Genomic DNA, 83,806 nt, shown 5'->3' with positions numbered 1-83,806 from the left:
GGGTGGGGCCGGTGCCGCAGGCGGCCAGCAACAGAGTGCTGGCAGCCATGCCAGCTACTCCGGCGAAGAGGTGACGACGCTTCATGGTGTTCTCCTTTGAAGACTTGAGATGCGAAGAAGTGTGGTTGGGGCCACATGCGATGAATCCATGTAACCGCGCCACTTCGAACATCTACAAGATTTCAAACATTTTCAAACATTAGTGAGGTGCGGTAGCGAACGACCTCACCCTAAGCAGTAGGAGACATCAGTAGTTACTTCTGTTTGAACGAACAGAAATGCTGGACTCCGTCAGCGCCGCGCTGCTATGAATTCTGGACACCCGAAAACGGCGACTACTGAAAAGTCATTACCTAAGAACAGGGATTCCAATGGAGAAATCGAACATCAGCAGACGGTCAGTCCTACAAGTTGGCGGAGCAGCGTCGCTCGCCGCAGCCTTCGGGCTGGCAGCCGGCCAACCGGCGTCGGCGTCCACCCTCCTGGGGTCCAAGCCACAGGCGACGGAAATCCTGGACCTGGGTCCCGCCGTCGTACAGTTCTCCTTGATGAGCGGCTTGCTGGTTGGCGACGTTCTTTACATCGGTTCCCGCAATCTGGATCCGGTCCGGATTATTGCCTTCCACGTCCCCACCGGAAAGGTCATCGGCCAGACCGAAATCAGCAACGGGCACTCGATCCAGACCTTGGCCGCTGACGCTTCCGGCCGTTACCTCTACGCCGGTGTCCTGCAGAAGTCCACGGGCGTGCTGCCAAACCTGTTCCGCTGGGACCTCAACAGTCTCGGAACCAAGGCCACGGCGATCGGCTACATCGGCGACCGGGATGTCCGGGACCTCAGCGTTGCCCCCAACGGACGCCTCTACATTGTGGGTGGCGGCAGCCCGACGGCGCCTGCACTGTGGGAATTCGACCCCGCCAACGGGCAAATCACCAGCCTGGGAATCCCCGACGCCGGTGCCACCCTCGCCCGTGCGGTGGCCGCCACCGACTCCACGATCTTCTTCGGGGCAGGCAGCACGCTCAATGGTGGAAGCGGCGCAAGCAGGGCCTGCTTGTTCGCATACGACCGCGCTGCCAAGACTTTCACCAACGTCACCCCGGCCGAAATGCTGAAGGATCCCAGCATCCGCGATCTTGGCATCGTGGGAGACAAGTTGATGGTGAGTTCTGCCGGTTCCTTGGAGAACTCCAAGATTGCTGCCGTGAGTCTCAGCAACCCGAAGACCTACGTGCAAACCCTCTCCGAGGGGAAGACTGCCAAGAACTTTGCGGCCATTGGCGACAAAGTCTACTTCGCCAACGAAACCGGGCTGATTGCCTATAGCTTGTCCGCCAACGCGATCTCGGCGGTGCCGTACCAAGGGCCTTCACTGGGGGAGATCTGGGGCGTCGACACCAAGGGCGGCAAGGTGTTGGTCACCTCGGGCTACGGCTTCGTGGCGGAGATCGACCCCGCAACCGGCAGCACCAAGACCACCGACCTCGGCGAAGCCGGCGCACCCTCTGATCCTCAATCGGTCATGGGTATCGCGGCCGGTGCGGGCTACGTCTATGTGGGAGGCAACGGCGTCATTGCACGCCGCTCGCTCCGGACCGGGCAAGTCAACAACATGAGCGCTCCGGGTGAAGCGAAAGACGCAATCGTGGTGGACGGCGCCCTGTACACCGGGCAGTACAGCGGCCAGGGCATCTGGAGCTACGACCCCCGGAATGGAAAGCCGATCACGCAGGTAGCGGACTTCCCCAAGGAGCAGAACCGTCCCCTGGACGTCTGCTGGGACGAAACCAACAAGCTGGTCCTCGTGGCGGCGCAAGCGGACACCGAAGGCGGCGGCTCACTATGGACCTACGATCCCCGGACGGGCAAGAAGGGCTTCTTCCTGAATCCGATCGACAACGTGCAGCTGCTCCGGGCGGTGGCGTCCCGCGACGGCGTGGCCTATTTGGGCGGCGGCAATCCAAATCTCGATGGCGCAGGAACAGTAGTGGCCTTCAACCCTGTGGCAGGGAAGGAATTGTGGCGACTGGATGCCGGGGAAGGTGCGGGCATCGCAGCCCTCGCCGTACAGGGCAAGTACCTCTACGGTGTGACCCGCAAGGGTGGTCTTTTTGTCATAGACCTACCCAAACGCAAGGTTGTTCACCGTTCGGACATCACCTCGGTCAGCTACGGCTTCGCGGCCCTGGTCACCAACCGTGGCGCGGTATACGGCGTTTCCAACACCCACGTCTTCCGCTTCGACCCGAAAACCTTCGAAGTAGCCACCGTCGTGGCTGATATCGACGGCGCCTGGTACAGCGGCTCACACATTAACAATGACGAGGACGGCTACCTCTACACCATGCGGGGACGGAACCTCGTGCGGATCAACGACCACCCACGGCGGTAGGTGCCCGGCGTTGCGGGGCCAGCTTTGCGCTCTCTGGCGAGTATTTATCGCGCAGAGCAGGCCCCGCAACGCATGTGCATACGGTCACCTATGCTTGTTTGAACATCTGGACTTCGGAGAGGGTGGGCATGCTCAGCGGCGAACGCCACGAGAAGATTCTGCGTGAGCTTGAAATGCGGGGAACCCTGACCGTCAATGGGTTCGCGGAGAAGACCGGCCTGTCCACCATGACCATCCGCCGGGACCTGACGCAGCTTGCTGCCCAAGGACTGCTGCGCCGGGTCCACGGCGGCGCCGTTCCCGTCCCCTCTGAACGGCAAGGCGACACTATTCACAGGAGATCCCGTCAGCCGCTCGCGACCCTGGGACTTATTGTCCCGACCACGGGCTATTACTTTCCGGAGGTCATCCGCGGGGCAGAATCAGCCGCGAGGGAATTGAACGCCCGGCTGATTCTGGGCGTTAGCAACTACTCCACCGAGGATGAGCACAGGCAGCTTCAACGCATGGTGGCCAACTCCGTGGACGGGATACTGTTGGCCACCGCCGGGTCCCTGGAACCCGGATCTCCAACGTTCGAGCTGCTGTCCGGGCTGCGAATCCCCGTAGTGCTCGTGGAACGTTCAAGCCGGGTGTTTGAATCCGTGATGTCCGATCACAGCTATGGTGCCGAGCTTGCCCTTGAACATCTCGCATCCCTGGGCCACCGCAGGATAGGACTCGCCATTGCCACCAGCCCCACGGCGCCGTGGCTCCGTGAAAGCCACGAGCGAATGGTGGCCAAGCTAGGTCTCGAAAATGATGCGCCCATCATGGAATACGTCCGTTCAGTGGTGGGTGCCGGCAACAACCAAAAGGAGTTCGCGAAGTTCCTCAAAGACTGCCGGCGTACAAACACGCACGCAGCCCTGGTGCTTCCGGACGAAGAAGCCATCACCCTGATCAACCTCGCCGAAGAATCAGGCCTGGACGTGCCGGAGGACCTGGCGATCGTGGCCTACGACGACGAGGTGGCGGACCTCGCCCCGGTACCCCTGACCTCTATCGCCCCGCCGAAGCGGGACGTAGGCCATGCCGCCGTCGCCATGTGCATGGAGCGGCTGGGCGGGAAGACCGGCTCCTTGGCGTCTCCGGCGCTGCGGCGCGTGAGCCTGGCCCCGAAGCTGATCATCCGGGAGTCCACGGTGACGGGGGAAGACTCGGAGTAGGGGTTTGCTCTGAGAAATGTCAGTGGCGGTCAATAGGTTTGTGTGCATGACTGATTCGCGTGCCCTGGCTTTACCCGCAGATTACAAAGATCTCTTAGACGCGCTCAAGAAACGCGTGCGCGATGCGCGTCAGACCGCCCGTCGAACCGTCAACACACAGCTGATCGAGTTGTATTGGTCGATCGGGAAGACTGTGCTGGAGCGCCAGCAGGCGGAGCAATGGGGGAGTGGGGTCATGGGACGCCTGGCCGAGGACCTCCGTGCAGAGTTCCCGGAGATGAAGGGCCTATCGCGATCCAACCTTTTCTATATGAGGGGATTCGCAGCCGCCTGGCCGGATTCAATTGTCCAACAAGCCGTTGGACAATTGCCGTGGGGCCACATCACAGTGCTGTTGGACAAACTAGACATGCCGGAGCATCGGGATTGGTACGCGGCTGCCGCAGTTGACCACGGCTGGTCTCGCAACGTCCTGCTGAACATGATCATGAACCGGACGTTGGAAAGGACAGGCGCGGCGCCGTCGAACTTTGTCCAACGGCTTGTTGGACAAGATTCCGAACTGGCCCAGCAGGTGGCCAAGGACCCCTATAGCTTCGAATTTCTCGGCCTGTCGGGGGAAGTCGCCGAACGGGACCTGGAACTGGCCCTTACCAGCCGAATCACTGAAACCCTCAGGGAACTCGGGCCGGGATTCTCGTTCGTTGGCCGGCAGGTCCACTTCGATGTAGACGGCGACGACTACTACGTCGACATGCTGTTCTTCCACATGGACCAGAACCGGTACGTCGTCATAGAGCTTAAGACAGGAAAGTTCCAGCCTGAGTACGCCGGCAAGCTGAACTTTTACGTTGCCCTTGTGGATGACATGCTTCGCCGTGAGCATCACAACGAAACGATTGGCATCCTGATCTGCGGCACCAAGAACGACCGCAGCGTCAGGTACAGCCTCGGGCGGTCAACCTCACCCATGGCAGTCGCCGCCTATACATACGACAAGCTCCCGGCCTCCGAACAGCAAGCCCTGCCCAACGAAAGCCACCTTGTCGCTGCCCTCGAATGGGCAGATCCTGACGAGCCACAGGCCGAGTCCACTGAGGCTGTAACGCCAACATTTGAAGTCACTCCCGCCACGGCGTGATCCGCGGCCACCACCCCGGGACGTTGCGTTTGTAGTTCAAGTACTGCTCGCCGTATGTCTCGGTGAGGGTTGGTTCCTCGTAGCCCTTCACAAACGCAAACACCGTGGCGAGGACAATCACTGCCTAGATCATCAGTCCCCAACTACCGAACAGCAAAGCCTGGCCGAGGATGATGGTTAGGACCGCGAGGTACATGGGATTGCGCACATAGCGGTAGGCTCCCGTCACCACCAGCACCTCGGTGGGAGCCACCGGAGCGGGCGTTCCACGGTGCAGGGCAAACAGCACAAAGGCGTGCAGGAGGAAAACTACCCCAGCAGCGATAGCGCTCCACGCAAACAACATCACGATCCACGCTGAGCCCCAGTCAAACCAACGCCAGCCGGAGATCAGTCCGGGAACGATTCCTGCCACGATGCCAGGGGCGAGAAACAGGAAGAGAATAGTCCCGATCCACGCACGTACTGGCGAACCTGCCTGTGCCATGCCCGCCAGAATAGTCCCGCTCAGCGTAGCGCACGACCCTGCCGCCATCACCGCTGCGGGACTAGGATGACGCGCAACGGCCAGCGATCCTTACAACGCAGGAGGGCAACGAATGAACTATCAGACTCCAGACCCGGAAGCCGGCTACGCAGAGGTCAACGGACTACAGATGTACTACGAGCTGCACGGTTCCGGTGGCACGCCCTTGCTGCTCCTGCACGGCGGGCTGTTCGACATTGAGCAGCAGTTCGGTGCGCTTATCCCGGCCTTATCAGCGGAGCGTCGGGTGATCGCCACTGACTTCCAAGGCCACGGCAGAACCAACGACATCGACCGCCCGTTGAACACCGCCGATTTGGCATCGGACGTCGTTGGCCTTCTGGAGTCCCTGGGCGTTAGCGAGGTTGATGTCTTCGGCTTCAGCGTCGGCGGGGCCGTTGCACTGCATCTGGCGATCAAGCATCCCGAACTCGTCCGGAAGCTCATCGTTTCGTCTGTGTCATTCAACCCCGACGGTGATCGTGGTGGAAACGCAGAGGCCGTCACCGAAATGACCGTGGACATGATCGCGGGCACCCCCATGGAGCAGCGGTACATGGCCGTCTCGCCGCATCCGGATCACGAGCACCTGCAAGGACTCTTGACCAAGCTCGGCGGATACGACACCGGGTCAACGGGGTGGTCGGACGAGGAGATCCGCGGAATCCAGGCCCCTACCTTGATCACAGTGGGCGACTGCGACATGGTCAAACTTGAGCACGCGGTGCGGTTCCTCCAGCTGCGCGGGGGTGACGTGAATGGTGATTTTGAGGGCGTACCCGCCTCGCAGCTCGCGGTCTTCCCGGGCACCACACATTTTTCCGGCCTGGCGAGGACCAACCTTGTGCTGGACGTTGTGACCACCTTCCTGGACGCTCCGCCGCCATCCGGTTGGCAGGACCAGTAGAGAACAGAAGCGTTCGACGGCGAGTACGCACCCGCCGTCGAACGCTTCTGTTAGGTGTTGCTACTTCCGGATCATGTCCAGGACAGCATCCCGCATGCGGCCCATGGTCATTTCATCGGTGGCTTCGACGTTGAGCCTGAGCAGTTCCTCCGTATTTGAGGCCCTGAGGTTGAACCACCATTCGCCTGACTCGGCGATCACGCTCAGCCCGTCAAGGTCATCAATGCGGACACCCTGCGCTTGTTGGTACGTTTCGCGCACGTCCGAAATGGCTCGTGAAACGTCCGCCACGGTTGAGTTGATTTCTCCGCTGGCCGAGTACGGCTCGTATTGCCGTGCAAGCGTGGACAGGGGCGCGGATTGCTCGCCCAGGGCAGCAAGGACGTGCATGGCTGCCAGCATCCCGGTGTCCGCGTTGTAGAAGTCACGGAAGTAGTAGTGGGCCGAATGTTCCCCACCGAAGACGGCGTCTTTTTCAGCCATTTGTGCCTTGATGAACGAGTGGCCTACTCGTGTACGGACTGGCCGGCCACCGGCCGCCGTCACGAACTCGGGTACCGATTGGGACGTGATCAAATTATGGATCACCACGGGGTTGCGCTGGCCCGCTGCTTGAACCCTTGAAATCTCGCGCACCGCGATCATGGAGGTAATGGCCGACGGTGTCACGGGATGACCGGTCTCGTCCACAACAAAGCAGCGGTCAGCGTCGCCGTCGAATGCCAGCCCAAGGTCAGCGCCGTGGGCAAGGACGGCTGCTTGCAGGTCCCGAAGGTTCTCCGGTTCCAAGGGGTTGGCCGGGTGGTTGGGGAAGGTGCCATCCAGCTCGAAATACAAGGGGACGAGAGTCAAGGGCAAGGCTTCCAGAATCTGGCTGCCCAACACCGCGGGAACTGTTAGGCCGGCCATGCCGTTGCCTGCATCCACTACAACTTTTAGCGGCCTCACTCCCGTCAGGTCCACGAGCGAACGCAGCTTGAGCGCATAGTCACCAAGGACGTCAAGCGGCGAAACGGTCCCCGCTGATTCTGCCTTGGGATACCCGTGGTCCAGATAGCGTTGGGCAAGGTCCCGGATATCGAACAGTCCTGAGTCAGAAGAGATGGGAACAGCTCCGGCCTTGGCCATCTTGATTCCGTTGTACTGGGCAGGGTTATGGCTTGCTGTGAAGATGGCACCAGCCGCGTTCATGGCGCCGCAGGCAAAGTAGAGCTCGTCCGTGGCAATGAGTCCGAGGTCGCATACCTCGGCGCCCCGGGCCGCGGCACCCTGTGAAAACGCAGAAACGAACCCCTTGGAGGACGGACGCATGTCTCCGCCGCAGAAGACGGTTTTGCCCGCGAGGCCCAGAACGTCAACGAATGCTGCCCCGATGGCTTCTGCAACTTCATCGGTGAGGGAAACACCCACCAAGCCACGGACGTCGTAGGCCTTGAAAGATGAAGAAAGATCCATGGTTCTCCTTGCGGGCACGCCTGAATGATAGGAAGCGAACGGATGATGTTGGAAAACCAACACTATCAGGTGGAGGAAGCTAATCCTCTCAGCGCCCTCCGAAGTCAGTATCGGTATACGAGCCGACTCTGACAGGGCTTTCGGCGCAGCCGCAGTTGTTGTCAATTTCAAGCCGAACGGACACTGGATTGGAGCCATCAATCGTCAGAGCGACAGGTTCACCCTTGGTTGCGGAAACCCGCAGGGTACGTTCTTCTGCTGAATCGATTTTTGATGAAACGGGGGACATGGCAGTCCTTTCGATGGTGGTGGTGGGATCTAAATGTTGTTTGGAGGAGCGTTCAGCCAATGGCGTCAAGCACACCGCGAACGATGGTGGCTGCTGCTCCCAGGTAGGCCAGGATAATCAGGAGAATCTGGGCGGCCCGGGTGGAAACCCGCTTGGAGGCGAGGTCACCCAGGACAAGCCCGATCAAACAGGCAGCGGCGACGGCTAGCCACATTGTCATCGGCAGGACGGGAAACGAAGCTGGAGCGGTTACCGCTTTGGAAATAAGGGAAAAGGCGCCGATGGTGAAAAAGTAGGGCTGCATCGTGGCGGCGAACGACTTGTGCTGCCACCGGGTAGCCATGGAGTAAATGCTGACGGCTGGTCCCCCCACCCCTGCGGCGGTGTTCATGAAGCCGCTGAGGCCCCCCGCGGTGAAGAGATAGCGGCGACGCTGGGGCAGGACGGCTGACTTCATGACCAGCAGGACGGTCAGCCCCAAGGCAAGAGTCACCCCGATCGAAATCTCCAGGACCGACGGCGGCAGGTACCGGATGAGGAATGCCGCGGGGACAATCCCCAAAAGCGCCGAGGAAGCCAGTGCCAGGTATCTCTTCCAGTCGATGTCCCGCATGACGCGGAAGATGATGGCCCCGGCCGTCACGGCTCCGCAGACGTTGACCAGCACCACCCCTTCCACGGGGCCGAGGAGAAGAACCAGGAACGGGGCTGCCACCAACGCAAATCCCATGCCGGTAATGCGTTGCATCCCGGCACCCATGACCACTGCGCCCAGAACAAGTCCGGTAGTCAGCATTTAGGGCTTCCAGGCCACGTACTGGACCTCCTCGAACTCCTCGAGGCCGAGGCTTGATCCTTCCCGGCCCAGGCCTGACTGCTTGGCACCGCCCATGGGTGCGAAGGCCACGGACGGGAGGGGATCGTTGACTCCTACAATGCCTGCTTCCAGCTGTTCCGGGATGTCCCAGCCACGCTTGGGGCTGCTGCTCCAGATGTAGGCGGCAAGCCCCATTTCGGTGGCATTTGCCTTCTTGATTGCTTCCTCTTCAGTGGAGAACGTCACTATGCCCGCCGCTGGGCCGAAGACTTCCTCGCTCACCAAGGGTGCGTCGTCGGGAACATCCGTGAGAAGTGTGGGTGCCATGAAGGAGCCCTCTCCAGGAACTTGGGTGCGTTCGGTGAGGCGGCGGGCTCCGCGGCCAAGGGCATCGTCCACCAGGGCCTGCACAGCGGTAACGCGCTCGACGTCAATGACAGGACCAAGATCCGGGACGGGCGAATCACCGTCCGGCACGCCGTGCCCAATGGTCATCGCATCAAATTTCGCGGCCAGTTTACGGCCGAATTCGTCCGCGATGCTGTCTTGGACCAGGAAACGGTTGGCAGCGACGCAGGACTGTCCTGTGTTGCGGAGCCTTCCGAGGACTGCCCCCTCAACGGCGGCGTCAAGGTCTGCGTCCTCGAAGACGATGAATGGTGCGTTGCCGCCGAGTTCCAGCAGCGGCCTCACTACACGTTCGGACGCGGAAGCCATGATCTGACGGCCAACCCCGGTAGAGCCAGTAAAGCTGACGGCGCGGACTGCGGGGTGCTTGAGCAGGGCGCCGGTGATTTCGCGGGAAGGACCGTTCACTAGATTGACCACTCCGGCGGGGAACCCGGCATCGTGCAGGATCTCGAAAAGGCCTGTCGCGGCAAGCGGTGCTTTCTCGGAGACACGGCCAACCACGGTGCAGCCGGCCGCGAGCATGGCGGCTAGTTTGCGGGCTTGGATGGAAACCGGGAAGTTCCAGGGGGTGAGACTAAGGGCTACCCCAATGGGTTTGCTGGTGCTGAGGTGTCGGCGGCCCCGCAGTTCGGGTGGGCTGACGGTGCCCGTTGTGCGGCGTACTTCCTCGGCGAACCAGCGGAAGTATTCCACTGAGAAGTCCACCTCGCCTTGCGCCTCGGGGAGTCGCTTGCCCGCTTCCAACGCCAGGGTATGCGCCAGTTCGTCGCGGCGTTCGGACAACAGCGCAGCGGCGTTGCGGAGGAGGTCGGCGCGGGTGCGGGCCGTCGTCCGGGACCAATCGCCAAAAGCTTCGGCAGCGGCGTCAGCGGCTTTGACCGCGTCCTCCGCGGTTCCCCACGCCACCTCGCCTACGGTGCTCCCGTTTCCCGGGTCCGTTACGTCCTTGAATGTTCCGGCAGAGTGCCAGGTTCCGTTAATCAGGTGTTGCGCTGATTTCAGGTTCACTTGATGTTGCCTTTCGTTGGCTGGGAGAGGTGCGGTGTCCGGCGGCCGGAATGGTGCCTCATCCCTTGCTGGCGCCGGCGGTAATGCCCGCAACGAAGTATCGCTGCAGGAAGACATAGGCCACCACAACGGGCAGCGATGCCAGGATGACGCCGGCGAACAAGAGCGGGTAGTTGGTTTGGAACTCACCTTGGAAGCTCAGCAATGCCAAGGGAAGGGTTCGATTTCCGGGGGACTGGATGAACAAAAGCGGGTACAGCAGCTCATTCCAGTGGATGACGAACAGGAAGATGGCAGCAGCGGCGATGGAGGGCGCCGAGAGCGGGAGCGCTATGGATACGTACGTCCGCCACGGTCCGGTGCCGTCGATGGAGCATGCTTCATAGAGTTCTTTGGGCAGGGTACGCATGAATCCACCCAGGATGAACACGGCAATGGGCAGTGTGGAGACGATGTTGGCCACGATGAGTCCGGTGAGGTTGTCCAGGAGACCCATACGGCCGAACAGCACATACAGCGGCACCATATTGGCCTGGGCCGGGATGGCCATTCCCAGGACAAGGAATCCAAAGATGGCCCATGACGCGAAGCCCCTCAGCCGGGCCACGGCGTAACCAGCCAGGCTGGCAACGAAGAGCGTGATGGGAACGGAAATCCCGGTGACAATAACGCTGTTCAGGAAGGACGAGCCGAGATCCTGACCGCCAATGACTTCCGCGAAGTTATCGGGAGCAAGGGACTGGGGAAGGCTGAACGGACCTTCGAAGAGTTCCTGCGTGGACTTGAAGCTGCCGAACAGGACAACGGTGATGGGGACGATGATAATGACCGCATAGATGGCAAGGATTCCGCGGCGGCTGATTGATGCAAGCATGCTGTCATTCCCCCTTCGGGGTCAGACGGAGCAACCGGCGCTGCAGCCAGGTGACCAAGGCGATCATCCCCATGAAGATGATTGACTGGGCGGCGGCATATCCGAACTCCGAGTTGGCGAAAGTGCTGTAGATGCGGGTGGAGAGAATGTCCAGGGACCCTTTGGGAGGGTTGCCCGCGATACCCAGGATCAGGTCAAAGGCCTTGAACGACTGGACCGTGGTGTAGGCGACCACGATGGACGTGGCCGGGGCAACGAACGGCCAGGTGATGGACTTGAACTGCTGCCATTTGTTGGCACCGTCCATCTCGGCCGCTTCGTACAGTTCGCGCGGAATGGACTGGAGGCCGGCGATGTAAACCACCATCATTTGGCCTGCGTGGAACCACACTTGCGTCACAGCAACCCAGTACAGCGCTTGGGAATTGTTGCCGAGGTATGAGCCCTGAAGGCCTTCTAGGCCGATGGCGCCAAGAGCAGAGTTGGCGAGACCGAAATTGGGATCGTAGATGAACTTCCAGATGAAGGCCACAGACACCGATGACAGGATGGTGGGGAAGAAGAACAAGGCACGAAGCACCACGTTTCCCCGGGAATTCTTTGTCAGCAGCAGCGCCAGCAGCAACGAGAACACAGTTTGTGCGATGACCACCAGCAAAACGAACTTCAGGTTGTTGGTCAGGGCGTTGGTGAACAGTGAATCCTTGGTGAATGCCCGGACGAAATTGTCCACGCCCACGTAGTTGAAGGCGGCCGAGAACCCGTTCCAGTCCGTGACGGCGTACTGGAAAGCCTGCAGTGTAGGCATCACCAGGAAGAAAGCGATGATGGCAACCGCCGGCAGCGGGAACAAGTACAGAGCAGGGTTCACACGGGTAGGGGAGCGGCGCTTCTTCGACGCAGCTTCGATGGTGTTTTCCGGCGCCTTCCGCTTGGCAGCCATTCCGGTATGGGTGCTCATAGCCGTTCGTCAACAATCTTCTGGGCTGCTTCAGCTGCTTGCTCGGGGCTTGAGCCCGAGATGACCGCCGTAGCACTGGCCTCGACAGCGTTCCGGACGTCCAGGTTCTGGAACTGGAACCGGGCGGCCAAGGCAGTCTTCTTGTCCAGCCACGGACTCAAACGCTTGAGGTCCGCGTTGGTGTACTCAACATCCTTGACGGACACATGCTGCGCCGTCTCATTGGCGTAATAGCCGGCGTTCTCAGGTTCGGAAAGGAAATCAATCCATGCTGCCGACGCCGCCTGGTTCTTGCTCGCGGAATTCACGCCCAGGATGAACGTGGCGTTGTAGACGCCCTCAAACTTGGCGTTGCCATCCGTGGACGTGTTGGGGAAGACCAGTTCGATGGGGAACGTCGCACCCAGGTTCCGGACGGCTGCGATGTGGTACGAACCAGTGGCCAGCATGGCAGCTTTGCCTTGGGAGAACAGGTTCTGCGCTGGCTCCACGGCAGTGCCGGTGGCATTGGGCTGAAGGTAGGGGACCAGATCCTTGTACTGGTTCAACATCTTGATGAACCAGTCGTCCGTGCACTTGAGCTCGCCCTGCTCGATCTGCGAACACATGTCATCCACGGGGGCGTTGTTGGCGATCATGCAGTTGAACAGCTGACCACCATTTCCCACATCGCCACCGGGCCATGAGATGGGCACGACGCCGGACGCGGCAAGTTTTTCGCACATGCCCAGGAACGCGTCCCAGTCCTTTGGGGTCAGTTCCGCACCGGCTTTATTAAAGAGGTCCGTATTGGCCATTGGCATGGGGAAGACCACCTGATAGGGCAGGCCTAGTTGGCTGTCCCCGGACTGTCCGGCCGTCAGCAGGCCCTTCTGGTAGTTGCCAACGGCTTTGCTGTTCTTCAGCTCCGTGTAGATCCCGGCTTCACTGAAGTTGTTGAACTGCGCCCCGCGGAAGGTGGCAAAAGCGTCACCGATGGCCGCGCCCCGGACCTTTTGCAAACCCTGCGCGTTGTAGTCGTTGGAAGTGGAGATATCCTGAACCACCTCTACGCCGCTGTTCTTCGCTGCGAAGCGTTTGATGAGCTCGTCGAATACTGCCTTGTCCTCGCCGCGCCAGTGGGCGAAGGACACCCTCCCGGTGATATCGCCGGTGGCAGGAGCGGCCGGACCCGTAGCGCCACCCGGGGCTGTGGAACCGCCCGGTCCTGCGCATGCTGCGGCGGTTGCGCCAAAACCCAGAGCTCCGAGAACGGCCATGGCCTGCCTGCGTGAAATCTGACTCACAATAATCTCCTCATTGAGTGTTGCTGTGCCTAGTTATTGGGAAATCGGGGAGGGGCACCCACGATGCCCGGAAGGATCAGGCGGTGGTTCGCTGTGCAGAGACCACTTCGTCCACCACTGCGCAGAGCCGCTGCAAACGTTCGACTGCGTCCGTGGACAAGGATTCGATGACATCCGGGGATCCGATGCAGGACGCCCAAACTGCGCGTCCGGACAGGAACCCGCTGGCACCTTCCAAGCAAGCCCACCGGACGGCGTCAGGGAAGATGTCTTCCGGTACGCCCGAAGAAAGCACTACCCATGGACCGTTGATGGCCTGGGTGAGCTCGGCGCAAGCTGCACGAACTTCGGCTTCGGAGGCCTGGCCCTTGAAGGGGACCTCGGCTTTGTAGAGATCCGCTCCAAGATTGCCCAGTTCCTTGGCGGCGGCCAGAATGCCGGCGTTCCAGTCGAAGTCGCCTCCAGCCAGTGGCTTACGGGAAACGGGTTCGATAATGCTGATGAGCCCGGCCGATTTGCAGCTTTCCACGAATTCGCGGACCATCGCTACGCGACCTTCGGGAGCTTCGTCCGGGCGGTAGAGGACCAGCAGTTTGAGTGCTGTGACGCCCAATGCTGCGTACTTCTTGGGATCAACCAGTTTGTCTATTGTCACTTCGCCCACAAGCTCTCCGTGGGCGGACTCAAAATGGTCGGCGGAAGCGATGAGCCCGCAGCCCGGGGCAACCACTTTCGCTTCGATGGCCGCATCAAGAGCGAACTGGCGGTCAATGAGGACGCCGGAAGCGTAAGGAGTGAGGATACGGGCAGCTGCGAGTTTGAAGTCGCGGAGGTCCTCGTCAGTGACGGCTTGATCTGTGTGCTCGGCGAACATGTTTCGCATGGCTTCGCGCTGGTCGACGGCGAGCATGGCGAACGCACCGGACGGGCGCTGGAGGGAGGAAAGGTCTGTGTTGCTCATGGGCTGCTTCTTTCAGCTAGAGGGTGGGATTAGCGGTAAGGACAGAGGTGATGGTCTCGCGGGGGATCATGGAACGCCCATCCAGGCCAGCGCAGGAAGCCGTGGCAGTACGGCCTGCGAACGACGCAGCCTCTGCGAGCGGAAGTCCTGCAGCGACGGCCGCGAGGATGGCGCCGTGGTAAACGTCACCGGCGCCGAGCGTAGAGATGATGTTGGCGGGGGTCGCGGGGATGTGGAAGGGGATGCCGCCCCGTTCAAGGCCCCAGGCTCCCTCCGACCCTGCAGTGGCAACCACGGTTGAAGCGCCGTCTTCAATGGCCCTTTGCACGAGGTCTTCAGGTTTGAGATCTACTCCGTACATGGCCTGCAGGCGTTCGATGGTGGGAACGTACAGCTCAACGCCCTGTGGGCTGAAGGATGGGATCGGGTTTCCGGCATCCACGCTGATCCGAAGGCCGGTCACCTTAGTTATTGCGTTCCAGCCCAAGTGATCCACATGGACCCAGTCAGCAGTGTGCAAGAGTTCATGAAAGCGGCTGCCGGCAGGAAAGTGGATCGGCGGTACAGGTCGGGTCACGATCGCCCGGCTTTCGCTCGCCGTGCTGACAATAATGATGCTCGCGCCTGTGTTGACATGAGGGTCACGGATGACAGCAGACGTGTCCACGCCTTCGGCCTCGAGGCCGGTGATGATCCGGTCGCCTTCTTCGTCCGTACCAAGAACGCCGGCAAAAGCAACCTTGGCGCCGGCTCGGGCTGCAGCCACAGCGGCCGTGGCTGCAGGTCCGCCACCTGCCGTAGCGAAGTCGTTGGCTACGGTCCGGCTGTCGGCGGCAGGGTATTCCTGTACGAGAGCGATGGAGTCCAAAGTGGCACACCCGACGAAAAGCAGGGTTCCGGATGACGGTTGGGGCACGTTCCACCTCGTTGTAGTTGGGCTGGTAGTGAAAAAATATACACACGCTATGTGTGAAAAACAACACATTCGGTATAGTGATGTTCGGGATGCAACGTCGATCCCCTTCACTCAACGCTGAGAAACGGAGCAGTTCATGTCATTGCCTTCTGGAGAAACGGTCCAAACCATTCGCTATGGACTTATCGGCGCCGGCCATATGGCCCGCGAGCACGTGCGGAACCTCGCACTGATTCCGGGAAGCCGAATCACCGCAGTTTCTGACCCCACTGATTCCTCCCTTGAAGAGACCTCGCGTGAAATTGGCTACGAAGTGCAGACCTACTCCTCGCACCACGATCTGCTGGCATCAGGTCTTGTGGACGCTTTGGTTATCGCCAGCCCCAACGACACGCACCTGGGAATCCTGAAGGACATCTTTGCCAGCGGCACCAACCTGCCCATCCTGGTGGAGAAGCCGGTGTGCACCAGCGCGGACCAGGCCGATGAACTGGAGACTCTTGCAGCTGGTTATGCGGCACCCATCTGGGTAGCAATGGAGTACCGGTACATGCCTCCAGTGCAGGAAATCATTCAGGCTGCACACAGTGGCAAGCTTGGCAACATCCATATGCTCTCGATCGTTGAACACCGCTTCCCGTTCCTGCACAAAGTGGACGCCTGGAACAGGTTCGCCGAGCGCACTGGCGGGACTTTGGTGGAAAAGTGCTGCCACTTCTTCGATCTCATGCGCCTGATCCTGCAAGACGAACCCAGCCGTGTGTTTGCCAGCGGTGGACACGACGTCAACCACATGGACGAGGTGTACGACGGCCGCGTCTCGGACATGGTGGACAACGCTTACGTGATCGTGGACTTCAAGGGCGGACGCCGCGCCATGCTTGAGCTGTCCATGTTCGCCGAAGGGTCCAAGTTCCAGGAACGAATCTCCATTGTGGGTGACGCAGCCAAGATTGAAACGCTGATCCCCGTCGCCGCCAACCACTGGATTGAGGGAGATGAAAGCGAAGCGACTGTCGAGTTCAGCCCACGTTCGCCGCTGGGCCCGGAGAAGCATGAAGTTCCCGTGGATGAAGCGGTCCTGGCTGCCGGCGCCCACCACGGTTCGACGTACTACGAGCACCTTGGCTACCGGAAAGCCATTCTGGGCGAAGGACCTGTAGATGTGACGGTCGCGGATGGTCTCCAATCCGTGCGGATGGGCCTGGCGGCGGAGCGCTCCATCGTGGAGGGCCGCCCCATTGAACTCCTCGCAACCCATGTTGGTGCGCAGAAGTAAGTAAGATTGTGTTGGAATTACAACACTTTCCCACACCGATGATCGGTCCGGGGGGCGTCAAAAGAGGGGAAGCCATGAGCATCGCACGAGAAGAGGCGCCGCTGACACCGCGGCAGCAAACCATTCTGGACGAGCTTGGCAGGCGGGGATTCCTTTCCACCGCAGATCTTGCCGGTACTTTCGACGTGTCGGACATGACGGTCCGCCGCGACACGCGTGCATTGTCCAAGCTTGGACTGGTCAAGGTGGTTCATGGCGGCGTCAGTGCCATTGAAGGCCACGGCCAGAATGCTGATTTCGCGGCACGCGTCCGGGAAGACGCCGACGCGAAGCAGAGGGTTGCGAAGGCCTGTGTGGACCTGATCTCGGAGCGCGATGCGATTATCCTGGACGCTGGAACCACTACCTACCAGATCGCCCAGGAGCTCCCGGCCGCTTTCATGGGCACCATCATCACCCACTCCGCTCCTGCCATACAACGGTGCTTGCAGCTCACGTCCGCCCGGACCATTTGCCTGGGCGGTGAACTGTTGCTGGATAGCCAGGCGTTCAATGGACCCATGACGGTCAACGCCGTCCAAGGGCTTCGGGCCAAGACGGCTTTCATTGGGGTGAGCGGAATCCATGATGAAGGCTTCTACATTGAGCGGGATGTGGAACGGGCAACGAAGTTGGCGCTGATGGGTTCGGCGGAGCAGGTTGTGGTGGTCGCGACCCACCAGAAGATGCTTCGGTACGCGCTGGCCCGGTTGGCTTCCTTCGAGGCTGTAGACATTCTTGTCACCGACGCGCCGCCGCCCCGTGAAGTAGCTGCGGCATTGTCCGCTTCCAACGTTCGTTTGATCGTCGCTGAATGACTCACTGACCCCGCTGATACCTGCGGGTCTTAACGTTCCCCGAAGCGGGCCACTGCCCGACGCGTTGTCGCTACTAATTTCGCGGCACAGGACTGTAGGCATGTCCCCCGGCCTTCGCATGGGGCCTCGCTTTAGCACTTGATTGTTTGAAAACAAACTTTATCTGGTGGAATTCAATCACCAAGGATTAGCATAAGAACAGGCCTTACCTCTGGTGGCCGCACATTATTGAGGAGATTCACATGACGTGGTTGAACAGCGCCGCTCACGCACGTTGGCTCGAAGCTGAAACAGACCGGCTCATCAATTTCGCCTCCGGCTCGAAGGTCCCCACGGGCTTTGGCTGGCTCGACAACTACGGAAAGGTCATGGCTGACAAGCCCACCCATCTCTGGATCACCGCCCGTATGGTCCATAGTTTTGCTGTTGCGGCGTTGATGGGGCGTCCGGGTGCCGCGTCCATGGTGGACCATGGCATAGCCGCTCTCAATGGAGTCTTCCGTGACCACGAATTTGGTGGATGGTACGCGGAGGTGGACGAAAACGGCCCAGTGAATGACACAAAGTCCGGATATCAGCATTCGTTCGTGCTCCTGGCCGCGGCGAGTGCCGTCGCAGCCCGACGGCCCGGTGCCCAGCAGTTGCTGGACGAAGCCTTGCACATCGCCGACTCGAAGTTTTGGGACCATGAAGCCAATATGTGCTTCGACTCGTGGAACCGGGAGTTCACGGAATCCGAGGCCTACCGTGGCGGGAACGCCAGTATGCACTCTGTTGAGGCCTACCTCATTGTGGCCGACGTGACCGGCGAAAACCGCTGGATTGAGCGGGCACTCCATATCGCTGAGGTGCTCATCCACAAGTTTGCGCGTAATAACAACTACCGGGTGTTCGAGCACTTCGACCCTGAATGGAACCCGATTCCGGAGTACAACACCGATGACCGGGCCAGCCAATTCCGCGCCTATGGTGGCACGCCTGGCCACTGGGTTGAGTGGGCCAGGCTCCTGTTGCACCTCCGAGCCGGTCTGGAGGCTCGCACCATGGACGTTCCTGAGTGGCTGATGGAAGACGCGCAGGGCCTTTTCGCAGCTGCGATCCGTGACGCATGGGAGCCGGACGGCCATCCTGGTTTTGTTTACTCCGTTGATTGGGAGGGCAATCCCATTGTCACGTCCCGCATTCGCTGGGTGCCGGTGGAAGCAATCGGGGGCGCGGCCGCGCTGTACATGGCAACGGGAGACGAAGAATACGCGGAGTGGTACGAGCGAATCTGGGACCACGCACGGGACTGGTTCATCGACTACGAGCACGGTTCCTGGAAACAGGAGTTGGATGAGCACGGCAACGTCGCGTCCACCGTCTGGTCTGGCAAGGCTGACATTTATCACTTGTGGCACTGCCTGGTAGTTCCGCGGCTTCCGCTGGCTCCCGGGCTCGCTCCGGCAGTCGCGGCAGGACTGCTGGACTCACGTCTCCTGGCTGCCCAAGGGCAATAACGGATCGCAGGGACTCCACGGGATCTCTTCGAGTTGCCCATAAGCTGCTGCGTAAACTCCGAGCACTGACATCAATTAAGGAGAAGGCGGACCGGGGGAGCACTTTGACTAACCCCTGCCAAGGGACCGACCTGCGCGGCTAAAACAGAAGCGTTCGACGGCGGCTGCCCACCCGCCGTCGAACGCTTCTGTTTGCCGTCAGTCAAGCTCCTCTTGCGAGTCGGGAACCAAGCTGGCCCGCCTAGAAAGCTACGGCATTCAGGTCCTGCGCCGACCGCCAGGCGTGCCGGTAGTACTCGGCATGAGCCAGCTTTGCGGCGGCGTCCTCGTCGATGATCACCGTAGCCCGCGCGTGCTGTTGAATGACCGAGCCCGGGACGGCTGACGAGACCGGCCCCTCCAATGCAGCTGCAACAGCGTCCGCTTTGTTCGCACCGAAGGCCAGGAGGACCAACTGCCTGGCACGGAGGATGGTGCCCAGGCCTTGGGTGATGCAGTGGGTGGGAACCTCCTCAAGGGACCCGAAGAACCGGGCATTGTCCTTGCGTGTTTGTTCGGCCAGCGCCTTGATTCGGGTGGTCGATGCCAAGGATGAGCCGGGCTCGTTGAAACCCACATGTCCGTTGGAACCGATGCCCAGAATTTGGATGTCGATACCCCCGGCCTCCGTGATCATTGCTTCGTACTCCGCGCCGGCCAGGGTGATGTCCGGGCCCGTGCCACGCGGTGTGAACACCTGATCCGGAGTGAGCCCCAGAGGTTCCACCACCTCGCGGGTGATCACTGAGCGGTAGCTTTCCGGGTGCTGCGGAGGGACGCCGAGGTACTCGTCCAAGGCGAAGCCACGGACGCCGGAAACATCGATCCGGTCTTCACGGACTGCCCGCGCCAAAGCTGCATAGGTGGACAGAGGGGTGGAGCCGGTGGCGAGGCCAAGCACGGTGCCCGGGTTGGCGATGATCTGCTTCGCGAAGATCGACGCGGCCACACTTCCAGCCTCGGCTTGGTCGCGGACAATGATGATTTCTGCCATGGGTTTCCTTAAGTTCGAGCGTGCTTATAGCCGGGACGGCAGCGCAAATGCAGCCCCTCGGGATATTCCATCCAGCGTTTCAGCCGAGGACCCGGAATTCCATCATCCGAACAAATTCAGACATTCTGGCTGACCTTTTTACTGGCTGCCCAGAGTCACTAAGCGCCCGGCTTCCAGGCTCTTGTTGGCCGCTTCCACGATGGCGACGATGCTGAGGATTTCCCGTAGCGGCACGTTCGGGGTGCCCGTCCGGCACGAGGTCACAATGCCTGCCAAGAGTCCCACGAGCATTTCTTCGCGGGCCTCGATGGAAAATTCGGAGCCTGCGTCGATGCGTCCGGTGGTGAAGGGGTGCCAGTCTGCGGCGCCGCCCAGATGTGCCTCACGGCCGTCGCCCCACGAGACCGTCACGGTGGTGGAGCCTGAACCGTTTCCAGGTCCATCGGCGTCGACCGTTACTGCCGCCGGGCCGGCGCCGAGCGCGGCCACCGCAAGGTCCACCAGGTGCACGCCGTACCAGGCCAGGCCAGGGTGGCCGGGCTGGGTAGGCAGGGGGCCATCCAAGGTAACGGACTGACGCCGCCCGCCGGACAGGGCCGCCTGGAACTCAGCTGTGAACCGCTTGGGGGAACCAGCCAGGACCAAGGCTCCGGAGGCCTGCGCCTGGGCGAGCATGTTCCGGGCCTCCGCAAGGGTGGGGGCGAAGCGGGTGTCCACATAGATCGGCTTACCGAACCGCACCACCCGCTCAAAGTAGCGCGGGTGGGTCCGTGAATCCGAGGCCACGATGAGGAGCGCATCGCAGGCCTCGGCCACCTCTTCCGGCGAATCGCACAGGGTGACGCCCAGCCCACGCACCTCGTCCGCGAAGTGGTCGATGCGGTCACGGCTCAAGGGAAAGTCCGACGCCGCTTCCCCCTTCCACGCGTGCGTCACCGTGCCGCCGGGGACCACGCCGTCGATGCCATTCCCGAAGAGCCGCGTAAAGGACGGCGCGTGCGGGGAGTCGACGCCGATGAGTCCGAAACGGAGGGGCGCAATAAGCGTCATCCCTTCACCCCGCTGTGCGTGATGCTGGCGACGATGTGCTTCTGCAGGAGGGCGAAGATCACCAGGCAAGGGATGAAGCTGACCAGTGTTGCGGCCATGACGTTGGACGTGGACGCGGTCTCGGTGTTCAACGTTGCCAAGCCCACCGTGAGCGTTCGTGCTGCGTCCGACTGCCCCACTACCAAGGGCCACAGGAGATCGTTCCAATGCCACAGGAAGACGAAGATTGCCAGGGTTGCCAGGACAGGCCTGATCAGTGGGAGCACGATCTGCCAGAAGGTCCGCCATTCGCCGGCACCGTCAATGCGGGCGGCGTCGAACAGTTCCTCGGGCATGTCCCGCACGAACTGGCGGATGAGGAAGATCGCCTGGGCGTTGGCCAGTGTGGGCAGGATCAGGCCCCACAACGTGTTCACTCCGCCCATCTTGGAGATGAGGATGAAGGTGGGGATCAGGGTTGCCTGAACGGGAACCATCATGGTGGCGATGATGGCCCACAGCAGCGCGTTCCGTCCCGGGAACCGCTTGCGTGCCAAAGCGTAGGCGGCCATGGAGGCGGTCAGCAGGACAACCACCACGGACACTGCCGAGTACAGGAACGAGTTCCAGAGCCAGAGCGGGAATTCACCTACGTTGAAGATACGGACAATGTTGTCCAGCGTCAGCGACGACGGCAAAGCGTAGGGCAGGGTGGGCGCGTCTTCGGGGGAGAGCGCCAGCACGGCCACGGCGATCAGGGGTGCGACGGTGAAGAGCGAGATGACCGCAAGCACCCAGGTCAAGGTGCGCTGGCGGCGTTTCTCGGTGTTGCGGCGCGGGCTGCGCCCGGCGGGGCCCGGGACGGCGCCCTTGGCGGGGCGCCCGCCAACAGCTGGAGTGGAAACGGTGGCAGTCACTTGGAGTCCTTACCTTCGAAGAAGCGCTGTTGGATGAGCGACAGGATGAGCACAATGACGAACAACACCACGCCAATGGCCGAGGCATAGCCGAAGTCGAAGAACTTGAAGCCTTCATCGAACAAGAAGTAAATGAGGCTGTGGCTGGCCCGGGCGGGTCCACCGCCGGTCATGACGTAGATAGTGTCGAAGACCTGGAATCCGACGATCGTCTCAATGACCAGGACGAAGAACACCACAGGCTTCAGCAGCGGCAGTGTGACGTACCAGAACGATTTCCAGGCGCCGGCCCCGTCAATGCGGGCGGCTTCATGGACTTCCGCGGGCTGGGCTTTGAGTCCGGCCAGGAAGATCAGCATGGAGTAGCCGAAGCCTTTCCACACTGACACCACGGCCAGGGACAACAGGACCAGGAGTTGGGGTCCGGAGGTGAAGGGCACGGGGCCCATGCCAAGACCAACCAATGCTGCATTCAGCGGACCATCCGTGGAGAAGATCCAGGTCCAGATGATGCCGGCCATGACGAACGAGCTGAGGTACGGAATGAACAGCAACGCCCGGAACGTCCCGGTGAACCTGACCAGTTTGTCCAGGAGGACGGCCCCGGCCAGCGACACGGCGATGATGAACGGCACAAAGATGGCCACGTAGAGGAACGTCACCCTGAGGCTTTGCCAGAAGTTGGGGTCAGCAGCCAGCCGTGTGTAGTTTTCTGCGCCCAGGAATTCGAAGTCGCCGTTGAGGCTGTACTCGGTCAGGCTCATGGCTCCGGCCCCAAAGATGGGGAGGAATTTGAACAGACCGAAAATGACCAGGGTGGGCAGGACGAAGAGGATGCCGGCCAGCGCCTCCCGGTTACGGGCCTTCTTGGCCCCAAACGGCTTGAGCGGTGGTGCGGCCAACTCTGGATGTCGGCCGGCCAGCTTAATTCTGGTGCGGGTGTTTACAGACATGGGGTGACCAATCGGTGGTTGGGCTGGACTTAGGATGCCGAGCGTTGCAGGATGCCACGGGCTTCTTTGGCGGCACGATCGAGGGCTTCCTTGGCAGTGACATCTCCACGAAGCGCTGCCTGGATGTTCGGTGCAAGGGCACCCATGACCTGGCGTGCAACCGGCGACGGTTCACCGGGGTTGGCCGACTTCAAAGCTTCTGCCATGGCGAGTGAGTCGGCGTCCGTGCCAAGGGCTGCGGCATCGCTGCGCGTAGGCAGGTTGCCGGCAGCGGCGTTGAGGGCCTTCTGGGACTCAGCGGAGCTCAGGTAGCTCATCACCTTGTAGGCAGCCTCGCGGTTTTCCTTCTTGTTGATGGAGGTCAGTGCGAGCAATCCGGGGTTGCCGTAGGTCGCCTGGACCTTGCCCTGCAACGGAGCGCCCAAAGCAACGTTTTCGGCGCCGAGGGCGGTGCGCATCTGCTTCAGCTCCGGCAGTGAGGTGGTGGCTCGCATTGCTGCCTTGCCGGTGGCGATGGGCGCACCTTCAACCTTGGGGCCGTCTGTGGCGGCATCCGCGGGAAGTCCGCCGAGTTTCTTCAAGTCGATCAGCAACTGCAACGCGGAGACGCCGGCCTCGGAGTCGAAGGCAATGTCCTTGGCATCGTCGGTGAACACCGTGCCGCCTGCCTGCCACAGGAGGGGATAGAAGGAGAGGTTCAACGTTTGTTCAGGGCTGCCGGCATAGTCCATCACCGCGATGCCCTTCTCCGCCAAGACCGGCGCAGCACTGCGGAGATCGTCCCAGGTCTTGGGCAGTGGAATCCCGGCGTCCGCGAAGATCTTGGTGTTGTACGCGGTGGTGTTGATGTTCTGGAACAACGGAACGCCGAACACCTCTTTGTCGAACGTCGCCGCTTCCAAAGTCCCGGGGTAGAAGCTGTCCTTGTCCTGCTCCACGGCCTTGTCCACCGGCAGCAGCCCGCGCACGTTGCGGTACGTGGCTGCCTGGTCGGGCGTAATGAGGACGACGTCGGGTCCCGAGCCCGCCGCCAGCGCGGCTGAGATCTGGGCGTCCCGCTTGTCGAACGTCTGGAGTTCGATGGTCAGGTCGATTCCGGGGTTGGCCTTCTCGAAGCTTGCCTCAGTGTCCTGCCAGAACTTCTTGCTCGCGGTCTCGTCCTTGATGACGGGGTACATCCAGAGCGTCACCTTTCCGCTGGCTTGGCCGCCGTCGGACGTTGAGGAACCTGCGGAACCGCAGGCGGTGAGGGTCAAAGCGGCGGTGACTACGGCGGCTGTCGCCAAAGTGGCGGTGCGCATCTTTCGAGTGAACATGGTGACTACTTTCGGGTGAGGGTGGCTTCTTGGATGGCGCTGAGCGCGAGGTGGTGGCGGCTGGCTGCTACGGGGGCGGTGAGGAGGGGATCATCGCATTCCCGCATCCAGTCGAAGAGGATTGCGGAGAGATCCCTGAGGATCTCCGACTGCTCCGGATGGCCGGCGATGTTATCCAGTTCCTCTGGATCTGCTGCGAGGTCGTAGAGTTCCACGGCCGGGCTGGTCCCTATAGTGGGCCCGCCAAGGTCTGCCGGCAGGCTGCGGTGGATCCAGGATTGGGTGGGATCCATGGCGCGTGGTGCGTTGGAGAAGTTGACGATCAGCTTGTGCGTGGATGTCCGCACTGATCGCTTGGGGTCGTAATACGTGTGGTGGCTCAACTGGCTGAAGCAGTGGTTGCGTGGCGCCTCCCCTGCTTCGACCGCCGGCCGCAGGGTGGTCCCGGCGAGGCCGTCCGGAGTTGGCAGTCCTGCCAGGTCCAACAGGGTGGGCAGGACATCGACGTGACTGACGATGTCCGCTACGCGTCTCCCGGACCACGCCGGATTGCCGGGGTGGCGAAGCATCAGCGCAACGCCCAGTCCGGCGTCGTACAGGGTGCATTTTGCGCGGGGCAGCGCAAGCCCATGGTCGGTGGTGAACAGGACCAGCGTCTGTTCGCGAAGGCCCAGGGAATCCAGTTCGGCGAGGATGCTGCCCACGCCCTCATCCATGTGCTTCACCGCGCCTTGGAGCTCGGCGATTTCCTCGCGGGCGCCGTCGTCGTCCACCAAGTGGGCAGGAACGGTGTGCCCCAGGGAAACGTCCGGGTTCACGCCGTCGGCCAGGAAACCCATCACCCCAGGGCGGTCCCTTTCGGAGGGCACCCGGTGCGGCTCCGTGAAGCCGACCTGCAGGTAGAAGGGCCGGTCGCTGCCGGACATGCGACGCAAGGCGTCAGTGGCGCGATCCACGACGACGTCCCGCGCACCTCCCGTACGGGCGTGGTCGAAACCGAGCCGGCTGGCCACAACGTCGTCCGCCAAAACTCGCGATTCGTGGTGCACGCCAACGAGCTCGGTTCGGTAGCCGACGGACTTCAGCCTGTGAGCGATGTGGTCCCTCGGATCTTTGAGATCCCAGCTAAAGGGCTCGTGCGTCAGCCCGAGGACACCGTTGGTCTGGGGATAGGTGCCCGTGAAGAGTGAGGCCCGGGCCGGGCTGCAGTGGGGAGCAGTTGCGAAAGCCTGCTCGAAGAGTGCTGATTCATCGGCCAAGGCATCCAGATTGGGGGTGGAGACGGTTTCCACTCCGTAGGTGCCCAGGAAACGGCCGAGGTCGTGGCAGTGGATCAGGAGAATGTTCTGCACGGTCAGCCCATCCGTTCGAGGTCGGTGCGGGTGAGGGCGTGTTCCATGGGTTGGCCGCTGATGAAGCGGCGGAGTTCGTCAACCACAATGCCGCCGGCCCTGCGTCTGGAGTCGATGGTGGCTCCGCCCAGGTGGGGAGTAAGGAGCACGTTCGGCAGCGAACGCCAGGGGCTGTCCGCCGGCAGGGGCTCTTGGTCGAAGACGTCCAGTGCGGCATCAATCCGGCCTGAGTGGACCTCTTTGTACAGGGCTTCCATGTCCACGATGGTGGAGCGCGCCGTGTTCACGAAAGCTGCCCCATCCGGAAGCAGAGCGAGTTCGGCAGCACCGACGAGCCCTTCGGTTTCGTTGGTGGCCGGTGCATGAACCGCAACCACGTCACTGTTTGCCATCACGTCATGCAAGGAGGCGGACCTGGTCGCGAGGGGATCGCTCTGGGGAATGTAGGGGTCGTAGACGGACACCGTGGCGCCAAGTGCCAGGCAAGCGTCAATGTAGCGGCGACCTGTCCTTGAGGCTCCAACTACTCCGATACGGGCACCTGAGATTTCGCGGGCCCTGCTGACGTTACGTGCGTCCTCCCAGTTGGCGCCCGTGCGGAGGCTGTGATCGAGCTGGTGGACACGGCGCAGCAGGTTCAGCGTGAAGGTCAGCGAAAGCTCCGCGACAGCCGGGGCCATGGCTGCACCCGCTTGCGAGATGGGGATGCCGGTGGCCCAGAAGGCGTCGCTGACCAGGGCATGCAGTGATGAGGCAGCGTGGACAACACACTTGAGATTCGGCGCCGATGCCACGTGTTCGGCGTCGAGACGGGGGAATCCCCAAGCGGTGATGAACGCATCCATGTCCACGGCAGCAGCTGCGAAAGCAGCCAAGGACTGGAGCCCTGCCGGGGCGATTTCGGTGACGTCGCCAAGCTCGTTGAGGGCATTACGGGTTTCGGGGGTGATGAAGGCCGCCCGTTCCGCGTCCGGGATACTCAGCAGAATCTTCAGCCGGGTGGGGGCGGGTGGCGAGGGTGTCGATGCAACGCCGTTGTTGATGTTCATGGGTTGAGATTGCCAGTTCCAATATCTTTTGTCAATGACTAAAGTAAGTATTATGGAGAATGTGAAATCAACCGAGCTACGGATGCCAGAATGGGTGGGATCCCATGCGGCGCAACAACAGGAGCCACCAGCAATGAAGCCACGCGCAGGCAGCAAGGCCCTGATCCGCGAGATCAACGAGGCCCTTGTGCTGGACATTGTGCGCACGCAGTCGCCCGTCTCCCGGGCCAGAATCACAGTCCAAACCGGCTTGAGCGCGGCCAGCGTCACAGGGATTACTGGAAAACTCATCCAGTCCGGCTTGCTGGTTGAAACCGAGATTGCGCCCAGCACGGGCGGCAGGCCCGCGCGACTGCTTGAGCTCGGACGCGAAGCTGTTTTCGCGGCGGGGGTGAGGTTGTCCGCTACGGAGGCCCACGCCGTCGTCGTGGATTTGCGCGGTGACGTGGTGGCCACCCACAGCGAGCCGTTGGCGTCCACGGGCCCGGACGAAGCGGCAGCGGCCGTGGCCCGGGCGGTGCGCGCAGCCTCCGACAACCTGGAGTCCAGGCTTATTGGAGTGGGTGTTGCCGTTTCCGGCGTGGTTGATCAAGCCAGTGGCTTGGTGCGGCACAGCGGGGCGATGGGCTGGGCTGACATCAAGTTCCAAGTGCTCCTGGAAGAAGTTTCCGGGCAACCGGTCATCGTTGACAGTTACGTCAACGCCTACGCCCGCGGGCTGCTGTTCGACGACGTTTTCAAAGGCCGCGAGATGCTCATCTTCAGCGTCGGCACCAGTCTGGGCGCCGCCGTCGTGATTGAAGGCCGCATCCAGCGCGGCTTCAACGGTGCGGCCGGGGGCTTCGCCCATTCGCGGGCGATCACCGGACCAGGTCCGGCCAGGCCCTGTCACTGCGGCGCGGACGATTGCTTTGAGACCCGCGGCAGCCTGTGGGGGATGCAGCGCGAGCTGGAGCGGAGCGGCCAGGACCGAGAGATAGACCCCGACGTCGATTCCAGCCTGATTGCCGACGCCGCCCTGCATCTGGGCATCGGAATGGCGAACACGGCAAAGGTCCTGGGCCCTGGGCAGGTGGTGGTCGGCTTCGCGCCCGAGGCCGATCTGGGGACGTTTGCCGAGCAGACCAGGCATGCGTTTGTGCGCCAATATGACCACTCGAATACTCCCCCTCCCTCGTTTGATGCAGCCATTGCAGATCCAGTAGCGCTGGCTCGTGGCGCCGCATGTTCGGTGCTGGCGGGATTGTTCACCGCCAGCCCAACTGGGTAGCAGCAGATGCCGTTTTGAGGGCTCAGAACGGCATCTGCTGCTACTTACATGGGACCGGAGGGGCACTTGGTTGTGAGAGGCTATCGCCGCATGGTCTGCATTGCCTGCTGATCGTCAATGCGCACGAGATTGGGCCCGCGGAGTGTGTACAGCAGACCGTCCTCGTCGGCTGTGATGTGCGGTCCGCTGTACCAGCCGCCGTTAATTTCTGCCACAACAACCGACACTGCGAAGGTGATGGGATCAATGCGGAACACCGAGGTGTCGGAGACGCCGTACACGATCCCGCGGCTGACCTGGAGGGCGCCGAAGTCCGTGCACACGCTGCTGAGGTCGCCGCGGTGAACCACCTGACGGGTGTCCAGATCGATGACGAACAGACCGGCAGCTTTGCGGGACATTCCGTAAAGAAATTTGCCGTGGATTGCCATTGCTGCGATGCCCTGCGGCTGTCCCGGATCCAGGCGCCACAACTCCTGGTTGGCTACGGGATCCCAGGCAACCACCGTGCTTCGCGGGCCGGTGGCGTAGATGTTGTCCCCACCGAGGTAGGCCACTCCATCCTTCGTTGCCACGGCGCGGACCATCTGCAGACTATCGATGGGGTTGACCTTGGAGATCACCTGCGTTGTCACCGGGTTGTACGCGGCGAAGCAGCCACCGCCGCCTGTATCGTTCTGGGCACCGGCTATGACCAGGCCGTTGACGGCATCCCAGCAGACATCCAGGGGACGGTTCTGTCCGGCCGGGAGCGCGGCCACTTGATAGGGGAGCTGCCCTGTGGTGGGGTCGTAGGCGTAGATTCCCCGCGAGTTGTACTGGCCGGTGTAGAGGATCCCACCCACAATCACGGCGTCCTTGGCCTCACCCGTTGCACGGAGATAGGACACCTGGTCCGTGGCTAGTTGGTGCCGGGCGATGGTTCCGGTGCCGCCCACATAAACGTCCCCGGCGCCCGCAGCGAGGCCCATGCACAGCTGGGGCCCACCTGGCGCCCCGGCCTGCGTGAGGTCATGTTTGACGGCCGTCTTCGCCACAGGGTCAATCTCAATGACGTCGTAAGAGGAGACCGTGAGGGCCTTGTTGCCGTAGACATCCAGGCCCCACATGGCCCCAACGTCTTCCGTGAGAATCTGGGTGATCTTCTTGCTGACCAGGTTGTAGGACCACACGCCGGGCTCCTTGACGAAGAACACGTCGTTGCCCAATTGCCTGAACATAACACCGGTCTTGGCGATGACGGTGTACTGGGAATGGTTGGCCAGGTTGATCAGCACGGACTTCCCGGGCCCCTTGACGCCGACCCCGAGCTGCCCGTTCAGCACGCTCAATGACGTGACTGAAACACCCGTGGCCACATCGGCCGGGAGGATGTTGGTGGACGTCTTGGTGGTCCGATCGAATGCGAAGAGGCGTGCAGGGCTGGAACCGTTGCCGCCGCCCAGTGTGCTCCCAGTGCCGAAATACACATGGCTGGCAGTGGCAGCCACAGCCTGGGCAATGGTGGCTCCGGGGTCGGGGATTCCCCAGCTGGTCATGGCATTCGTGGCGGGGTCGTATTCCCACAGGGAGGGCGCATTGGTGGTTTGTCCGCCACCGGCGACGTAGACCTTGCCATCAGGGGCCACGGCCAGGGCCCGGATATCGCGGTCGCCGGTTTCGCCGACGCCCACTGCCGGAACGTTCGGTGTGCTGAGGTCCCAGCGGTAGAGGTTCGGCTTTCCGTCCATCCCGTCGCGCAGCACGCCTGCGTACAGGTAGCGTCCGGTGGAGTCGGCAGCCAGGGCCTGAATGCTGTACCCGGAGCCGAGGTCTGTCCGTGACGTGATGGTGCCCGTGGGGAGGTGATATCCAATCACCCGTACCGGGTTCAGGTTGCGGGACCCGATGTAGACGGTGTCACCCACCAGCAGCGAACTCATCAAGGAAAACTGAACGACGGCGGGTCCAAGGTCGGTGATCAATGGGACACCCGCGGTTTGCTTCTTCGGTGCGGCCTGGGCGGCACCGGAGGACATTGCTGACAGTGCTACGGCGAGTCCGCCGATGCCCCCGGTCTGCAGCAACTGACGACGATTGATGGCGAAAGTGGACATGGAAGATCTCCTCATTGAGTGTCCCGTGGGGTGTTTCCAAAAGCGGTATTCGTGCTGTGGGGGACGTTCCGGAGACGCCCTGAGCACTTCATCCAGCGTTTCAGCCAGCCATCAGGAAATCCATGATTCGAACATTTTCAGACATCCCACGTGTACTGCTCCAGCACATCAGCTTTGGCACATCACCTCCGGGGTCAGCGGAGCGGTCTCATCAGGAGAGTCATCCCTCTGGTGCTCCCTGCGGAAGTGGCTCGGCGAAGAGCCGGTCTTCCTCGTGAAGATCCGGCTGAAGTAGGCGGGATCGTCGTAGCCAGTGAGCGCCGCGATTCGTTGAACGGGGAGGGATGTGTCCGCCAGGAGCGACTGTGCGCGGGACATCCTTAGCTGGATCACTAAATCCTTTGGACCCACCCCTGTTGCGGCCTGAACTGTACGCCGGAGTTCGGGGACTGAAACCTTCAGGCGGTCGGCCAGCTGGACGAGGGTGAGCGGCAGGTGTGCCGCCTCGCGGAGCTTGGCGAGAAGTTCTCCCGGGGATTCCCCGGCGCCTTGGCTGCGCAGCTTGCCGGCCTCCAAGAGCACCCTCTGACACAACACCGACGCTTCCACATCAGAGTGGTGACCACCTACCGAGAGAGCTGCACGCAGGGCCGGGAAAAGTCCAAGTGCTTCCGCCAGGCCTGACTCTGAAGGATCGTCCAGCTGCAGAATCGGGTGGGCTCGGGAGTAGCTCCCCAACTCCTCCAATGCCCTCGCTGTGGGTCCGGTGAACAACAGCCAATGTTCTTTCCACCCTCTCGGACCTGGGCCGTACCCGTGGCTGACGCCGGGGAAGAGCCAGATGATCGCGGGAGCTTGGACCTCGAACCGCCTGCCGTCCACGGAGAAATGCCCGGATCCCTCGGACACCAATACCAAGGCGTGGCTGCTGAGGGTCCGTCCGGCGAAGGAGGGCAACTGGCCGCCCTGTTCACCGGCGCCCAGGCACGCCAAACCAAGGTCCCGGAGTGGGGGAGCCGGGTGCCGGTAGGTTGACCAATTGTCCATGGGTTCCCATGCTGCCCTTACCCAAGCTCCTGGGCAAGCCTCACAAAAGTCCAAGTCATGAGGAGCCGGAGTCCATTCACTTGGTTGCCCGCCACTGACAAAGTGGGGACTATGTTGACTTCAAACGGCTACGTCCTGGACGAATCGGATTCCCGTCTCGCTGAGCTGGAACCTGTACCCCCGTCCCAGCGCCGGGACCGTGAAGCCCTGTGGGCACGGCTCCGCAGGGACGGATACCTCTATCTGAAGGGGCAGCTCAATCCCGGGGAGCTGCTGGATTTCAGGGAGTATTACTTTCGCTCGTTGAGCGGCGCCAACGTGTACGCGGATGGCACGGATCCACGTGAGGGCATTGCGGCGCCCGGGGACGTGGACCGTGCTGCGTTGCGCCGGGGCCTCTTCGATCACGTGGTGCCCGGGGCGGAGTATCAAGCCTTGTGCACTGCTGAAGGGATTGCAGGCTGGTTCGCCTGGTTCCTCGACGGTGACGTCCACCTGCACCGAAGGAAGATCATTCGCCACACGAAACCCGGTGAAAGTGGCATTGGCTCGGCCACGCAAGCCCATTACGATCTGGTCTATCTCCGCGAAGGCAGCGATCGCGTGCTCTCCATGTGGATTCCGTTGGGCGATTGCCCGCGGGAACGTGGCGGATTGGCTTATCTGGAGGGCAGCCACCACTGGGTGATGGCCGAGGAGCGTGAGGGAAGCTTGAAGATGCCGGCCGCCTCAATCACCGCAGACCTCCCGGGGCTGGCCAACCAGCGCGACGCCAGGTGGCTCGTGACCGACTATGAGGTGGGCGATGTTGTGGTCCACTCTGCGCACATTGTCCACGCCGCTTTGGACAATACCGACACCAACGGCACCATGCGCCTGTCCACCGACATCCGCTACCAGCGTCTGGGCGAACCTATCGACTGGCGATGGCAGGAGCATTGGAATTACGACGACGGGCTCTAACCCGCCGCCGCTCCCGGGATCAGGCCGCGTCGATGGAATCGGGGGAGTCGAGCTTCTTTCTCGTGGCATGTCCCTTGACGAGGAAGATGGCCAGCAATGCCAAAAGGATGTAGGCCCAGTTGAAGAGCCCGGCGAGGGAAATCAGGCCGGCCGCTCCGGCTGATTCGGTGGCTGCATCGATGCCACCTGTGGCCAGGAACGTGGTTGGATCCGTGGCGGCGTGCAGCAGGATTGCCCAGGTAATGCTGCCTGTGACCCGCATGGAGAGGTACATCATGGCACCAAATCCGAACGTGTAGACCACGGTCAAGGCCACAACCAGCGGCTCCATTGTGAGGATGTTTCCGCTGTGCAGCAAGGCGAAATACGCGGTAGACAAAACGAAGACGAGCCGTTCACCGTAGCCCCCGTTACGGAGCATGTTAACAACGATTCCTCGTGTGGCGAGTTCTTCGGTGAATCCCACGCAGAGGCCGAAGAAGACCATGACCAGAACAAGTCCCACCGAGTAGGCGGACCAGTTGGTCGCTACCAGCCGCAGGAAGATAGGGATGACGAGGAGGGGAATCGCAACCCACATCCAAGCTTTCCCCCGGATGGGCTGGGGGCCGAAAATCTCCTTGACCCAGCCGAGCGAGCGTGCAAAGAGGAACAGCAATATTCCGGCGATCAGGATGGGCAGCGCCAGCATAAGGAACGCGGTGAGTGGATCAGCCAACGGGTTCGTCAGGTTGATGACGCCCCCAAACAGGGTGCCGATACCCAGTCCGATCAGTTCATAGACGCCCCAGTAGGCGGCAATGAACAGAAGTCCTTTCCACCATGTCCCGCGGTTCCAAAAGCGGATCCATCCAGAGTCACTTTCATGCATGCCCAGCACCTTCCTGCTTAGTTCCCCCTTTAGGCCGGGGCCATCATGACAAGCCTAGGCCTTGGCCGGATGTGCAGCGCCACGCCACCACGACACGGTTGCCAGCGCGGCTTCCGGCAGGGGAGTCGGCTCAAGGCCCAGGAGCTTCTGGCTCGCCGAGGAATCCATCACGAATGGACGCTCAAACTGGTACAGCAATTCGGCCAGCTCGCGCATGTCCGTGGAGAAAATGCCCGCCACCCGCAGCACCCATCCGGGCACAGCGCCCACCTTGGGTGCACTAACGCCGGCTGCTTCTGCATGCGCTGCAGCCATGACCCGCTGCGTGACGGCCGGGCCCGTAGGGGCGTGCAGCACCGTGTTCCACAGCTCGGGCCGCTGCGCTGCTGCAATCATGGCGGCGGCCAGGTCCGGGACGTAGGTGAACGAATGCGGCTGGTTGGAGGACCCGATGAACTGTACCGTTTTGCCCGCCAGGAGGGGCGTCACCATCCGCTCCCCGGCATGTGCCATCTTCACGCGGGGCCCGAAGAAGTCACCGGCAACAACACTCACGGTGTTGGCCGCATGCGCTTGCCGTGCTGTCAGTAGTGCGGTCCGGATGCCGCGCTTACCGCCGGCGGCCGTCCTTGGACCGACTTCAGTCATGACCCGGTCCGGCTCACTGTACGAGTAGAGGCTCTCGGGGAACACGACGACGGCGCCAGCGGCTGCCGCTGCATCCATCACCACTTGCTCGGCCCGGGGGAGCTCGGCGGCCCACGCTGAGGCCCGGTATGCGGATCCGTGGATGCAGTGGAAGACCGCTGTGGCACCTGCCACCGCTTCGGTGAGCCGCACGGGATCGGAGGCATCTACGCGCATGCGCTCCACCAAGGGGTGGTCGGGGCCGCTCCCGGAGCGCGTCAGAAGACGTACCTGGTGACCTTGATCGGCCAGTTGTTCAGCGACGGTGTATCCAACGGGACCTGCTCCTGTGACGACGTACATGAGGTGCCTTCTTTCGGTTTCGTTGCCTGGGAATCCAAAGCGAGAGCGGCGCTCTCTCAATCAGGATGAATGCCCCTTGCTTCAATGTCAAGAGCGCCGCTCTCGTTTGTTGACAGCGCTCTCTGTTGTGGCAAGCTATGGGCATGACGTCAGCCGAACCCACCGCAACCCAAGCAGAGGACCAGGCAAGGCCCCAGGCCAAGGCAAAGCCACCAACGCCGCGGGAACGGGCGCGCACGCAAACAATCGCCGACATCATCCGGCTGGGGCGCGAGCACCTTGCGGTCCACGGCGCAGCGGCCCTTTCCCTGCGCGCCGTGGCGAGGGATCTCGGCGTCGTATCTTCAGCCGTGTACCGCTACGTCGAGAACCGCGACGAGCTCCTCACGCTCCTGCTCATCGATGCGTACAACGAGCTCGGTGATGAAGTGGATGCGGCCGTCGAGTCAGTCCCGGACCAGGATTTTGCCGGGCAGTTCAGGGCCCTGGGCCATGCCGTCCGGGCCTGGGCCATCCGCGAGCCCGCCAGTTACGCGCTGCTTTTCGGCAGCCCCGTCCCCGGGTATCAGGCGCCAGGGGAGCGAACCACTGTGCCCGGAACGCGCGTCATTGTCCGCCTCGTCGGGATCTTTGATGCCGCATTCCGCGCAGGTGCCTTGGCCGCTGAGGTGACTCCCGCCGTCGTGATTCCCCCTGCGTTGGCCGAAGACCTGGCGGCCATTCGCGCCGAGATGAATCTCGCGGCACCCGACGCGTCATTGGCGAGGGGTGTCCTGGCGTGGACGTCGGTGTTCGGGGCCATCAGCTTCGAGGTTTTTGGGCAATACGGCGCCGACACCTTTGCTGCCCGAGAGGAGCTTTTTGAGCATCAGCTAGGTGTGCTTCAGGGCGTCGTGGGGCTCCAAGGCTAGGGCGCTAAAGTATTCAGATGGTTCGTGGACTTGCTGACATTGGTGCGGAGGGTGTCCTCCTTGCCGGCGCGGGCCGCGCAATCCTCCTGCAGATCGCCAACCCCAAAGTGGGTCATGGCGTAGCCGAGCACAGCAACTTCGCGGAGCGCCCCGTGGATCGGCTCCGCGCGACCATGACGTACGTGTATGCGGTGGTTTACGGCTCGGAGGAGCAGCTGAAGGCCGTCCGCCGCGCCGTCAACCGTGCCCATGCCCCGGTCCGCCGCGGACCGGACGGCGCTTCCCACGGATACAGCGCTTTCGACGCCGACTCCCAACTTTGGGTGGTCGCCACCCTCTACGACACCGCCGTCACGGTGTACCAGCAGGTCCATGGAACGCTCGACGACGATGCCGCCGACCGTATCTACCGCGAGTATGCGCGGATCGGGACAGCCCTGCAGCTTCCGGCGGATAAATGGCCGGCTGATCGTGCCGCCTTTGCAACGTACTGGGAATCCCAGGTTCGCGGACTTCGCCCAGATGACCAGGCGCTCAGGGTAGCCCGGGACCTGCTCTTCCCGGCTGGTGGGCCGCGGTTGTTGCGCCTGGCCATGCCGATGGCGCGGTTCCTCACCGCAGGCCTTTTGCCGGACCATGTGCGTGCAGGCTTCGGATTCGAATGGGGCCCTGCCCAGGCCCGGCGGTTCGAGCGGACCATGCGGTTGATGGGTCGCGTATATCCGCGCTTGCCCCAGCGGATCCGGCACTGGCCCCGCGACCATTATTTGGGCCACCTTGTGGTGGATTCCGCGGTGCCCCATGCGTAACTCCACGTCGGTGGAAGAATCCATCGACGCCCTTGCGCACCGCTACCTGGACCGCACTCGCGGTGGCCGTCTGCGGGCCGGGCTGACCGAGTTTGTGGTGTTCGGGCTGAAGCAGGCGTGGGCTTGTGTGTTCGGTGCCGCGTTGCTCGCGGTGATCATCGCCGCACGTCTCTGGTACCCCGATAACGCGGCGCTCGCCCGCAACGATTTCCTGACCCTTGCCGCCGTCGTCATCCAAGTCCTGATGATCTCGTTCAGGCTGGAGACGCTGCGGGAACTGCGGGTCATCCTGCTCTTCCACGTGGTGGGGACCGTGATGGAGTTGTTCAAGACGGACGTAGGATCCTGGGCGTACGAGGCTGAGGGCATCCTCCGGATCGGGGCGGTTCCACTGTTCAGCGGCTTCATGTATGCGGCCGTGGGGTCCTATATGGTGCGCGTGTTCCGGCTGTTCGACCTCCGCTTTGACCGCTACCCGCGCCGGTGGATCACGGCCCTGGTTGCTGGTGCGATCTACGTCAATTTCTTCTCGCACCACTACATCTTCGACGCGCGCTGGGTGCTGCTGGCCGCCGTCGTGCTTGTGTACGGGCGGTGCGTGATGCACTTCCGGGTGTTCCGGCGTCGTTTCCGTATGCCCATTCTGGTCTCGTTCCTGCTGGTGGCGCTGTTCATTTGGTTCGCGGAGAACATCGGCACGTGGTCCCGCGCGTGGCTGTATCCGAACCAGCTGAACGGGTGGCAGGCGGTCTCCATCGACAAACTCCTGGCGTGGTTCCTGCTGATGATCATCTCGGTGGTGCTGGTGGCGTGGGTGTACAAGCCGGAGCCGCTTGACGCCCCTGGCGCGGCCATGGTCCCTAGGCTTCGCCGCGTAGCGCCTTGAGTGCCGCGCGCCGCGCTTGAAGCAGGGGCTCGACGTCGGACACCCGGGTCAGGCTGACGGCTTCCGGTGAGGGAGGGTTGCGTTGGGCGTCAATGACGATCCCGAAACCACCCAATGTGCCCGCGGCGAGCCATGATGTCGTTCCACGCCAGAGCGTGAACTGTACGGGCCTGCCTCCGACGGTGATGGTGACTTGCTCGCTGCGGAAGGCGCCGAAGGTGGCGTCCTGTCGCTGTAGCTCTTCAAGGTTGTGCGGTATCCCGGCCGAGGCTCGCCAGCGGTTTCTGGCAACGTCGTGAGGATCCTGGGTTGTGGTGATCACCTCCATCTGGGGGCCTGTTGGTGAAAAGGCATTGCCATGAACCACGCCGCCCTCGCTGCCATCGAGCTGCCAGGATCCCAGCATGATGGGGGCATCCCAGCCTGTGACCGAGAACAGCGGGAGGAGGTGCGCGCCGTCGCGGACCTCTTGATCCAACCGGTCGTTCATCTCCCAGAATTCGTCCGGAGGTAGGTATCCAGTGATTTCCATCGGGCCAGTTTGCCAGTTCACCGTGGGCGAAACCAGCCCTTCAGCCGCATGATTCCGGGGTTTCCCTGCGTGCAAAAAGCAAAGTTGAGCGCACTTGACTCAACTTTGGATTGACTTAAATCTGAGGCTGAGTACAGTTGAGTGCAGAACGCTCAACTAGCCGATTGTTGAGCAGGCTCCCAGCACGTAAACCGCTCAGCGGACCGTTGTCAGGTGCGATCTCCAACATCGGCCATTGAAAGGAAAACAAGATATGTCACGTGCAGTAGGTATCGACCTCGGAACCACCAACTCCGTGGTCTCTGTTCTCGAAGGTGGCGAGCCCACCGTCATCGCCAACGCAGAAGGCGGCCGCACCACGCCGTCAGTCGTTGCGTTCTCCAAGTCCGGCGAAGTCCTGGTTGGCGAAATCGCCAAGCGCCAGGCCGTCAACAACATCGACCGCACCATCGCTTCCGTCAAGCGCCACATGGGCACCGACTGGAACGTCGCCATCGATGACAAGAAGTACACGCCGCAGGAAATCTCCGCGCGTATCCTCATGAAGCTCAAGAACGACGCCGAGAGCTACTTGGGCGAAAAGGTCACCGACGCTGTGATCACCGTTCCGGCCTACTTCAACGACGCCGAGCGCCAGTCCACCAAGGAAGCCGGCGAAATCGCAGGCCTCAACGTCCTCCGCATTGTCAACGAGCCCACCGCGGCCGCACTGGCCTACGGCCTGGACAAAGGCAAAGAAGACGAACTCATCCTGGTCTTCGACCTCGGTGGCGGAACCTTCGACGTCTCCCTCCTCGAGGTTGGCAAGGACGAAGACAACTTCTCCACGATCCAGGTCCGCGCAACCGCCGGTGACAACCGCCTCGGTGGCGACGACTGGGACAACCGCGTCGTCGAGTGGCTCCTGAGCCAGCTCAAGGTCAAGGGCATCGACCTCTCCAAGGACAAGATCGCCCTCCAGCGTCTCCGCGAAGCTGCAGAGCAGGCCAAGAAGGAACTGTCCTCCTCCACCAGCACCAACATCTCCCTCCAGTACCTGTCCGTCACCCCCGACGGCCCGGTTCACCTGGACGAGCAGCTGACCCGTGCCAAGTTCCAGGACCTCACCAAGGACCTGCTGGACCGCACCAAGAAGCCGTTCCAGGACGTCATCGCAGAAGCCGGCATCAAGGTTTCCGACATCGACCACATCGTCCTCGTCGGTGGCTCCACCCGTATGCCTGCTGTCTCCGAGCTCGTCAAGGAACTCGCTGGTGGCAAGGAGCCCAACAAGGGCGTCAACCCGGACGAAGTTGTGGCCGTTGGTGCAGCACTCCAGGCCGGTGTCCTGAAGGGTGAGCGCAAGGACGTCCTCCTCATCGACGTCACCCCGCTGTCCCTCGGCATCGAAACCAAGGGTGGTGTCATGACGCACCTTATCGAGCGCAACACCGCTATCCCCACAAAGCGTTCCGAGACCTTCACCACCGCTGATGACAACCAACCGTCCGTGGCCATCCAGGTCTTCCAGGGCGAGCGTGAATTCACCCGCGACAACAAGCCGCTGGGCACGTTCGAACTGACCGGCATCGCTCCGGCACCGCGCGGCGTTCCGCAGGTTGAGGTCACCTTCGACATCGACGCCAACGGCATTGTCCACGTGTCCGCCAAGGACAAGGGCACCGGCACGGAACAGTCCATGACCATCACTGGTGGCACGGCACTCTCCAAGGACGACATCGACCGCATGGTCCGTGAAGCCGAAGAACACGCCGCAGAGGACAAGGCCCGCCGCGAAGCTACGGACACCCGTAACTCTGCTGAGCAGCTCGCCTACTCCGTCGAGAAGCTCATCGCCGACAACGACGACAAGCTGCCCGAGGAAGTCAAGACCGAGGTCAAGGCCGACGTCGACGCCCTCAAGTCCGCACTGGAAGGCACCGACGACGCCGCTGTGAAGACTGCGTTCGAGAAGCTCCAGGCTTCCCAGACCAAGCTCGGCGAAGCCATCTACTCGCAGGCCTCCGCAGCTGACGCTCCGGGTGCCGGTGCAGAGGGCGCTCCCGCCGGTGAAAAGGCTGCTGACGATGAAGACATCGTCGACGCCGAGATCATCGACGAAGACGAAGCGAAGAAGTAGTCATGCCTCACCACGGCAACGAAGCAGAGCACTCTGAAGGCAACGGTGACGAGCCGCGCAAGCCCGTGATCCGGGACAACCGCAAGGTTGATCCGGAGACCGGGGCAGCCCGTCACCCCGATAGCGAAGCTACGGCTCCCACCGAAGACGACGCCGCTCCCACGGACGGTGACGCCCTCTCCCAGGCTGAGGAAATCCTCAACGGGGTAGAGGTGCCGGCTGAGGAATCGGTAGCCTCCGGTGCCGCGGCAGAAGCCCAGGCAGCGGAACTCCGCAACGACCTCCTCCGTCTTCAGGCTGAGTACGTCAACTACCGCAAGCGCGTTGAACGCGACCGCGCCGTAGCAGGAGAGATGGCCGTCATCGGCGTCCTCAACTCCCTGCTCCCGGTACTGGACGACGTCGACGCCGCACGCCAGCACGGTGACCTCGAAGGCGGCCCCTTCGCCGCCATCGCCACCAAGCTGGAGAACGCGCTGAAGACGTACGGGCTGGAACGCATCGCGGACACCGGAGTCGAATTCGACCCCACCATCCACGAAGCACTCATCCAGCAGCCCGGCGAGGACATCGAGGTTGACACTGTCAGCCAGGTGCTGCGCTCCGGATACCGCTCAGGGGAGCGGGTCCTGCGTGCGGCCCAAGTCATCGTGGCTGTTCCGGCCTAGTCCCACCTAGTCGCTACACCGGATATGGGGCGGTGCCCGCTCCGCGGTGCCCTCCACACCGCCGCCCCATATCCGGTTTCGCGCCCGCTGTAAGCTCGCCTGAAGCGAGTTGACTGTGGCCGTACGTTTTTTGTTGATTTGAAAGGAGACGCTCTTGGCCAGCCAGGACTGGGTTGAAAAGGATTTTTACGCGATCCTTGGTATCGCCAAGGACGCGTCCGACGCGGATATTAAGAAGGCTTACCGCAAGCTAGCCCGGCAGTACCACCCGGATACCAATGCTGGGGATGCTGCTGCGGAGAAGAAGTTCAAGGACATTTCCGAGGCTTACTCGGTGTTGTCGAGTGCTGAGGACCGGCAGCAGTATGACGCCATCCGTGCCATGGGTGGTGCCCGGTTTGCTCCGGGTGCCGGCGCCGGCCGCGGTGGTGCTGGCGCTAACGGCGGGTTTGAGGACCTGTTCGGTGGCCTGTTTGGCGGCGGCCCTGGTGCTCGTCAGCCTGCGGGCGGCGGCGGCATTCCTCCTGAGTTTGCTGACCTGTTTGGCGGCGGCTTCGGCGGTGCCGGCCCTACCGGGTTCCAGCGTGCCCCGCAGAAGGGCTCGGACCGGACGGCTACAACGACCATCTCGTTTGCCGGTTCCATCAACGGCACCACTGTGAGCCTGCGCGAGAGCAACGGCAACGTGATTGACGTCAAGATTCCCGCGGGCATCAAGGATGGGCAGAAGGTCCGTCAGCGCGGCAAGGGCAATGTTGGCCCGGCCGGCAATGGCGACCTCATCATCACGGTCAGCGTGAAGCCCCACGACTTCTTCCACCGCGACGGAGACAACATCCGCATCCACGTGCCCGTCACGTTTGCGGAAGCGGCGCTCGGCGCCACCATTGAGGTGCCAACGCTCGACGGCGACACCGTCAAGGTGCGCGTTCCGGCCGGAACTCCGTCGGGCCGTACCCTTCGGGTGAAGGGCCGTGGCGTGAAGACGTCCAAGGCTACCGGCGACCTTCTGGTGACCATCGACGTCGCGGTTCCGCAGAACCTGAACAAGGAAGCGGAAGAAGCCGTGAAGGCCTTCGCCGCTGCCACCACTGACGCCAACCCGCGTCACGACCTGGCCGCGAAGGCCCGGTTGTAAGGAGGCGGTCATGGCTATAGACGTCAACCAGCCGATCTTTGTCATCTCCGTTGCTGCGGAGCTTGCCGACATGCATCCGCAGACGTTGCGCCAGTACGACCGCCTGGGCATCGTTTCGCCCAGCCGTGCGCCGGGCAAGTCCCGCCGTTATTCTCAGAACGACGTCAACAAACTGCGGGAGGTCCAGCGCCTCTCGCAGTCCGGCGTCTCCCTCGAGGGCATCAAACGCATCCTGGATCTCGAAAACCAGGTTGCTGCGCTGCAGTACCGCGTAGTTGAGCTCACGGAGGAGTTGTCGCGCCGCCGCTCACCTGTGGATGCTCGTATCTTCGCGGCAGGCGCGGCGGGCGACGTCGTCAGCCTGTCCCGGGGCCAGCGTCCGCGGGCGCGGTCGCAAGCTGTTGTGGTGTGGCGGCCACGGGCAGGGGACTAGCTCGGGCTAAGCCAGGCTGCGGTCCCAACTAACCACTACCCGGGCAGCGCCCGCTTCGGTCCGCTCCACGTTCACCACGATCTGCGACTCTTTGGCTCCCATGTCCCGGATCTGCTGCTTGTAATCCTCAAGGTGCTCCTGGAGGGACTCCTCGGTCCATTCACCCGGGCGCATTCTGGTGGAGATCTCCACAGGTTCCTCCCTGACCAGAATCTCCTCGGGTCGCCGCTGCGGTGCCTTGGCTGGCTCAGCTTCGTTGGACGGCACCAGCATGCGGAAGCCGAAAACTCCTCCGGCAATGCCAGCGACGAGGCCCGCGGCAATAAGCCACATGGCCTTTCGGGGTCCGCGGCGCCCAGAAGCCGCTTCAGTGATGCTTGATGCTTTCTTCGCGCTTCGTCGTGCCATGGGGAGTTCAACTTTCCAGTCGCCGATCGGGTTCCGTGCTCGTGGTGCGTCAGGGTCGTGCCCATCCATCGTAAGCATGCTTAGAACCTTTGGTAAGAATGCCGCAACGGGAAGATAATGAAGGCATGGCACGGCATGCAGCGCTCGTGCTGAATTTCTGAGCATCGACGCACGGTTGGCGGCCTGCTCGCGTGGTGAGGAACTCCGATGTCGTTGTCGGATGAAGAACGCAGGAGCTTGGAAGAGCTGGAGCGGGATTTCGCTCTAACGGATCCCGACCTCGCCTATGAGCTGAAGTCCGGCCGCCCACGGGGTGCGGTGGCGCGCAGCGTTCTTGGCAGTGCGGCCGTTCTGGCCGGTTTCGTCATGGTGATCGCCGGGATCATTACCCAGTTGGTGATCCTGGGCGTCGTGGGGTTCCTGCTAGCCAGCGCTGGTGCCTATTGGCTCTTGGCCGGAACGTCGCTGCGGAGACGCACAAAACCGCACGACGACGGCCGGCACCCTGGCGGGTCCGGTATCTGAGTCGCTTCGGCCACCCTTGGCAGGTGCTAGGGGACCGGGGGAACCGGCGGGTGGACCGGGGTCTCAGGCTGCTTGGCCGGCTCAGGTTCGCCCGGGGGCATCATCATGCGCCAAGCAAACACTGCGCCCGCTCCCGCCAGGGCAGCTGCGATGGCGGTGAACCATATAGCCCGACCGGAGCTGCGTTGGGTGGTCTTCCGGCTGAGCGCCCGGGTGGCTTTCTTGACTGCCTTGGTGGCTGTTCGTTTAGCTTCCTTGGCGGCCTTCTTGTTGCCAGTCAGGGTGAGCATCACGCCCTGGACCACGGAAGGGACGTCAGCGTGGTTGATTCGGGCCAACGCCCACCTCACCACGGCATCTGTCTGTGCGGATGTGCCCTCTGTTGCATGCGTTACCCACTCCCGTGCAAGATCCTGGGCGGCGGGAATGATGCTTTGCGCTTTGTACATGCTTGACCCCTCACGTAGTTAGACGACGGCTTGCTTGCCAGCCTACGCTGCAGTGTCTGTGGCCAACAGATGCCCCCAGCGTGCGCTCCTTCCCGGTTGCCCTTGTGGCATCACGCAAATAGCGCAGGGTTGGCGGCGACACGCCGTGGTTTACAGGCGGCGATGCGAGGCAACTGGGAAGGAGCGGGGAGAAGTAAAGTTCAGTTCCGGACCACCGACGCCAGTTCCACCGGATTTTCCAGGCCGGCCCACTTTCCATTGAGGGTCAGGTCCCCGTGAAGCTCCGGGGCCGCAGCGGTATTGGCCGAAGCATCCGCTGCCAGATCCAGGACCCGGGTAATCTTCAGCCGCAGCTCGCCCGCATCAATGATGGTCACGCCGCTGCCGGATACCGGCGCCGAGGCACTCAAGGCGGGGACAACGTCGTCGAGCTTTCCGCTGCCCTTTACCGTGACCGTGCTGGGCCGGGGGCCGAGCTCGCCGTCGACAATGAGGTCGGCCTCTTGCTGGCCGGTCAGGATGGCGGTGGCCAGGGCCTTGACGTAGATGGGGTCCGCGCAAGCGTCGTAGACCCAGCGCTTGCCCAGGACCGAGTGGTCCATGGTGCCGATGAGCCACTCCTCGGCGCCAGCCAATTCGTACCCGCGGTAGCTGAGGGGAACTTGGTAGACGCGCTCACCGGCGGTAACGACGTGTGTCTCGAGGCCCACTTCGCCGGCGGGATCGTCGAAGCGGTAGGCGCCGATAAGCTCCGGCGCGCCTTCCTGGATGAACCAGGGTTGCTTCGGGAGGTAGTCAGCGATGAGTTCGAGCTTGGACGGGGACAGGGTTGCCTTGTGAATGATCGCCATGCTCCCCAGCCTAGGGCAGTGTGGGTGTGGCTTTCGAAGAGTGGCGCCGGTATGAAGCCGGCTCACACACCCGGTGTGGTCGCCAGGGAACCCCGGGCGGCGCCCACCATTCCTTCGACGGCGTGGGCCAGGTGGGTGCCGCGATCGGTGATGCCGTTCCAGCGGACCAAGGCCTGGGCGTTCAGGCCGTCCACCATGCCCAGGATCTGCCAGGCGACGGCGGCGGCATCGGAAACGTTGAAGTCTCCGCTCGCGTTTCCGTCCTCCACTACTCCTTGGAAAACCTTCTGCCAGGCATCCATCTGCTCGCGGACAGAAGCGGCCAGGGCTTCGTTGCGGCGTCCGAGGGTCCAGGCTTCCACCCAGATTGCGGTGACGTCCAGCCTGCTGTTGTCCAGAAGCGTTTCCACCAGCAGCCCCAGGCGTTCGGGTGGACCAGGTTGCTGGCTCAGCAAGCCAGCTACTTCCTGTGTTTCTGCCGCCACGATGGTGGCAAAGGTGCTTGAAACGAGCGTGTCCATAGTGGGTTGGTAGTGCGCCACAAGACCGGAAGCGACGCCCACGCGGGCGGCAACGTTGCGCAGCGTGAGGGCTGTGAGGCCCTCCTCGAGCGCGATCTCGCGGGCGGCCTCGAGGATTTCTGCGGAGCGCTCTGCGGGTGACTTACGGAGTGCGCGTTTTTCTGGAGTGCTTGACATCAAGGACCAGTCTAGATTACGTTTTCAGCATTGTTGATCGTGCGATCAACAAGAAAATTTGCATCATCGCGTAAGAAAGACAAAGGAGTCACCCATGGCTTGGAGAATGCCGGCCGAAACCGCACCGCATGAGCGCACCTGGATGGCGTTCCCCCGCACTGGCCTGACCCTCGGCGATGACGCCGCCTCAGCCGAAGAGGCCTACGCGGCGTGGACCGCCGTCGCCCACGCCGTGGCCGAGTTCGAGCCGGTCACCATGGTGGTGGACCCCAGCGAGCGCGAACGCGCTGCCCGCATGCTGGGCGGCGGCATCGAGCAGGTTGAGGCGCCGCTGGACGAGTTCTGGATGCGCGACGTCGGACCCACCTTTGTGCTGGATGATGAACGCCCCGGCGTGCTTGGCGCAGTGGACTGGATCTTCAACGGCTGGGGTGCACCGGCGTGGTCCGAATGGCAGAAGAGCGCCGGAATGGGGCGCTTTGTTGCGGAAAAGTCCGGTGCTGAGCTGGTCAGCTCCCTCTTGGTGAATGAGGGCGGCGCCATCCACGTGGACGGCGAAGGAACCGTGCTGATCACCGAGACGGTGCAGCTGGATCCAGGCCGGAACCCCTTCGCGGACAAGGCGGCAGTTGAGGCTGAACTGGCCCGCACCATCGGCGCCACCAAGGTCATCTGGGTTCCCCGCGGCCTGACCCGCGACTACGAGGACCTGGGCACCCGAGGCCACATCGACATGGTGGCCACGCTCCCCAGCCCCGGCCGGATCCTGTTGCATTCCCAGACCAACCCGGAGCACCCGGACCACGAGGTCAGCCGCACACTGCACTCATTCCTTGAGACCCAGACCGACGCTGCAGGTAAACCGTTCGAGATTATCCCGCTGCCCGCGCCGGAAACGCTGCGGGATGAAGATAGCTTTGTGGACTGGAGCTACGTCAACCACCTCGTGGTCAACGGCGGAGTCATTGCCTGTGGTTACGGCGAAGAACGAGCCGACTCGCTCGCGGCAGAAATCCTGGCCGAGGCCTACCCCGGCCGCCGCGTTGTCACTGTTGACGCGCGCCCCATCCTTGCCCGCGGCGGTGGTATTCACTGCATCACGCAGCAGCAGCCGCGTCTCAGCAGCGCCCAGCTCGCAGGGGGTGCAGCCTAATGGCTCCTTTCGACGTCGTTGAGGCCTCCATCGCGCAACTGCGGGAGGCCTTGGAATCAGGGGAGGTGACCAGCGAACAGCTCACACAGTCATACCTCGACCGCATTGAGGCGTACGACCACAACGGCATCACGCTCAACGCATTGGTGGTCATGAACTCCGATGCTTTGGCAGATGCGCGCGCCTCGGATGCGCGACGGTCTCAGGGTTCGTTGAGGGGTCCGCTGGACGGCATCCCCTACACCGCCAAGGACAGCTACCTGGCCAAGGGGCTCACTGCCGCAGCCGGATCTCCGGCCTTTGAGCACCTGGTGGCGCAGCGGGATGCCTTCACCATCGAGCGCCTACGGGACGCCGGCGCGGTGCTGATTGGCCTGACCAACATGCCACCCATGGCCAACGGCGGCATGCAGCGCGGCGTCTATGGCCGTGCCGAAAGCCCCTACAACGCTGACTTCCTGACGGCGGCGTTCGGTTCCGGTTCCTCCAACGGTTCCGGGACCGCGACGGCGGCCAGCTTCGCGGCCTTCGGCCTGGGTGAGGAGACCTGGTCAAGTGGCCGCGCACCGGCGTCGAACAATGCTTTGTGCGCCTACACGCCCTCGCGCGGCGTCATCTCGGTGCGCGGCAACTGGCCGCTGGTCCCCACCATGGACGTGGTGGTCCCGCATACCCGCACCATGGCGGACATGCTGGAGCTGCTGGACGTGATCGTGGCCGATGACGCGGAGACCCGCGGCGACTTCTGGCGTGCCCAGCCGTGGGTTCAGATCCCGAAGTCGTCTGAGGTCCGGCCGGAGTCATACCCGGCGCTGGCTTCGGAAACGCTCGACGACGGACGGTCGGCTCTGCGGGGCAAACGCTTCGGAGTGCCGCGCATGTACATCAACGCAGACCCGGCCGCCGGGACCAGCACGAAACCAGGGATTGGCGGGCCGACAGGGCAGCGCATCGAGACGCGGGCTTCCGTGATCGAACTGTGGGAGGCCGCGAAGCGCGACCTTGAAGCCGCAGGCGCTGAGGTTGTTTTGGTGGATTTCCCGGTGGTCTCCAACTACGAAGGCGATCGCCCCGGCGCACCCACCATCGCCACCCGCGGCCTGGTCACCCCTGAATACCTCAAGCGCGAAATCATGGACCTCTCCGCCTGGGCCTGGGACGACTTCCTGCATGCCAACGGCGATCCCGCACTGAGCAGTCTCACGGATGTGGATGGCGCTTTGATTTTCCCGCGTCCTGAAGGTGCCTTGCCGGATCGCTACGCCGGGTTCGACGACGACATCGCCGAGTACCCAGGACATGTCCGTGCACACGCGGTTTCCGGGTTCGCGGAGATTCCCGAGCTGGAAGACGGGGTGCGCGGCTTGGAGGAGACCCGGCGGATTGACCTGGAAGAGTGGATGGACGGGCTCGGACTCGACGCCGTCCTGTTCCCGGCAGCTGCGGATGTGGGACCCGCGGACATGGACGTCAACCCGGCCTCCGCGGATCTCGGGTGGCGCAACGGCGTGTGGGTATCCAATGGCAACCTCGTCCCGCGGCATTTGGGCATCCCCACGGTCACTGTACAGATGGGAACCATGGCGGACATTGGCATGCCCGTGGGCCTCACCTTCGCCGGCCGCGCGTATGACGATACTGCTTTGCTGACACTGGCCGCTGCCTTCGAAGCCACGGGGTCACGCCGCACTTCTCCGCCCAGGACGCCGGCACTGTAACTTCGCCTGCCCAGTAACTTTGCCGCTGCTCAGCGTTCCTGCCCAGTTGCTTCCCCGCCGTCACCGTAAATACGCTCCGACACCGGCGGGTCGGCGTCGTTTTGTGCCCGACGGGGGAGCTAACCGGGGAGGAACGCGGACAAGCCGGACCGGAGTCGATGCGTGACCGGGCCCCGGCTCTGATTACAATCAAAGGGACGTCGACCACTGAGGGAATCATGAAGAAACTCACCACTGTCCTGATCGCCGCCGGGCTCATTGCCTCGGCATCCGCGTGTTCCGCCCAGCAGCAGCTGACCACCAAGGAAACCTGCGACCGCGTGGGCGTCGCCGCCGCGGGCATCCCCCAGAACCCGAGCCAGACGGCCACCATCCGCGTGGCCAACGCCATCCGGCCTATCGAACAAGTTGCTTCCACGGACATGAAGCCGGTTGTCACTGCCATCCTGGAATACCTGGACGAGCAGGCCAAGGAAACTCCGGACGAAGCAAAGCTGGGCGAGCTCGGTGCTGCCTACCAGGAAGCCGGCACCAAGTACGGCGAGCTCTGCCGCGGCTAATGACGCCCGCGTGCTGAACACACAGACGTGCTGAACACGCAGGAGCGCTGAACTAACGGAAGGGGACCGGTTGGATAACCGGTCCCCTTCTGCGTGCCCAACCCTCTATCACTTTCCGGCCCTTTCAGCGGAACGCTCTATCACTTTCCGGCCCTTTCAGCGGGACCCTCTATCACTTTCCGGCCCTTTCAGCGGGACCCTCTATCACTTTCCGGCCCTTTCAGCGGAACGCTCTATCACTCCTCTGAGGATAGTGAGAGACGGTTGTCCTCAAGCACTTGGAATGTGAGAGAGGGCTGGGTTTAAGCACGTGGGAGGTGAGAGAGGGCTGGGTTTAAGCACTTGGAATGTGAGAGAGGGCTGGGTTTAAGCACGTGGGAGGTGAGAGAGGGTTACTTTTCGTCGGGGCCCAGATCGGGCCCGACGACGAAACTCACCTTGCGCGTCGCGCTTCCGTGGAGTTCCAGGATGGCGAGCTCGTTGGCGCCCTCGCGGATCAGGGGACCGGGCACGTACAGCGTGCGCTGCGGACCGCGACTCCAGTATCTGCCCACGTTGAAGCCGTTGATGAATGCGTTCCCCTTGGTCCAACCGTCCAGGCGGAGGAACCTGTCTCCCGGGCCATCGGCTTCAAAAGTGGCAAAGGAGATGGAAGGACCGGCCACGCCAGCGTGTGCGGGGTCGCCGGACGGGAACGGCAGCGCGGCATCCCGAAAGGCATCCAGCGACTCCACATCAATAGCTCCGACTTCCCAGTCAAGAATCTCCATGCCATTGAGCAACGCAGGCCCGATCAGCCCTTTGGCCTCGCCAATCCTCTGCCCGTAGTTCACCCGGCCCTGATCCTCCAAGAGGACTTGGAGGCGACCACCGCTGGGGATGACAACAGCGCGCTCGCCCAGCTCCCGGCTCAGGACGCCCACGGGCACGCCGTCCAGGAAGAACTGGGCACGGTCCCGCACCTCGGAGAATGACAGAACTCCGCCGCCCTGCAGCAGCACCTCGTATAGGTAGAAGCCCCGGTACCGGCCAGTCACCTCGACTGGAGGGACCGGCCCGGGAACCCGTTGCTTAGTGGTCTGAACAGAGAGCAAAGGCGTGGACCCGGAAACGGCCACCACGGAAGCCGGAGCATGAACCCGACCGGCAGGAACCTCGGCAGGAACCGGGAAGTGCTTGGCAATGACGTCCCGGAAAGCAAAATACTTGGCCGTGGGCTGCCCGTCTTCGGAGAGCGGAGCGTCGTAGTCGTAGGAGGTGATGGTGGGCTCGTAAATGCCCTTGTCGTTGGCACCGTTGGTAAACCCGAAGTTGGTGCCGCCGTGGAACATGTAGATGTTCACTGAAGCCCCGGCGGTCAGCAGCGCGTCCAGTTCGGCGGCGGAAGCAGCGGCGTCGGTGGTGTGATGGTGCGTTCCCCAGTTGTCGAACCAGCCGTTCCAGAACTCCGCGCACATGAGCGGTCCAGTGGGCTGCCTCTCCCGCAAAAACCCAAGACGTTCAAGTGAACGCGATCCAAAGGTCCCGGTTTTGTGGAGTTCGGGCAGGGAACCGTCCTCGATCATGGTCCCGAATGGCTGATCGCAGGTGAACAGCGGGACATCAACACCCAAGCGCTTGGACAGGTCAACCAGATGCTGCAAATAGGCCTTATCGCCCCCATAGGCCCCGTATTCGTTCTCGATCTGGAACATGATCACCGGACCGCCCTGCGAAATCTGCCGCGGCACCACCAGAGCGAGAACCGCTTCCATGTAGGAAGAGACCGCTGCCAGGTAGCCGGGTTCGCTGCTGCGGACGCCCACGGTGGGGTCGGTGAACAGCCACGCCGGCAGCCCTCCGTTGTCCCACTCAGCGCAGATGTAGGGACCCGGACGGACAATCGCCTTCATGCCCTGGGCCTCAACAAGGTCCAGGAAACGTCCCAGATCCAGCCCGCCATCGGCAACAAACGAACCAGGAACAGGCGAATGCTCATTCCATGGCACATACGTCTCGATGGTGTTCAGCCCCATCAGCCGGGCCTTCTCAATACGGTCCGCCCACAGATCGGGGTGAACCCGGAAGTAGTGGATGGCTCCGGAGAGGATGCGGAAAGGCCGATCGTTCAGGAGAAAGTCCTGATCTCCGATTTCGAACGTGTCCAAGAAGAGGTCCTTACAGTTTTACGGGGTACGGAGCGCGGCGTGGAAGGCGTATGAAGCGTTGCTCCAGATCACGAACAGCAGCGGGGCCGGCGCCAGCGCGATGCCAAGGACCGGCTGCATCACGGCGGCGGAAACGATGATTCCCAGCAGGATCAGCATGGCCAGGCTGAGGTACCAGCGTTGAACGGCCAAATACAGCGCAGCCTTGAGGATGCTTTTCAGATTCGCCTCAGGCAGAAGTACGACGCCGGCGATCGCCGTGACGGAAAGGGTCACCGTCACGGCGGCTGCTACGACGATCACCGGCACCAGGAGTGCCGCGCCCGGAATGGCGGCGGCATTGTTCTGGATGACGGCCAGGTCCACGCCAAGGAACATCAGCATGGCAACGGCACCCACGCCGAGCAGTGCGGCTTTCGCGAAACTGCGCTTGTATCCCCGAAGGAAAGCGGCAACCGCCTTGACCGCACCGCCGTCGTCGTTCAGGGCCTTGAAGGCAGCGAAGATGCCGGCGAGCGACGGCGCAATGGTGACCGAGAGCGCCAGGAAGAACGGCCAGGCGGCAGCGGGGTCGGCCACCAGCGAGAGGCTGAGGACCAGTGGGGCGTTGGCCACGGCGAGCAGTGCGTTTCCGGCCAGGAAGGTGTAAATGAAGCCGAAAATGCTCCCGAAAGTTTCGAACCCCGGTCCGGCCCACTGCCGTCGCTTCTGCCGCGCCACAATACTCATCCTTTCATCCCGCTCGTCGCGATGCCTTGGATGAAGTAACGCTGGCCGATGAGGAAGATGATGAGGATGGGGATCACGGAGATCACAGAGCCGGTCATGATCATGGCGTACTCGGCGTCGAACTGGCCCACGAAGGAGCGCAGCCCCAACTGGACTGTCCAGAGGCGGTTGGACGTGAGGTAGATGAACGGACCCATGTAGTCGTTCCACGTGTTCACAAACGTGAGCAGCGCCAGGCTGGCCAGGGCCGGCTTGGACAGGGGCAGGATCACGCGGGCCCAGATGCCGTACTCGCTGAGGCCGTCAATGCGGGCGGCTTCGCAGAGCTCGTCCGGGATGGTCATGTAGTACTGGCGCATCAGGAACACACCGAAAGCGCCGAATGCCTGAAGCAGGATCAGGGCGTTGAAGCTGTTGGTCAGGCCAAGGTTCTGCATCATGATGTACTGCGGCACCATGTAGGCCTGCCACGGAACGGCGATAGTGCCGATATAGGCAAGGAACAACACGTCGCGGCCCGGGAAGCGGACCTTGGAGAAACCGTAGGCAGCCAGCGAGCCCGTGAGGACCTGAAGGCAGGTGATGATCACGGCGAGGTAGAGGGAGTTCTGCAGGTAGCCCATCATGGGAATCCGGGTCCAGATGTCCGTGTAGTTGCTCCACACGAACTCCTGCGGAATCCACTGGATGGGGACTGTGAGGACCTGGTTGTTTTCCTTCAACGAGGAAGAGAGCATCCAGATGAACGGCACCATCAGCGCCACCACCAGGACCACCAGAACGCCGTAGATCACCATGTTCGCGGTGCGCTTCTTCTGCTCACGCGGGGATCGCTTGCGGTCAGTACGACGGCGGTCTTCCGCAGTAGGTGCGCCGTTCGGCAGCGGGGCTGCGTCCGTCACATGAGTGGCTTTGAGGTCTTCGGCCATGTTGGTCATCAGCGTTCCCTCCGCTGTTGGATCTTGAACTGCAGGACGGTGACCGTCAGCACGATGATGAACAGGACCAGCGAGATGGCCGAGGAGTAGCCGAACTTACCTTCGCCAATGCCTTCCTGATAGATCAGCTGGGACAGCACCGTGGTGGACCGTCCGGGACCACCGTTGGTCATGACCACAATGAGGTCGAACACCTTGAAGCTGGAGACCGTCAGCATGACCACCACAAAGAAGGTGGTGGGACGCAGGGACGGGATGGTGACGTTCCAGAAACGCTGCCAGGCGCTGGCACCGTCAACTTCGGCCGCTTCATACAGTTCGGTGGGGATCGCCTGCAGGCCGGCTAAGTAGAGGACCATGTAGTAGCCCATGTCGCGCCACACGCTGGTGATGATCACCGCCGGCATGGCCCAATCGGAACTGGAGGTCCAGCCGGGCGGGTTTGCGATGCCGATTGCGCCGAGGAACTGGTTGATGGGGCCGCTGTCCGGGCTGAACAGCATGTTCCAGACCACTGCCACAGCCACCAGCGAGGTGATGTACGGGAAGAAGATCGCCACCCGGAAGAAGCCGATGCCCTTGAGCTTGCGGTTCAGCAGCATGGCCAGGAGCAGTGCCAGGGCCATGGTCAGCGGGACGTGGCCCAAGGCGTAAACAACGGTGTTTCGCAGCGCGATCCAGAAGGAGTCGGACGCGAACATGCGCTCAAAGTTGGCCAGGCCAATCCATTTGGGAGCGCTGAATGAGGTCCATTCCATGAAGGAGAGCGCGAAGGCGGCCACGACTGGAATGAGGGTGAAGGCCAGGAAGCCAAGGAAGTTCGGAAGGATGAACGTCCAGCCGATCAGCGTGTTACGCCTGGCTTGCTTCCTGTTGCCGCGGCTCTGCACGGGGGCAGGTGCCTGGGGGATTGTTTCTGTAGTCATGATGACCGCTCCCGGTGCGGGGGCGTTCCTCCATTTCAGGATCCGGAGAGTTCAGATCCGGTTCCGGTGCTGCGCCTCAAGGACGCAGCACCGGGACCGGGGAGAGTTGCTTGCCTGGCAGGATTACTTGCCCAGCACTTCGCTCGTGACGCGCTTGCCCATCTCGGCGATGCCATCGCTGACAGAGCGCTCGCCCACCATGATGAGGTCGTGCTCCTGGTTGAGGATCTTGTCCGTTGCGGCTGACTTGTCGCTGACGGGCATTTCCAGTTCGGTGGTGTCCGGCGTGAAGGCCTTCTTGGACAACTCGTCCGTGGGCATGCCATCGAGCTTGAAGTACTCAGCGGTGATGGCATCGTTCTGCAGGGCCGGGACTACGCCGATCTTGGAGATCGCCTTGGCGCCCTCTTCTCCGGCAGCCCACTCGATGAACTTCCTGGCCTCATCGGAGTGGGTTGCATTCTTGTTTACAGCGAAGGCCGTGGGCGAACCGAACGTGGTGACCTTGCCGTCGTCGTTCTTCTGCGGCATCGGCGCCAAGCCCCAGTTGACGTTGGTCTTGCCGTCCTTCTTTGCCTGCAGGATGCCGGCGATGTACCAGGTGCCCATGGGCATCATGGCTGCCTGGCCGGATTCGAACATGGTGCGGTAGCTGGTCTTCTGGCTCTTGGCGGTGCCGAAGTCCAAGGTGGCACCGGACTTCTGCAGGTCCAGCGCGGTGTTGTACTGGTCCTCCATGAAGCCGTAATCGCCGCTGTTCTGGTCAGCACCGTTCTGGGCTGCTGCGATGGCCTGGACCGTTGAACGCCAGATGTGGTGGTAAGTGCCGTAAGTCTTCTTGCCGCCGGCCTCGGAGGAGAGCTTCTTGGCGATCTCGGTGTACTTCTCCCACGTCAGGTCCTTGGGATCTTCAATTCCGGCAGCCTTGAACAGGTCCTTGTTGTAGTACAGGAGCCAGAAGTCCTGGCGGTAGGGGGCTGCGAAGTACTTGCCGTCAATGTTGAAGGCGTCCGTGCCGGCCAGGTTGTCCTTGCCCAGCTTGTCCACCACGCTGTTGATCTCCTGCAACTGGCCGTTGTTGGCGTAGCGGGAGTAGTCGATCACGTTTTTCATAGTGAGGACGTCCGTGGTGTCGCCGCCGGCGAGCATGGTGGTGACCTTCTGGGGGTAATCATCAGCAAGGATGTCCACGGGTTCAATATCCACAGTGGGGTTGGCGGCCTCGTAGCTGTCAAAGAGGGCCTTGAACTCCGGGGTGCCCTCGTAGTTCCACACCGAGACGGTCAGCCGGGTCTTGCCTTCGGCTGCCTGCGGTTCGGCGGGACCGGCAGCGCCTGCGCAGCCGGTGAGTCCAAGCCCTGCAGTCACCGCAAGGGCGATTGCGGCGAGGGTTGTGCGCTTCATTGCGTTCTCCTTTAGTACTGGGTTTTTAAGTCTGCCGCGGCTGCGGCTTTGGGTTTGACGGGGTCTAGGCGCTGAGTCCAAGATCCGCGTGGACTACCTGGGCCAGGAGGTCCTTGCCAGCGAGGTACCGCTCCAGGTCATCCAGTGCGGCATCGGACATCCGCCTGGTTTCCGTCCCGAGCGAACCGGCGATGTGCGGGGTGATGATCACGTTGGGGAGGTTGTACAGGGTGGATCCCGCGGGCAGCGGCTCGGGCTCCGTGACATCCAACAGGGCCGTGATCCGTCCGGTGGCGCACTCTTTTTCGAGCGCTTCAGTGTCCACGAGTGAACCGCGGGCGGTGTTAATGAGCGTCGCGTGGTCCTTCATGGACTGCAGCTCAGCGGTGCTGATCATGTTGCGGGTTTCAGGCAGGGCAGGTGCGTGAATGGTCACGACGTCGGACGCAGGCAGGAGCTCTTCGAGCGTGACCAGCTTGGCGCCCAGGGCTGCGACTTCAAGCGGATCTGCGTGGGGATCGCTCACCAAGCACGTGACGTCCTGGAGTTGCTGGACCAGCTGGATCACCCGGCGGCCGATGCGGGAGAACCCGATGACTCCGATGACCCGTCCTATGTTGCCCAGCTCGCCACGGTTACCGATGTAGCTCCAGTTTTCCCGGTATGTACGGGCATCATTGGCCAGGATATGCGCCTTTTTACCCGCCAGGACTATTGAAGCGAACGTGAACTCGGCCACCGGGATGGCATTGGCGTCGGCACCGTTGGTAACCGTGATGCCGCGATCCCAGAGTTCCTCGCTGACGAAGCTGCGCACTGTTCCTGCGCAGTGGAAAACTGCCCGGAGTTTGGGCATGCGCTCCAGACGCTCTGCGTTGAGCTGCGGAACTCCCCAGCTGGTGAGGAGAATTTCCACCTCTTCCAGGCGGCCCTCAAGTTCGGGGGCGTCCAAGGAATCCGTCCACGGCTGATCACCGAGATCCACCATTCCCGCCAGCCGCTCCAGTCGTGTGGAATCGAACTGGTCAGCAAAGGTTCCGCTATTCATGACCAGCAGTGCCTGGGGCTTGAGCGACATTGAGGGGATCCTCCTTTCGAAACTAACGGCGGTCTGTTCGACCATGATTTATGTGTTGCATCACATCTAATAATCAGTACATACTCATAAACAAGACAGTTCATTCAACTCAATCGAGCTTGATCTTAAACGTTCAAACTCGAACAAACGGGAGAAAAATCCTATGGCAACCGGCACCGCCGCCGTTCAAGCGCCACCCCTCCTCAGTGCCTGGAGCTCCAGCGCCGGCGCCGTCTCCTTGATGGATTCACTCCGCGGTGCCCGTGATCGCCTCACTATTCGTCCAGCGTCCGACGCCGGATGGCAGCGCGCTGCTGCCCGCCCCCTTTCGGAGTTACGCGCCGAAGCGGAGGCAGAAAAGGGTGCCCCGTGGCCCCAACCCCTGGTCTCCCACTACGCGCGCTACTTCCGCGACGGTAACCGCACTGCCTACGAGGGACTGGTGGCGAGCCGACAGCAGCGGCTGACTCGCGCCGTCGTGATGGCTGCTTTGAGTGAACCCTCTGATGACGGCTGGCTCGACGAAGTGATTGATGGCGCGTATCTCCTGTGTGAGCAGAGCTCGTGGAGTTGGGCAGCGCACGATGACGTGTTCACGCGCAGTGGCTGCGTCGTGCCGGATCGTTCCCGGCCGTACCTGGACCTCGGTGCAGGAGAGGTGGTGGCACAGCTCGCGTGGCTGGACCATGTGCTGGGTGACGCTCTGGATAAGCGTGCTCCCGGCCTGCGGAAACGCCTCCGCGAGGAAGCAAAGGAGCGGGTCATTCGCCCGTTCCTGGACCGGCTCGATTGGCACTGGCTGGGCCTCGACGGCGACGTCCACAACTGGAACCCATGGATCCACTCGAACATCATCGTGGCAGCGCTGTTGCTGGTTGACGACCCTGGTTTGCAGGCGCAGGTTGTTGCCCGGTGCATTGAGGGCCTGGACCGCTTCCTCGCCTCCATCCCGGCCGACGGCGCAATCGATGAGGGCTTCGCTTACTGGTGGAACGGTGCCGGCCGCGCGCTGGAAGGGCTTGCCATCCTGGAGGAAGCCAGCGGCGGTGTGTTGAACCCGGACTTGCCCGTGATCCGCGCGCTGGTGGCCTTCCCGCACCGCATGCACCTGGGCCACCGATGGTTCCTCAACGTCGCCGACGGCCCCGCCCGTGCCCACGAAGGACTGCCGTGGGGAATGCTGCACCGTTGGGCCGTCCGGCTGGGCGACCCCGCCGCCGTCGAGCTTGCCGCAACGTTTGCCGCCGTCGAACCCGAACCCAACGCCGCCGCCGGGCTGGGCCGCGTCCTCACCCAACTAAGTAGCAGCACAGCGCGTTTTGAGCCCTCAAAACGCGCTCAGCTGCGACCTAGTTGGGGGACGTACCTGCCGTCGGTCCAGATCATGGTGGCGCGGCAAACCTCGGGTTCATCCGCTGGGCTCACGCTCGCAGCCAAGGGCGGACACAACGGCGAGCACCACAACCACCGCGACGTCGGCTCCGTGGTGGTTGCCGTGGACGGTGTGCCGCTGCTGGTCGACGCAGGCCAACCCACCTACACCGCCCAAACGTTCGGACCTGATCGGTACCGGATTCGGGCCATGCAGAGCGCCTGGCATAGCGTGCCCGCCCCGTTCGGGCTGGAACAGGGGACGGGGACTTCCTTTGCGGCGACCGTTCTGCAGGAGCCCACCCCGGAGGAGCCGACCCTGGCGTTGGGTCTCGGGGCCGCCTACGGTCTGGGCCACCCTGAGCAATGGATCCGCACCTCCTTGATGAACCGGGAGCAGGGGGCCGTGGTGATTGACGATCGCTGGAACCTGCCGGTCCACCCTCCGGAGGGAAACCACCCTCCGGAGGGAAACCACCCGCCTGAGGGAACGCACGACGTCGACATCACCTACCTGGTTGGCGGCACCGTCAGCGTCGGTACAGACGCGACGGCGACCATCACGCCCGAGGGGATTCCGACTGCGGAAACCACCAAGGGGCTGCGCCTGCGCTGGAAGCCGGCCACCGCCGTCGTGCTGGTGGACGAGTGGTTCCTGGACGATCCGCTCCTCAGCGATATCTGGGGCGAAAAGCTCACCAGGATCCGGTTCCGCATGCCCGAAGATACCCGCGCTTCCGGCGCGTTCACCCTCACAGTGGAGGCAACAAATGACTAACGAATCAAGCCCTGAACCCGGGAAGTCGCTGTTTTCGCTGCAGCGTCGTGAGCGGCTCATGGAGGAGCTGCGTGCGCATGGCGCCATTACCGTGCGGGATATTGCCGCGAAGCTGGGCGTCAGCGAGCTGACCATCCGGCGGGACGTGAACACGCTGGCCGACGAAGGCCTGGTGTCCCGTGTTCACGGCGGTGCCACGTTGCCCAGCCCGTTGGATCGATCGGCGGCTGTGGGGAGGCCGTCGGCGCACAGTTACTCCATCGGCATGGTGGTTCCGTCGCTGGACTATTACTGGCCGCAGGTGATTTCCGGGGCACGTGGAGAGGCTGAGGTGCAGAATCTCCGTATCCTGGTCCGTGGCTCCGCCTATGACGCTGCCGATAACCGCCGCCAGGTCCAGGCGCTCCTTGATACGCAGAACATTGACGGCTTGATCGTGGCCCCGGATATGGGTGGTGAGCACGGGAAGGAACTTCTCCGCTGGCTGAACGCCCTGCCCATCCCGGTGATCATGGCTGAGCGTCGGGCGCCGTCGGAGATCCCGTCCCATCGCCTGGAGTGGGTGGCCACGGATCACTCCTTCGGCGCGGGGATGGCCGTACGGCACTTGTGGCAGGAGGGCCACCGGATGATCGGCTGCCTCACTGATTCCACGAGCCCTACCAGTCCCCACGTGGTCCGCGGTTGGAAGCAGGCCCTTGCTGCCCTGAAGATTCCGCTGGAAAAGTCCATCCATGAGGACTCGGCCAAACAGGACAACGGGGACCGAGCCAAGCACTTTGATCGAGTCCTGGAGCTTTGCCGTTCATCAGGGACCACGGCCATGCTGGTGCACTCGGATACCCAGGCCGTGGCGTTCGTGCAGCACTGCGTGGACCGCGGTGTAGATGTTCCCGGCAGCATGGCGATCGTTGGATACGACGACGAAGTAGCCTACCTCGCTGAGCCCGCAATCTCCGCGGTCCGGCCGCCCAAGAGCTACGTCGGCAAGGTGGCGGTGCAGCTCATGGCTGCACGCCTGGCCGAAGGAAGGATGCGCCCTGTGCATCGGATTGACCTGAACCCTGAGCTGATTGTGCGCGATTCGTCGTTGGGGGCGCCACGGGGGCTCGCCGGAGCTCTTGTGGAGGATTCACTCTGATGCTTTTGCCGCCCCTGGACCACGAGCTGTCCCCGTTCACCGGCCTGACCCGCGAGCACTGGTGCGCGTATGCGGATCACCTCCTGCGCTCGGCCCATCGCTTTGGCACCGAGGACCACGCCAACATCCACCTGCCCGGAGCCAACAGCCGGTACGGCCCGCGAAGTGATTCGCTGGAAGCCTTCGCCCGGACGTTCCTGCTGGCCTCCTTCCGGATTGCCGGCGACCCGGCCAACACCGGGTGGATCGCCGAGTGGTATGCCGCTGGCCTCGATGCCGGGACCAACCCCGCGAATCCTGACCGGTGGCCGACGCCAGGTGAGCTGGGGCAGGCGAAGGTTGAGGCGGCGTCGTTGGCTGTTGGCTTGGCGTTGACCCGCGACGTGCTGTGGGACAAGCTGCCCGAGCGCGTGCAGGAACAGCTCATTGCCTGGTTCGAGACTGTGATCGGCGAGGAGTACCCGCCCATCAACTGGGTGTGGTTCCAGATAGTGGTGGAGACGTTCCTGGCATCCGTGGGTGGCAGATACTCGGATGAGGACATCGACGCCGGACTCGCCATCCACGATTCGCTGTACCGGGGCGGGGGCTGGTTCGCTGACGGACCGGAGAGGGCCTACGACCATTACGTTGGCTGGGCGTTCCAGGTGTATCCGCAGCTCTGGGCACTGATGGCACCGAACGATCCCCGAGTAGCCGCCCGCAAAAAGCTCGACGGCGACCGGCTGGCTGACTTTTTGGACGACGCCGCCTTCCTCGTGGGTGCGAACGGAGCTCCGCTGATCCAAGGCCGGAGCTTGATCTACCGGTTCGCGGCCGCGGCACCTTTCTGGGTGGGGGAGTTGTCCGGGCACACGCGTTTGGCTCCCGGCATGGCCCGCCGTGCAGCGTCCGGAATGCTGGATTACTTTGCCCGGCACGGGTCCATCACCGGGGACGGGCTTCTCTCCATCGGCTGGCACGGAGAATTCGCAGGCATGAAGCAGGCCTACTCCGGTGCTGGATCACCGTATTGGGCTGCGAAGGGCATGCTGGGCCTGGCGCTGCCGGCGGATCACCTGGCGTGGACCTCCGTTGAGGCTCCCCTGCCCGTTGAGGTTGCGGACACTCAGCGGCTGATCAAAGCGCCGGGTTGGCAGGTTGACGGGACCCGCGCGGACGGCGTGGTCCGGATTCGGAACCATGCCACGGATCACGCTGTTGTTGGCTCCGTGGTGGCTGATTCGCCGCTGTATGCCCGGACTGGGTACTCGACTCACACGTTCCCGGACCTCACGCCGGAGTCCGTGGACAACGCGGTGGCGTTCCTTGACTCCTCTGGGCGGCTGACGCATAGGACGGGGTTTGAATACCTCGGTTCGTTCTCCGAGGACGGCTTCCAAGTGGGTGCTTCCCGGTTCACAGCACACTGGATAGAACCCGATCCCGACGCCGGCCCGGATCACGGCAGCGGGGTTGCCGGCACTGCAACGCCTGGCCCTTCGGTGACGGTGGTTTCGGTGACGCGGGGGGCGCTTGAGCTGAGGTTGGTGCGTGTTGCCGGTGCTTCCTCGGGTGGCACGGGTGCTCCGTTGCGGATTGGTGGCTGGCCGGTGGATGCTGCGTCTTCGGTGGTGAGCTCGGTCTGCGCGGTTCCCGGGTATGGCTTGGCGTTGGATACGTCCGGGACCTTTGTGCGCTCGGGAGCGCACCCCATGGGTTCGGAGCTCACCATTCCATGGGTGGGAACCTCGGGCACCGCGCACGACGGCGACTATGCCGCCGTCGTAATCCTCGCCGGTGAGGGAGGTGCTTCGCCGGACGGGGGTGTCACGTTTGTTGCCGGGGAAGGGGAGCTCACAGGCGAGTTTGTGTTCCCCGACGGTGCCTCAGTGCCCCTTTCGCGACTGTGGCCCGCCCATTTCGATGCCTAGCTGCTGAACGTGCCGGGCGCACGGCATGGTGCGCAGGGAACCATCGAAATCGGGTGACCAGCCAGCCTGCAGTAGGCTCGCGGAATGAGCCACAGCGAAGACCGTGCCCGTTTCCTTGCCGCCTACGACGCCAACCTCCGCACCGACGCTGAGACGCCGAGTGCCATCAAAGTGACCCAGCACGGACCCCTGCGCTGGGTCACTTTTATGAAGGGCCGTGGCTTCGTGACTTACCAGGACCTCGGCGACGCGGATGCGCACACCATCACGCGGCTTGTTGCGGAGTCAGTGGCCTATTACCGTGCTGAACCGGACATCACCAGGGTGGAATGGAAATCCCGCGGGCATGACCACGCGCCGGGTCTGCATGAGGCCCTCATCAACAACGGCTTCACCCAGGATGACCCGGAATCCATCATGATCGGCGAGGTCCAGTCTTTGAGCACAGCTGTGCCACTTCCCGACGGCGTGACTCTCCGGCAGGTAACGGGCGAAGCCGATGTGCGGGCCATGAGCGCCATGCAGGACCAAGTCTTCGGGGAACCTGTGTCAGATGAGATGGCTGATGCCCTGCTTCGCAGACTCTCGCTGGATGACGGGATGCAGCTGTGGGTGGCGGAGGCTGACGGAAAAATCGTCAGTGCGGGACGTCTGGAGCCAGTGCCCGGCACAGCCTTCGCCGGTATCTGGGGTGGTGCCACCAGGGAGGAATGGCGCGGTCGGGGGATCTACAGGGCATTGACGGCCCGCCGCGCGCAAGCCGCACTCGAGATGGGAAAGACCCTCATCCACAGCGACTCCACCGAGTTCTCGCGGCCAATCCTGGAACGTTCCGGGCTGCTCAAGGTGTCCACCACGACGCCGTACCGCTGGGTGCGTGGCTGAAAGCTCAGTCGGCTTTGGGGGCCAGCCGCCGGTTGAGTCGATCAACAGCAAAGCCCCTCAGGATCAAATTCCCGAGGGGCCCCACCACTTCAGAATTTTCTTATTTACCTGCCGCGAAGTAGCTCACGCACTGCCCTTGGTTCTGGAACACGGGCTGCGGGCTCGTCTTCCAGCCCCCGCTCTTGCATGCGTCCTTGCCTGTGGAAACAGCTACCCGGTACACCTTGGTGGTGCCGTCCGGCGCCGTCACGGTGACTACCGCCGTCGGGTTCTCGAAGGTGGGCTGTTGGACGGTCACCTTGGCGTTCGTGTCCAGCGGGTAGCCGACGACGGCGGGAGTCGCCGATGTCGTCAGCGCCCGGTAGTCGGTGGTCGCCGGGTCGAAGCCGATAACCGATGCCTGGTTCACCAGCAGCCTGCCGAGCTCGGCGAGGCCCGCATCCGCCAAGCGTGATCCGGCGATGGCAACCTCCGCGATCTTGGTGTACGACGCCGTGGTCACGAACGAAACCCTGATCCCACGAGTGGTGACGGGGTCGAAACGGACGGTGGTCGGTGAAGAGATCGAGATTCCCGTGGTGGTACCAGCGGAGGTGTCCTGCCATGCTCCGGAGGCATCCTGGTACTGGACTTTGAGGCTCTGGGCTGCCTTTTCCGCAGATGTCACGGTCACGGAGGAGACGGTGTAGTCGCGGCTGAAAGCGTAGCTCAGGTTGTCGCCGGCCCGGCCGCCGCTCACCCAGTTGGACCAGCGGGTGGAGGCGTTGGCATCACAGGTGTTCTTCGCGATGTAGGAGCCCTCGGTGTAGCTGGCCGTTGCGACGGTGGTGGGGTCGTCCTTGCAAATGTTGCTGCTCGGAACCCGGTCCACCACCACTACGGTCAGGGTTGCGGAAAGGGAGCCCGCCTTGCCAGGAACAGTCACTGAACCGACGGACTGCAGGGCGGCGTCAGAAAGCGATGCCCAGTCCCACATGACCGGGATGGGGTTTCGGGCTGGTCCGTCGCCGATCTGTCCGGGGACGGAGGCAGGGGCAGCGGCCTGGACCTCAGCCACGGTAGAACCAACTCCCACTGTTACCGAGGCCGGATCTGTTGCTACGTACTGCCCGACGGTCACAGTCAAGAGGGCATCGTCAAAAGCCTGCCCGTAGGGGTCAACCCCCGAACCGCGGAGCGTCACCTTACCCTCCTTCTGCCAGGCCGAGGGGTCAACTGCGGACCAGGTAACGGCCAGCGGCTTTCCCGGACCCGCCTCATACAGCGGAGTCACTGTGGAGGGGAGGACAGGCACGGAGCCAGTCAGCGTGCTCAGCTCAACGGGCTGGGTCCCGGGGAGCTTCAGATCTGCAATGTCCGTGAACGCCCATGCCTGGTGCGGACTTGCCGATGCGGTTGCCGTGGTTCCGGTGGAGGAAGCCAGCGCCACGGACGTTCCGGCCGTCGTCTGGTTGCCCGAAACCTGCAGGGCAATCGCGGCACCTGCGTTAACGAGGGACCATTGCTTACCGTTCTCTGTCGTCACTATCCACTGTGCAGAAGGAGTCGCTTTGGCTTGGTCCAACGTCAGGGAAGCCAGTGTTGCCGCGCCGCTCTGGCTCCCGTTGAGCACACCACCGTTGCCGGTGAGAACCTTGCCGTCCTTGTTGGTCAGAACCCAACGGCGATCGTTCGCAAACTCGTCGTCGGCGTTCACTGCGTTGAAAGTCCACATCTGCGGAGCCACGCCAGCGGCGTCGGTGCCCAAATCCTCAATCGAGGCGGTACCGTTCGCATGCCCGGTCAGGTATTTGCCGCTCGCCTCACCGCTGAGGTGGTAGCTTTGACCGTCCTGCACGGGTGCGGCGTCGTCCGAAACTCCACTGACGCCGTCGACGACGAACGTCACCACTGATGCGGCAGGAACCTCAAGCGTGGCGGACTTGGCCGCGGTGTCCACGGCAACCGGCGCTCCAGTTACGAGCGCGTTCTTCTCGATGTCATCCAGCGGCGACTTGGTGGTCACCACGGGTGTGACCGTGGCGCCGGGTGCGATTACGCCAAAGCGGCTGAGGTCCAAGGTGACCTTTTCCGGCGTCGGGGTGTCATTGAAGTGGACCAGCGTGGCACCGTTTCCGTCGGCGCGGAGGGCGCTGGCGGTCTTGGCGTTGTCGTTTTGGATGAGGAAGTCGCCGGGCCGGATGTAGTGCGTGAAGTTCCGGGTGGTGTTGTACTTCTGGTTGGTCAGGACCTTGCACTTCGCCTGTTCCTGGGATGCGCCGTCATTGATGCGACGGTTGGAGAAGCCTTCGCGGCCCGCGTAGTTGCAGTCGAAGTCCACGTAAATGGAACCCCAGCCTTTGTCGGCTTTTTCCTGCTTGTACGTGTCCTCCACAGGCTGCCAGAAGACCCAGGCGTTGGGGTCCAGCTCGCGGAGATCGTTGACCATGCGGCCCGCGATGCCCAGGCCATTGGTGATGTTGGATCGGTCCCAGCCGCTGGTGGAGTCGCCGAGTGCCGGGTTGCCGGTCCAGAAGCCACCAACTTCGCTCATCCACAGGGGTTTGTCCGTGGAGTTGGCCAGATCGCGGACCCGGCGGCGGTCGTTGGTGCCGTAGGTGTGGACGTTGAGTTGGGCGACGGCGTCCTTGGCCTCCTGGCTGTAACCGTTCCAGTTGGTCATGAACTTGGTGGGGTCGGTCTCGTCCATCGCGGAGATGACGGCGTCCGTGGCGCCCTCTTTGAGTTCGGCGGCCAGCAACTTGGTCACACGATCTTGGGCGGCGGGATAGATCAGTGCGCCTTCCTGCTTCTGCGTGTAGGAGGTTGGTGGCTTGCCGGAGGCGGCGTCGATGTCCGTACCCCAGTAGCCCGAGTTCGGCTCATTGAACGGGTCGATAGTGTCCACCGTGATGCCGCTGCCCTTCTCGAGGAGCTCGACGGCGTTCCTCATGTAAGCGGCGAACTTCGCTTCCGCTTCGGGCATGAGGTTCTCGCCCTTATTGGTGTTGACCTGACCGGACACGTAGCCGCTCTTGGTCATGAACCACGGCGGGGAGTTGCTGAAGGCTTCCCAGTGGGTGATCTGCTGGTCCGCGGCGAGTCGCTCCACCCACCAGCGCTGGTTCTGGTCGGCGTCAGGGTTGTAGGAGGCGGGGTCGTCCGGGTCCCACTCGCTCAGGAAAGCGAGCTTATTGGCCTGTGATTTATCTACGGTTCCGTCCGGGTTGTAAAGGTTCGACGCCGGCTGACCGGCTTGCGCTTCAGCCACCGGCTTCCACCATCCCTCCACAGCGCTGCCGTCGTTGAGATAGTTGGCGACGTCAGACGCGTTGCCGCCGCCGACGTTGTAGCGGGCGATGTTGAGGTTGAGTCCGTCCTTGCCGAAGACCTTCTGGTATAGCTCCTCACGCAGCTCGGGCGAGTATCCAGCCGTCGCATTCGCGAACCAGACCAGGCTGGTTCCCCAACCTTCGAAGGCTTCGCCGCGGCTGGCCGGGTTCGGGGTGATGGTGACGGCGGTTGCGTCGGCAGCGTGTGCTTGCGGTGTAGTCGCGGGCATGAGCGCAAGGCTGGTTGCTGCCGTAACAGCTGCCGCCAGCACGGCCACAGGCCTTCGGATTCTTCGAGCGGTAAACGCCATGGGGGACCTCATCTTTGGGGTTTCATTCGGGTGCTGCCCGGATTCCGGGAAGGCCGGGCAAGGCGAGACTATGAGGCTCTTGGGACTGCAACAAGGCATTCGAACAGGCTCGTTCGTGGTCAGTCAGAAGTGGTCACTCTCCATCGGGTTGCGTTCGTCCCGGGCACAGTTGGATACTTGTATACAAGTACACTTCTTTGACAGGCGGCCCAGTATGGCAGATCCACAGCCACAGCCACGGAACACAGGGGCACACGTTGTCTACGGCGAGCTGAAACGCCAGATCCTCAGCCTGGAGCTCAAACCTGGCGAGCGAATCTACGAACCCGCAATGGCCACCGCCCTGCAGGTCAGCCGGACGCCGCTACGGGAAGCCATTCGGCGGCTCATCTCAGAGAGCCTGCTCGAGCAGCAAGCCACCGGGGGAGTCATTGTTCCGGTGCTGGACCAGACGGCAATATCAGAGTTGTATGACGTCCGTGCTGCGCTGGAGTCGCTGATGGCCCGGGAAGCGTGTGCCAATGCCACCGAGGCGGACCTTGAAGAACTCCGGGGGATTGTTGCCCGAAATGCCGCGCTGGTGGAATTCGCGGATGAAGCAATGAAGTACGGTGTGGCCCTCCACGCAGCCATTGCCAGGATCGCTGGAAACTCCTGGGCCCAGCGCTTCCATGAGCAGATCGCCAGCCAGGTTGAACGCTACCGATACTTCACCAACAACGCCCCTGAACGCCGCGATGAAGCGCTTGCCAATCATCGGCTCCTGGTCGATGCCATAGCTTCGAAGGATGCGGAGAAGGCAGCCAAGGTGGCTTTCGATCACGTGATCGGCGCACGTGATGAGACCTTACGCGTTATCTCAAGCACCGGCCTCGTGATCGAATGATCGGCGAACTCGGACGGAGGTCCTCCACCGCACTCCTGATTCACTCGGCACTCATCCAGGCCGTCACGTTCCTGGTCCGGCCAGCCACCACGTACCGCGCACTTGAATTGGACGTTCCCGGATTTGCGTTGGGTCTTCTTGCCGCGAGCTACGCAGTGTTTCCCCTGCTGCTTGCCCTGCCCATCGGCGGCCTGGTGGACCGCCTGGGTGAGCGGAGGCTCATGGCGATCGGGGCCGCCGTCGTCCTGGGCTGTTCCGCGTTTCTGTTGTTCTGGGGAACCTCGGTCCCGGCGCTCGTGGCAGGAACAGCGCTGCTGGGCGCGGGTCAGCTCGCTTGTGTGGTGGGGCAGCAAGCAGTGGTGGCGAACAACGCTGCGTCCTCGCGCCTGGATTCTGCTTTCGGATACCTGACCTTCGCCGCATCGCTGGGCCAAGCCTTGGGACCGTTGGCCATTTCCGTAGTGGGCGGTGCTTCTGTTCAGCCGAATACGCAGGCCATCTTCCTGCTGGCCACGGCCATGAGCTTGGTGCTGTTCCTGAGCACCTTCGTGATTTCTTCGAAGGTCAGCCAACGGAGGCGCACTGCCAAGGGCGGACCGAAGGGCAGCGCGGTTGCTCTCCTCCGGACCCCGGGTGTGGTCCGGGCGTTGGCTACCAGTGCCACCGTTCTGGCCGTAGTGGACCTGACTGTTGTCTACCTGCCGGCATTGGGCGCGGAACGGGGCCTCACCGCAGCAACCGTGGGCCTCATGCTCACCGTCCGTGCCCTGTTTTCCATGGTTTCCCGGCTGGGTCTGGGCAGCATGTCCCGCAAACTGGGCCGCATGAAGCTGCTGGTCCTCAGCCTGGCCATCTCCACAGTTGCCCTGGGCGTGGCAGCCGTTCCCATGCCGGAGTGGTTGTTGTTCATCGTCATGGCGTTCCTCGGCCTCGGGCTAGGGATAGGCCAACCACTGACCATGTCCTGGCTCTCGGCCCAAGCGCCCGAAGGTCAACGCGGGCGTGCGCTGGCCTTGCGGTTGGCCGGAAACAGGGTGGGGCAGGTGGTCCTGCCCAGTGCAATCGGCGTGGTGGCGGTGGGCCTCGGCGCAGCGGGGGTGTTCCTGGCATCCGCGGTTGCCGTGGGCGGAACCATGTTGTTATTGCGGGGCGTGCGGCTGGACGACTAGCTGGGGATTGTTTGAGCGAATCACACGCCCCCACCATGCACAGGTCTGGCGTTCTCCGGGGGTTCTCCGACCTCGTGGATGGTGTGGCCGCCGCAAGCCGCCTTGGTTACGCTGGCTCGTTCGATGCGCGACACAATGAACCATCGCATGGCGTCGCGAAGTCGACACCACCCAACCAAGTACCACTGGCCGTTCGTTGAGGCGAACAGCACGGGTTCGACGTCGCGGATGGTGCTGTTCCCATCTTTAGAGGTGTAGCGGATGCGGACTACACGCTGCTCAGACATCGCCTCCTCCAGAGCCGATCTGATGGTCCGCGAGGAGGGGGAGGGCGCATTGACCCAGACGCGGCCAGCCAGTTCGTCGGCTTTTGCCCGGGTCCTGGGATCGAGGACGTCAACGATCTTCCGGATGCCGGCTGCTGCCAGATCGGCATAAGGGGCATCGGGTGCAGCGGACACGGCTGCCATGAGCGCAACGGCCTGCGCTGGGGACAGACTGACAGGCGGCAGGGAAGCGCTGGCGGCCAGTCCGTAGCCACCACCCGGCCCTGGGCGGGACCATACGGGCGCGCCGCTGTTCTCAAGCGCAGCGAGGTCCCTCTTGACTGTTCGCACGGAAACGCCGAACTCTCTGGCCAGCCGATCGGCGGAGGACCCCCGTGATCCGTTGCGGCGAAGCATCTCGGAGAGGGCAAGGAGCCGCTCGGTTCGCTTCACAGTTCAGCCCTCTTCACCGTTCAGCCGCCATAAAATTCATGACATAAATAGTGACATACACCTGCCCACAGGGGCTACGAAGGTAGTGATATGACAACTATTGCGAGCAGTCAGCCCATCATCCTCATCGCCGGCCACTGGTTGGGCGCTTGGGCGTGGGATGAAGTCCTTGAACACCTAAAAACCGACAATTCCCGTGCAGTCGCCGTGACGCTCCCGGGCCTCGACGGGAACGATCCTGAACGGGCCACCAAGAACCTCGACGATCAAGCGGCTGCGGTCCTGGATACTCTTGCCCGACTCGGCACTTCCGAAGAACAGCCCGCGATCATCGTCGCTCACAGTGGTGCCAACGCCCCTGTCAGCCTGGTCCTTGACCGACACCCGGAGCTTGTTCACCAGGTGGTGTGGGTGGACTCCGGGCCTGTGTCCACAGGAAGCGTGTTCGCCCCGGATCTCCCGGAAGGAGTGGACGAGCTTCCGCTGCCATCCCTTGAAGACCTCGCAGAGCAGGCCAGTCTCGAAGGCCTGAGCGCCGAGGTCCTCGAGCGTTTTCGGGCCCGCGCAGTACCGGAGCCCGGCCCGGTGCTTCGCCAGCCCGTCGAGCTCCGGAATGATGCCCGCCGCAAGGTCCGGACCACCCTGGTGTGCTGCTCGATCCCTGGCGCGCAGATGCTGGAGTTGGCCAACTCAGGCCATCCCATGTTCGCGGAAGTCGCGACTCTTGAGCACCTTGACGTCATTGACCTCCCCACAGGACATTGGCCCATGTGGAGCCGCCCCAGGGACCTGGCCAAGGTCATTCAGACAGCTTCCTCACGAGCCGACTAAGCAAAGTGCCGGGCTGTTCGGGGAGGCTACTCCGCGAACAGCGCCGCAAGGTCGTCCGCCGTCAACGAGCCACCGGCCAGGGCATCGCCTTCCATCACGTCCGCGAACAGCTGTGATTTCTTGGCCTTCAACGCCATGACCTTCTCTTCGATGGTGTCCTTCGCCACCAGCCGGTAGACCATCACGTTCCTGGCCTGCCCAATGCGGTGCGTGCGGTCCACGGCCTGGGCTTCGGACGCCGGGTTCCACCATGGATCCAGAAGGAATACGTAGTCGGCCTCGGTCAGATTGAGGCCGAAGCCACCGGCTTTCAGCGAAATCAGGAACACCGGAGCGGCACCGTTCTTGAACTCGCTGACAACATCGCCACGGTTGCGGGTGCTGCCATCGAGGTAGCAGTACTCCACGCCCTCGGCGTCCAAACGCTCCCGGACCTTGCCCAGGAATCCCGTGAACTGGCTGAAAATCAGCGCCCGGTGTCCTTCTGAAATGAGGTCTTCCAGTTGTTCGAACAGCACGTCCAGCTTCGAGGAACGCACTCCGGACAAGGACGAATCCACCAACGACGCATCCAGGCTCAGCTGCCGCAGCAAGGTCAAAGACTGGAAGATGGTGAACCGGTTCTTGTTCACATCGTCGATCAACCCAAGGATCTTCTGCCGTTCGCGCTGCAGATGCGTCTGGTAAACCTTTTGGTGCCTCGGGTTCAGCACTACCTCGAGGATCTGCTCCTGCTTGGGCGGCAGGTCCTTGATGACTTGCTCTTTGGTGCGGCGCATCATGAGTGGACGCACACGACGCCGGAGCTTGCCGAGCTGCGCCGAGTCACCGTTCTTTTCCACCGGCTTTTGGTAGTTCTCAGCGAACCGTTTGGGGCTCGGAAACAGTCCGGGCGCCACAATCGAGGTCAGCGCCCAGAATTCCATGAGGTTGTTTTCCAACGGCGTGCCCGTGATGGCCAATTTGAACCGCGCCGGCAGCTTGCGGGCGCACTGGTACGCCTTGGACTGGTGGTTCTTCACGAATTGCGCCTCATCGAGCATCAGCCCCGCCCATTGGAAGGAGGCGTAGGCATCGTAATCAATGCGGAACAAGGCATAGGAGGTAATCACGACGTCGGCGCCCGCCAACGCTTCGGACGGGGCAAGGCCGCTCTTGGCAAAGGTTTCACCGACGGTCCGCACCACCAGGCCCGGGGCAAACCGCTGCGCTTCAGCGGCCCAGTTGCTCACCACGCTCGTGGGTGCGACCACCAGGAACGGAGCCCGTGGCGTCACCTCGGAAGAGTCACCCTGAGCGGCGGCAGCAGTGGATGCCGCCAGATCCTTCGCCGCGCAAATCAGCGCAATGGCCTGCACGGTCTTGCCCAGGCCCATGTCGTCAGCCAGCACGCCGCCGAGGCTGTGCTTGTACAGGAAGCTGAGCCAGTTGAAACCTTCAAGCTGATACGGACGAAGATCGGCGTTAAGTCCCGCCGGGAGGGGAAGTCCGGTCACGCCGTCGTCGAGCAGTCCACCCACGGCTTCACGCCACGCGGCGGCCTGTTCGTCCACGATTCCCAACTGCGCCAGCTCATCCCAGAGCCCGGCCTGGAAGCGGCTGATCTGCAGGGTGCCGTCCTTGTTGTCCGGGTTGTCCTGCAGGGACCGGGCTTCGTCGATCAGCGCACGGAGCTGGTGAAGTTCGGGAAGGTCCAGTGAGAAGTAGGCGCCGCTGGGGAGCAGCATGCGGCTCATTCCGGCGGCGAGTGCGGAGAAGACAGCGGCGAAGGAGACGGGTTCGCCTTCGAGGGTGATCACGATTCCGAGGTCGAACCAGTCGCCGCTTGCTGTTTCCTTCGTGGAGATGGACACCACGGGCGCTTCGGCGGCCTCACGGTAGTCGGCGATGTCGCCGGAGGTTTCAACCACGACGTCGGGCAGGTCCTTGAGGGCAGGCAGCACCTCTTCGGTGAACGCCAGGGTGTCCAGGCCGCTCAGCTCTGCGGAGGCGGCGATGCGGGGCGCACCCCAGCCGCCCGTCGCCGATTCGGCGAGCGCGGGCACCAGGTCCCATGGCCGTCCGAGTGACTCCAGGATGCGTGCCTCTTCGACGTCGTCCCGGTAACCCCGATCGTCCGGGTGCCGCCACAACGGCTGGGCGGTGACCAACGTACCGGACTTGTAATGCCACTCCCAGTGCAGCCTGACTTTGTGGTCGTTGCCGTAGTTGGCCAGCAGGGACAGCGTGGGGACGGCCAGCGTGGGCAGCTCCACCGATTCATCCGCGGCCTGCACGGGCGTGGACTGCCGCAGCTTGGGGTAGAACGAGGTCAGGAACCGGCTTTCGTCCTCCGCCGGGATCTGAAGGGTATCGCCATCCATGACGAACTCCAGCAACTCATCCGTGATACCGCCCTCAATCGGGGCAAGGGTGATGAGGTTCTTCTGCTGGGGCACGCCCGGCAGGGTTTCGCCGGAGTGTGTGAAGAAAATCCCGTTGGCCGGTTTGCCCAGGAAGCCCACGGATCCGGGATCCACGTGCTCCCCACCGATGGTTACCGACGGCGCAAGCTGCAGGCCGCCGTCGGGCGCTTCTTGCTGTGCGGTGTTCGCAGCGGTGTCCGGATCCGCTTCAAGCCGCGCCAAGCTGAGTCCGACGACGGCGGGTTGCGTCTCGACGCGGACAGGCTCGCTACCAGCGGAATGAATGAGCGGGATGCCGGCTTTGGTGGCCTCGGCGAGGAGGGTCCAGAGGTTTTTGGCCGCGAAATCGTTCAGGCTCAACCACATGGCCCCGGAGGGTTGCTGCCGGCCGTTGCTTGAACCGTGCGCAGCCAGGAAAGTCTGAAGCCATTCGACGTGGACCTCGTTGAATTCACGCCGGAAGCTGACGTAGCTGAGGTTGTTCCAGGAGACGTCGCCACGGATCCATTTGCCTTTGGCACCCATCATGACCGGGCGTGCTTTGAGCTGGCGGACGCTGCGCATGGGATCGCGGCGGCCTGTATAGGAGAAGTGCGCCGCGGGCTCTTCCACTTCGAACTGAAGCGCCAGCTGGATGCCCGCAGCACTGGGGGCCGTGCCGGGCTTGGTGATCAGCCTGTTGAGGGCTTGTTCCCAGGCAGGACGTGCAGAGCCGCCCTGCTGGCCAGAGCCAACCCTTGAGGTCTGAATGCCGGGAGCCTGGGACAGCAGTTGGGCGCGGATGGTGGGGTGGTCTTCGGCAGTGAAGAGCAACGCGGCCACGTGTTTGCAGTCCTTACGGACAGGGCAGCTGCAAATACCCACGGTGCAGCTCCAGCCGCTGGGCTTGCGAACCAGTTTTGCCGACGTCGAATATGGCTGCGGACCGGTGCCGCGAACCTTGCCCATCAGCAGGCCCGTGGCCGCGTCAAAAGAAATCCCGTTCACGCGGCTGCCCATGGCATAGGCCAGTCCGGCCGCAAGTGAGCGGTCCGTGATGGCAGGAGTCTGAATGGCCAGTTCCCAGTTTTCGTCTGTGTGGGACGGCATGCGCAGGGCTACTTTCGGCAGGAGGATATCTGTTCAATCTTAGTCAGCAGAAAACGGCTCCCAAACTTCGCCCTCCGTTAACCTCATCCTTCATTGCCGCGCCGCTCCCGCGCGTACGTTGAAAGTGTCCGGAGCACCATCAGCTTTCAGCAGTGAGGATTTCCCATGACTACCAACGAGTACCCCGTTGTCCTGAACAAGACCAGCTTCGAAGCCGGCAACGCGGATGTGGTGGATTCCAATGTCAACGTGGTGAACCACATGTACCAAGAGCTCCTCAACAGCGACGAGATTGCGACCGCAGCGCTCAACAGTTACTTCGTGGACTTCTACCTCACCCAGGCACTGTCCGGCGGTTTCGCTCAGTACGTCTTCACCGCACCGGAGCGTGAAGAAGTTGATGCTTTTGTGCGGGCAGGGCTTGAGGGAATGGGCGCCGTCCGTCACCTTGACCTGTTCAACCGCACCGCCACCGCATTCGACGCCCTGGCGGACGACGAAGCCGAGGCCTACCTGGACGGCGAACTGGACGAGTCCGAAACACCGCCGGCTTCCGTGGTTGCCTTGGACGAGCTCGACGGCGAGTTTGAAGCGCTGCTGGAAGAAGAGGACATCATTGAGCTCAACGGCGCCTACCTCCGCGATCAGTCGGCTCTGTTGGTTCTTACCGACGAAGAAATCGAAGAGCACGTCGCCCAGCGCGTCGCCCAGATCCCGGACCTTGCCGAGCGCCAGGCCGAAGCCGACGAAGAAGCCCTTGCCAACGCCCCCGAGTTTGAGGTCATCATCCGCGAACTGTGCGATGTTGCCGGCTACGCCCTCGAAAAGATCACCATGGGCGATCCCAACTATGAGCACGACGGCGTGAAGACCCTCGCCTGGCACTTCTCCACCGATCACGGCGACTACCTCATGATCGAGGACGACGACGAGGCCTTCATGATCCACCCGGAGACCAAGGAAATCATCGCGGCCGTAGAGTTCGAAGAGTCCGAGGAATTCGCCGACGCCTAAGCCTTGGTTGCCTGGCCGGGCGGCCCTGCATCCTCCGCGTGCTGGCTCCTCCGTCGCCTTTGACGCACGCTTCCGGATGCCGGGCCGCTCGGCGGTTCATCGCCATGCCGAGTCGACGAATTCACGGCTTCGTGTGATGAGGGGGAGTGGCGTGGCTAGACTCGACCAGTGCATGCGTATTGGGAACTGGCCAAGTCATCATTCCGCCGCCATTCCACGTACCGTACTGCCGCCGTCGCCGGTGCTTTCACCAACTCTGTGTTCGGACTCATCCGGGCGTCGCTGCTGCTGAGCGCCATTACGACGGCGGGTGGCGCCATCGGGGGATACTCGGCCATGGAGGCGGCCACTTACGTGTGGCTGGGGCAGGCGCTGCTGGCACCTTTGGGACTCTTCGGGACCGCTGAGCTGGCCAATCGCGTGAAGTCGGGGGACATCGCCGTCGATCTTTCCCGGTCCGTGAACCTGACCGCGTCCTATTGGGCGCAAGACCTGGGCCGTGCCGCTTTCGACGTCCTTCCGCGCGGCCTGCCGCCACTCATCGTGGGGGCGTTGGTCACCGGTTTGGCGATGCCGGGTAGTCCTGGACCGTACTTGCTGGGATTCGTGTCCATCCTGGCTGCCGTATCCCTGAACTTTCTGGGCTTCTTCGCCATCAACCTCTTGTCTTTCTGGGTGCTGGAAATCCGCGGCTTCTGGATGCTGTACATGGTGGTGATGAACCTGTTGTCCGGGTTTCTGGTCCCGGTGGCGTGGTTCCCGGGGTGGCTGCTCGATTTCGCCCGGGCCACCCCGTTCCCGTCGATGCTTCAGACCCCGGTGGACATTCTTGCGGGGAGGACCGACGGCGGCGAGAGCCTGGCGATGGTTGGCATTCAACTTCTGTGGCTGGCTGTTCTGCTGATCATTGTGCAGATGATGGTCCGCTTCGGTTCGCGGCGGTTGGTGGTTCAAGGTGGCTAGCTCCCGGGCAATCCGTTCTGGTGCAGGCCGTGATCCCCACGCTCCGGTCACCAACCTGGTGCTCCTCAGGCTGTTGGTCTCCGCGAGATTGCGCTCGCAACTCGCCTACCGGGGCAGCTTCCTGTCCGACGTCGCTGGCCAGGTCCTCCTGGGCTTGACGGAGTTTGTTGAGCTGTACGCGATTGTCCACAACGTCTCCTCGTTCGGCGGTATGACCTTTGCGCAGACACTCCTGGTGTTCGGGCTCGCATCCGTGGCGTTCGCGCTGGGTGACCTGCTCCTGGGGGAGACGGACTCCATGTCCGAGACCATCAGGTCCGGGAAGTTGGAGGTGCTCTTGGTGCGGCCCCTTCCCGTGCTGCTTCAACTCGCTACCTCCGACTTTCAATTGAGACGCGTGGGCCGTTTGATCTTCGCTCTGGCGGCCTTGGCTGCGGCCCTGCTGTTCGCCGACGTCACGTGGGATCCAGTCAAAGTACTGCTCGCCCTGATCACGCCGCTGGCGGGCGCGGCGATCTTCTGTGCTCTGTTCCTCGGGGCTGGAGCCATGCAGTTCTGGATTCTCGACGGCAGGCAATTCGCCAACGCGTTCACCTACGGGGGCCGGTACGTTGCCTCGATGCCCGGGGCGGCATTGTTCTTCCCGATCCAGATCTTCTTCACGTTCGTCATCCCCGCAACGCTCGTGGCCTACGCACCCAGCCTGGTCATTCTCGGCCTCGACGGCCCCGCCGGAATCCCGGCCTGGACGGGCTGGCTGGGACTGCCGGCCGCCGTCGCCCTCAGCGGACTCATGCTGCTTCTCTGGCGGGCAGCCATCAAAAAGTACACCGGCGCAGGAGGCTGATATGCCCATCATTGACGTGGAAGAGCTGAGCCGGGAGTTCCAGGTCATGGAGCCCGCTGGCAGGTTCCGCCGACGCAAGAAGACCGTTCATGCAGTCCGGGGGATTGACTTCAGCGTGGAACCGGGCGAGGCCGTCGGCTACATCGGAGCCAACGGTGCTGGAAAGTCCACCACCATCAAGATGCTCACGGGGGTCCTGGTTCCAAGCTCCGGCCGGGTCACCGTCTGCGGGTTCAATCCGGTGCCGCAACGCAAGGCGCTCGCCCGGAAGATCGGCGTCGTTTTCGGTCAGCGCTCGCAGCTTTGGTGGGACCTGCCTTTGCAGGACTCCTACCCCATCCTGGGTGCCATGCACCGCATGCCCGAGGCTGATTGGAAGCCCAGGTTCCGTGAACTCGCCGAGCAGATGGATTTGGAAGAGTTCCTCTCCACGCCGGTGCGGCAGCTTTCGCTGGGGCAGCGCATGCGCGGCGAGGTCGCAGCTGCCCTGTTGCACCGGCCGGAACTTGTCATCCTGGACGAGCCCACTATCGGCCTGGACATGATCAGCAAGGAGAAACTGCGCCAGTTCCTGGACGCCGAGCGTCGGGAAAACGGCACCACGCTGCTGCTCACCACCCACGACATGAGCGACATTCAGCGTTTGTGCCAACGCGTCCTGGTAGTCGACGACGGCGCCATCGCCTACGACGGCCCGCTCACCGGTTTGGCCGACGTCGCCGGAGCCGTCCGCACCATGGTGGTGGACCTCGCCGCTCCCGTGCACTCGGCTGATCTCTTTGCGCTGCCTGATGGCGCCGTCCATGAGGGTATTGAGGCCGAAGGAATCCGGCACAGCGTTTCCTTCGATCCGCGCAGGCTCTCAGCGGCCGCGGTCTTGGCCGCTATCTCGAGCACGGCCGAGGTAGCTGACTTGTCCCTGCACGAGCCGGACATCGAGCACTTGGTCCGGCAGCTGTATGGACGTGCGCGGCGGTAGGGTCTAGGCCTCCGCCGCCGAGATCGCCGGAACGCTGCTGAGATCGCCGTAGCGTTCCGGCGATCTCGCCGTGTTTCCGGCGAATTGGGCGTTCGGCCCTAAATGGTGGGCGTTGCTTTTCTGGCTTGGCGGAACTTGAGGAAGCCCCACACGATGGATGCCTGCCAGCAGACCAACAGGCCCACCCATATCCAGTCCAGGCCACGCTCAGTGGCATTGATGATCATGGCTACGAGCCCCAAAGTCCACGCGAGTTCCTGCACCCCCAAGAACGTCAAGGTCGGCGTCTTTTTGCTGCTGATGTCCTGTGTCATGTCCTCTCCCCACTGAGTAGCCTGCAGTCTAGCGGACCCATTCACCGGCCTGTCTTGCGGCATGAGCCTTCCAATTCGCCCCAAAGCTGCGGCGGCGTGCGCAAAACTCCGGCGAATTCGCACCATTCCCGGGTTCTCGGCGCTGCACTATCCACATAGCCGCAAATGCCCGTTCCGGCACTCGGTTCATGGTGGCCAAGCTGAATCGATGAACACACCGTCAACACACGAGAACAGCACAGCGGCCTCAGCACTACCTGCGCGCGGGTACATGTGGAGAACCGACGAATTACTCCGCTTCGGCCTCAATAGTCGAAATATCAAGGCGCTAGTGGACTCCGGGGAACTGCTTCGCTTGAGGTATGGCTGCTACATCAGGGCTAATCAGTGGAAGGCCCTGGGTCCGAGGAGGCGGGCCACGGAGCGCATCCTGGCACATGCTCATGGAACGCTGACAACCTCGACAGGTGGTTTCGTTTATAGCCATTTGTCGGCGGCACGACTCCACGGTCTGTTCGTCTGGGGTGTTGATGACAGGGTTCATTTCATCCACCCGTCCAGGCCTTCCTCTGACCGTTGGGGCAAGGATGTTCGCGGACATACGGAGAACTTCACAGAGGACGATGTTGTGGTGGTTCAAGGTCTCCGGGTCACCACTCTTGAACGCACCATCTTTGACAGTGCCAGGATGCTCAGCTATCCGAAAGCACTGGTGGTTATGGATCATGGACTGCGCGTCGGCGCGGAGAGAAGCAAGCTGACATACATGGCAGCAAATTCGGCTGGAATGCGAGGTATCCGCACGCTGCGCAAGGCTTTGGACAACGCGGATCCGCGCTCCGAGTCAGCCGGCGAGACGCTGACCCGAGAGCTGATGCAGAGGCTCAGCATCAAGCCCCCACAGCCACAATTCGAGGTACAGTCCCGCCTGGGCCATCACCGCATGGACTTCGCTTGGGAAGAGGAAAAACTGGCGCTGGAGTTCGACGGGCGAACCAAGTACTTCGATTACAGACCAACGGATGAGGTCATCTTCCAAGAGCGGCGACGGGAAAAGGCTCTCACCGAGGCAGGCTGGCGGTTTATCAGGATCGAGTGGAAGGACCTGTTTCAAGAGCGCGACTTCAAGGAACGCATCCTTCGGGAACTTAGGTGATTGCGCCGAAAACCAGATCGCGGGAACCCTGCATGCTCGCACGGAGCCTTCCGGCGATGTGGCAGGCTTCCCGCGACCTCGGCGGCCCCCCGCGCCAGGCCTACTTGATCATCTCCCCGGCAGGGCTGACCAGGTACCAGACGCCGCCTACTCCCTGACCCGTGACGTCGCCAGGGGCCTTGTCCTTGGCGTAGTAATACAGAGGCATGCCATTGAGGGTCACGTGTTTCTTCCCGTCAGGTGACGCGATGGTTCCCACTGTGCCGGTGACGCCTTCAACGGTGGGAGCATCCGACGTCGTGGTGAAAATAGGCCAGGCCGTCAGGCAGGCTTCCGTGCAGGCGCTGGTTCCCGAGTCCTTCACGTCCTTGGTAAAGAAGTAGAGGCTCATGCCTTTGCTGTCCACCACAATCTGGCCAGCGCTGGAAGACGAAACGTTCATGTCGGCGCCTGCGGATGCCGCGGAGCTGGAAGCTGTGGCTGAAGGGGAGGTAGCTGCCGCAGAGGAGACAGCGGCGGGAGGAGGAGTGGACGTAGTGGCGGTTCCCGGACTTCCGCCACAACCGGCCAGAGCGGCGCTCAGGATCAAAGCTCCGAATCCAAAACTGAGTGGTTTCTTCATGTCTAGCTCCTTTGACGAGCCGGCCGGGATGGACCGGCGCTAACCCCTACGACGCCGGTGGGGGAAGAATGGTTCATGAGGCTGAACCTTTTCCTTGCACGCATCGTCGTATAAGCGAAAGGCCGCGGAACGAGGGAGGTGGCTATGCCGTTGGACGAGGACGTGGTGGCCGCGATTTACCGCGACCATGGCACGGCTCTGAAGCGCTTCGTCCTGAGTTGCACCTCCGATGCCCACCAGGCCGATGACGTCGTGCAGGAAACCATCCTCAAGGTGTGGCAGCACGCCCCGCAGATCACGGGAAGCCTGCGAAGCTATCTCTTCCGGACCGCGCGGAACGTCATCATCGATAACTACAGGAAGGCTCAGCGCCGACCTTCCGAATCCGGCGAACAGGACCTCCCGGACCATCCTGCGAGGGAGCGCGTAGACGAACTTCTCAACCGGGTCCTCATGGAGGAAGCCTTGCTCCGGCTCAGTCACGAACACCGGCAGGTTTTGGTGGCCCTCCACTATCAAAGATTCACCGTCAGCGAGGCAGCACTGCAGCTGAACATCCCGGCGGGAACCGTAAAATCCCGGGCTTTCTACGCCGTGAAAGCCCTCCGAACAATCCTTGATGAAATGGGGGTGGAACGATGAACGGCAACTCCGTCCACCAATTGCTGGGCGCCTACCTGCTGGGTGGGCTCGACCCCGAGGAGGAGCACGCTTTCCGGGACCACCTCGCCGTTTGCGCAGAATGCCGCCATGAGTTGGCGCAACTGGAGAGCCTGCCGGCCTTGCTCGACGCCGTTCCCGCCGCTGATGCGGTCGCCCTCACCGTCGCTGGGGGCACGAACGTGCTCTCGCCTCTGGAACCGAAACGCGAGGCGCTTCCGGAGAATGTCCTGGTGGACTTGTCGGTTCGCAGAAGGAAATCACGACGCCGGTGGGCGGCTCTGGTGGGGGCAGTTGCCGCTGCTTGCCTTGCGGTTGGCTTCCTCGCCGGGCCGTTGCTGAATCAGCCGCCGAAACCAGACGCCAGCTACTCGGTTCAGTCAGACGACGGGCTGCAGCTGACCGTGGGCATGGTGAAGAAGAACTGGGGCACGGAGCTCGAGGTTGAGGGCCGGTCAATGCCGCTGGAAGGCACCCTTTACCTGTGGGTAAAGGGCCGGGACGGCGCCGAAGAACGCACCTGCGGATGGACGGCCACAGCCAGCGGCCGGATCAAGATCACAGGTGCCACACCGGTGCAGTTGGCTGGCATCGCTGGTGTCGAGCTTCGCGATGAGGCCGAGAAGACGGTGGCCTCGATTTCGGTGCCGTAAGCCTTAGCGGTCCCTAACCTCTGTGCCCTTGGCGCGCAGCTCTGCCACCAAGGCCTGATCTTCGCAAGCCCGGGCAAACGCCTCAATCCGACGCTCAATTTCCCGGCCCAGGACCCAGCTTCCGATCCTCTCGGCCACGGGCTTCAGGAAAGCAGGGCGGCAGGAAAAGGTGTACTTCCAGACTGCCCGCGTGCCGCCGTCGTCCGGGGTGAACCGCCAACCGCCTCCGAAATTCTCAAAGAACCAGGGCCCGGACACCATGGTCATGCCCACATTTTTGGGAGGCAGGTAGGAGACGTATTCGCTCACCATTTTCAGGCCCATGCGGGACACGGTTCGCGTCCTGACGCCTTTGCCTGGCGCAGTGGCTCCGTCCAGGAATCCCTGTGCGGAGATGAAGGGGTCCCACTTGAGCCGGAACTCTCCGGTGGTCTGGGAGAGGGCGAAGGCAGTTTGCGGATCCAGCCGGATGAACCGCTCGGCGCGCACCTGCGGCATTTAGAACCCCTGACCTGAGCCGAGCACCAAGAACACCATGAAGACAATGCCAAAGATGTTGACCGCCATGATGGACAATCCGATGATGCCCGTGATGCGCCCCGCATTCATGCGGCCGGCACGAAAGACGGCGATCAGCCCACACACCACGGCAACAATGGCCAGCAGCACCGCAGTCCCCGCCAGCACAAGAGCACCCAACCACCACGCATCGTTGCCCTCGTTGTAACGGCTCATCGCGGATGCAACGGCTGCGATGCCCAACGGGATGCTGACGACTGCCGCGATGGGCGAAAGCACGGCAGCGACGATGCTCGTGATGCCGGCGCCCAGCCCCCGGTTACCGGATCGTTGCGGTTGCTGGTAGTACTCGATCGGCGGCTGATAGCTCATGTTTCCCCCCAAAGTCCGTCGGCTAGAGCTTGCGGTACGTGAGGTCAAAGATCATGCGCCCGGCCTCGTGGGCTTTATTCTCAAAGCTTGTCCGGACCCGGCCGTCGAACCGCGGAGCCCATCCGCCTTCATCATCCACGCCTTCGTTCGGTCCGGTGTGCTCGGTACTCACGGGAGCGCGGCCTTCCCTGACGGGTGCACCGCCAACAACAGACTCGACGCCCGACTCCCACACCTGCGTCAGGGGGCTCTCCTCGCCGCTGCGCTCGCCTTCGTGCATGTTCTCGAACTCTGCGGACCCTGCCAGCACTTCGCGGACGTGCACTGCGTAGTTGGACCAGTCGGTGGCGATGCGCCAGTAGCCGCCCTTTTCGAGTGCTTTGGCAGCTACCGAAGCGAAGGCAGGCTGGATGAGGCGGCGCTTGTGGTGGCGCGCCTTATGCCAAGGGTCCGGGAAGAAGACCCAAAGTTCGCTGACAGAGCCCTCGGGAAGCATGGACTCCAGGACCTCAGGGGCGTTGGCTTCCACCACCCGCACGTTGGTCAGTCCGCGGCTGTTGATCTTGATGATGGTGTTGGCCAGACCGGGGGTGTAGACCTCTACTGCGAGGAAGTCCTTGTCCGGGTTCTGCTCCGCGGCATGAACCACAGCGTCACCCAAGCCGGAGCCAATCTCCACGATCAGGGGTGCCTTGCGCCCAAACACTGCTTCGGCGTCGAACGTGTAGTCGGGGTGAACGGACGTGTTGGCGACGTGGCGCGGGACTTGGATGGCCCAACGCTCAGCGTGCTCTTCCCAGGCCGCCTGCCTACGACCCTGCAAACGGGTGCCGCGGCGCACAAAACTGACCGGTCGGCCACCGTAAGTTCCGAAGGAGGCTTGGCTGCCGGGCGTGACTGGTCGCGGGGAATCTGGGGTTTCACTCATCCTTTCCAGAATACTTTGGTTCGGGTGGGAGGGGCGCGAGGCACCGTTATACAACCCTAGGCTGCCGCTTCGGCGCACCCCGGGGCTACGCGCGGACCGATGGCGGACGCGCATTGGGCGAGGCGATTGACGCCTCGGCATGGTGGGTAGGGGAGCATGGAGACAGGTGGGGGTTGTGAAGTGCGCTGCTGCTGCCAACGTCAGTCCCGGACTTCAACAGGAATGAGCCCGCATGATCTTCTCCACAACACGCAGGAAAAATCCGGTCCAGGTCTTCCGCACGGTGGCGACGGCGGGTGCCCTGGCTGGCCTGCTCGTGGCGGGATCTGCCGGGGCGGGAGTCGCTCGGGCTGGTGCAGCAGGGTCCGCGCCTCTGCACCACATTGATATGGACGGGATCGTATCCATGGTGGGCATGCCCTACGTGGGGTCCGAACTGCGGATGGGTGCGCCAGCGGAATTTTCCGGCTGCGACAAGACCCCGGATGCACCGGACGGCTACACGATCGAGTGGCTCAGCAACGGCACCCCTCTGCCGCCCGAACGTCAGAACGAATCGCTCAAGATCTTGCCCGAAGACCGCGGGAACCGCCTCTCTTTCAACGTCTACGCCACCACCCCGGAGAGGGCACAGTGTGGAGACTCACTGCGTGGTGATGAGAACACCCTGCTGCACAGCGAGGAAACCGCACCCATTTCAGCCTCCAACCGGGCCATGGGATGGACCGGACGTGGAAACTTCGAATTGATGGGACGCACGGACCACGGCGACCTGGTCCTTTATCCGAGGACCTACACCTATGGTCTGGGACCATGCGACGCCGGATTGTGCCCCAGCTATGAGACGGCACACTGGGACAAACCCAGGCTGGTGGGCACGGGGTGGAACATGTTCGACATCGTGTTCTCGCCGGGCGACTTCGACGGGGACGGAAACAATGATGTCCTCGGCAGGGACGACGAGGGCGACCTGTACCTTTACCCGGGGGATGGTTCCGGCGGGTGGAAGGACCGTTCAGTGGTGGGCACTGGCTGGAACATTTTTGACACTATCCTTGGCCCCGGCGACTTCGACAAGGACGGTATCAACGATGTGCTGGCCCGGGACGCTGAAGGTGATCTGCACCTGTATCCCGGCGATGGCGACGGAGGCTGGGAGGCACCCAGCGTTGTTGGTACCGGATGGCAAATTTTTGACAAAATCATCGCCGCCGGTGACCTCAGCGGCGACGGCAATGTGGATGTCCTTGGACGCGACTACGACGGGTACATGCACCACTACCGCACCAACGGTGGAGGGGGCTGGGAAGGAGCCAACACCTGGGGACCCGGCTGGGGGTCCATGGTGCACATCCTCGGTGCCGGCAGTTACACCCACAACCTGGGTGAGGCCATCCATTGGGGGCACACGGTAACCCGGAATGACACAGTAGCGATCGATGCCAACGGGGACCTGCTCAAGTATTCAGGCTTTGTTCCCACGCCCCAGACCATCGGAATCGGCTGGGATATCTTCACGTCCCTTGTTTAGAGCTGGCCGGCGCAGGGGTCGCAGGGAAAAACGTCGGGGGCGAAGGGGCCGGCCATGCCCTGTGGGTAGAGTTGCCTGATGCTTGAGATCCGCCCGAATTGTGAATGCTGCGACCGTGACATCCTGCCCTCCGGAGAGGCTTACATCTGCACTTTTGAGTGCACTTGGTGTCCGGACTGTGTTGATCGCTTCCCCAACAGGTCCTGCCCGGACTGTGTTGATCGCTTCCCCAACAGGTCCTGCCCGAACTGCGGCGGGAACCTCCAGCTCCGCCCCATCCGTCCCGCGGCCGCTTTGATCAACAATCCAGCCAGCACCACGCGGGTTGTGTCTCCTGATTGCCTCCGGAAATGAGCACAAGCGCGGAGACGCTGGAGCTGGCCCTCGGTTCCTTGGTGGCGGCCACGGAGGGGCGCACCCCATTTACGCTCGGTTTCCTGGGTACTACGGGGGCGGACGGAGGACCGCGGGTCCGTGCGGTCATCATCAGGGCTGTTGACCGAACAGCCGGACAGGTCATGGTTGCCACCAACGTCCTGTCCCGCAAGGTTGCGGAATTGGACCACCAACCGCTTGTGGCACTGACCCTGTACGACGACGACCGCGGGGTTCAGCTGCGCATCTTGGGTAACGCTGAGGTGGCCACCGATGAGAGCGAGCGACGCCGGGCCTGGGAGCGGTTCAGCCCGAACAGCCGGCACCTTTATGCCTCACGGCTTGTTCCGGGTTCTCCTCGCACGGATCAGCCACTGGATGGCCCGGGTGACGATGCGACGGCCATGGAGCGTTTTGCCTGGATCAGAATCGACATGACGGATCTGGATTGGCTGGACCTCTCAGGCGATCCTCACATCCGCTGGCAGTTCACTCGTGACGGCAGCAACTGGCGCGGACAGGAAATCATCCCCTGACATCCGGTCATATCCCGGGCACTGGCTGCCGGCTGGGGCTCGGTTATCGCCTGCTGACAGAATAGGACGTGTGACCTCCTCCCAGAAGCCCAGCTACCCCCAGAAGTCGGTCCTGCCCGAGCTCGCCTCCGACGCTGAGGCCAACGAGGAACCGCCTGCCGACCCCACGCAACTGCGAGGCAAACGCGGCCTCGTCTACCTGGGTATCTGCCTGGTCCTGATAGGCCTCAATCTTCGGACGGTCTTCTCGAGCTTCTCCGCGGTCCTGCCGGAAATAACGTCCGACGCCGGTCTCCCGGGCTGGTCGCTGGTGGTCCTCACCACGGTGCCGGTGACTTTGCTGGGCGTCTTCGCACCCCTTGCCCCCATCCTGGCCCGCAGGTTCGGTGCTGAACGGGTGCTCCTCGGGGCCATGGCGGTCCTCACGGCGGGCTTGCTGCTGCGGCCCCTGGACATCCCGGGAATGGGGCACCTTCCTACCCTCCTCGCCGGTACAGCGGCCTGTGGTGCTGCCATCGCCTTGTGCAATGTGCTCCTCCCGGGTGTGGTCAAAAGGGACTTCCCGCACCGGCTCGGGCTGATGGGTGGGCTCTATACGACGGCGATCTGCGCTTCGGCTGCCCTTGGCGCGGGCTTCACGTATCCAGTGTTTACGGCAACCGGCCACTGGACCTCGGCTCTGTGGTTCTGGGCGGTGCCGGCCGCCGTCGTACTTTTGCTTTTCCTGCCGCTGGCAATCCGCCAGCCATCGGTAAAGCACCAGGCCATCCACGG

General features: G+C 62.7%; 78 protein-coding genes (1 of these 78 running past the window's edge). 38 read left to right on the top strand and 40 right to left on the bottom strand.

The window, feature by feature from the left end; genetic code table 11:
- Positions 1 to 371 precede the first annotated feature (371 nt).
- The 3 genes from CQ020_RS12630 (at position 372) to CQ020_RS12620 (ending at position 4,742) form a co-directional block, all read left to right on the top strand.
- Positions 372 to 2,393 carry a PQQ-binding-like beta-propeller repeat protein gene (locus tag CQ020_RS12630; protein WP_105692157.1) on the top strand — a complete coding sequence of 674 codons (2,022 nt, stop codon included), beginning with the start codon at positions 372 to 374 and terminating at the stop codon, positions 2,391 to 2,393.
- A 98-nt stretch (positions 2,394 to 2,491) separates the two neighbouring features.
- A complete protein-coding gene (locus CQ020_RS12625; RefSeq protein ID WP_258141868.1) occupies positions 2,492 to 3,601 on the top strand; it encodes a substrate-binding domain-containing protein in 1,110 nt (369 codons plus the stop codon).
- A gap of 46 nt (positions 3,602 to 3,647) precedes the next feature.
- The gene (locus CQ020_RS12620; protein ID WP_105692155.1) at positions 3,648 to 4,742 is read left to right on the top strand and encodes a YhcG family protein; all 1,095 of its coding nucleotides are present in this window, start codon (positions 3,648 to 3,650) and stop codon (positions 4,740 to 4,742) included.
- Here the strand turns inward: CQ020_RS12620 and CQ020_RS24485 are convergent.
- Both CQ020_RS24485 and CQ020_RS12615 read right to left on the bottom strand, forming a co-directional pair.
- Entirely contained in the window at positions 4,723 to 4,863 is a 141-nt protein-coding gene (locus CQ020_RS24485) for a hypothetical protein (RefSeq protein ID WP_258141867.1), read from the bottom strand. The genes CQ020_RS12620 and CQ020_RS24485 overlap by 20 nt on opposite strands.
- Positions 4,864 to 4,866: 3 nt before the next feature.
- A complete protein-coding gene (locus CQ020_RS12615) occupies positions 4,867 to 5,229 on the bottom strand; it encodes an isoprenylcysteine carboxylmethyltransferase family protein (protein WP_258141866.1) in 363 nt (120 codons plus the stop codon).
- A gap of 112 nt (positions 5,230 to 5,341) precedes the next feature.
- On the opposite strand from CQ020_RS12615, the gene CQ020_RS12610 reads away from it, so the two are divergent.
- Entirely contained in the window at positions 5,342 to 6,175 is an 834-nt protein-coding gene (locus tag CQ020_RS12610; RefSeq protein ID WP_105692154.1) for an alpha/beta fold hydrolase, read from the top strand.
- 60 nt (positions 6,176 to 6,235) lie between these two features.
- Here the strand turns inward: CQ020_RS12610 and CQ020_RS12605 are convergent, their stop codons facing one another.
- The 8 genes from CQ020_RS12605 to CQ020_RS12565 all read right to left on the bottom strand — a co-directional run bounded on the left by CQ020_RS12605 (position 6,236) and on the right by CQ020_RS12565 (position 15,153).
- On the bottom strand, positions 6,236 to 7,630 hold the full coding sequence (locus CQ020_RS12605; protein WP_105692153.1) for a phosphomannomutase/phosphoglucomutase: 1,395 nt from the start codon (positions 7,628 to 7,630) through the stop codon (positions 6,236 to 6,238).
- A gap of 341 nt (positions 7,631 to 7,971) precedes the next feature.
- Positions 7,972 to 8,715 (bottom strand): sulfite exporter TauE/SafE family protein, encoded by a 744-nt coding sequence (locus CQ020_RS12595; protein ID WP_024818277.1) that lies wholly within the window; start codon positions 8,713 to 8,715, stop codon positions 7,972 to 7,974.
- Positions 8,716 to 10,155: an NAD-dependent succinate-semialdehyde dehydrogenase gene (locus CQ020_RS12590; protein ID WP_105692152.1), complete on the bottom strand. Its 1,440-nt coding sequence runs from the start codon at positions 10,153 to 10,155 to the stop codon at positions 8,716 to 8,718.
- Between the two features lie 58 nt (positions 10,156 to 10,213).
- The gene (locus CQ020_RS12585) at positions 10,214 to 11,029 is read right to left on the bottom strand and encodes a carbohydrate ABC transporter permease (RefSeq protein WP_105692151.1); all 816 of its coding nucleotides are present in this window, start codon (positions 11,027 to 11,029) and stop codon (positions 10,214 to 10,216) included.
- A gap of 4 nt (positions 11,030 to 11,033) precedes the next feature.
- Positions 11,034 to 11,990, bottom strand: a complete 957-nt coding sequence (locus tag CQ020_RS12580; RefSeq protein ID WP_105692150.1) for a carbohydrate ABC transporter permease — start codon at positions 11,988 to 11,990, stop codon at positions 11,034 to 11,036.
- Positions 11,987 to 13,276, bottom strand: coding sequence for an ABC transporter substrate-binding protein (locus CQ020_RS12575; protein WP_105692149.1), 1,290 nt, complete (start codon positions 13,274 to 13,276; stop codon positions 11,987 to 11,989). The genes CQ020_RS12580 and CQ020_RS12575 overlap by 4 nt, the downstream gene beginning before the upstream one ends.
- Before the next feature lie 76 nt (positions 13,277 to 13,352).
- A complete protein-coding gene (locus CQ020_RS12570) occupies positions 13,353 to 14,237 on the bottom strand; it encodes an aldolase (RefSeq protein WP_105692148.1) in 885 nt (294 codons plus the stop codon).
- A 16-nt stretch (positions 14,238 to 14,253) separates the two neighbouring features.
- Positions 14,254 to 15,153: a carbohydrate kinase family protein gene (locus CQ020_RS12565; RefSeq protein WP_105692147.1), complete on the bottom strand. Its 900-nt coding sequence runs from the start codon at positions 15,151 to 15,153 to the stop codon at positions 14,254 to 14,256.
- Between the two features lie 136 nt (positions 15,154 to 15,289).
- Here CQ020_RS12565 and CQ020_RS12560 point away from each other — a divergent pair, with 136 nt between their 5' ends.
- The 3 genes from CQ020_RS12560 (at position 15,290) to CQ020_RS12550 (ending at position 18,788) form a co-directional block, all read left to right on the top strand.
- The gene (locus tag CQ020_RS12560; RefSeq protein ID WP_105692146.1) at positions 15,290 to 16,432 is read left to right on the top strand and encodes a Gfo/Idh/MocA family protein; all 1,143 of its coding nucleotides are present in this window, start codon (positions 15,290 to 15,292) and stop codon (positions 16,430 to 16,432) included.
- Between the two features lie 74 nt (positions 16,433 to 16,506).
- On the top strand, positions 16,507 to 17,289 hold the full coding sequence (locus CQ020_RS12555; protein ID WP_024818269.1) for a DeoR/GlpR family DNA-binding transcription regulator: 783 nt from the start codon (positions 16,507 to 16,509) through the stop codon (positions 17,287 to 17,289).
- Between the two features lie 242 nt (positions 17,290 to 17,531).
- Positions 17,532 to 18,788: an AGE family epimerase/isomerase gene (locus CQ020_RS12550; RefSeq protein ID WP_105568082.1), complete on the top strand. Its 1,257-nt coding sequence runs from the start codon at positions 17,532 to 17,534 to the stop codon at positions 18,786 to 18,788.
- 241 nt (positions 18,789 to 19,029) lie between these two features.
- On the opposite strand, the gene CQ020_RS12545 is transcribed toward CQ020_RS12550, so the two are convergent.
- From CQ020_RS12545 to CQ020_RS12515, 7 genes are all read right to left on the bottom strand, one after another.
- Entirely contained in the window at positions 19,030 to 19,821 is a 792-nt protein-coding gene (locus CQ020_RS12545; RefSeq protein WP_105568083.1) for a glucosamine-6-phosphate deaminase, read from the bottom strand.
- Positions 19,822 to 19,959: 138 nt separating this feature from the next.
- Positions 19,960 to 20,871 carry a Gfo/Idh/MocA family protein gene (locus CQ020_RS12540; protein WP_105692145.1) on the bottom strand — a complete coding sequence of 304 codons (912 nt, stop codon included), beginning with the start codon at positions 20,869 to 20,871 and terminating at the stop codon, positions 19,960 to 19,962.
- Positions 20,868 to 21,767 (bottom strand): carbohydrate ABC transporter permease, encoded by a 900-nt coding sequence (locus CQ020_RS12535; protein WP_258141865.1) that lies wholly within the window; start codon positions 21,765 to 21,767, stop codon positions 20,868 to 20,870. The genes CQ020_RS12540 and CQ020_RS12535 overlap by 4 nt, the downstream gene beginning before the upstream one ends.
- A complete protein-coding gene (locus CQ020_RS12530) occupies positions 21,764 to 22,720 on the bottom strand; it encodes a carbohydrate ABC transporter permease (RefSeq protein ID WP_105568098.1) in 957 nt (318 codons plus the stop codon). The genes CQ020_RS12535 and CQ020_RS12530 overlap by 4 nt, the downstream gene beginning before the upstream one ends.
- A 29-nt stretch (positions 22,721 to 22,749) precedes the next feature.
- On the bottom strand, positions 22,750 to 24,036 hold the full coding sequence (locus CQ020_RS12525; RefSeq protein WP_024818263.1) for an extracellular solute-binding protein: 1,287 nt from the start codon (positions 24,034 to 24,036) through the stop codon (positions 22,750 to 22,752).
- A gap of 5 nt (positions 24,037 to 24,041) precedes the next feature.
- Positions 24,042 to 25,388 (bottom strand): sulfatase, encoded by a 1,347-nt coding sequence (locus tag CQ020_RS12520; RefSeq protein ID WP_105692144.1) that lies wholly within the window; start codon positions 25,386 to 25,388, stop codon positions 24,042 to 24,044.
- A 2-nt stretch (positions 25,389 to 25,390) separates the two neighbouring features.
- Entirely contained in the window at positions 25,391 to 26,437 is a 1,047-nt protein-coding gene (locus tag CQ020_RS12515; RefSeq protein WP_105692143.1) for a hydroxyacid dehydrogenase, read from the bottom strand.
- Positions 26,438 to 26,570: 133 nt separating this feature from the next.
- On the opposite strand from CQ020_RS12515, the gene CQ020_RS12510 reads away from it, so the two are divergent.
- Positions 26,571 to 27,707 carry an ROK family protein gene (locus CQ020_RS12510; RefSeq protein ID WP_105692142.1) on the top strand — a complete coding sequence of 379 codons (1,137 nt, stop codon included), beginning with the start codon at positions 26,571 to 26,573 and terminating at the stop codon, positions 27,705 to 27,707.
- A gap of 80 nt (positions 27,708 to 27,787) precedes the next feature.
- On the opposite strand, the gene CQ020_RS12505 is transcribed toward CQ020_RS12510, so the two are convergent.
- Positions 27,788 to 29,803 carry a hypothetical protein gene (locus CQ020_RS12505; protein WP_105692141.1) on the bottom strand — a complete coding sequence of 672 codons (2,016 nt, stop codon included), beginning with the start codon at positions 29,801 to 29,803 and terminating at the stop codon, positions 27,788 to 27,790.
- A gap of 168 nt (positions 29,804 to 29,971) precedes the next feature.
- Positions 29,972 to 30,850 (bottom strand): AraC family transcriptional regulator, encoded by an 879-nt coding sequence (locus CQ020_RS12500; protein ID WP_105692140.1) that lies wholly within the window; start codon positions 30,848 to 30,850, stop codon positions 29,972 to 29,974.
- 111 nt (positions 30,851 to 30,961) lie between these two features.
- Between CQ020_RS12500 and CQ020_RS12495 the strand changes: the two genes are divergently transcribed.
- A complete protein-coding gene (locus CQ020_RS12495; RefSeq protein WP_105692139.1) occupies positions 30,962 to 31,813 on the top strand; it encodes a phytanoyl-CoA dioxygenase family protein in 852 nt (283 codons plus the stop codon).
- 19 nt (positions 31,814 to 31,832) lie between these two features.
- Here CQ020_RS12495 and CQ020_RS12490 read toward each other — a convergent pair whose 3' ends face one another.
- Together CQ020_RS12490 and CQ020_RS12485 are read right to left on the bottom strand one after the other, a co-directional pair.
- Positions 31,833 to 32,684, bottom strand: coding sequence for a CPBP family intramembrane glutamic endopeptidase (locus CQ020_RS12490; RefSeq protein WP_105692138.1), 852 nt, complete (start codon positions 32,682 to 32,684; stop codon positions 31,833 to 31,835).
- 54 nt (positions 32,685 to 32,738) lie between these two features.
- The gene (locus tag CQ020_RS12485; protein WP_105692137.1) at positions 32,739 to 33,674 is read right to left on the bottom strand and encodes an NAD-dependent epimerase/dehydratase family protein; all 936 of its coding nucleotides are present in this window, start codon (positions 33,672 to 33,674) and stop codon (positions 32,739 to 32,741) included.
- 143 nt (positions 33,675 to 33,817) lie between these two features.
- Between CQ020_RS12485 and CQ020_RS12480 the strand changes: the two genes are divergently transcribed.
- The 3 genes from CQ020_RS12480 to CQ020_RS12470 are packed head-to-tail and all read left to right on the top strand — an operon-like array spanning position 33,818 to position 36,280.
- Positions 33,818 to 34,585: a TetR/AcrR family transcriptional regulator gene (locus CQ020_RS12480; protein WP_105692165.1), complete on the top strand. Its 768-nt coding sequence runs from the start codon at positions 33,818 to 33,820 to the stop codon at positions 34,583 to 34,585.
- A 17-nt stretch (positions 34,586 to 34,602) separates the two neighbouring features.
- The gene (locus CQ020_RS12475; RefSeq protein ID WP_105692136.1) at positions 34,603 to 35,394 is read left to right on the top strand and encodes an oxygenase MpaB family protein; all 792 of its coding nucleotides are present in this window, start codon (positions 34,603 to 34,605) and stop codon (positions 35,392 to 35,394) included.
- A complete protein-coding gene (locus CQ020_RS12470; protein WP_105692135.1) occupies positions 35,387 to 36,280 on the top strand; it encodes a DUF817 domain-containing protein in 894 nt (297 codons plus the stop codon). The genes CQ020_RS12475 and CQ020_RS12470 overlap by 8 nt, the downstream gene beginning before the upstream one ends.
- Here CQ020_RS12470 and CQ020_RS12465 read toward each other — a convergent pair.
- Complete coding sequence (locus tag CQ020_RS12465; RefSeq protein WP_105692164.1) at positions 36,255 to 36,812, bottom strand: hypothetical protein; 558 nt, start codon at positions 36,810 to 36,812, stop codon at positions 36,255 to 36,257. The genes CQ020_RS12470 and CQ020_RS12465 overlap by 26 nt on opposite strands.
- A 253-nt stretch (positions 36,813 to 37,065) precedes the next feature.
- On the opposite strand from CQ020_RS12465, the gene dnaK reads away from it, so the two are divergent.
- The 4 genes from dnaK to CQ020_RS12445 all read left to right on the top strand — a co-directional run bounded on the left by dnaK (position 37,066) and on the right by CQ020_RS12445 (position 41,170).
- On the top strand, positions 37,066 to 38,931 hold the full coding sequence (gene dnaK / locus CQ020_RS12460; protein ID WP_024818249.1) for a molecular chaperone DnaK: 1,866 nt from the start codon (positions 37,066 to 37,068) through the stop codon (positions 38,929 to 38,931).
- 2 nt (positions 38,932 to 38,933) lie between these two features.
- Positions 38,934 to 39,599, top strand: a complete 666-nt coding sequence (locus CQ020_RS12455) for a nucleotide exchange factor GrpE (RefSeq protein ID WP_105692134.1) — start codon at positions 38,934 to 38,936, stop codon at positions 39,597 to 39,599.
- Positions 39,600 to 39,753: 154 nt separating this feature from the next.
- The gene (locus CQ020_RS12450; RefSeq protein ID WP_105692133.1) at positions 39,754 to 40,737 is read left to right on the top strand and encodes a DnaJ C-terminal domain-containing protein; all 984 of its coding nucleotides are present in this window, start codon (positions 39,754 to 39,756) and stop codon (positions 40,735 to 40,737) included.
- A 10-nt stretch (positions 40,738 to 40,747) separates the two neighbouring features.
- Positions 40,748 to 41,170 carry a heat shock protein transcriptional repressor HspR gene (locus CQ020_RS12445; RefSeq protein WP_105692132.1) on the top strand — a complete coding sequence of 141 codons (423 nt, stop codon included), beginning with the start codon at positions 40,748 to 40,750 and terminating at the stop codon, positions 41,168 to 41,170.
- A gap of 6 nt (positions 41,171 to 41,176) precedes the next feature.
- On the opposite strand, the gene CQ020_RS24195 is transcribed toward CQ020_RS12445, so the two are convergent.
- A complete protein-coding gene (locus tag CQ020_RS24195) occupies positions 41,177 to 41,656 on the bottom strand; it encodes a DUF3185 family protein (protein ID WP_181151872.1) in 480 nt (159 codons plus the stop codon).
- Between the two features lie 129 nt (positions 41,657 to 41,785).
- On the opposite strand from CQ020_RS24195, the gene CQ020_RS12435 reads away from it, so the two are divergent.
- The gene (locus CQ020_RS12435) at positions 41,786 to 42,103 is read left to right on the top strand and encodes a DUF3040 domain-containing protein (protein ID WP_105692131.1); all 318 of its coding nucleotides are present in this window, start codon (positions 41,786 to 41,788) and stop codon (positions 42,101 to 42,103) included.
- Positions 42,104 to 42,129: 26 nt separating this feature from the next.
- On the opposite strand, the gene CQ020_RS12430 is transcribed toward CQ020_RS12435, so the two are convergent.
- From CQ020_RS12430 to CQ020_RS12420, 3 genes are all read right to left on the bottom strand, one after another.
- Complete coding sequence (locus tag CQ020_RS12430) at positions 42,130 to 42,552, bottom strand: hypothetical protein (protein ID WP_105692130.1); 423 nt, start codon at positions 42,550 to 42,552, stop codon at positions 42,130 to 42,132.
- Between the two features lie 200 nt (positions 42,553 to 42,752).
- Entirely contained in the window at positions 42,753 to 43,403 is a 651-nt protein-coding gene (locus tag CQ020_RS12425; protein ID WP_105692129.1) for a hypothetical protein, read from the bottom strand.
- A gap of 62 nt (positions 43,404 to 43,465) precedes the next feature.
- Complete coding sequence (locus tag CQ020_RS12420; RefSeq protein WP_105692128.1) at positions 43,466 to 44,101, bottom strand: TetR/AcrR family transcriptional regulator; 636 nt, start codon at positions 44,099 to 44,101, stop codon at positions 43,466 to 43,468.
- A 94-nt stretch (positions 44,102 to 44,195) separates the two neighbouring features.
- Between CQ020_RS12420 and CQ020_RS12415 the strand changes: the two genes are divergently transcribed.
- From CQ020_RS12415 to CQ020_RS12405, 3 genes are all read left to right on the top strand, one after another.
- A complete protein-coding gene (locus CQ020_RS12415; RefSeq protein ID WP_105692127.1) occupies positions 44,196 to 45,254 on the top strand; it encodes an agmatine/peptidylarginine deiminase in 1,059 nt (352 codons plus the stop codon).
- Entirely contained in the window at positions 45,254 to 46,972 is a 1,719-nt protein-coding gene (locus CQ020_RS12410; RefSeq protein WP_105692126.1) for an amidase, read from the top strand. Before CQ020_RS12415 ends, CQ020_RS12410 begins: the two co-directional genes overlap by 1 nt.
- Positions 46,973 to 47,190: 218 nt before the next feature.
- Positions 47,191 to 47,532, top strand: coding sequence for a hypothetical protein (locus CQ020_RS12405; RefSeq protein ID WP_105692162.1), 342 nt, complete (start codon positions 47,191 to 47,193; stop codon positions 47,530 to 47,532).
- Positions 47,533 to 47,924: 392 nt separating this feature from the next.
- Here CQ020_RS12405 and CQ020_RS12400 read toward each other — a convergent pair whose 3' ends face one another.
- From CQ020_RS12400 to CQ020_RS12375, 6 genes are all read right to left on the bottom strand, one after another.
- Positions 47,925 to 49,679, bottom strand: a complete 1,755-nt coding sequence (locus tag CQ020_RS12400) for a beta-galactosidase family protein (RefSeq protein ID WP_105692125.1) — start codon at positions 49,677 to 49,679, stop codon at positions 47,925 to 47,927.
- Between the two features lie 18 nt (positions 49,680 to 49,697).
- Entirely contained in the window at positions 49,698 to 50,408 is a 711-nt protein-coding gene (locus CQ020_RS12395; RefSeq protein WP_181151867.1) for a DUF624 domain-containing protein, read from the bottom strand.
- Positions 50,405 to 51,346: a carbohydrate ABC transporter permease gene (locus tag CQ020_RS12390; RefSeq protein WP_105692124.1), complete on the bottom strand. Its 942-nt coding sequence runs from the start codon at positions 51,344 to 51,346 to the stop codon at positions 50,405 to 50,407. Before CQ020_RS12390 ends, CQ020_RS12395 begins: the two co-directional genes overlap by 4 nt.
- Positions 51,346 to 52,272: a carbohydrate ABC transporter permease gene (locus CQ020_RS12385; RefSeq protein ID WP_024818234.1), complete on the bottom strand. Its 927-nt coding sequence runs from the start codon at positions 52,270 to 52,272 to the stop codon at positions 51,346 to 51,348. The genes CQ020_RS12390 and CQ020_RS12385 overlap by 1 nt, the downstream gene beginning before the upstream one ends.
- A gap of 123 nt (positions 52,273 to 52,395) precedes the next feature.
- Entirely contained in the window at positions 52,396 to 53,676 is a 1,281-nt protein-coding gene (locus tag CQ020_RS12380) for an ABC transporter substrate-binding protein (RefSeq protein WP_105692123.1), read from the bottom strand.
- Between the two features lie 64 nt (positions 53,677 to 53,740).
- Positions 53,741 to 54,754, bottom strand: a complete 1,014-nt coding sequence (locus tag CQ020_RS12375; protein WP_105692122.1) for a hydroxyacid dehydrogenase — start codon at positions 54,752 to 54,754, stop codon at positions 53,741 to 53,743.
- 163 nt (positions 54,755 to 54,917) lie between these two features.
- Between CQ020_RS12375 and CQ020_RS12370 the strand changes: the two genes are divergently transcribed.
- The 4 genes from CQ020_RS12370 (at position 54,918) to CQ020_RS12355 (ending at position 60,842) form a co-directional block, all read left to right on the top strand.
- Positions 54,918 to 56,903, top strand: a complete 1,986-nt coding sequence (locus CQ020_RS12370) for a heparinase II/III-family protein (RefSeq protein ID WP_258141864.1) — start codon at positions 54,918 to 54,920, stop codon at positions 56,901 to 56,903.
- Entirely contained in the window at positions 56,896 to 58,044 is a 1,149-nt protein-coding gene (locus CQ020_RS12365; protein ID WP_105692121.1) for a LacI family DNA-binding transcriptional regulator, read from the top strand. The genes CQ020_RS12370 and CQ020_RS12365 overlap by 8 nt, the downstream gene beginning before the upstream one ends.
- Positions 58,044 to 59,957, top strand: a complete 1,914-nt coding sequence (locus CQ020_RS12360; protein ID WP_105692120.1) for a DUF2264 domain-containing protein — start codon at positions 58,044 to 58,046, stop codon at positions 59,955 to 59,957. The genes CQ020_RS12365 and CQ020_RS12360 overlap by 1 nt, the downstream gene beginning before the upstream one ends.
- A gap of 84 nt (positions 59,958 to 60,041) precedes the next feature.
- A complete protein-coding gene (locus CQ020_RS12355; RefSeq protein WP_105692119.1) occupies positions 60,042 to 60,842 on the top strand; it encodes a GNAT family N-acetyltransferase in 801 nt (266 codons plus the stop codon).
- A gap of 100 nt (positions 60,843 to 60,942) precedes the next feature.
- Here the strand turns inward: CQ020_RS12355 and CQ020_RS12350 are convergent, their stop codons facing one another.
- Complete coding sequence (locus CQ020_RS12350) at positions 60,943 to 64,383, bottom strand: discoidin domain-containing protein (protein WP_181151866.1); 3,441 nt, start codon at positions 64,381 to 64,383, stop codon at positions 60,943 to 60,945.
- A gap of 295 nt (positions 64,384 to 64,678) precedes the next feature.
- Between CQ020_RS12350 and CQ020_RS12345 the strand changes: the two genes are divergently transcribed.
- Complete coding sequence (locus CQ020_RS12345; protein WP_105692117.1) at positions 64,679 to 65,350, top strand: GntR family transcriptional regulator; 672 nt, start codon at positions 64,679 to 64,681, stop codon at positions 65,348 to 65,350.
- Complete coding sequence (locus CQ020_RS12340) at positions 65,347 to 66,519, top strand: MFS transporter (RefSeq protein WP_105692116.1); 1,173 nt, start codon at positions 65,347 to 65,349, stop codon at positions 66,517 to 66,519. The genes CQ020_RS12345 and CQ020_RS12340 overlap by 4 nt, the downstream gene beginning before the upstream one ends.
- A gap of 20 nt (positions 66,520 to 66,539) precedes the next feature.
- Here CQ020_RS12340 and CQ020_RS12335 read toward each other — a convergent pair whose 3' ends face one another.
- A complete protein-coding gene (locus tag CQ020_RS12335; protein WP_105692115.1) occupies positions 66,540 to 67,238 on the bottom strand; it encodes a YafY family protein in 699 nt (232 codons plus the stop codon).
- Positions 67,239 to 67,328: 90 nt separating this feature from the next.
- Between CQ020_RS12335 and CQ020_RS12330 the strand changes: the two genes are divergently transcribed.
- A complete protein-coding gene (locus tag CQ020_RS12330; protein WP_105692114.1) occupies positions 67,329 to 68,069 on the top strand; it encodes an alpha/beta fold hydrolase in 741 nt (246 codons plus the stop codon).
- Positions 68,070 to 68,095: 26 nt separating this feature from the next.
- Here the strand turns inward: CQ020_RS12330 and CQ020_RS12325 are convergent, their stop codons facing one another.
- Positions 68,096 to 71,563, bottom strand: a complete 3,468-nt coding sequence (locus CQ020_RS12325) for a DEAD/DEAH box helicase (protein WP_105692113.1) — start codon at positions 71,561 to 71,563, stop codon at positions 68,096 to 68,098.
- Between the two features lie 165 nt (positions 71,564 to 71,728).
- Between CQ020_RS12325 and CQ020_RS12320 the strand changes: the two genes are divergently transcribed.
- The 4 genes from CQ020_RS12320 to CQ020_RS12305 all read left to right on the top strand — a co-directional run bounded on the left by CQ020_RS12320 (position 71,729) and on the right by CQ020_RS12305 (position 75,366).
- Positions 71,729 to 72,577 carry a hypothetical protein gene (locus CQ020_RS12320; RefSeq protein ID WP_105692112.1) on the top strand — a complete coding sequence of 283 codons (849 nt, stop codon included), beginning with the start codon at positions 71,729 to 71,731 and terminating at the stop codon, positions 72,575 to 72,577.
- Between the two features lie 168 nt (positions 72,578 to 72,745).
- Positions 72,746 to 73,540 (top strand): ABC-2 family transporter protein, encoded by a 795-nt coding sequence (locus CQ020_RS12315; protein WP_105692111.1) that lies wholly within the window; start codon positions 72,746 to 72,748, stop codon positions 73,538 to 73,540.
- Positions 73,533 to 74,387, top strand: a complete 855-nt coding sequence (locus CQ020_RS12310) for an ABC transporter permease (protein ID WP_258141863.1) — start codon at positions 73,533 to 73,535, stop codon at positions 74,385 to 74,387. Before CQ020_RS12315 ends, CQ020_RS12310 begins: the two co-directional genes overlap by 8 nt.
- Position 74,388: 1 nt before the next feature.
- Positions 74,389 to 75,366: an ATP-binding cassette domain-containing protein gene (locus CQ020_RS12305; RefSeq protein ID WP_105692110.1), complete on the top strand. Its 978-nt coding sequence runs from the start codon at positions 74,389 to 74,391 to the stop codon at positions 75,364 to 75,366.
- Between the two features lie 98 nt (positions 75,367 to 75,464).
- On the opposite strand, the gene CQ020_RS12300 is transcribed toward CQ020_RS12305, so the two are convergent.
- Positions 75,465 to 75,680 (bottom strand): hypothetical protein, encoded by a 216-nt coding sequence (locus CQ020_RS12300; RefSeq protein WP_146116655.1) that lies wholly within the window; start codon positions 75,678 to 75,680, stop codon positions 75,465 to 75,467.
- Between the two features lie 208 nt (positions 75,681 to 75,888).
- On the opposite strand from CQ020_RS12300, the gene CQ020_RS12295 reads away from it, so the two are divergent.
- Positions 75,889 to 76,836: a type IV toxin-antitoxin system AbiEi family antitoxin domain-containing protein gene (locus tag CQ020_RS12295; protein ID WP_105692108.1), complete on the top strand. Its 948-nt coding sequence runs from the start codon at positions 75,889 to 75,891 to the stop codon at positions 76,834 to 76,836.
- A 100-nt stretch (positions 76,837 to 76,936) separates the two neighbouring features.
- Here the strand turns inward: CQ020_RS12295 and CQ020_RS12290 are convergent, their stop codons facing one another.
- Positions 76,937 to 77,458, bottom strand: a complete 522-nt coding sequence (locus tag CQ020_RS12290; RefSeq protein WP_105692107.1) for a hypothetical protein — start codon at positions 77,456 to 77,458, stop codon at positions 76,937 to 76,939.
- Between the two features lie 144 nt (positions 77,459 to 77,602).
- Here CQ020_RS12290 and CQ020_RS12285 point away from each other — a divergent pair, with 144 nt between their 5' ends.
- Both CQ020_RS12285 and CQ020_RS12280 read left to right on the top strand, forming a co-directional pair.
- Positions 77,603 to 78,100, top strand: coding sequence for a sigma-70 family RNA polymerase sigma factor (locus CQ020_RS12285; RefSeq protein WP_105692106.1), 498 nt, complete (start codon positions 77,603 to 77,605; stop codon positions 78,098 to 78,100).
- On the top strand, positions 78,097 to 78,771 hold the full coding sequence (locus tag CQ020_RS12280) for an anti-sigma factor (protein WP_105692105.1): 675 nt from the start codon (positions 78,097 to 78,099) through the stop codon (positions 78,769 to 78,771). Before CQ020_RS12285 ends, CQ020_RS12280 begins: the two co-directional genes overlap by 4 nt.
- 3 nt (positions 78,772 to 78,774) lie before the next feature.
- On the opposite strand, the gene CQ020_RS12275 is transcribed toward CQ020_RS12280, so the two are convergent.
- The 3 genes from CQ020_RS12275 to trmB are packed head-to-tail and all read right to left on the bottom strand — an operon-like array spanning position 78,775 to position 80,590.
- Complete coding sequence (locus tag CQ020_RS12275; RefSeq protein ID WP_105692104.1) at positions 78,775 to 79,269, bottom strand: type II toxin-antitoxin system RatA family toxin; 495 nt, start codon at positions 79,267 to 79,269, stop codon at positions 78,775 to 78,777.
- Positions 79,270 to 79,662, bottom strand: coding sequence for a hypothetical protein (locus tag CQ020_RS12270; RefSeq protein ID WP_105692103.1), 393 nt, complete (start codon positions 79,660 to 79,662; stop codon positions 79,270 to 79,272). It lies immediately after the preceding gene.
- 22 nt (positions 79,663 to 79,684) lie between these two features.
- Positions 79,685 to 80,590 (bottom strand): tRNA (guanosine(46)-N7)-methyltransferase TrmB, encoded by a 906-nt coding sequence (gene trmB / locus CQ020_RS12265; protein ID WP_105692102.1) that lies wholly within the window; start codon positions 80,588 to 80,590, stop codon positions 79,685 to 79,687.
- Positions 80,591 to 80,822: 232 nt separating this feature from the next.
- Here trmB and CQ020_RS12260 point away from each other — a divergent pair, with 232 nt between their 5' ends.
- The 4 genes from CQ020_RS12260 to CQ020_RS12245 all read left to right on the top strand — a co-directional run.
- Positions 80,823 to 82,121 (top strand): VCBS repeat-containing protein, encoded by a 1,299-nt coding sequence (locus CQ020_RS12260; RefSeq protein WP_258141862.1) that lies wholly within the window; start codon positions 80,823 to 80,825, stop codon positions 82,119 to 82,121.
- A 78-nt stretch (positions 82,122 to 82,199) separates the two neighbouring features.
- Positions 82,200 to 82,475, top strand: a complete 276-nt coding sequence (locus CQ020_RS12255) for a DUF1272 domain-containing protein (protein ID WP_105692101.1) — start codon at positions 82,200 to 82,202, stop codon at positions 82,473 to 82,475.
- Positions 82,472 to 83,032, top strand: a complete 561-nt coding sequence (locus CQ020_RS12250; RefSeq protein ID WP_105692100.1) for a pyridoxamine 5'-phosphate oxidase family protein — start codon at positions 82,472 to 82,474, stop codon at positions 83,030 to 83,032. The genes CQ020_RS12255 and CQ020_RS12250 overlap by 4 nt, the downstream gene beginning before the upstream one ends.
- A 70-nt stretch (positions 83,033 to 83,102) precedes the next feature.
- Positions 83,103 to 83,806: the 5' portion of an MFS transporter gene (locus CQ020_RS12245; RefSeq protein ID WP_105692099.1), read on the top strand. 574 nt of this gene lie beyond the right edge of the window; the window shows 704 of its 1,278 coding nt (coding positions 1-704); its start codon is at positions 83,103 to 83,105; its stop codon lies off the right edge, out of view.

The organism is Arthrobacter sp. MYb23 (assembly GCF_002979775.1).
Taxonomy (GTDB): domain Bacteria; phylum Actinomycetota; class Actinomycetes; order Actinomycetales; family Micrococcaceae; genus Arthrobacter.
This window is presented reverse-complemented; position numbering and strand designations above follow the sequence as displayed.

Excerpts from the sequence above, each read along its gene's own strand:
- CQ020_RS12630 (WP_105692157.1), top strand. The coding sequence starts at position 372 with ATGGAGAAATCGAACATCAGCAGACGGTCAGTCCTACAAGTTGGCGGA.
- CQ020_RS12620 (WP_105692155.1), top strand. The coding sequence starts at position 3,648 with ATGACTGATTCGCGTGCCCTGGCTTTACCCGCAGATTACAAAGATCTC.
- CQ020_RS12615 (WP_258141866.1), bottom strand. The coding sequence starts at position 5,229 with ATGGCACAGGCAGGTTCGCCAGTACGTGCGTGGATCGGGACTATTCTC.
- CQ020_RS12610 (WP_105692154.1), top strand. The coding sequence starts at position 5,342 with ATGAACTATCAGACTCCAGACCCGGAAGCCGGCTACGCAGAGGTCAAC.
- CQ020_RS12605 (WP_105692153.1), bottom strand. The coding sequence starts at position 7,630 with ATGGATCTTTCTTCATCTTTCAAGGCCTACGACGTCCGTGGCTTGGTG.
- CQ020_RS12595 (WP_024818277.1), bottom strand. The coding sequence starts at position 8,715 with ATGCTGACTACCGGACTTGTTCTGGGCGCAGTGGTCATGGGTGCCGGG.
- CQ020_RS12585 (WP_105692151.1), bottom strand. The coding sequence starts at position 11,029 with ATGCTTGCATCAATCAGCCGCCGCGGAATCCTTGCCATCTATGCGGTC.
- CQ020_RS12580 (WP_105692150.1), bottom strand. The coding sequence starts at position 11,990 with ATGAGCACCCATACCGGAATGGCTGCCAAGCGGAAGGCGCCGGAAAAC.
- CQ020_RS12570 (WP_105692148.1), bottom strand. The coding sequence starts at position 14,237 with ATGAGCAACACAGACCTTTCCTCCCTCCAGCGCCCGTCCGGTGCGTTC.
- CQ020_RS12560 (WP_105692146.1), top strand. The coding sequence starts at position 15,290 with ATGTCATTGCCTTCTGGAGAAACGGTCCAAACCATTCGCTATGGACTT.
- CQ020_RS12555 (WP_024818269.1), top strand. The coding sequence starts at position 16,507 with ATGAGCATCGCACGAGAAGAGGCGCCGCTGACACCGCGGCAGCAAACC.
- CQ020_RS12550 (WP_105568082.1), top strand. The coding sequence starts at position 17,532 with ATGACGTGGTTGAACAGCGCCGCTCACGCACGTTGGCTCGAAGCTGAA.
- CQ020_RS12545 (WP_105568083.1), bottom strand. The coding sequence starts at position 19,821 with ATGGCAGAAATCATCATTGTCCGCGACCAAGCCGAGGCTGGAAGTGTG.
- CQ020_RS12540 (WP_105692145.1), bottom strand. The coding sequence starts at position 20,871 with ATGACGCTTATTGCGCCCCTCCGTTTCGGACTCATCGGCGTCGACTCC.
- CQ020_RS12530 (WP_105568098.1), bottom strand. The coding sequence starts at position 22,720 with ATGTCTGTAAACACCCGCACCAGAATTAAGCTGGCCGGCCGACATCCA.
- CQ020_RS12525 (WP_024818263.1), bottom strand. The coding sequence starts at position 24,036 with ATGTTCACTCGAAAGATGCGCACCGCCACTTTGGCGACAGCCGCCGTA.
- CQ020_RS12515 (WP_105692143.1), bottom strand. The coding sequence starts at position 26,437 with ATGAACATCAACAACGGCGTTGCATCGACACCCTCGCCACCCGCCCCC.
- CQ020_RS12510 (WP_105692142.1), top strand. The coding sequence starts at position 26,571 with ATGAAGCCACGCGCAGGCAGCAAGGCCCTGATCCGCGAGATCAACGAG.
- CQ020_RS12505 (WP_105692141.1), bottom strand. The coding sequence starts at position 29,803 with ATGTCCACTTTCGCCATCAATCGTCGTCAGTTGCTGCAGACCGGGGGC.
- CQ020_RS12500 (WP_105692140.1), bottom strand. The coding sequence starts at position 30,850 with ATGGACAATTGGTCAACCTACCGGCACCCGGCTCCCCCACTCCGGGAC.
- CQ020_RS12495 (WP_105692139.1), top strand. The coding sequence starts at position 30,962 with ATGTTGACTTCAAACGGCTACGTCCTGGACGAATCGGATTCCCGTCTC.
- CQ020_RS12490 (WP_105692138.1), bottom strand. The coding sequence starts at position 32,684 with ATGCATGAAAGTGACTCTGGATGGATCCGCTTTTGGAACCGCGGGACA.
- CQ020_RS12485 (WP_105692137.1), bottom strand. The coding sequence starts at position 33,674 with ATGTACGTCGTCACAGGAGCAGGTCCCGTTGGATACACCGTCGCTGAA.
- CQ020_RS12480 (WP_105692165.1), top strand. The coding sequence starts at position 33,818 with ATGACGTCAGCCGAACCCACCGCAACCCAAGCAGAGGACCAGGCAAGG.
- CQ020_RS12475 (WP_105692136.1), top strand. The coding sequence starts at position 34,603 with ATGGTTCGTGGACTTGCTGACATTGGTGCGGAGGGTGTCCTCCTTGCC.
- CQ020_RS12470 (WP_105692135.1), top strand. The coding sequence starts at position 35,387 with ATGCGTAACTCCACGTCGGTGGAAGAATCCATCGACGCCCTTGCGCAC.
- CQ020_RS12465 (WP_105692164.1), bottom strand. The coding sequence starts at position 36,812 with ATGGAAATCACTGGATACCTACCTCCGGACGAATTCTGGGAGATGAAC.
- dnaK (WP_024818249.1), top strand. The coding sequence starts at position 37,066 with ATGTCACGTGCAGTAGGTATCGACCTCGGAACCACCAACTCCGTGGTC.
- CQ020_RS12455 (WP_105692134.1), top strand. The coding sequence starts at position 38,934 with ATGCCTCACCACGGCAACGAAGCAGAGCACTCTGAAGGCAACGGTGAC.
- CQ020_RS12445 (WP_105692132.1), top strand. The coding sequence starts at position 40,748 with ATGGCTATAGACGTCAACCAGCCGATCTTTGTCATCTCCGTTGCTGCG.
- CQ020_RS24195 (WP_181151872.1), bottom strand. The coding sequence starts at position 41,656 with ATGCTTACGATGGATGGGCACGACCCTGACGCACCACGAGCACGGAAC.
- CQ020_RS12435 (WP_105692131.1), top strand. The coding sequence starts at position 41,786 with ATGTCGTTGTCGGATGAAGAACGCAGGAGCTTGGAAGAGCTGGAGCGG.
- CQ020_RS12430 (WP_105692130.1), bottom strand. The coding sequence starts at position 42,552 with ATGTACAAAGCGCAAAGCATCATTCCCGCCGCCCAGGATCTTGCACGG.
- CQ020_RS12425 (WP_105692129.1), bottom strand. The coding sequence starts at position 43,403 with ATGGCGATCATTCACAAGGCAACCCTGTCCCCGTCCAAGCTCGAACTC.
- CQ020_RS12420 (WP_105692128.1), bottom strand. The coding sequence starts at position 44,101 with ATGTCAAGCACTCCAGAAAAACGCGCACTCCGTAAGTCACCCGCAGAG.
- CQ020_RS12415 (WP_105692127.1), top strand. The coding sequence starts at position 44,196 with ATGGCTTGGAGAATGCCGGCCGAAACCGCACCGCATGAGCGCACCTGG.
- CQ020_RS12410 (WP_105692126.1), top strand. The coding sequence starts at position 45,254 with ATGGCTCCTTTCGACGTCGTTGAGGCCTCCATCGCGCAACTGCGGGAG.
- CQ020_RS12405 (WP_105692162.1), top strand. The coding sequence starts at position 47,191 with ATGAAGAAACTCACCACTGTCCTGATCGCCGCCGGGCTCATTGCCTCG.
- CQ020_RS12395 (WP_181151867.1), bottom strand. The coding sequence starts at position 50,408 with ATGAGTATTGTGGCGCGGCAGAAGCGACGGCAGTGGGCCGGACCGGGG.
- CQ020_RS12390 (WP_105692124.1), bottom strand. The coding sequence starts at position 51,346 with ATGACCAACATGGCCGAAGACCTCAAAGCCACTCATGTGACGGACGCA.
- CQ020_RS12385 (WP_024818234.1), bottom strand. The coding sequence starts at position 52,272 with ATGACTACAGAAACAATCCCCCAGGCACCTGCCCCCGTGCAGAGCCGC.
- CQ020_RS12380 (WP_105692123.1), bottom strand. The coding sequence starts at position 53,676 with ATGAAGCGCACAACCCTCGCCGCAATCGCCCTTGCGGTGACTGCAGGG.
- CQ020_RS12375 (WP_105692122.1), bottom strand. The coding sequence starts at position 54,754 with ATGTCGCTCAAGCCCCAGGCACTGCTGGTCATGAATAGCGGAACCTTT.
- CQ020_RS12370 (WP_258141864.1), top strand. The coding sequence starts at position 54,918 with ATGGCAACCGGCACCGCCGCCGTTCAAGCGCCACCCCTCCTCAGTGCC.
- CQ020_RS12365 (WP_105692121.1), top strand. The coding sequence starts at position 56,896 with ATGACTAACGAATCAAGCCCTGAACCCGGGAAGTCGCTGTTTTCGCTG.
- CQ020_RS12360 (WP_105692120.1), top strand. The coding sequence starts at position 58,044 with ATGCTTTTGCCGCCCCTGGACCACGAGCTGTCCCCGTTCACCGGCCTG.
- CQ020_RS12355 (WP_105692119.1), top strand. The coding sequence starts at position 60,042 with ATGAGCCACAGCGAAGACCGTGCCCGTTTCCTTGCCGCCTACGACGCC.
- CQ020_RS12350 (WP_181151866.1), bottom strand. The coding sequence starts at position 64,383 with ATGCCCGCGACTACACCGCAAGCACACGCTGCCGACGCAACCGCCGTC.
- CQ020_RS12345 (WP_105692117.1), top strand. The coding sequence starts at position 64,679 with ATGGCAGATCCACAGCCACAGCCACGGAACACAGGGGCACACGTTGTC.
- CQ020_RS12340 (WP_105692116.1), top strand. The coding sequence starts at position 65,347 with ATGATCGGCGAACTCGGACGGAGGTCCTCCACCGCACTCCTGATTCAC.
- CQ020_RS12330 (WP_105692114.1), top strand. The coding sequence starts at position 67,329 with ATGACAACTATTGCGAGCAGTCAGCCCATCATCCTCATCGCCGGCCAC.
- CQ020_RS12325 (WP_105692113.1), bottom strand. The coding sequence starts at position 71,563 with ATGCCGTCCCACACAGACGAAAACTGGGAACTGGCCATTCAGACTCCT.
- CQ020_RS12320 (WP_105692112.1), top strand. The coding sequence starts at position 71,729 with ATGACTACCAACGAGTACCCCGTTGTCCTGAACAAGACCAGCTTCGAA.
- CQ020_RS12305 (WP_105692110.1), top strand. The coding sequence starts at position 74,389 with ATGCCCATCATTGACGTGGAAGAGCTGAGCCGGGAGTTCCAGGTCATG.
- CQ020_RS12300 (WP_146116655.1), bottom strand. The coding sequence starts at position 75,680 with ATGACACAGGACATCAGCAGCAAAAAGACGCCGACCTTGACGTTCTTG.
- CQ020_RS12295 (WP_105692108.1), top strand. The coding sequence starts at position 75,889 with ATGAACACACCGTCAACACACGAGAACAGCACAGCGGCCTCAGCACTA.
- CQ020_RS12290 (WP_105692107.1), bottom strand. The coding sequence starts at position 77,458 with ATGAAGAAACCACTCAGTTTTGGATTCGGAGCTTTGATCCTGAGCGCC.
- CQ020_RS12285 (WP_105692106.1), top strand. The coding sequence starts at position 77,603 with ATGCCGTTGGACGAGGACGTGGTGGCCGCGATTTACCGCGACCATGGC.
- CQ020_RS12280 (WP_105692105.1), top strand. The coding sequence starts at position 78,097 with ATGAACGGCAACTCCGTCCACCAATTGCTGGGCGCCTACCTGCTGGGT.
- CQ020_RS12275 (WP_105692104.1), bottom strand. The coding sequence starts at position 79,269 with ATGCCGCAGGTGCGCGCCGAGCGGTTCATCCGGCTGGATCCGCAAACT.
- CQ020_RS12270 (WP_105692103.1), bottom strand. The coding sequence starts at position 79,662 with ATGAGCTATCAGCCGCCGATCGAGTACTACCAGCAACCGCAACGATCC.
- trmB (WP_105692102.1), bottom strand. The coding sequence starts at position 80,590 with ATGAGTGAAACCCCAGATTCCCCGCGACCAGTCACGCCCGGCAGCCAA.
- CQ020_RS12260 (WP_258141862.1), top strand. The coding sequence starts at position 80,823 with ATGATCTTCTCCACAACACGCAGGAAAAATCCGGTCCAGGTCTTCCGC.
- CQ020_RS12255 (WP_105692101.1), top strand. The coding sequence starts at position 82,200 with ATGCTTGAGATCCGCCCGAATTGTGAATGCTGCGACCGTGACATCCTG.
- CQ020_RS12250 (WP_105692100.1), top strand. The coding sequence starts at position 82,472 with ATGAGCACAAGCGCGGAGACGCTGGAGCTGGCCCTCGGTTCCTTGGTG.